Below are 109,814 nucleotides of genomic sequence, written 5' to 3'. Positions count from 1 at the left end.
CTGGTATAACAGAAAGAGAAGGCATTCAGCATTGGACTATAACACTCCCGAACAAGCCGGGCAGACCATCGCTGGGGAAAAAACAGAAGCTGCATAAAAAGGTCTCTACTTTTCTATTGCAATTCCATGTAAAGGATGATCCTTAAATTCTCTCCTTTTTTGATCAGTATTTTATCTGATTCTGAAACGGTTTTGTTATCTAGTGTCCATACATAACGGTTCATATTTCCGGTCAGGTCGAATTTCAGTTCGCGTACAGGTCCCTTTGGCAAAACCGTTTTATTTGGATCGCGGAGCATATTGTAATTCAGGGTAACAATCTTTGGTTTAGCTGCTGCCATATTTATCGCGGAATCAGAAGACGTTTTATTGCTTTCCTTTTCAGGATTTGCTGAACCAGTGATTTCCGGATACATAACCATGTTCATATCCATTATCTGATTCTGCATTTTCATGCCCTTCATTTCTGTGATGTTCCCGCTCATATCCATCATTCCATTCATCATTTTCATTCCCTCAAAGTACTTTAGCTTTGGCATTTTTCTGGCGGTTACCTTTTCTCCGCTGCCCAGCCATAATGAAGCTGACTTCGTGCGGTCTTCCGGGGTAATCAGAAACTCGTAATGCTTATTTTCCGGAATAGTAACCACCACATCGTAGGTTTCTGAAACAGCAATGATCAACCTGTCTACCTCAACAGGTTCCACATCATTTCCATCGGTAGCTACCACGGTAATCTTCCCACCTGCATATTGGAGCCAGAAATAGGAAGATGCACCTGCATTGGCTATCCGTAATCTTACTTTGTCGCCAGCTTTGAACTGAGGTTGGATATGCTGGTTTTCGCCATTGATTAAAAACTGATCATAGTAAACATCGCTGACATCCATTGCATTCATCCTCTTCCATTCATTGGCAACTTTAGTTTTGAAGTGACCGCTTTTAATCGCCTCTGCATAGCTTTGGGTAGTGCCTTTCTGAATCGAAAACCAGTCGGTAGCAGCATGCAGGCTTCTGTTCACTTCATTGGGATTCATATTGCTCCATTCACTCAATATCAGAGGAATCGAAGGAATATCCCACTCATTCCTTTTCTTAATAATAAAGGCACCATACATACCGATTTGTTCCTGAAGTCCGGTGTGGCTGTGGTACCAGTGGGTACCATGCTGCACAATTGGGAACCTGTACAAATGGGTTGCTCCGGGCTTTATAGGCATTTGGGTCAGATTGGGCACACCATCATATCTGTTGGGTAGAAAAAGCCCATGCCAATGCAATGAAGTTTCTTCTTTTAATCTGTTGTGTACATAAATCTCTGCGGTATCTCCCTGGTTAAAAGTTAGTGTAGGCATAGGAATACTGCCGTTTACTGCAATCGCCCTTTTTGCCCTGCCCCCATAATTTACAATGGTATCTGCAATATAGAGGTCGTATCTTCTTGTTTTTGGCTCGGTTGCAGAAAGCGTATGAATAGGGCCAAGGTTTGCCTTTGCTTTTTTGATGTTATTCGAGATTGCAGAATGATTTTCCATATCCATTTCTTCCGGTTTATCGGCATCAGTTTTTTCTCTTATGGATGGCATATCTGGTTTTTGATTTTTGCCTTTGGGTGCATTTGTCGTTTTGGTAATGAGTTTCATTCCACATTTCGGGCAGTTACCTTCTTTATCCGACTGAACATCAGGATGCATTGGACAAGTATAAACAGGGGTTTCTTTTCTTTCTTTCGTTGTGCCAATAATCTTTTTGTCAATTTGTGCAAAAACAGATTGGGTCAGGATAATCAAAAGTACTGTTATGGTATTTTTCATTTTAATCTTGTTAGCCTTTTGAATATGCATTCTTTTTATACTGAATGTTAAAGTGACAGTCCGTTTTCATTACAAACTTAGCCCAGACTGATGGAAGAACTTTATATAATTTTAATTAAAGATTACATGATTTGAGCAGACAATCAACTGCGGTGTTCAATATTGCATTGTTTTTCTGACTGGATTGACCATTATCATTAAAAAGATTGTTTTTATTTTAGCTGCAGATGCTACATTTGATGCTATAATATCTTCAAGAAATTTTTAATGCCTGAAAACTACCTGCTAAATCATTCTGAGTTACCGTTCCTTCAGGGCGGTGGAGAAATGGGAGAACTGATTCGTGCTAAGGATTGGTCTGGAAATCCATTGGGTGATCCGGCAAATTGGCCTTTGGCACTCAAACAAACCGTGTCCATGATGCTGAGTACGGTTTTTCCAGTGCTAATTTGTTGGGGCAAAGATTATATCCAATTGTACAATGATGCTTTTCGGCCGATAAATGGGCTCGACAAACATCCTGCTGCTATGGGCGGTAGTGCAAGGGACACTTATGCGGAGATCTGGGAAAAAATCGGTCCGATGTTCGTTGAGGTAATGAATGGGAAAACGGTTGGTTTTCCTGATTTTATGGTGGTTCTTGAACGGAATGGCTATGCAGAAGAATGTTATTTTGACTTTTCCTACAGTCCTGTTAAAGATGAGCATGGCAATATAAGCGGTGTGCTGGTAATTTGTGTGGAAACGACTGAAAAGATCATGGCAATAAGGTCCCGTGAACTTCAGCAACAAAATCTGAGAAATGTGGTTCGACAGGCACCGGTGGGCATGTGCATTGTTAAAGGAACTCCGCTTATGGTAGAGGAGGTAAACGATCTTTTTTTGGAAATCATCGGGAAAAAATGTGATGATTTTAAGGTAACGCCCTATTGGGATGTTAATGTTGAAGCAAAGGCTTTTTACGAACCAATTACTGACCGCGTACTTGCCACAGGAGAAGCTTACCATGCCAATGAGCATGAAATAGTTATGATTCGACATGGGATTGAGGAAACTGTATATGTAGACTTTGTATATGAGCCTATACTCAATACACAAGGAACGCCAGAGGCCATTATAATTGTGGCGATAGATGTTTCTGAAAAAGTAACAGCACGAATGAAAATTGAGGAGGCTGCGGAGGAAATGCAGGCGATAAATGAAGAGATGACTGCATCGAATGAGGAACTCGCAGCTGCCAACGAAAAACTTGCGGTAACAAATGAAGAACTGGAATCTGCAAATAATGAGCTTTTGGTTAGTGAGGCGCGTTTCCGAAATCTGATTCACCAATCCCCGTTTGCGATATGTGTGATCAGGGCAACAGATTTAGTGGTAAATGAGGTCAATGATGGTTATTTGCAGTTGGTGGGCAAGTCCCGTCATCAGGTTGAAAACCGAAAAATTTGGGAGGCTGTATCTGAAGCAGCTGAAGGTTATGCTGCGGTATTTCAACAGGTTATTGATACAGGGGTACCCTTCATTGCAAAGGAGCATGAAGTGGTATTGATTAAGAACGGAGTGCCTGAAAATGTTTTTTTGGATTTTGTTTATGAACCAGTTATTGAAACCAATGGGCAGGTAACATCTGTAATGGTAGTGGGAATTGATGTTACCGAGAAGGTAATGGCAAGGCGAAACATAGAAGATGTGGAGGAGCGGATACGTTTGGCGATCGACGCCGCTGAAATTGGCACTTTTGATTTTGACTATCAAAACGGGCGGTTGGTATACTCTGAGCGGTTTGCCAGAATTTTTGATATTCGTTTAAATGCCTCCCGGGAAGAAGTGATCTCCAGATATCATCCTGAAGATTCACATTTGAGTGATGAGGCGCATGAACAGGCAAAAGCTACCGGAAAGATATTTTTTGAAGCCAGATTGATCCACACAGACAAGTCGATCAGGTGGGTAAGAATACAGGGGAATGTTTACTTTGACCAGGCTGGCAAACGCCGGCGCACGGTCGGTACTATACTGGATATTACCGAATATAAACGGCTGCAGCAACAAAAGGATGATTTTATTTCCATCGCCAGCCACGAGCTTAAAACGCCGATTACAAGCCTAAAGGCTTCGCTTCAATTGCTGGAGCGTATCAAATCCAATCCGCAAGACAGAATGTCGAGGCTTATTGAACAGTGCATAAGGAGCATGACCAAAATTTCCGGATTGGTTGACGATTTGCTGAACGTAAGCAAAATGAACCAGGGGCATATGGCACTAAATAAAAAATGGTTTAATGTGTCAAAAATGTTTGATGATTATTGCGGTTATATTAAACAGGATGATTCGCATGAACTTATTTTTCTGGGTAACCGGGAACTGGAGATTTTCGCCGATGAGCACAGGATAGGGCAGGTAATCATTAATTTTGTGAATAACGCGGTTAAATATGCCCCTTATTCCAGAAAAATATACCTGAGTGCTGAACATTCCGAAAACATTGTCAGGATATCGGTGGCCGATAATGGGCCTGGCATTCCTCCGGATAAACTTCCTCATCTCTTCGATCGTTACTTTCGGGTAGATGATAGTGGTGGACAAATATCAGGTTTGGGATTAGGCCTTTACATTTGTGCCGAGATTGTGGAAAAACATGGTGGTAAGATCGGTGTCGAGAGTGTGCAGGGAAAGGGAAGTACTTTTTGGTTCGAACTGCCTGTTGTTTTATGATTTTGTTGAACACTTAAAATTTTTATATAATATCCTAAGGAATGTCAATCGGATAATAATTTTTATTCCATTGCTCATTATTAAACCTGATACCTGGCCATTTTGCAAATTTTATTATTACATAAATTTTCATCATATTGTAGGTCCGAATCAGAATTCTGAAAAGCAAAACGCGATTAATATTAACAACCGACCGGCTGACTGTGGAAAACACCAAATATTTGAAATTTCTTCCTTTCATTTTTCTTTTTATACTTGTTTCAATTTCTGCTTTTGCGGATGTAGACAGCTTACAAAAAGTTTTAAATGGTAAACTTTCCAATAGAGGCATTTATGATCAGAAAAAGGTTCAGTATATCGAAAAAATAAGAGGCGATCTTTATCAAAGCTATTCATCTTTGCAAAAACGTTATGAGAATTATGACAGGCTCTTTAATGCCTATAAATCATATATTCATGATTCAGCATATGTTTATTGCAAAAAACTGAATGAATCTGCCAGATTACTTAATGATCAAAAAAAGATACATATCTCAAAGATCAAAATGGGATTTGTACTTATTTCTGCAGGAATGTTCAAAGAGGGGCTCGATACATTAAAACTTGTGGATGTATCTAAACTTGAAGATAGAAGCAAATATGAATATTTGTTTTTGCAGGCACGAAGTCATTTTGATCTTGCGGATTATGATAAAATCAGTGATTATTATGGCAAATACAACCTCATTGGATTGAACTATTGCGATTCAATAATCAAATGGGCCAAGCCTCATTCTTATGAATACCTTTCTGCTTTAGGTTTAAAGTCAATACGTCAACAGGAATATCTTAAAGCCTCAAATGTTTATGAGCAGATTCTTCATTTAAAACAATCTTATCAGGATAGTGCTGTTAACCTGAGTTGTCTTAGTTTTACTTATTTTGAATTGAAGAAAACCCAACTTGGCCTGGAGAATTTAATTAAAGCGGCCATCATTGATAATACTCATTCCACAAAAGAGGGGGTGGCATTAACCAATTTGGCTAATTACCTTTATCAGCAAGGTGATATCAAAACCGCATTCAATTATATCAACTATGCTATTGATGATGCCAATTTTTATGGCGCCAGGCACAGAGAAGCGCAGATCAGTAATATCATGCCTATTATTCAAAGTGAAAAAGTAAATGGCATTGAGAAGCAAAAAAATCTTTTAACAATATATGCCTCAACGATTACACTTCTTGTTGTTATTGTTTTTGTTTTTGCTTTTATCACTTTAAAACAATTGAAAAAGCTGAGAATTGCAGATCGATTGATTATCGAAAAAAATGCTGATCTTAATTTTGCAAATGACTCATTAAAGATAGTTAATTCTGAACTTGATAAATCCAATAAATCGTTATCGCGGATTAATACAAAACTTGATGAAGCAAATCTGATCAAAGATGAATATATAGGTTATTTTTTCAATATACACTCGAGCTACATTGAAAAAATTGATAAACTAAAAAGATCGATAGAGAAAAATATTAAATCAGGAGATTACAATGAGATCAGTTTGATTTTGAAAAAATTAAATACCGACTTAGAAAGAGAAAATCTTTCACACAGTTTTGATAAAGTATTTTTAAATCTGTTTCCAAATTTTGTTAGTGACTTTAATGCCTTGTTTATTGAAGATTATCAGATAGAGCTCCCGGCTGAGCATTTGCTTAATACGGAGTTGCGGATATTTGCCCTGATTCGTTTGGGGATTGATGAAAATGAGACTATCGCTAAAATCCTGAATTATTCTGTAAACACCATTTACACTTATAAAACGAAGGTCAAAAACCGCTCATTTGTACCCAATGATGAATTTGAGGATAAAATTATGCAGATCAGGGCAGTTAAGGAATTATTGGAATGATTATTTCTTAAGGACTAGATAAGTATAAGGATTAAGAATAATGAAGTCTCTAACCAGGTATTCTGCTCCTGTCATTGCATTTATCCATTTCGAATTGATTAATTTTTGTGGTGTTGGGAACGAAATCTGTTGGTTCCTTAAATTAGATAATACGAAAAACTTTTCTGATCCTTTTGTTTTTGTAAATGCACATATATCTGCTGAACTGTAAGATTTTACCTGATCACTTTTCAATGCTTTGCTGTTGTTACGCAGTGCGATAATTTTTTTATATTCAGCAGTCAGCCCTGGGTTTAAGCTCCAGTCTATTTTCTTGTTTACAAAAGGAAAAACCAATTGATATGGTGTTCCAACTTCCTGTCCGTTATAAATCATTGGAATGCTGTTCATGTAGGCAGCCACTATAAAAGCCGCCATCGATCCTTTTTCTCCTCCAAAAAGATCCTGAGGAACACCGTCCGAACTGTTTACATCGTGATTAGTCGTGTATCTTACAATCTGCTGCCCGTTTGATGCTCCTTTGTGATCAACAATATTAAGGCTGTCAATCACTTTTACTGATTTCCCTTTACTATAAACTTCTTTTAGGTTTTCGAAAAACGCAAAGCCAAAATTATAATCAAAGCCAGCTTTAAAATGGTCACTTCTTTTACCTTCAGCCAGAAACATAAGTTTGTGATTGGGAATGGCTTTTAGAGAATCGATGGCTTGTTTCCAAAAATCAAATGGCGGGCCATCAGCATAATCACATCTAAAGCCATCAATATTGGCAGTAAGTACCCAGTATTTCATTGATCGGATCATCTCCGCTCTCATCTCCATATTTTTGAAATTTAATTGAGCTACATCTAACCATCCTGTATTTGGCGGACTCAATATTTTTCCCGTATCATCTTGTAAATACCATGATTTGTTTTTTATCCAGTTATGATCGAAAGCGGTATGATTTGGAACCCAATCCAGAATTACAGCCATCTTTTTGCTGTGAATGCTATCCACAAGCGTTTTCAGATCTTCCAGCTTTCCGAATTCAGGGTTTATCGATGTATAATCTCTCACACAATAGGGCGAATTAACCGAATTTAGCTTACCAATGGGGTAAACAGGCATCAGATAAATCACGTTTATACCAAGATGTTTAATGGAATCCAGTCTGGATAAAATCCCTTTAAAGTTACCCTCTTTGCTGAAAGCCCTGATATTGATCTGATATAATATGACATCACTACGCTTTGGCAAATTTGAAATGCTTTGTGCTATGACGCTCGTTATTGCTAAAAAATGGAATAAAATAATGATGATCAGGAATTTTCTCATATAGAGGTATTATGATTGATTGGCCAAAATACGATTGATAGCGGTTATATGGATATGAGGCCTGGCCAGATATAGAAAATAGTTTTCAATATAAGAGTTAAGTTTTTATAAATAAGTGGTTTACGTTTATTTTTTATATAGATGAATATGAATGAGAAAAGAAGTATCATTTTGGTTTTTAACTACTTCTCTATGATTTTTATGCTAAAAACTATCTATATTATCTAGCTTGCTTTTTTAGATTAAATAGCTGATAGTCAATCATTTGATTTGATATTGTTCTTTATATTTTTAATATTCAAATTTCAGGATATTGATTTTTCCTCAAAACCTCTCTTACTTTGATCAACGAAGCCATTAACGATCGGCTAACCATTTTCAACCAAATATAATCTATATGAAACAAGTTTACTTGTACAAGTATGGTCTTTCCATACTGCTCTTAATTTTTTCTATTAATGTATTTGCTCAAAGCAACGTCTTTAAAGGCAAAATTGTCGACGAGCGAAATTTACCGCTTCCTGGCGTAAGTATTAAAGTGAAAGAGACGGCTCAGGGTCTTACTACAGACAATGATGGAAACTTTCAATTCAGTTCGGCCAATAAAGGTCCGCTAACTTTATCCATCAGTTATGTAGGCTACGATCTTATAGAAAAAATTATTAATTCCGGACAGTCGATTACTGTGGCATTGATTCCCAATGCACAATCCCTTTCTGAAGTTGTGGTTGTTGGATACGGCACGGTAAAGAAATCTGATTTGACTGGCGCAGTATCTACAATTGGCAGTAAAGATCTTAATCCGGGTGCAATTACCAATCCCTTACAACAATTAACCGGCAAGGCGGCTGGTGTAAACATTACACAAACCGGGAGCGAACCAGGAACTTCTCCAAGTGTAAGAATCAGGGGAATCACATCCTTAATTGGAGGGAATGATCCTTTAGTGGTTATTGATGGAGTTCAGGGAAATATGGATCTTTTAACACAGGTTCCACCCAGTGAGATTGAATCTGTTGATGTATTGAAAGATGCATCTGCAACGGCTATATATGGCTCACGAGGTGCTCCAGGCGTTATTATCATCACAACCAAAAAGAATAAAGCAGGCAAATCAAGTGTAGATTATACCGCTAATGCGTCTGTTGATGTACTTCCAAAAGGCCTGAAGATGTTAAATGCTGACCAGTGGTGGGAACAGGCACAGCTTTACAATGTACCTGCCTCTGCTAACCATGGTTCAAGTACAGATTGGTACAATCTGCTTACTCAAACAGGCGTTACCCAAAATCATACCATTGCCTTTGGTGGTGGAGCCAACAGTTTTAATTACAGGGCATCAGTTTCGGCTATTTTACAAACAGGGTCGGTAATCAAATCTGATTATAAAAATTATATCGCCAGGTTACAGGCCACTCAAAAAGCTTTTGATGATAAGCTGACCTTAACAATGAATCTGAACAACGGTATCAATAACACCAATTACAGTCCTACTGGAGTTGGAAGAGAAAGTTTCCGTTCAAATTTAATTACCAATACTTATGTAACCCGGCCTACAGATCCTGTTTACAATACTGACGGAACTTATTATTCAGATCCAAACGTATTTCAATATATCAATCCTTATGCTGTGGCCAATACTGTGGTAAATGAAAACCATATTAACAGTTTGTTTGGCAGTCTGCGTGCAGATCTTCAATTATACAAAGGACTAAGTTTAGGCTGGTTTGGAAGCTGGAGAAAGGTTGATGGAAATTCAGGATATTATTTGCCTGCCTCTTCTACCGTTGCTGCTGCAATTGATAATCAAGGCATCGCGAACATCAATAATTTTCACAACGATGAGAAGTTAATGGATATCAGCTTAAATTATAAAGTGAATTTTAACGATCATAGTTTTGACGCTGTTGCTGTTTATGAAACACAAGGACAAACCTATAACGGAAATTTTGCGCAGGCAAAGGGTTTTATCAATGATATTGCTACCTATAATGCACTCCAGTTGGGCGATCTTTCTAAAGTTACCCCTGGCGATATTTCTTCTTACAAAAATGATAGAAATCTGGTTTCTTTTTTAGGCAGGGTAAATTATTCTTATAAAAACCGTTACCTGTTAACAGCCAGCTTCAGGAGAGATGGATCATCGGTATTTGGTGTTAATCACAAATGGGGCAATTTTCCTTCAGGATCCGTTGCCTGGAAAATTGACGAGGAACCTTTCATGAAAAATCAGAAGATTTTCAGTTCGCTTAAATTGCGTGGAGGATTTGGTGTTACCGGTAATCAACAAGGGCTTTCGCCACAAGGTTCATTACAATTAGTAGGTTATTCTGGTGTAACTTATTTTGGCGGTGCACCCATAACAAACTTTGTGGTAAGCCAGAATGCTAATCCCGATCTGCGTTGGGAAACACGTAAACAAACCAATGTTGGTTTAGATTTTGCCATACTTAACGGGCGTTTATTTGGTACTTTTGATGCTTTTACCGCAACAACTGATAACCTGTTATTTGGATATACCGTACCTCAACCGCCATTCCCATACCCTAATATTACTGCAAATGTGGGCAGTATATTAAATAAGGGCCTTGAACTTTCCCTGAGTTATGATTTAATTAAAACTGAAAATACTGTTTTAACGATTGCAGGAAACGGCTCATTGCTAAGGAACAAAGTCATTAGTTTGAGTGGAAATATTGCAGGTGTTCCCTTAAACACGAATTATGTTTCATGGGGCATAAATTCTTATCTGATTGAAGGGATGCCAATCGGAACTTACAATATTTTACAGCATGCGGGGAAAAATGCCTCGAACGCAGAAATAGTAGCCGATTTAAATGGCGATGGAATTATAGATCAGGGAAATCAAAGTCCTGACAGGGTTATTCAAGGCTCTGCGATTCCGAAATATACTTATGCCTTCACACCAGGTTTCAGGTATAAAAACTTTGATGCTTCAATGGTTTGGAGAGGATCAGGCGGAAACAAGATATACAATACCATCCGTCCGAGCCTTAGTTATTTTGAGAATTTAGGTAAGTCAAATGTATTGGAAAGTGCTGTTCCGCTGGGATTATACACTTCACAATACAGTTCAAATTTATGGCTTGAAAACGGTGCCTTTTTAAGATGGGAGAACCTTTCATTCGGTTATACGGTAAAAACTGAGAAAATCAAATATTTGAGTTCTCTTAGGTTTTCACTTACCGGAGCAAACCTATTATTGATCACAAAATATACCGGGATAGATCCCGAATTGAATGTGAGTGGTGGTAGTGGCTCAGGCGCTGACGGTGGAATTTATCCAAGAACAAGGACATTCTCATTGGGTTTAAATGTGGTTTTTAAATAATAATGAACATGAAAAAATTTTTAACAGTCATTATCATTATCGCAGTGGCAACACAGAGTTGCAAAAAGATAAATGAGAATGTTTACGATAAATATTCAGCTACAGAATTTTATGGTTCAGCTAAAGGGGCTGATGTAGCACTTGCAAATGTATATTCACAAGTATCGGGAAACTGGGGTACCGGATATGCCGGTGCTGATAACTGTTGGTATGACCTCAATACCATGTCATCAGATGAGCAGGTAATTCCACATCGAAACACAGGAGATTGGCAGCTCGATTTTGCTCAGCTTTATCAGCGTCAATGGTTGCCTACTTCAGGCATCATTAACAATACCTGGAACTGGCTTTATAAATCAATTTATACTGCCAACCTTGCAATAGATCAACTACAGCAATCAAATGCAGAGGCCTCAAAAATTGCAGAAGCGAAAGTTTTGCGTGCTTTCTTCTATTACCTTTTGATAGATGATTTTGGATCAGTTCCATTTTATACTGATAATAACATCACAGTAGATAAAATACCACAGGCCAGCAGAACAACAGTTTATAACTTCGTTGTTAAGGAACTTACCGAGAACGTTGACCAACTGATGGAAACCAAGGGTGGGGTATACTATGGCAGGTTTAATAAATGGGCAGGATATGCTTTGTTAGCAAAGGTTTATCTTAATGCAGAGGTATATACCGGAACTGCAAAATGGGCAGAATGCCTTGCTTCCTGCAATAAAGTTGCTCAGGGTGGTTTTACGCTTCATCCGGGCGGAGCAAATGCTGCAAGCCCGCTTGGTTATCAATACTACGAATTGTTTGGCGATAAATTACCTGATGATGAAACCATTCTTGCAATTTATGCCACGGCAGACATTGTTTCAAGAAATATTTATGCACTGCGTAGCGTAAACGGACCTAACGGCGTGGCTTTATTTGGTTTCAGCGGATGGAATGGAACAATAGTTCCGCGTACATACTATGAAAGATATGACAATAATGATATTAGAAAAAAGCAATTTCTTGTGGGGCCACAACCAGGTGGAGTAACTTATACATTGGATGTGACATCACTTGATAATCCAGGAGCCGGCCCTACCGAAGGAATAAGGAATGTGAAATTTTTCCCTGTTCCGCCACAAAATGGAAGTGGGGAATCGAATGATTTTCCTATCTATCGCTATGCTGATATTTTATTAATGCAAGCAGAATGCAATGTGCGTTTAGGTAATGCAGCCGCGGCCAAACCATTTATCGATCAGATCAGACAAAGAGCAGGCTTAGGTGCGTTATCGGCCAATCCAACTTTGGAAGATGTGTATAACGAACGTGGTTTTGAACTGAACTGGGAAGGACACCGCAGGCAAGACATGATCAGGTTTAATAAATTCCTGCTCGCACGAGACTTTGCTCCGGCAGTTCAACCCTTTAGGTTATTGTTCCCAATTCCAACAAGTGCACTTAATGCTAACTCAGGTTTAAAACAAAATCCAGGCTATTAATTATCCCAACGATGAAAAAAATTATATATCTTTTTATAATTCTTTGTGCAGGGCTTTTTCAGTCGTGTAGAAAAGATAAAGAACTGACTGTGCTAAAATCTGTTGCTTTTAGTTCTTCATTAACCGTTAACAAGTCTGCAGTAATCTTATCAGTCGCTAATGATACTTCATCAGTAGTCACTTTTTCATGGCCATCAGTAACTTTCCCTATAAAAGCTTCAGTAACCTATACTTTGGAAGTTGATGTTCCTTCAGATACGGTTGGCAGTGCTGCATGGGGAAATGCCACAAGTGTTCCGATAGGTGACGATGTATTAAGTAAAACTTATAAAGGAAAAGACCTGAATACTTTAGCCTTGTCGATGGGTATTGCAAGTGGAACAACGGGCAGTTTGGTATTCCGTGTGAAAGCCTATCAGGATCGTGCAATTTATAGTAAGGCGGTTTCTCTTAATGTAACAACCTATTTAGCTCAGCCTGTATACCCGTTATTGTATATTCCCGGCGATTATCAAGGATGGTCTCCTGCAACAGCACCAACGGCAGCGGCACTCCAACCGAAAATTTATGAGGGTTACATTTATATCCCGGCAGGAGTAACCAATTATTTTAAAATGACTTCGGCAATGGATTGGAATCATATTAACTATGGTGACGCCGGAGGTGGAAAAATTTCCGTTGATGGAAATGCTCCCGGACTTATTGCACCTGATGCCGGTTATATCCAGGTTTCTGTTAACCTGAACAATAATACCTGGTCGGCCACTAAAACCACCTGGTCTATCTTAGGTGATGCATCTCCCGGGGGATGGAGTACAGATACGCAGCTAACTTATAATCCAACTACAGAAGTTTGGACCGTTACGGCAGACATGCTTTCAACCGGTTCATTCAAATTTAGGGCAAATAATGCCTGGATCATAGATTTTGGAGTGGATGCGAATGGTAAACTGGCTTATGCAGATAATCCGGTATATGGATATGATCCTACGGTAAATAACATTACGGTGCCATCAAGTGGTAATTATACCATTACGCTTGATCTGCATGATCCATCAAATTACAACTTTAAGCTAAAGAAAAATTAATTACCTGTAAATGGGAATACCATTGCCAGATCGACTAAACCAATATGAAATACCATTATAAACACACCATGCTCAGGGCGCTTTTGTTCTTCAGTATATCGCTTTTTGCCTTTTGCAAAAAGGATGGGAATAAGATTGTTCCAGATACTTCATATCCTCAGTATGGCACACCATTCGCAGGTGTGCCCAATACTACAGATGCCATTATTTACCAGGTAAATTTAAGGGCCTTTAGTCAGGAAGCTAATTTTAAAGGTGTAACAGCTAAAATGGATTCCATCAAATCATTGGGCGTAAATGTGGTTTACCTCATGCCAATTTATCCAGTTGGTGTTTTAAAATCTGCTGGAGGATTAGGTTCTCCGTATGCGGTAAAAGATTACAAATCGGTAAACACGGAATTTGGCAGTCTTGAAGATCTAAGAAGTCTTGTTAACGCAGCACATGATAGAAATATGGCTGTAATGTTAGATTGGGTTGCCAGTCATACCGCCTGGGATAATGCATGGATCAGTAATAAAAACTGGTACAAGCAAGATGTGAATGGAAATATTATTTCTCCAGCCGGAACAAATTGGACAGATGTTGCTGCTCTGGATTATTCCAAGCAGGATATGAGATTAGCGATGATAGATGCCATGAAGTATTGGGTTTTTAATGCCAATATTGATGGTTTCCGTTGTGATGCTGCCGATTTTGTTCCCTTCGATTTTTGGAAACAAGCCAATGATGCATTAAAAGGCATTACCACACATAAATTATTAATGCTGGCCGAAGGTACACGAAATGATCATTTTAAAGCTGGTTTTCAAATGGTTTACGGCTTTAATTATTATTCTACTTTGGAGAACAAAATTTTTGGAAATTCAAACTCCGTTACACTTCTGCAAGATTTGAATACCAGTGAATACGCCACCGCATTACCAGGATCTCAGGTAGTGAGATATATTACCAATCACGATGTTTACCTCACAGATGGAAGCCCGGTAGATATATATGGCGGAAAAACAGGATCAATGTCTGCATTTCTGGTAACTGCTTTTATGAAGGGTGTTCCGATGATTTATAACGGCCAGGAAATAGGATGCGCCAGATCAATGGATTTCTTTTACCGTACTCCAATTGATTGGACCACCAATCCAGAGATGAAAGCGGAATATAAAAAGATCATTAATTTCAGAAAAGGTAGTGATGCGGTAAAGAATGGCGATTTGGCCTTATATAGCAGTGATGACGTTGCTGCATTCACGAAATCCAATGCCAATCAAAAAGTGTTTGTTGTGGCCAGCTTCCGTGGAAATCCCACCACTTATACCGTTCCAACAGCGCTTAAAGGTAGCTGGAAAAATGCTTTTACTGGCGCATCGGTTACTTTAAATGATCAATTGTTCCTTCAGCCTTTTCAGCACATGGTTCTAGTTAAATAGAGAGATTCAAAATAATTTGCACTTACCCTGATATTTTTAACCAAGCTTACCTTATGTCTTTAAAAAGAAATCTTTTTTACAGTTTAATTTTTTCAATGCTCGTTCTGAAATGTTTTTCACAATCTTCAACGCCAGTTTCAGTAAGAATGAAAAATGTGGGCTTTACTTTTACGCTTAATGCAAAAGGTGTACCGCAATATGCCGTCTCTTATTCCAAAAATAATGCAATTCTTCCTTCGTCCTTAGGTTTTAAATTGGATCAGAATGTTTCGCTTACCGAAAATTTCAGATTGATCAAAGTAGATTCAGTATCTGTTGATGAAACCTGGAAACCGGTTTGGGGTGAAGTATCACAAATCAGAAATCATTACAAGCAGTTAACCGTACATTTGGCACAGCAGGGAGAAAAACCAATTTTACTGGATATTGTATTTCGAATATTTGAAGATGGAGTAGGGTTTCGCTATGAGTTTCCAGCTCAACAAAATCTGAAATCATTCATTGTTAAAGATGAAGTGACGGAATTTAATATGACCGGAGACCACAAGACTTTCTGGATTCCGGCAGATTTCGATTCCAATGAATATAAATATACTTCCTCACCTTTAAGTCAGATTAATGCCCATAAATGGGATTTGATTTCGAGTGGAAAAATTGAAGTGAATATTCCGGATCAATATGCTGTGCAAACACCATTAATGATGAAATCTGCAAACGGTTTGTATATCAATATACATGAAGCGGCTTTAATTGATTATTCGTCAATGCAATTACATGTTGACCGTAGAAATTTTAAGCTTACCTCCAGTCTTGTACCTGATGCAAGAGGAAATAAGGCCTATATGCGTTCGCCTTTCAAAACACCTTGGCGAACAATTATCGTGAGTGATCGGGCAACTGATATTTTATCTTCAAAAATGATATTGAATTTGAACGAGCCATCTAAAATCGAAAATACTTCATGGATTAAACCAATGAAATTTATGGGTGTTTGGTGGGAAATGCAGGTAGGCAGAACCAGTTGGAATTACACCGATCAGATGGATAGCTTATATTTAAAGGGAAAATATATTCCAAATGGCCGCCATGCAGCCAATACCGAAAATGTTAAACACTACATCGATTTTGCCGCTAAAAACGGCATTGAAGGTTTATTGGTTGAAGGTTGGAATAAGGGCTGGGAAGAGTGGACAGATGATAAGGAAGAGAAGTTTGATTTCGTAACACCTTATCCTGATTTTGATGTACAGGAAATTTCTGCTTATGCCAAACAGAATGGTGTTAAAATGATTATGCACAATGAAACAGGGGGTGGGGCCACCAGTTATGAGAGACAAATGGATACTGCTTTTCGTTTTATGAATAAGTATGGTTATGGTTCGCTTAAAACAGGTTATGTTTCAGGAATTATCCCCAGGGGAGAGCACCATGATGGACAGTGGATGGTAAACCATTATATCCGTTCCATAGAAAAAGCAGCTCAGCATCACGTTACTATCGATATTCATGAACCAACGAGGCCAACAGGTTTACACCGTACCTATCCAAATTTTCTGGCTTCTGAAGCAGGCAGAGGGAATGAATGGAATTTCTTTATCGATGGAAATCCACCGGAACATGAAACTATCCTTCCTTTTACACGCCTGATTGGTGGCCCGATGGACTATACGCCGGGTGTTTTTAAGCTTAGAAATTATGCTCCGGGGGCGCCCGACCGACAAATGCATTCAACCCTGGCGAAGCAATTGGCACTTTATGTAACCATGTATAGCCCGTTGCAAATGGCTGCAGATATTCCGGAGAATTATGAACCGCACATGGATGCGTTTAAGTTTATACAAGATGTTGCAGTAGATTGGGACGATACGAAAGTTATTGCCGCAGAACCTGGAGCATATATCACAATAGCTAGAAAAGCCAAAGGCAAAGATGATTGGTTTATTGGAGCCATTACTGGCGAGGATAAAAGAAAATCAACATTGAGCCTGGATTTTCTTGATAAAAACAAAAAATATATCGCAACGATTTATGGCGATGGTAAAGATGCAGACTGGAAAACCAATCCAGAATCATATGAGATTAAAAGTGTCTCCGTAAATAGAAACAGCAAATTGAAACTTTTACTGGCTTCTGGTGGAGGAACAGCAATACACATAAAGCCGATTAATTAAATTTTTAAGAAAAAACAACATAAAAGCATTTAAACGGGATGGCACCTAATCCGGTTTTTCAACATATTCACTGGGTGTCATTCCAAACTGCTTTTTAAACTCCCGGCTAAAATACTTACGGTCTGTAAATCCAACCATATATCCAATTTCATATACTTTGAACTGTTTCTCCTGAAGTAATTGTGCAGCTCTTTTTAAGCGAATCGATTTAGAAAAATCATTTACAGACATATCTGTGAGTGCTTTGATCTTTTTATACAATACAGATTGGCTCATGCCTATTTTTTCAGAAAGAATTTCTACCCCGAAATGTTCATTTTCCATATTCTCTTCTATAATCTGAATAAGTTTGGAAAGAAATCTTTCATCCATAGAATCAACAATCATCCGGGTTGGTTCGAGCACAAAAGATTGACTGAACTTTTTACGCATGGTTTCGCGCCCATTTAATAGATTGCGTACGTTCAGTTGAAGGATTTTACTACTAAATGGTTTGGTAAGATAAAGGTCTGCTCCACCTGATAATCCATGGATCTGATCGTTTTCTGAGGTTTTGGCAGTTAAAAGTATAACTGGAATGTGGCTTGTTCTTTGATCTGTTTTTAGTTTGTCACAAAGTGTAAAACCATCCATTTCCGGCATCATGACGTCACTGATGATCAGGTCTGGAATTTCTGTTATGGCTTTTTCCCAACCTTCTGATCCATTTTCTGCAATGTTGATGTGGTAATTATTTTCAAGAGCTTCTTTAATCAATAACCTGAGTTCCGAATGATCTTCTATAATTAATATGCTTTGTTTTTGATCCGTACGCTGGAGTAGAAGATTTTGAGTTATTAGCTCTTTTTCCTTAACGTTCACATCTGGCGCAAAATTAAAATCATGTAACACCTTGGGTGGTTGCAGGTATGATGAGTTTCTAAAGTGTTCATTACCGGATAACAAAGTTACGGTAAAGTTTGTATATCCTGAGGAATTTTGAGTTGAAGGAATGCTGGTGACATTAATTTCTCCATTATGAAGTGTTACAACGTTTTTGGAAAGTGCCAGTCCGATTCCATACCCTGTGTTTTGTATGTTGTGGTCGTTGACCTGGAAGAAGTTAGTGAATAACTGGTCCAGATATTCAGTAGCGATACCACGTCCTGTATCAGCCACGCTAATAATAATCTTATTCTTCTTTTTTTGTATATTAATAGTAATGCTTCCTCCTGAAGGTGTGAATTTGAAGGCATTTGAAATCAGGTTAAAAAAAACTTTTTCAAGTTGTTCTTTATCAAAATATAGCAGGATTGGATTTTCTTCGTATACGAGCGAAAATTTAATATTCTTTTTTCTGGATAATTCCGTGAAAGAATTATAGATATCCTGGATAAATAAAACCAGATTATACTCTGCTATGTGAAGTTTCAGATTGTTTGTTTCCGCTTTTCTAAAGTCCATAAGTTCACTTACAAGTTTCAGTAAACGATCTGCATTGAGTTTTACACTAGTTAAGTGCTTGCTTATTGTTGCATTGTTCTGATTGCTGTCCATCATTTTTTCAATCGGGGCCATAATGAGAGTTAAATGCGTCCTGATCTCATGAGATACATTAGTAAAGAAATTCAACTTAACCTGATGGAGTTCTTCATCTTTGGTAATCAGCTGTCTTAAATAAAAAAACCTCGTAATAAAAAAGAGTATTACCGCCAGTAAAATAACATAAATGCAAAATGCCCACCATGTTTTGTAAAATGGAGGAAGTATTTCTATCTGTAAGCTTGCAGGAATACTCCATACACCATCATTATTTGCTCCTTTTACCAATAAATTATAGGTTCCGGAAGGAAGATTTGTGTAAGCGGCAACTGGAATATTGGTTTCTACCCACTGATCATTGATGCCTTTCAGCTTATATGCATATTTGTTTTTGTCAGATTTTATATAATTAAGCAAGGCGAATTCAATTGTAAAAATATTCTGGTCATGCCTGAATTGTAGTTTTTTAGTAAAGCCAAGATCCTGCTGTAATAATCCATCAGGTGCATTTATTTTAACAGGGGTATTAAATAATTTAAGGCCCGTAAATTCAATAGGCGCTCTATAGTTGTTTTTTTGAATCTGGCTCGGAAAGAAATGCGTAAGACCATTATATCCTCCAAAAAACAGTTCGCCATTTTTGTTTGCAAAAAACGAATTGTAATTAAATTCATCTCCCGCAATTCCATCACTTGTGGTATAGGTTTGGAAAGTTTTATAAACCGGATCAAACTTATTTAGGCCATTTGATGTACTGATCCAAAGCTGTTGTTTATTATCTTCAATTATTCCTAATACATTGTTGTTTGATAATCCATCTTTTGTAGTATAGATATGAGCAAATTTCTGAATTTTAGGATCATGGCATGTTAATCCACCATAATAAAGCCCTATCCAAACATTGCCTTTAGTATCTTCTGTTATACAGTTTATATAGTTGGAATTATTGCTTACGCTATTGCTGCCCTTCGGCAGTTTATAGGAACGTATAGTGCCCAGGGTTTTGGAGTATACATATAAGCCAGTTGTGGCTGCAATCCAGATGTTTTTCCGGGAATCTTCAAAAAGAACTTTAATGTTTTTATCCTCCAGTATTTTTATTGCTGAAGGAGCAATCAAGGGAATCAGGTTAGTGTTTGTTTTGTTAAAAATTCTTAATCCACTCTGGCTACCAACCCAAAATGTTCCATAACTATCTTCGAGAATAGCGACAATTTCAGAACGGGTGGTGTTTAAATCCGATTTACGGCTTAAAAAATGCCTGAACTTCTTTGTTGATGGCACAAACAGGTTTAATCCGCCGCCATGCGTACCAATCCACAAATTGCCAGAACGATCCTTGTAAGTGATTTTTATTAGGTCTGATCCAAGACTTTGACTATCAGTAGGTTTGTGCTTATATGCCGTAAATGTACCTTTAGTCCAATCATAATAATTTATTCCACCTCCTTCGGTGCCTATCCAAAGATCATTGTCATCTGCCTCAGAAATGGAGCTCACCACGTTATGGCTAATTCCCGGAAGTTTATCATTGTATTGCCAGCTTGTAAAGTTGGTTGGGTTGGCATAAACTACGTTTACGCCGCCATAATAGGTTCCAATCCAAACTGATCCATTCAAATCCTCAAATATGCTGTAAATTGAATTTTGATTTAAACTTTGAAGATTGGCTTTACGATGCTGGAAAGTTCGAAAGGTTTTCGTTAATGGATTTAATATACTCAATCCTTCCTGTGTGCCTATCCAAAGTTCTCCCGAAGAATTTTTAACAATTCTGCGGATGGCATTGTGTACAATGCTATTTCCATTACCTTCCTGATGCAAATACGACGTAAATTTCTGTGTTGTTTTATTGAACATGTTTAAGCCACCATTTTCGGTTGCTATCCATAAGTTTCCCTGGTTATCTTCTACAATACCAGTTATGGCATTATCGCTGATACTGCCTGCCGTTTTAGAACTTATAAAAGTTTTAATAACATAAAGCCGTTTATTAAATAGCACTTGTGTAAGGCCATTGTTAGTGCCAATCCATAAAAACCCGTCGTTATCTTCGTAAATGGTTAATACCTCATCTATTGCAATAGAAGAAGGTAATCCAATATTTCCTGCAGAGATGAAGTGATTTGTGTGGCGGTTTATGAGTAAATAAAGTCCGTGATTTGTAGCAACCCACAAATGGCCTTTCCCGTCTTCATAAATGTTTTTGATTCCGTTATAATGATATTTTGGATTTGCCTGCGTTAAATAAATTCTTTCAAATGTATTTTTTTGAGGATTGAATCTGTTCAAGCCGTTTGCAGTTCCAACCCACAATACGCCTTTGGTATCACTATATAAGGCAGTAATGTAATCATCTGTTAAAGTGCTGGAATCGGTGGCATTGCTTTTATATAAACGAAATTGATTACCATCATACCTGTTGAGTCCAAATCTGGAACCATACCACATAAATCCATGGTTATCCTGAGCAATTGAAAATATTGAGTTCTGTGATAAGCCATTTTCTGTGATCAAATGGTTAAAGATGAGATCCTGTGCTTTACAATATAAATTCAGAATGATAATAGTAGATATGAAAAGGAGTTTTTTTTTCATTTCAGGGATGTGATTTATAAAATAATAAGGATTTCATATTTGGGCATGACGTATAAAAATACAATTTCAGGAAGAATTAAACCCCTTTAAAACACGCGAATTTTATGTTTTAACACGAAAACAAGATTTTCTACCCAGATAAACAGATTCTTCGCCCCTTCAATTTTTTTTATCGTAACAACTTTACCCAAGCCAAATATTTTTTTGCTGCCAAGCAATAAACAAACCTAAAACAAACAAATATGATGAAACATTACTTAAAAAAAGTGATGGACGTTAAGGCAAAGCGTAAGTTGCTTTTTGTGCAATTTATTTGCCTGAGCTTGATTTCCATTACGGGATTAGCCCAAAACAATCCAATAAAGAAGGCGCAAAAGGAGACTTCAGTTTCCGGCACCTTAAAAGGAAAAATTTCCGATATCTACGGAGAACCTTTATTTGGAGTAACGGTACTTAATAAGTCTAAAGGGGAACATACCATAACTGATAGAGCGGGAAAGTATACCATAGCCGGAGAGCCGGGTGAAACATTGGTGTTTACACTTAGTGGATATCTAACAAAGGAAGTTGAAGTTGCCGATCAGCAATTAAACTTTTCTTTAACAGAGAGCACACAAACTGAAAAAACATATAATAGCTTGTATGGACCAAGAAAAAAGTCCACCAGCATTCAATCTTATGCAGATATCTACTCTAAAGAATTGGCTCAATCTCCAACGGTATCTTATTTGAATGCGCTTACAGGAAGGCTTCCTGGTTTAACAACGCTTCAGGCAAACGGAGAACCAGGCAATGATTTTGTCGGAGCTTCTATTAGAGGAGTTGCACCGCAAATTTTAATTAATGGAATTCCAAGAGATATTACCTCGATAGATCCGGAGCAAATCGAATCTATCACTATTTTAAAAGATGCACTAAGCACTGTAATGTTAGGGCAAAGATCATCAGGTGGAGTGATATTAATCAAAACCAAGCAAGGTGAAATCGGTAAGCAAAAAGTTTCATTTACTGCTCAGAGAGGGATTCAATCATCAACCCGTATTCCCAATACCCTGGATGCCTACAATTATGCTACATTATTTAATGAAGCATTAAGAAATGATGGTAAGGCAGAAATTTATACTGCAGCAGATTTACAGGCTTATAAAGATGGGTCAGATCCTATCGGACATCCCAATGTAGATTGGTATAAAGAAATACTCAAACCATCATCAATATTTTCACGATACAATCTCAATACATCGGGCGGAGGAAATAATGCAAGGTATTTTGTATCAGTTGATTATTTGGATCAGGACGGTTTGTATAGAACTTCGGATCATAATTCATACAATACCAATGTTAATTATAAGCGCTATTTATTACGCTCAAATATAGATGTTGATATTACCAAAAACTTATCTGTAAATCTCAATCTGTTTGGTGCCATTGAAAACGGGAATTACCCTGGCGGTGGTGGTATATACGGTGCTTTGGCAACTACACCAAATAATGCCTATCCTATCTTCAACAGAAATGGATCGCTGGGTGGAAATAACGATTTTCAAAACAATATATGGGGTTTAAGTACAAGATCGGGCTATACACTTAGCTACAATAGAACAATTTCTGCCGATCTTTCTCTTAAAAGGACACTTGACGACGTAGTAAAAGGATTATTTGTAAAAGCAACACTATCATTTAATACTGGTCTTGGCGATGCGACAAACAGAACCAAAACATTTGCAGTGTATAAAGAAACGCCAAATCTCAATGGTGGGTATGATTATCAGAAATTTAAAGTAGATGGTGTTCAAAATGCAGGATCGAGCACCAATACTGCGCAGAATAAAAATCTGTACAGCGAATTTCAGATGGGTTTCGACAGGAGTTTTGGAAAACATCATATAGGTGCACTGGTTAACGGAAATATTCAGAACGTTTATGTAAATGGCCCTAGTTTGCCGCTTGATTATAAAACACTGGCCAGTTCATTCTCTTATAATTATGAGGAGAAATACATGTTTGAAGCAGCCATGAGTTATAGCGGGTTAAACAGGTATATAGATAACAACAGGTATGGTTATTTCCCGGCAGTAGGCGTTGCATGGAATATTTCAAAAGAAAATTTTTTAAAGGAAAATGTAAACTGGATAAATAACCTGAAACTTCGCGCATCTTATGGAAAAACCGGAAATGCGAATATCGGTTATTTTGTTTACGATCAGTATTATACCGATGGTGTAGGATACTACTTTGGCACAAGTGCCACGTTCGCCTATACGAAAACAGAAAGCACATTGGCCAATCCAAACGCCACATGGGAAAAGGCAAAAAAATTGAATATAGGATTAGATGCTGATTTTTTCCATAACACCTTTAATATAACTGTTGATTATTATAAAAACAGGTTTTATGATTTGATGCAGCAAAGGGGTAAAAGTTCAGCAATTATTGGCAATACTTATCCTCTGGAGAATATCGGAATCACAGATTACAAGGGATTAGACCTTCAGGCCACTTATAGAAATCATGTAAACAACTTCAACTATTTTGTTTCTGCCATAATTTCTGCCGGGAGTAACAAAATTATTGACCAGGATGAAGTGTACCGGGAATATGATTGGATGCGAAGAACAGGACAAAGCAGTAGCCAGACATTCGGATATATTGCAGACGGTTTTTTTCAAAATACAGCGGAAATTAATGCCAGCCCAAAAATTGCAGGTTATAATCCCGTACCTGGAGATATCAAATATAAAGATCTAAACGGAGATCATGTAATTAATGAATTTGATGTTACGTCTCTCAGGTCAAACAAGTCTATGGTTTATTATGGCTTAAACTTCGGAGTCAATTATAAAGGATTTGATTTTTCAGCACTATTGCAAGGTGCCAGAAATCGAACCATTTATGTGTCTGGCATAACAGAATGGGAGTTTCAAAATAATGGATTAGGGCAGGCATTTGAACATCATTTAGATCGATGGACACCTGCAACCGCAGGTACTGCAACATATCCAAGATTAACAGTTGGAAGCAATGTCAACAATCAGGCGAGTTCCTCATTCTGGCTTCAGAATGGTAATTATTTAAGGCTTAAAAATGTTGAACTTGGTTATACTTTACCCGGCACTTTAAGTAACAAAATTGGCCTTTCTTCTATTCGGGTGTTTGCAAACGGGCTAAACCTGCTTACCCAGTCTGAATTTGACAGGGTAGACCCAGAAACCATCGGAAGTATTTACCCCGCCCAACGCGTAATCAACATGGGTATCAACATCAAATTTTAATCTATGAAAAGATATATATATGTTATTGTACTTGCGGCAGGATGTTTGGCTGCATGTCAGAAAAATGATATTGAAAAAACGCCTTTAAATCAATGGACAGAAGAATATATTTTTGATGTAAAGGATTCTGTTGGAGATTTTGCAAAAGGATTTTTAATTGAAACCTACAGCAACTTACCAACCGGTTTTAACCGAATTGGAGGAAATGTACTCGAATCTGCATCAGATGATGCCATTGCTTCCCAAACATCCAGCACCATTGAGCGTTTTACCAATGGGCAGATTAGTTCATTCAACAATCCTGATGACCAATGGGCTAAAAATTATACTGGTATTCGCCGGGCTAATATCTTTTTGACCAATGTTGGCAAGGTTCCGTTTAAACAATCAATGATTACGGAAAAAAATTACTGGATTGCAGAAGCACGTTTCCTTAGGGCATATTTTTATTTTGAACTGGTAAAACGCTATGGCGGAGTTCCTTTATTGGGCGATAAAGTTCTTACTTTGAATGATGATCTCTCTATCCCCAAAAACACCTTATCTGAATGCGTACAATATATACTAAATGAATGTGATGCCATTAAAGGCGCTTTAAGGAAAGACCCGGTAAGTGATGCAGAGTTGGGAAGAGCTACGCAGGCAGCGGTATTGGCCTTAAAGTCACGCTTACTTTTGTATATGGCAAGTCCGTTATACAATACAAACATAACGGCCAATGATCCTAAATGGAAAGAGGCAGCAGACGCGGCCAGGGAGGTAATGAAGCTAAATGTTTTTTCTCTTCACTCCAGTTTTAGTACACTTTTTACTACCCGCAAAAACGCCGAGGTTATTCTTGCTTTTCAAAGAGCAAATGGTAATGATGTGGAAAATAATAATACTCCCGTAGGATATGCAGGTCCGGTAACGGCAAATGGCTACACCAGCCCTACACAAGAATTGGTCAATGCTTTCGAAATGAGAGATGGTAAACCCTACACTCAATCAGCACTTTATGATGCTGCGGATCCTTATTTAAACCGCGACCCGCGTTTTTACTTAACCATATTTCACAATGGCTTTAAATGGCTTAACAGAAATGTCGAAACATTTGAAGGCGGGAAAGACAAACCAGGGGGAATTGTAACTCAAACCCGTACTGGTTATTATATGCGAAAGTTTATGGGTGATTTTACCTCAAGCACAGTGTTCAGTAGTCAGACACACAACTTTATGCTATTTAGATACGCCGAGATTCTTTTAAATTTTGCAGAAGCACAAAATGAGTTTTCAGGACCCGATGCCGACGTTTATAAGGCCATTGAAGATATACGCAGGCGTGCAGGATTAGTGCCTTTCGCTTTACCGCTTAATCTGAATAAAGATCAGATGAGAGCGGTAATCAGGCATGAAAGAAGGGTTGAAATGGCTTTTGAAGAACAAAGATTCTGGGACATCAGGAGATGGAAGATTGCTGAGAATGTATTAAATGGTTCACTACATGGGATGCGAATAACTAAAAATGGAAATACACTTGTATATGAACCATATGAAGTGGCTAAAGTTAGTTTTTCAGCACCGAAAATGTATACCTATCCAATACCTTATACTGAGATTACGAAGAACCGTAATCTGGTTCAAAATACAGGTTGGTAAGAGGTAAATAAACAAATTAAACAGACATACATATACATGTTTTATGAGAAAAATTTTAATAGTAATATATATACTAACCTGTGTTTCTTGCGGATTGGTAATGGCTCAAACCAAAACTATAACAGGAATAGTAAGAGATAATGGAGGACCGCTTCCGGGAACTGGAATAGTAGAAAAAGGTTTGCCAAATAATGGTACGGTAGTCGATGGAGAGGGCAAGTTTAAGCTCACGCTTAAAGGCACCACCCAAACAATTATCGTGAAAAGCATAGGTTATCTTACTCAGGAAGTAAACGTTTCAGGTAAAAACACAGTAGAAATAACACTAGCCGCAGATACAAAAGGATTGGAAGAGGTAGTGGTAGTAGGATATGGTGTACAAAAGAAAATAACCAATACCGGCGCTGTGAGTTCCATTAGTGCGGCAGAGGTAAGACAAAACCCAACTGCAAGCGTTCAGAATACACTTGCAGGACGCTTGCCTGGATTTACTTCTCAGCAAAGAAGCGGACAGCCGGGTAAAGATGGTGCCGATTTTTTTATTCGTGGGGTAAGCAGTTATGTAAGTGGACAACGCCCTCTAATAATTGTTGATGATATTGAATATAATTATGCTGATGTAGCACAGCTCGATCCAAATGAAATTGAAACCATCTCCATATTAAAAGATGCATCTACAACAGCCATTTACGGTATAAAAGGAGCCAATGGCGTACTGGTTATTACTACAAAAAGAGGAAGAGCCGGAAAGCCTGGTATAAACTTTAAATCTGAACTTGGAATATCGGAAATGACTTTTAAACCCAATTTTCTGGATTCATATCAAGCCGCATTGCTAACAAATCAAGGCTATGTAAATTCAGGACAAGCACCTTTTTATACGGAACAGGATATTGAACTGTTTAAAAACGGAACTGATCCCTATGGACACCCAAATGTGAACTGGTTTGATGAGATTTTTAATCCAACCTCTCAGCAATCGAGAACAAACCTTGATATATCAGGAGGAACAGAAAGTGTTAAGTATTTTGTTTCCTTAGGCTATTTATGGCAAAATGGATTAATGAAAGACTTTAGTTCAGCAAGTGATGTAAACAATAATTATTATTATAAACGCTATAACTTCAGGTCGAACTTAGATATCCAGGCTACCAAAACTTTGAGTTTTCGTTTGGATATGACAGGTCGCTTTGGAGAAACCAATGATCCGATTACCTACAGTCCTGAAGGAGAAGGATTGATTCGTGAAGTTTACAGTTATAATTTTCTACCTCCATTCGCTTATGCCATTTACAATCCGGATGGCAGTTACGGGTATAATCCAAAACTGAATACAACCAACGTGATCGGAAGACTGGCTACCCAGGGATACAACCGTTCTTTTGATAATGATTTAAATATCACTTTTGGTGGTACACAATTGTTGGATTTCATAACCAAGGGGCTTAGTGCAAAAGCTTTAATTGCCTATTCCAGCGCACAAACCAACAGTCGTGGCTTAGTAAGATCAGGAACTGTGAACAGTTTCCCTCAGTATAGTTATAATATTACAACTGGTGCATATATCCCAAAAGATCCAAACCTTTACAGGATACCTCCATTTAATTTAACAAGTTCATCTGGCAATGCACAAAGAACAACCAATGTACAGGCCTCTTTAAATTACAGGCGTTCATTTGCAAACCATAATACTTATGGTTTGGTTCTGTTAAATCAAAACAGCTATGTTGATGGACCCGTAGTTCCGGTAAATTACAGGGGTTTAACTTTTAGAGCAGGATACGATTATAAACAGAAATACCTGATAGAATTTAATGCCGGTTATAATGGGACAGATAAGTTTGCCAAGCAAAACCGTTATGGATGGTTTCCTGCTGTTTCAATAGGTTGGAATCTGGCAGAAGAAAAAATCTTTAAGAAAGCACTTCCATTTATTGATTTATTCAAACTAAGAGGTTCTTATGGGCTTGTAGGATCAGATTTTACAGGAAGCAGCTTTGCCTATGCTTATGATCAAATCTATTCAAGTTCAGCAACCAGTTATAATTTTGGTCCGGTACCTACCAATGCGCTTGGTATTACTGAAGGAACATTGGGAAATAATTCCATTACCTGGGAGAAAGAAAAGAAACTTGATGTAGGTGTAGATGTTAATGTTTTTAAGGGTAAGATAGCCCTTACAGTAGATTATTTTAATAATGATCGTTATGATATTTTAACAAGAAGAGAAAGTGTGCCTGCCTTCATTGGTGTGGGTTTACCACCGGTAAATCTTGGTAAAGTAAATAATAAAGGATGGGATGGTGAGATAACATTTAAAGACAGGATTAATGATTTTGACTATTTTATAAGAGGAACCTTTTCATTTGCTGAAAACAAAGTGGTATTCAGAGACGAGGCACAACAGCGATACCCCTGGCTGCAGGCTACAGGAAATCCGGTTGGACAAAACTTTGGATATATTTTTGATGGGTTTTACAGCGAAGCAGATTTAACAAATCCAGAAGTGGCGAAACCTACAACCGCATTCAGATCTGGCGATTTAAAGTATAAAGATTTAAATGGCGATAAAATCATTGATGCATTTGATAAAGCCGCTATTGGTAAACCAAATTTACCAAGCACGACACTTGGCGTTACCCTCGGCTTTAATTATAAAGGATTTAACTTCAGTGCATTATTCACAAGTTCATCGGGTTATAGTTTGGCATTGGCATCTGAAGCGATTTCAGCTTTTAGCTCTAATTTTCAGCCCATTCATTTACAAGCATGGACTCCTGAGTTAGGTAATGATGCCAAATTTCCCATTATTTCGAGAACAGTTAGTGCCATTAGTGCAGCAAATGTATCCCAATCAGATTTTTGGCAGGTAAATGCAAAATACCTGAGGCTTAAAACAATGGAGATTGGCTATCAATTGCCGGCCAGATGGGTAAAGCCAATCGGGATGAATGCGATAAGGATATATGCAAACGGATATAATTTGTTAACCTGGACAAACATCGATAAATTTTATCAGGCTGATCCGGAAGCTAATACCGGCGGAAAGATTTCAGCATATCCAAATCAAAGAATTTACAATTTTGGTCTTTCATTTTCTTTATAAATCAGTTATGAAAATTAAATATATATTTTTCTGCGTATTCATTATTGCAATAGCAGGAAATGCCTGTAAAAAAGGCGATAGCTTTCTCGACGCTAAGTTGAATGATGTTTTAAATGAGGAAACCACATTTAAGGATAGTACCAACACCATTGCTTTTTTAACCAGGATATATGCTGATGTAGGCTATAGTTTCAATCCGGGTAGATGGGAAGCCGGCGGTCACCCTGTTGTTAGTGATGAAGCGGTGCCGGTGCAATACACAGGCCCTCAAAATGATGCAGTGATCATGGCTTCAGGCGCATTATCGGCAGCTACAACAAATACTGCCAAAAATGTACAAATATTAAATAACTGGAGTACAGCCTGGGCAAATATCAGAAGGGTAAATAAATTCTTATCCAAAGTTGATGAATCACCATTAAGTGTAGGATTGAGAACACGCTTAAAAGCAGAAGCTCGTTTTTTAAGAGCTTGGTATTATTCCATTTTATTAAAACATTATGCAGGTGTTCCAATAATCGGAGATAAGGTTTTTGAACCTGCAGACGATTTTAATTTGGAAAGGAATACCTATGAAGAGTGCGTAAGTTATGTTGTAGCTGAATTGGATGCCGCCATTAAAGATCTCCCGACTAACCAAACTCAAGTAATTACTGATTATGGTCGTGTAACCAAAGGTGCCTGTATGGGATTGAAATCAAGAGTTTTATTGTATGCAGCAAGCCCGTTATTTAATGGAGGCAACGCAGGTTCAGGAGTACTGAAAAGCATTACAGGATATGCTACTGGCGATCAGCAAAGGTGGAAAAGAGCTGCCGATGCTGCTAATGATATCATTACTTCTGGCGCTTACAGTCTTTATGAAGATAATACCACCCGAATGGGATATGGATTTTATAAAGTGTTTACCATGAGGGTAAATAACGAATACCTTTTTCAGGCTAACAGAGCTTTAAACCGTGATTTTGAAAGTTTGTTTCTTCCTTCTTCCAGAAGTGGAAGCTATGCCAGTAATGTTACCCAGAACATGGTAGATGCTTATGGCACCGCAGATGGTTTGGCGATTACAGATCCGGCTTCAAATTATAATTTACAAGATCCATATGTAAACAGAGACCCACGTTTTTATAATAGTGTTATCCATAACGGATCATTGTGGTTTCTTTCGTCAACAAATCAAGTGGTCAATACTTTCTTTGGATCAAGCCCTGACGGAGTTGGCGTAAAAGCTCAGACAACAGGCTACTATAACCGAAAAATGCTTCAGGAAAGTTCATCAGGAAATACGGAACGGGCATGGCCGCTAATCAGATATGCTGAAATTCTGTTAAACTATGCAGAAGCACTTAATGAATATGAAGGCCCGGTTACCGGCGTGTACGATGTATTGAAACAAATCAGAAAAAGAGCTGGAATTAATCCCGGGTCAGCTAATAATTACGGCCTCAAACAAAATATGTCAAAAGAGGAAATGAGATTGATCATTCAGAATGAAAGAAGGGTAGAGTTATCATTTGAAGAACATCGGATTTGGGATGCGCGCAGGTGGAAAATTGCTGAAGATTATTTTAACAGACCATCTCGGGGCATGAAGATTACTAAAACAGGTACATCATTCACCTATGAAATTTTCGATGTGATTCCTCATAAGTTTTCTAATAATTTTTATTTATTCCCAATTCCAGAAGGTGAAATATCCAAAGATCCAAAATTGTTGCAAAATCCTGGATGGTAGAATTTATGGTTGTGATTTTAGGTCTCAATTATTGTCTATCTTAAACAATGATTGAACCTAATTTTAATATATTAAAAGAAAGAGAAATGATAAAAGCACCACTGCTGCTCTGCTTTCTGCTGATCAGTTTAATGACCTCTGCAGAATGGAAAATGAAGAATCCAATGGTCATCCATAAGTTTTATATAGATAGCCATAATGGAAATGATAGTCAATCAGGAACAACGATAAAGGAAGCGTGGAAAACGCTCGATAAAGTAAATGCACAGGTATTCAAACCTGGTGATCGGATTCTCTTCAAACGTGGAAGTAAATGGCAGGGACAGCTTATGCCAAAAGGCTCTGGCACGAAGGAAAATCCAATTGTTTTTAGTACTTATGGTAAAGGTGCTTTACCCGTAATTGCTGCTAACGGGATGGTTACAGATGCCGTGCTTCTTAAAAACATCAGCAATGTAGCCGTTGAGTTCCTGGATATTTCTAATCATAATCCAGCCGTTAAGGAACAAAAAACCGGACCTACAGGTTTGCGCATACTTGCAGAAGATACAGGAACCATTTCAAATATCCGCATCTCAAATTTATATATCCATGATATAAATGGTGATAATAAAAAGGGCAGTAAAGAAGGAAATGGGATTTTTTGGGATTGCCAGGGCCCTAAACTCAGTAATATTGAAAATCTTTTAATAGAAAACTGCAAGCTTGAGCGTGTAGATAGAAATGGAATCAGGGGAAATGGAACATTTAGCTTTAGAGATAACTGGTTTCCCAATAAAAATCTGATCATCCGTGGCTGTACCCTTGAAGATATAGGTGGAGATGGGATTGTAATAAAGGCATTTGACGGTTCTTTGGTAGAATACAATAAATTATTTCACATCCGCACACGAGCCAGAGATAATGCTGTTGGGATATGGCCGCATAGCAGCGATAAGACCATTATTCAGTTTAATGAAGTTGCTTATACACAAAACCGAGACCGGTCGAATGACGGACAATCATTTGATATAGATGGAAACTGTAACAACACCATTATTCAAAACAATTACAGTCATGATAATGAAGGAGGATTTATGCTGATTATTTCAGATGCCATTAATTCAAAGAGTATGATGACCAAAAATAACATCGTCAGGAATAACCTGAGTATTAATGATGGCAATAACCGCAAACGCATTTTTAATTTCGCCCTGGCCACAGACAGCACACTGATCTCAGATAATGTATTTTACAATAATACCATGGATTCTGTAAAAATTGAGTTTGTGGATATTGAATATGGTGGCCCAAAAAACGTAGTGTTTGCTCATAATGTTATTCGCTTCATAAACACTTCAACTGCGGTTTTTAGCAAAAACCAGAAACAATATGCTCAGTTATTTTGGAAAGAAAATGCATTTGAAGGGAATATTACCGGGAAGGAAAAACTATCGAATGTTACTGAAGGTCATGTATCCATCAAAGATAAAGATTTTAAAAAGTACCCGTGGTCATTATTAAAGAAATTAAAGCTAATAGATAATAAGAAATCATAACCATAAGGCAATATTATCATTTGATCAGTTACAAATTGAAAAACTAAATTAAACAGCATTCAAACGCTGTCGTATAAAAATCTTGGTTAGCAATAACTAGGTTAGTTAGCAGAAAGTATGCCTCTCAATTTGAGAGGCTACTTTTAAAATTTTTAAGCTCCCAATAAATTACTATACTAAAAAATCAAGAATCAATTACCACTCAATTCCTATGAAAATCAGAACGTTAATATTATGCCTGTTTATGTTATGGGCATTCTCATCCTGTAAGAAATCAGACTTGGTTGCCAATGCAAATCAAAGTACTGAAGATATCATAATTACACCGCACGATACCGCTTATGTAAGCAATCAATCCAGAAACCTGAATTTGATTTATTTTGTGCCTAACGACCTGGATACCCTTCCAGCTTATGAAAAACGATTGAGTGAATTAATGTTGTGGACTCAAACCTTTTTCAGTAATGAAATGCACAGAAATGGTTATGGCTACAAAACTTTTGGGCTTTTTAAAGATTCTGTGATCAACCGTGTGAAAATAATTACCATTAGAGGAACATTACCGAAAACAAGTTACCCTTACACCAATGGTGCTTCAGCTGTACAGTCAGAAATTAATGCTTATTTCAGTGCACATCCAACTGAGAAAACCAGTGATCATACTTTGGTTATTATTCCACGGTATAGTTTCAAAACAGATGGCACGCCTAGTGGCGGTCCGTTTTATGGATTGGGTAAGTGGTGTTTTGCCCTGGATTATGAAGGATTGGATATAGAAAATATTGGCAAAAGCGATGCAGATGGAAATAGATTCAGCGTTTGGTTCGGTGGTTTGGTACACGAACTTGGGCATGGTTTAAACCTGCCACACAACTGCCAGAAGGTTTCAGAAAACGCAACATTAGGAATGGCACTCATGTGGGCTGGTAATGGTACATTGGGTAAGTCTCCAACTTTTCTTACTGCTGCAGATTGCGCCATCCTAAACGTAAACCAAATCTTTAATAATGATAATAAGACTTATTACGGAGCGGTCACTTCGAGTATTACCAGAATTTATGCAGACTACTCACCTGCAAAAAGTGCCATTGTGGTTTCTGGTAAGTTTAGCAGCAATATACCAATCAATAGTGTGGCATATTATAATGATCCCAATGTGAATAATGAAGGTACTGGTACAAATAAAGATTATAATGCCACCACCTGGGAGTCGAAAGTAATCGGCACTGATAGTTTTTATGTTGAAATGCCAATTGCCGAATTTAAATATAAAGATTCCAGTCCGTATGAAATGAAAGTTAAACTGGTAGCTGAAAACGGAACCGTTAAAGAAACCCTATATAATTATAAATGGGTGGATGCACTTCCGGTACTTGAATTTGGAACAAAGAATGAAATCAGTAAGGTGGGATGGAGCATAGCAGCCTATAGTTCACAACAAACTACTGCACCAGCAACCAGTATTATAGATAACAATACCGGAAGCGGTTGGCATAGCCAATATTCCGTAACACCAGCTGCAACTTATCCTCATTATATTACGATTGACATGGGAACTGTGCATACTGTTAAAGGTTTTACCATTCAGAATGGCGCTTCAAGACCCATAAAAAATGCAGATATTTTATACAGTAACGATGGAATTACCTTCATACCACAAGCCAGCTACGTCATTGCAAAATCAAACACCCGGCAAAACTTTACTTTTCCCACATCGCTTACTTTCAGATACTTCAAAATTGTGCCGCAATCCAGCTGGGATGGGCAGGTTTTTGCACAAATAGCGGAAATAGGTTTTTTCAATGATTAAACTTTAACGAAGAACAGAAGAACAATTATATGCAAAGTAAAAATACCATTATCATATCCCTTCTTATTTTTAGCATGGCTTTAAGTTTAAAAGCTGTGGCAACATCCATTAATCCTGGCCGACAATTTTTTCCTTTAAACAGCAAATGGCAATTTTATTTTGCATATAACTTTGAGCAAAATGTTCAGAAACAAAATGTAAATCTACCGCATACCTGGAATGCCATGGAAACATTAAAAGGAATAGCCAATTATAACCGAACAGCGGCCATTTACGAAAATACAATTGATGTCAATCCAGAATGGAAGAACAAAAAAAGGCTTTTTCTTTATTTTGAAGGTGTAAACAGTGTTGCTACCGTGCTGGTAAACAACAAGTTTGTGGGAGAGCACCATGGTGGATATACCGGTTTCTGCCTGGAGGTTACTGATCATGTTAAGCAAGGCAAAAATTCAATAACAGTGCAGGCTAGCAATGCCTATCGATTGGATGTTATTCCATTACACGGCGATTTTAATGTGTATGGTGGCATTCATCGGCCGGTTTCGCTCATTGTTACCAGTGAAGATTGTATTTCACCATTGGATTATGGATCTCCGGGTGTATACATTAGGCAGAAACAGGTTTCCGAACAATCCGCTCAGATAGAAATTTCAAGCAAGTTATCCATTAAAAATGCTGTTGGGTTATCATTAAAAACCACTATTTATAATCAAGATAATAAGATGATATCTTCAGTGATAAGTGGCATTGATAATTCCGGAATAAATGAAATTAAACAATCCCTTAAGGTTGATAAACCACACTTATGGCAAGCTAAATCAGATCCCTACCTGTATGCTGTAGAAATTACCTTACTTAAAGATAAAAAAGTAATTGATCAGATTATCCAACCTTTAGGACTCCGATATTTCCGTGTTGATCCGGCTAAAGGCTTTTTTTTAAATGGCAAATACCTTGACCTTTATGGTGTTGGCCGGCACGAAGATGTTTCGGGAAAAGGATCTGCGCTGGTAAACTCAGATCATAATCATGATATGGAACTTATTAAGGAATTAGGCGCTACGGCGGTACGCTTAACTCACTACCCTCAAAACAGGCACTTTTATGACTTGTGCGATCAGAATGGTATTATATTATGGTCAGAAATCCCATTTGTGGGGCCTGGAGGCTATACCGGCACTGGCTATATGAATAACGCCAACTTAGAAAATAATATTAAGACAATGCTGACTGAGCTCATCCGGCAGAATTATAACCATCCGTCTATTTGTTTTTGGGGAATATTTAATGAGTTGAAATTGGATTATGATGATCCTCAGATATTTATCAAAGAACTGAATACACTTGCGAAAAAAGAAGATCCCGATCGTTTAACCACATTGGCCTCTAATTTAGGTGCTCATGAGTTCTCTGATTTGACAGATTTGATGGGATGGAACCAATATTTTGGATGGTACGAAGGTAATTTCGATGATGTAGGTGCCTGGGCAGACAAAGTGCACCATGAACTACCTGAAAAGCCGATAGCAGTAAGTGAATACGGAGCAGGCGCAAGCCCCTTTAAACATATAGATGAATTGGTAAAACCTTCACCAAAAGGCAGATTTCATCCGGAAGAATGGCAAACTGCATTTCATGAAAAACATTGGGCAGAATTTAAAAAGAGACCATTCATTTGGGGTAAGTTTATTTGGGTGCTTGCAGATTTCGGTTCATCTATCAGAACAGAAGGTGACAAGAATGCAATTAATGATAAAGGTTTGGTTACTTATGACAGAATCATTAAAAAAGATGCATTTTACTTTTATAAAGCCAACTGGAATGCTGAACCAATGCTTTATATTGCTGAAAAAAGGAATACCGAACGTAAGCAATCCACTACCAGTGTTAAGGTATTCAGTACTGCAAAAAACGCAAAACTTTGGGTAAATGGTAAATTTATCAGCGAAGAGAAAGCTAATGATATCCATGTAATTCAATGGGACAATTTAAAGTTAAATACAGGGATTAATCATATTGAAGTTTCGAGTGGTAACGGTAAGTCTAAACTGATTGATCAATGTGACTGGAATGTAAAGTTGGATGACAAGCCAAAATCCATTCGGTAAATTTGGTTGCCCTCTCAAAAATTGAAAATCATGCAATCCCTCTGCACTTCACAATCTAAATAACTAAAATATAGAATGAATATAAAATCTCAACTACAAGGATTTATAGCAACTGCTTTTACGCCTTTGAATGAGGACCGTACATTAAACTTGAGTAAAGTACCAGAATATTACCGTTTTCTGAAACAAAGCGGGGTAAGTGGAATTCTGATATTAGCAAATTCTGAAGATGAATTTCTTACCATTGAAGAAAAATTAAGTTTAGCAACGGCCTGGAGGCAGATAGCCATTAACGATCAGGATTTTGTTACTCTACTTTTTATTTGTGAAAATTCTGTAGAATATGCCGCTAAGCTTGTTCGCCACGCGTATGAGTTAAAAATGTCGGGTATTGTAATAGGATTTCCTGAAAACCGGAAATTTGGGAAAGTGGAACATATTGTAAAAGTATGCCAGGAAATTCTCAGCAAAGATGTGGACATGCCGGTTTATTTCAATTATGTAGAAACAGGAGAAAAAAGTTTGGATTTAGATGTAATTGATCTGATTGGTGCAATGGAAAAAAATATACCGTTTTTTACCGGAATCAGATTTAAAAGTCGTAATCTACAAGATTTTTTTGCCTGTAAAAACTATAAAAATGGCGAATATGATTTAATATGGGATGCGGAAGAGATATTCCTTCCAGCACTTTCTCTGGGCATAAAAACATCTACAGGAACTCAATTTAATTACCTTGCTCCTGTTTACGAGAGGCTTATTAAAGCTTTTAAAGATGGGGATCATTTTGAGGCCATACGTTTGGAGGGAGAGGGTATTGAATTTGCAAGGATTTGCAAAAAATACGGACCTGGAGCGGGAAAAGCATATTTAAAATTAAGAGGGATAGATTGTGGACCGTTAAAATTGCCATTTGAAGATATAAAAACTGATCAGTTTATGAATTTCTTTTGGGATTTAGACCGGCTTAATTTCTTTTCCAATATGGTTAGATAAATAAGAGGACGGCTCTTAAAAGAGATGGAAATAGAATGGAATTCAAAACAAACATAATACAGGATTTTTTGCTTTAATGAAGTATCGCTTATCATGAATTTATTCTTAGCTTATATCAATATGTTTTTAAGAAAAAACGTTACATTAACCACATAACCATTCTCCTGATCAACCGTTTGCGCAGTGTTTGATTTATCTTTTTAAGTTACTAGCCTTACTTTTATTAATCTGATCATCCATTCAAAAACAATTGCAATGAACAAACCGATTTTGCTGTTCCTGTTTTGGGAAAAGAAAAGTCTAAATAATCTTATTCTGCTAAACAAAAGAAGAATAACCTCAAATTTTTAAACTACGTTGAAATATTAAACCTTAAATGAACCATTTACCTTTCAAAAAAAGCAGCAGAACTGCCATTCCATTTGCCATTATAATCTTATTCTTTGTTTTCCATATTCAGCTTGTTTTTGCAGGCAAACCAATAAAAACATATTGGTATGGCATTCGGGATAATGGGGTATTAAGCGTAAAACAAATCAATCAAACCACTGTAGAGCTTTTGTTATTGAATAAACAGCGATTAACTCTTGATTTTTATGGTGAAAATATAATCAGAGTATTTCAGGATTACGATGGAGGATTTGTTAGAGAACCTGAGGCTAAACCTGTTGCTAAAATATTAGTTGAAAATCCAAGGAAACTCGTTGGGAGGTTATTAATAAAGGATGAAAATGATTTAATCAACGTTTCTACTTCAAAAATTTCAGTTCAAATTGACAGAAAAACTGGTTTGATGAAAGTCATCAATCTGGAAAATAACCGTGTTGCATTTGAACAAACAACATCAGTTATACTCGATAAAAATCTCGTAAGCATTGGATTGAAAGCGCATGTAGATGAATATTTTTATGGTGGTGGTGTGCAAAACGGGCGTTTCTCTCATAAAGGGAAAACCATTGCCATTGAAAATCAAAATAGCTGGACCGATGGCGGGGTAGCTTCTCCAACACCTTTCTTTTGGTCAACAAAAGGCTATGGTATAATGTGGCATACCTTTGCAAAAGGCAAATATGATTTCGGCAGCAAAGAAAAAGGAAAGGTTGCTTTATCTCACGAAACAAATTATCTCGATCTGTTTATTATGATAGATTCTGGAGCAAAACAAGTGCTTAATGACTTTTACCAACTTACCGGAAACCCCATTTTATTACCAAAATTTGGATTTTATGAAGGACATCTCAACGCATACAACCGGGATTTTTGGAAAGAAGGTGAGAAAGGAATTGTTTTTGAAGATGGCAGAAAATATAAAGAGAGTCAAAAAAACGATGGTGGAGTTCAGGAATCTTTAAATGGGGAGAAGAATAATTATCAGTTTTCAGCCCGTGCGGTAATTGATCGTTACGAAGCAAATGACATGCCTTTTGGGTGGATTCTGCCTAACGATGGCTACGGTGCCGGTTACGGACAAACTCAAAGCCTGGAAGGAAATATTCAAAATCTTAAAAGCCTGGGAGATTATGCCCGAGAAAAAGGGGTGGAAATTGGACTTTGGACACAATCTGATCTTCATCCAAAAGAAGGAATCAGCCCCTTGTTACAAAGAGATATTATTCGGGAAGTGAGAGATGCTGGTGTGCGGGTACTAAAAACAGATGTTGCGTGGGTAGGAGCAGGTTATTCCTTTGGCCTTAATGGTGTTGCCGATGTGGCTAAAACCATGCCTTATTATGGAAATAATGATAGGCCATTTATCATTTCTCTTGATGGTTGGGCCGGTACTCAACGCTATGCCGCGATTTGGTCTGGAGATCAAACCGGCGGGCTTTGGGAATATATACGTTTTCATATACCAACCTATATTGGCTCTGGCTTATCCGGACAACCCAATATCACTTCAGATATGGATGGAATTTTTGGTGGCAAAAACAGTTTTGTGAATACCAGAGATTTTCAATGGAAAACGTTTACACCTATGCAACTTAATATGGATGGTTGGGGGTCAAATGAAAAATATCCATTTGCATTGGGAGAACCCGTAGCCTCCATCAATCGCAATTATTTAAAGCTTAAATCAGAATTAATGCCTTATAGCTACAGCATCGCAAAAGAAGCTGTAAATGGGTTTCCAATGATCAGGGCCATGTTCCTTGAATATCCAAATGATTTCACGAAGGGCATCACCACGCAATATCAGTTTATGTATGGATCAAACTTCCTGGTGGCACCTATTTATCAGGAAACCAAAGCAGATAAAAACGGAAATGATGTTAGAAATGGCATTTACCTGCCAAAAGGAATTTGGATCGATTATTTTACAGGCGATAGGTACACCGGCGATAGAATTCTGAATCATTTTGATGCGCCATTATGGAAACTTCCTGTATTTGTAAAAGCAGGTGCTATTATACCGATGACTGCTCCGAATAATCATGTAAAACAAATCATAAATGCGGTGCGCATTTATGACATCTATCCTTACGAAAAAAGTTCATTTACAGAATATGATGATGATGGCTCTACCGAAGCTTATAAATTGGAACAAGGCATAACCACACTGATTGAATCTGATGTGGTAAAAGACAGGGCCACCATTACCATTCAGTCTGCAAAAGGTGGTTTTAGCGGGTTTTTAAAGGAGAAAATGACTGAACTTCGGATCAATGTAACCACAAAACCAAAACGTTTATCAGCAAAGGTAGGTAAAGACAAAATAAAACTGAACGAGGTTAATTCCATAGCAGATTTCCAAGGCAAAGAGAATGTTTTCTTTTATGATGAAAAACCAGATTTAAATAAATTCAGTACTAAAGGAAGTGAATTTGAGAAAGTACAAATAATTAAAAATCCACAAATTTTGGTAAAACTGGCGGCTACAGATATTACCAAAAATGATATTATTGTCGTTATAGATGGGTTTAAAGCCGAATTAATTGATAAACAACTTGTTTCGAGAGGAACTTTGATTGCTCCGCAAAATTTTAGAGTCAATGATGTCGATAATGGCGCTTTTAACTTTAAACCGAGCTGGGAAGAGGTAAGAAATGCTGATTATTATGAAATCCTTTTCAAGGATATGCTTTATTCTACCATTACAGATACCACGCTTTTGTTTGATGGTTTAGAACCAGAAACAGCATACTCGTTAAAACTGAGGGCTGTAAATAAAGATGGTGCTTCTAACTGGACTGAACTTAAAATCACCACTAAAGCCAATCCGCTGCAGTTTGCAATTAAAGGAATTGCAGCTAAAACAACAGCAGAAAATCAAGGTGGTTCAGGCGTTTCAAAATTATTTGATTTTGATGAAGCAAGTATGTGGCATACCAAATGGGGTGTTAAATCCGATCCATTTGAAATGGTTATTGATTTGAAAGGCGTAAATAAATTAGACCGTTTAAATTATTTGCCTCGCCAGGGAGGAGGTAACGGAACATTGCTGAAAGGGAAGATTTATTATAGTGAGAATAAAGAAAACTGGGCCCTGGCAGAGGCTTTTGACTGGAAAAATAATAGCGAGATAAAAAATATTGAATTTAAAGGAAATCCCGAAGTTAGGTACCTCAAAATTGTGGTAGAACAAGGTTCTGGAGGATTTGGATCTGGACGTGAGTTGTATGTTTTTAGGGTGGCAGGTAGCGAAACCTTTTTAACAGGCGACATTAACAATGATAAAATCATCGATCGGAATGATTTTACCTCTTACATCAATTATACTGGTTTAAGAAAAGGAGATGCAGATTTTGAAGGGTATATTAGTAAAGGTGATATTAACAAGAACGGATTGATTGATGCTTATGATATTTCAGTTGTGGCTTCTGAACTTGAGGGCGGAGTAAAAGAGCCTGCAAAATCCGAATTATCAGGCAATATTACTTTGGTTACCTCAAAAACGAATTATGATAAAGATCAAATTATAGAAATCCGTGTTAAAGGAACAGGAATGAAGGATATCAATGCCATGAGTTTTGCTTTGCCTTACGATTCAAAGGATTACGAATTTATTGAAGTTTCTGCAATTGGAATGAAAATGATGGAAAACTTAACCAATGATCGTTTACATTCTGATGGAAGCAAAGTGCTTTATCCAACATTTGTGAACTTAGGAAATAAAGAAACCCTATCCGGAACTGAAGATTTGTTTACCATAAAACTTAAGGCAAAACGGAAAGTTGTTTTTAATCTGAAAATGAATAACGGGGTGTTGGTGGATAAATCACTTCATTCAAAAAAACTATAAACCTGAGATCGATTAATAAGCTATATTTATTGTGCATGAAGGCATTGTTAAGACACCCCGCTTATAGGCAACAGTAGAAATTTTTCTAAGTTTTATCTGACTTCAATCCAATTTCAAATATTTTGTTTTAAATTATTCCTAATCACAATTTAAACTCATGCAGTGCCCTGCTAATTTTTCTTATCAAACGTTTGTGCAGATATATAATTTTTAAATCTGTTGTTGATCGTTAATTTAGTTGTATGAAACATTTCTTAATTGCTTTATTTTTACTGCCTTTAGCACTCCACAGCCAAAATAAACAATCTTCAGATATTGATGGGGTTACTGATCTAAGCCGTTATAATTTAAGCTTCGATAAGCTTGCTACAAGGTGGGATGAAGCAATGCCGCTCGGAAATGGAATGTTAGGCGTTTTGATTTGGGAAAAAAATGCAAAACTGAGATTATCTTTAGATCGGGCTGATTTATGGGATGAGCGCAAAGCTCTTGATATGTCAAAATTAACCTTTAAATGGGTTAAACAGAAGGTGCTAAATGGAAATTATCATGAAGTGCAAAAAGTTGGAGATTATCCTTATGATAATTTTCCCTATCCAACTAAGCTTCCGGCTGCAGCAATAGAATTCAATATATCAACACTCGGTAAGGTCACCTCAAATATTCTGGATATTAAAACTGCGCTTAATACAGTTAAATTTGAAAACGGGGCCGTGTTCAACTGCTACATTCATGCTACAGATCCGCAAGGCTTTTTTAGTTTTGATAATGTAAACAGTGAAATCATTCCTGAGCTAATTGCTCATAATTACGATGGGAAAGGAGTTTCAAATAATGATAACAGTCATGCAGGCGAGGGTTTGCAAAAATTAGGTTATGAGAAAAATACCATTTCAAAAACCACAAGCAGTATAACTTATCATCAGCCAACTGCTGAAGGGAATTATTATGAAGTAAAGATTATCTGGCAGAAAATTGGAGTTAGAAAAATAATTGGTTCCTGGACGGTAAGTAAAAATCAGGCTGCCCATCTTCCAAATATTTCATCCGTAGCAAAAGAACCAACAAAATGGCCATCTCACGTTAAATGGTGGAATAATTTTTGGGCAAAGTCTTCTATTTTCATCCCTGACACGCTATTGCAAAAACAATATTATTTGGAAAAATACAAATTAGGTTGTGTAGCAAGAAAAGGTGCTCCAGCCATTACGCTGCAAGCCATTTGGACAGCCGATAACGGAAGTTTACCACCCTGGAAAGGCGATTTTCATAATGATTTAAATACGCAATTGAGTTATTGGCCAACCTATACCGGAAACCATTTAGACGAAGGGGCCACTTTTACCGATTGGCTATGGAAAATTAAAGACAAAAATTTAGAATATACTAAACAATATTTCGAGGTTAACGGGCTGAACGTACCTGGCGTTATTACTTTGAACGGAGATCCGATGGGCGGATGGATTCAATATTCAATGTCGCCGACAGTAAGTGCCTGGACTGCACAACATTTTTATTGGCAATGGAGATATGGCATGGATCGTGATTTTTTGCGTAAACGGGCCTATCCATATATTACTCAGGCGGCTACTTATCTGGAGAATATTACCCAACTGGAAAATGGAGTAAGGAAATTGCCACTGAGCTCTAGTCCGGAATATAATGATAACAGTATCGATGCCTGGTTTTTAAATTGGAGTAATTTTGATTTGAGCCTGGCAAAATTTCTGTTCAAAGCTGCGGCAGAAACCAGCTTCGCAAATGGTAAATCGTCAGAAAGTGGGCATTGGAAAAAAATTTTAAGCGAATTGCCGGATTTTGAAACAAATGAGCTGGGTTTCACGATAGCGCCTGGCGTAAATTTAAATAGTTCGCATAGGCACATGTCACAGTATATGGCCATTTATCCATTGGCTTTGTTGGATGTGAATCTGGAAGCTGACCAAAAAATTATAGAAAACTCACTGAACAGGATTGAAGAAATGGGAACTATGGAATGGTGTGGTTATTCATTTAGCTGGATGGCTTCTTTGTATGCAAGAGCTTACCAGGCAGATAAAGCTGTTAAACAACTTCAGATTTTTGCCGACAACTTCTGCTCGCCAAATAGCTTCCATTTAAATGGCGATCAAAAAGGAGGAAAGTATTCCAGGTTTACTTACAGGCCTTTTACTTTAGAAGGAAATTTTGCATTTGCACAGGGTGTTCAGGAACTGCTGTTACAGAGTAGGGATGGTTATATTCAGGTTTTTCCGGCAGTTCCCCGTAGTTGGGATGAAGTATCTTTCTCTGATTTGAGAGCTGAAGGTGCTTTTCTGGTTAGTGCAAAAATAGTTAATCACGTTCCAGAACAAATTATAGTTAAAGCAGAAAAAGGTGGTATACTGAACATTAAATTGCCTTTCAAAACCTTTCTTGCAAAAGGAGCAGAAACTAGCCTGAAAAAAGTTAATGGAGTTGAAGTTGTTACCATAAACTTGAAAAAAGGACAAAAAATTCAGTTTGATAATGGATATGAATAAGCTAATGTAAGCTTGTCTTTTTGACTTGTGAGCCTCAAACTTACGAAGTTTAGTTGACACGGTAAAGGAATATCATCAGTTTGATCAATCAATAATAACCATGTTTGCGTAGAAAAACAACGAAGCAATATATAATTGCTAAACATATTGAAAAATATTAAAAGGTTGCTTTATCCTTTAAATCAAACGTTTGCGCATAAATTTTTATGTTTTTAATTACTTTATGAAGTTTTAAACAAAAAGACTCAAAAATTCTATGCCTAAATATTTCCAGTATGTTTAGGAATAGCTGTATTTAACCTTAAGTTATCTCTCGTGAGCTTATCCGTTTGTAGTACTAATTAGTACTAAAGTTTAATTGAAGCTTAACATTACCCAAGTTCCTTTTATAATAAGCGTTTCCTCTATCTGACCGGTTCATTTGTTGTCAAGGCTCCTTTTTTTTAAAAAACAAATAAAGAAAACGGTCTGTTATGTAACATAATTAAAACTCAAACGTTTGCGCTGGAATATTTTTATAGGTATCAATTAAATCATCATTAATTTAGCGATACTAACCAAGAATAACCTAAATAATTTCCCTGTCTGAATACCTTACTTTCTACCAGTTAATTAATCAATATATTTTACGAACGCTTCACAACATTATCATGGCAACAAATGCAAAAGAAATAAAAACTAATAATATTTTAAATCCCCTTAATATTCATGAGCTTAAACCTATGATTTTTTATTCAGGAAAAGATGATGAGTTAAGTATTGTTTTGCAGGAATTTAATCATGGTGATTTGATTATTAAATCTTTATCAACGGATGTTTTACAGGTCAAAGAACTTATTCTGGAAGATGAAGATGTTGAGGTTAGCTGGAAGCAGAGCCGAAAAGGATTGCGGGTAACTTTACCTGATGGATTTGTAAATAGCGACGAAAGAAAAAAATGTACATTAAAAATTAAATTTTAATTAATCTATCCCTTACTTCCATAATTAGGCTGAATATTTGTAATATTAATTATACTATTTAATATTACAATATAGTCGTTTGATTGAAGCTGAGAAATATTAATAAATAATTTTGTCTGATCATAACAGACATTATAATTCTAAATGAGGATATATAAAAGTCGACTCATTCCTTGAAAACGGGATCTTTCGCTTCTCTTTATGACCAGCAAGGCAATGTGCTTAAGTTTTATATTTTTTAAACGGTTTGCTTCAGATGTTGTGCACTGTTGCTTTTTTGGAAGTTTTGTAACAGATCACGACTTTTCTAACTCATCCTTTTAACATTTTATGAAAACGTTGTAGCGTTTCTCCTTTCTTATTCGTTTAGGTTTAAAAAATCAGCTACACATCAGCTTATGAACAGAAAACTTTATATCATCTTTTCTTTAATCATGTGTATTATCATCAATTTTGGATGCAAAGATGACGGTCAGTCAGTACCAGAGAAGAACATCAAAATAAGCTTAATGCAGAATATGAGGTTATCCAAAAACTATCGGTTCAATTTAGTTGTGAAAATGCTTCAGAATGGAAATTCACAGCCATAGGTACCAAGGCCTGTGGTGGTCCAACCGGTTATATTGCTTATTCATCGAAAATTGATGAGCATGATTTTCTAGAGAGAGTGGAAACATTTACCAATCATCAAAAGGAATTCAATGTAAAATGGAATGTAGCTTCTGATTGTATGTACAATACTCCTCCAAAATCGGTCGTCTGTGAAAATGGCAAACCTAAATTCGTTTACAATAATCCCTGAGATAATTTAGACAAGGATTAAAGCCTTTCCGTAAAGGTTTTGACATGTTCTGTATTTTAATCTTGAAAGAAATAAATCCTTTAATAATCTTTGAACAATTAAATGCCCTCAAACCAAACAATGAAAAAAAAACTAGCCGTTCCCTTTCTTTTTATAGTGATTCTTTTATCTGTTTCTTGCGAAAAAGAAGGCCAGGTAAACAAGTGCTATCAGGTAAAATACATTTCCGATTACTGCCCCAAACCAGGTGCAGCTTTAGTAAGTTTTACAAGTCCTAATAAAGATGCCACCGCAATAGCAGATAGCAAAGGCGGTATCATAGATTACAGAGCCGCACTTTTGAATGTTCCCGATAAATTTAAGGAAGAAAATAAAATCTTCTATGTGAAGTACAATAATAACCATAAGGATATGGAATTTAAAGATTGTGCAGGTGTTGATCAGGTAGCTATTTTAACTGCTGATGGAACTTCGGATGTAGATTGTAACCACAATTAATTTTCTGATTTAAAAATAGGTTGTGATAACTATTATCAGATAACTGTGCCCAGTTGAGGCAAGCTATGAATTTTCACTTGGAAGAAAGATTGTTGGATTTTGGTTTAGTTTTAATCCCATGTAAATCTTTTCTTATGGTCAAGTAACGATTAATTTCCTTTTGGATTATTTCACTCATTTCCAATAGAGCAGTGTGAAGTTCATTTTACTCTTAATTTTTTATAAAATATCTAATTGTACATCAGTTAGTTAAATGTTATTCTTCTAAAAGTTTATCAATAGTTATTTCCAAGGCTTTTGAAATAGCAAACGCTGTACTTATTGTACAATTAACAACCCCTCTTTCCACTGTGCTTATTGTACCCAATTCTACATCACAAAGGCCAGCAAGTTCATTCATAGTCAAACCTTTTACATTACGGTACTTTCGCACGTTTGCACCAAATGTAATAATCAGTTTTTCATTCCTTGGGTTTTTTGTTGCCATCAAAACAAAACTAATTCACTGGGATTTGATCTTGAGTACGACATGTCGTATATTTAGGTTTTAAATCATTCAAACACTTATTAAAACTTAAATTATGCTAGAAGACGATTTAAAATTCGCAAAAATTGAACTGACAGTTCTGAAGATTACCTCACCTATTATTTTGATTTTAGGTTCGGTTTATTTTTGGAAAGGCAATACCGATAAAGACCCTGCGGTTGATTTTGTCATCTTGATTGCAATAGGAATTGCACTTAGTTTATTTGTTATTGCCAGATCTCATGCTAAAAAACTATATTTAGAGAGATATTTATTTGCTTTAAAAAACAAAAACTTTGACGAAGCATTAAATTATGGCAAAATATACTATGGGCTTAAAAGAAATGGGATGATCGGTTTATTTGGCCGAGGATTGAAAATAGGTGATGAACAGGCCATTAGCAATGACATTTCAGCCTATTCCAAAATATAACGATCTGATATTGTTTATGACAGGGCAGGGTATTCATAAGAAATAGCCTTGATTATTTAGATTTTAATCTACGTTTGAGTGAAAAGGAATTCGACTTACTACTTTGTTCTGAGTGAATATAGTTGCCATTATTTAATATTTTCTTTCAAAAAGAATTGAGGGTTATAAAATCTTTTGTTCAGTTGGTTGTTATTAAAAGTTAACCAACTGGCGCAACCATAATCATCAAATTTTTTTCTTATCTCCAGGTGAAGGTGGTGGTAATCGCCGCCATATTTTTTGCTTTCTTCTTTTGTAAATAAACGTGCCAATTTGGTGTTTTGATCTACCTGCTGGCCATTGCTTACATACACTTCCTTTAAATGCTTGTAACTTGTAAACATGTCTTTACCATCTTTCAGGGTATGTTTAACCACTACGGTTTTTTGATTTTCGCCCAAATGTACGGAACAAACCACACCGTGGGCCATGGCATACACATTAATTAATTTGGCTTTCGGTTGTGAAGGGTTAATATCAATAGCAGTATGGATGTGGCCTTTATAGTAACTATCACGATGATCGCCAAAGATGCTGATGATTTTAATATTGCTTACTTTCTTTCTATCAGCAACATCAAATGGAAGAAACCATTTATCGGCAACTTTTTGCGGAGTTACCTCTGTATAATATGGTTTCCAGCGTTCCCTGTCTTTTTCAATAGTAGGTGCCTCGAACAATAAGATGCTTAAAAACAGAAATAAGATTGCTTTCATCTTGTTTGGAATTTTAAAACAAGATAATATTAATCTGAAAAATAACCTGCTATTTTCTTAGTTGCTTATGGAATTTTGAGTGATGTTAAACTTTTCGTTTCAATTCAATCACTGTTATTTCCGGCCAAATACCAATGCGTCCGGAGAAGCCAATAAATCCGAAACCCCTGTTTACATTTAAATACCGGCCATTTTCAAATTTAATGCCGGCCCAATGCTTATAACGATATTTTACAGGACTCCATTTGAAACCAAAAGCCTCAATGCCAAATTGCATACCGTGAGTATGACCGGCAAGCGCCAACTGAATTTTTGAAGGATGATTTTTCACTTGAGCGTCCCAATGAGAAGGATCATGTGAAAGCAAGATTTTAAAATCATTTGGAGCAGTACCCTGTAAAGCTTTATTTAAATTTCCGCGTTCACCAAAACCAATGCCCCAGTTCTCAATTCCTGCTAAAATAATCTTTTCGCCATTTTTATTTAATTCAACGTGCTCATCCAATAAGAGCCTGAAGCCAAGTTCTTGATGGTAGGTTTTTAATTGCTGCAAATTCTGGATTTTATCATTTTCACTTGGCCATTTCATATAATCGCCATAGTCATGATTCCCGAGAATAGCATATTGTCCAAATGGGGCCTTTATTTGAGAGAAATGTCCAAGATATGGAACAATTTCAGACGCAGCATTATTAACCAGATCACCGGTAAACACAAATAAATCGCTTTTTTGTGCCTTAATTAAATCAATTCCCTTTTGTACTTGCTTGGGTTTAGTGAAACTTCCGGCATGTACATCAGAAATTTGCGTTATCGTAAAACCATCAAAATTTTCAGGCAAATCATTAAAGTATAAAGTATGTTTGATAACCCTGTAAGCATATTTTCCTCTCGTAATGCCAAAAATAAAAAGCACTACGGTTAAGCAAAACATGATAAAGGCAAAATCAACCCAATAAGTGCTGCGGCTTAAAATCTGGAAGCCTTCTGGTTGAAAATTAGATGATATTGCAATAAGCAACCTGTAAGCATCGCCCAAAAGCAAAAATAATGCAAAAACAACCTCTGCTGCAAAAACAATCAGAAAAGCATGACTTATAATCTGAAAGAATCTGCTCATTCCGTGTACACTCATTTGGGAGATTGCAAAAAATAATGCCAATGTTAAACCTATAACTATTACCCAAAAAAAGGGCATTAATAAAGCAGAATGATTGATTGTTCCGAAGCCGGAAAGTACGTAAGCATTTAACGCAAAAAATATTAAGGCAATAATTAATATTGGTAACAGATTTACTTTTCTCTTCATTGTTAAATTGATACAGAATGGGGTAAAATAGATTTAAACGCAAATAAATTGATTTGTGTTTGGAATCGGATTTATTTTTACGATTGCCTGATTAATAAATCGAATCATTTTTGGTCCATTTGATCATCACTGTTCGAAGATCATCTAATGTGAAGGGCTTTGCTAAAAAATCTTTCATGCCCGCATTCAAACACTTATCTTTATCTATCTGCATGGCATTTGCACTACAACCAATAATTACTGGTGGATGAATGTTTCTGGAGTTGTAAAGTTTTAGTATTTCCAATGTTGTTGTAACGCCATCCATTAATGGCATTTGTATATCCATTAGAATAATATTGAAATGTTCGGCAGCAGCTTTATTTAATGCTTCCAAACCATCGTTTGCAATAGCATACTTATAGCCAGACTTCTCTAACATTTTTGAAGTAATGATTTGATTGAATACATTATCTTCAGCAACAAGAATATGCATTCCAGCAACAGGCAGGGTAGTTTTATTGGTTGTAAGGTTTTTGCTTTTTGATGATAGATTGGAATAATATGGAGCTACTGGCACCGTGAATGTAAATTCAGAGCCAATATCCTGTTCACTGGTTACTGAAATTTTCCCGTCCATCATCTCCGCTAATTTCCTGCAAATTGCCAAACCAAGTCCGGCACCTCCAAATTTACGTGTGGTAGAGGGGTTAATTTGAGAAAATGGCAGAAAAAGCTTTTCTATATCTAAATCATCAATACCTATTCCAGTATCTTTAAGTATGGATATTAATGTGTTATTTCCGTTGGCATTTGAATATTTCAAACTCAACTTCACATATCCAAATTCGGTAAATTTTACAGCATTGCTTAATAAGTTGATAATAATTTGTTTATATCTGATTTCATCAGCGACAATTAAATCAGGTACATTATTTCCAATTTCTATAATAAGTTGCAGGTTTTTATTGTTGAATAATGGCCTTACAATGTTTTCGGCATCTTTAATGCATGCTCTGATTTCGAAAGGGTAATTATGGATTTCCATTTTATTCGCCTCAATCCTGGAAATATCAAGCAAATCATTCACTATATCTATCATAATGCTATTGCTTGCCTGTAGCGTATTTAGAAGTTTTGTTTGCTCTTTATCAAGGTTAGTGAGCTTTAAAAGTTCAGATGCGCCAGTAATTCCATTCAGGGGCGTTCTGATTTCATGGCTCATATTGGCCAGAAAATCAGATTTGGCTTTGGTTGCGGCCTCAGCAGTATCTTTTGCGATCAATAATTCCTGTTGAGAGGTTTCTAATCTTTTTTTGCTTTTGATTAAAATGAAATGATCATAATCATTAACCTTTTTATACATTGCAAGCATAATCATCATGATTAAAGCAACATTTATGAAAGCGAAAAGTATATCAAATTCTCTGGCAGTATCATCTGGATAAGGGAGTACCAGATTAGGATTGATCCCTTCCATGAATATGCAAATGAGTACCGTTCCGAAAAAGAAGGAGATATAGATATATCTGAGTTTCTTTGAAAGAGAAAGCATGGCAATGCTTAAATAAAATATCAGAAAAATGGGCGTAGAGCCTAACACACCGCCATTTAGAAACCATGATGGTACCATCATGGCACCGTTATAAATAAAATACCAGAACCTTCCTTGTTCGCTTACACTGTCCTTTAAAGCATAATAGTAGAAAGTTCCGTGAACAATGGTTGCAAATATGATATATAAATTAATTGCCCATGTTAACTGGAGTATAAGGTTAACAATTATACTTAATAATGAAATTATGATTAAACACAAGCATAAAACAGCAAATAATTTTGATTCAATGCTAATTTTACGGTTTTGAATATTTAAAAATGGAATGTTCCTGAGCACTAAACTAAATTTAATGCTTAAAGATATAATATTTTCAGGTATATTTTAAATCAGGATGGTAAGTTAGAATCTCATTACCTTTAATGCATGTTTTATAATTTACTTTCTTTTATTAGCTTTGTGCAAATATGCTATCAAAAAAGACCAAATACGCCATTAAAGCACTTGTTGCTCTTGGTAAAAATGTAGAAAAACCACCGATGCAAATCTCTAAGATTGCAGAGGAGGAGCATATCCCTAAAAAATTCCTTGAGCAAATCCTTTTAGATTTACGTAACGCTGGTTTTTTATATAGTAAAAAAGGAGCCGGTGGTGGTTATAGCCTGAATAAAAAGCCTGAAGAAATTTTGTTGGTTCAGGTTATGCGTGTTACAGATGGTCCGATTGCAATGGTTCCTTGTGCTAGTTTAAACTTTTATCACAAATGTGATGAATGTGTTGATGAAAAAACATGTGGCATTAGAAGCGCATTTATTGATGTTAGAGATGCAACACTAAAAGTACTGAGTGAAACCAGTATTGCTGATGTGATCGGTCGTGAGGATACCTTGAAATTGGGAATCAATAATCTTTAGAAGTTTACCTTCAAAATAAATCAAATGGCTTTTATGAGCCACAAATCATGGATTAGATTAAGTCTTGCTTAATTTCTTAATGTTCCGGAGAAAATATTAACCAATGTTAAAGGTTATTTGTTTAAATCGATTCGTTGTTGCACATAATGATCACGAAATGGTTTGTGAGCCACAACCATTGAGCATGTAAATTAATTCTGCCAACGGGTTAATTAAAAGTTTTTTAAGAAAAATTACGACTATTCCTATATACTTTATATATTTGACAGATGAATCTTAATTTTATACACAGCCAAGTTTGTACCCGAATGATGCACTATTGTTGTGAAACAAGGTAAAAGAGGGTATTTGAATAATTTATAGGTATAAAATATTGGATGCTTCTCAGTAAAAGAGAGGCATTTTTTGAATAAGCTAACAACACATATGCAAAGTTTCAGAACAGAACTCGAAAATCCAATTGTCGAGCAGGACATTATAGATTTAGAGAATAAGATTAAAGCTTTTCGCGACGGAACCATTCACGATGAGAAATTTAGAAGTTTACGTTTAGCCCGCGGTGTTTACGGACAAAGACAGCCTGGCGTACAAATGATTCGTATTAAGCTGCCATTTGGAAAAGTAACCTTTAAGCAATTATTGCGTATTGCCGATATCGCTGATGAATACGGAAGTGGAAATTTACACTTGACCACCCGTCAGGATATTCAATTGCATTATGTAAGTTTAGACAGGACTCCTGAGCTTTGGGCAAAATTAGAACAAGATGATATCACACTTCGTGAGGCTTGTGGAAATACCGTTCGTAACGTAACCGCATCGCCAAATTCAGGTATTGATAAGGATGAGCCTTTTGATGTTTCGCCTTATGCACATGCGGTTTTTAAATACTTTTTGCGTAACCCGATTTGCCAGGAAATGGGCCGAAAGATTAAAATTTCTTTCTCCTCAAGCGATAAAGATACCGCTTTTAGTTATATCCACGATTTAGGATTTATTCCAAAAATCAATGAAAATGGAGAACGTGGTTTTAAAGTTTTATTTGCCGGCGGCTTAGGTGCGCAACCTTTTTTGGCGAGTGCCGTTCATGATTTTCTGCCTGAAGATCAATTGATCCCTTTCACAGAATCAGTTCTTCGGGTCTTCGATCGTTATGGTGAACGTACAAACCGTAACAAAGCCCGTTTAAAATATTTAGTTCAGAAATTAGGATTAGAAGAAGTTTTACGTTTGGTCGCTGAAGAACGTATTGCGAATAAAGTAAAAACCTTCAAAATAGATAGAAATACAGTTCCTCAACCGATTTTACCATTATCGCAAGAATATCCTGAGGTTGAAATATTGAATGAAACGCACTACAAACACTGGTTTGCAACTAACGTTGTAGAACAAAAACAAGAGGGTTTTTACTCGGTTTATGTTAAAGTTCAGGTGGGTGATATTAAAACTGACAAAGCTCGTGCTTTTGTAGATGCCATCAGACTTTATGTTGCTGATGAAATCAGAATTACACAAAATCAAGGCTTGTTATTAAAATTTGTTCGCAAAGAGGCACTGCCATCATTATATGCTGCCTTAAATAGAATAGGTTTTACAACGGCCGGCTTCGATAGTTTGGCAGATATTACCACTTGTCCTGGAACGGATACTTGTAATTTGGGAATTGCCAATTCAATGACTTTAGCTGAGGTTTTGGAGGATGTGATTTATACCGATTTTCCGGAGTTTATTTACGAGAAAAACATTAAAATCAAAATCAGTGGTTGCATGAATTCTTGCGGGCAGCATGGTTTGGCAGAAATCGGTTTTCATGGGAGCTCCGTAAAGGCAGAAGGAAAAGTTGTTCCGGCAGTTCAGGTCATGCTAGGTGGAGGAACAGTTGGAAATGGGGTTGGCCGTGTTGCAGAACGTGTGATTAAAGTCCCATCAAAAAGAGCCACAAGCGTTTTGCATTTTATCTTAAATGATTTCAAAGCAAATAATGAGGAGAACGAAAATTTCCATCAATATTATGACCGAAAAGGGAAAGATCATTTTTATCAGCTTTTAAAACCATTGGCAGATTTAACCAATCTTCAACAAGAAGAATTTGTTGATTGGGGCCATGTAGAACAATTTACTACTGCAATTGGGGTTGGAGAATGTGCTGGGGTAGTGATCGATTTAGTGGCCACTTTACTATTAGAAGCCGATGAAAAATTCGGTTGGGCCAAACAAAATTTAGATAAAGGTGCTTACGCTGATGCAATTTATCATACTTACAGCACTTTCGTTAGCGCCGCAAAATCATTGCTTTTAGATAAAGGCGTAAACAGTAGCACCCAGGTTGGTGTAATCAGAGAGTTTGATAATCATTACGTGGAAACTGGCGAATTTAACTTATCCACCAATTTTTCAGATTTGGTTTTACAAATCAATAAAAATGAGCCATCGGCAGAATTTGCTCAGAAATATTTTAACGAAGCAAATGAGTTTTTAAGTCAAATCAAAGAAAAGAGGACAGTAGCAGTAAAATGAGATTTTAGACAATAAACATGAGATTGAGAACTTGCAAATGCTAAACGCCTTGCACCAAACACGTTTCATTCTCTCATTCAAAAATCACTCATTCAAAATTTAAAATTATGGTTAATCAAAATAAAGAATCAAAAATAACCCTTTTAGGCGCTGGTCCTGGTGACCCTGATTTATTAACTTTAAAAGGCGTTAAAGCATTACAAACTGCTGATGTGGTTTTATACGATGCTTTAACAAATGAGGCATTATTGGAACATGCACCAACGGATGCTATTAAGGTTTACGTTGGAAAACGTTCTGGGGAACACTCTTATCCGCAGGAAACCATTAATAAATTAATGATTGATTATGCTTTGAATTATGGACATGTTGTGCGCCTAAAAGGTGGCGATCCATTTGTTTTTGGCAGAGGATATGAAGAGCTGGATTATGCAGCATCTTACAGCATCCCGGTTGATGTAATCCCGGGGATTTCAAGCTCAATTGGTGTTCCGGGTTTACAGCAAATTCCTGTAACGCACCGCGGAATGAGCGAAAGCTTTTGGGTAATCACAGGTACAACAACTGCTGGCGGAGTTTCTCAGGATATTTATCAGGCAGCAGAATCAAATGCTACAGTTTTAGTGTTAATGGGCCTGAAAAAATTATCTAAAATAGTTGAAATATTCAAAGCAGCAGGCCGGCACAATCTGCCGGCAGCAGTAGTTCAGAATGGTTCATCAGAAGATGAAAAATTAGTTGTTGGCATTGTAGAAACCATCGAAAGCTTGGTTCAGCAAGAAAATATTAAAGCACCTGCCTTGCTCATTTTTGGAGAAGTAGTTTCATTACACCCATCGTTTAAAACCTTAGTAAAACAATATGCAAGTATTGCCTAGCCAGTCCAATCATGCAGAATCCTTTTCTGAAGAGGAAAAAGGCAACCAGCTTTTCCCGGTTTTTATAAAGCTGAACAAGCTGCATACATTGTTAATCGGGGCAGGGAATATTGGTTTGGAAAAGCTAACAACGATTGTAAATAACAGTCATCATGCTAAAATTACAATTGTTGCAGAAATGATTTCTCAAGAAGTTTATTCGTTAATTGAAAATTACCCTCAAATAAAGATTAAGCAAAAAAGCTTTGATATTAATGATTTAAACGATATCGACATTGTTTTTGCTGCAACCAATAATAACATTTTAAACGAGGAAATCAGGGCGGTTGCCCATGAAAAAGGTTTGCTTATTAATGTAGCCGATAAACCTGAACTTTGCGATTTTTATCTGGGCTCTATCGTTAAAAAAGGCAATTTGAAAATCGGGATTTCTACCAATGGCAAGTCTCCAACAATCGCAAAGCGCTTAAAAGAAATTTTGGATGAAACTATTCCTCCTGAGATTGAGCAATCTATCGAAAATTTAAATATTATCCGTAATAAGTTACTCCCGAACTTTAAGCATAGAGTGAAGATACTTAACCATTTGACGGAATCTTTTGCAAAGAATGATACCAATAAATTAAAGCCAAAAAAAATCCTGATCTGGACATTTTCAGTTCTGGCTTTAATGGTTTTCGGTCATATATTCTTCTCTTTTATCCCCTTTGAGAAATTGGGTAATTGGGGAAATACTATTTTAAATCAAGTTGACAGTACCATAATTTACTTTATAATAGGAGGTTTTTTAGCACAGCTTGTTGATGGAGCCTTAGGAATGGCATATGGTGTTAGTGCAACAACATTCCTGCTTTCATTTGGGGTAACACCGGCAGCTGCAAGTGCCAGTGTTCATGCTTCAGAGATATTTACAAGTGGGGTATCTGGTTTAATGCACCTAAAATTTGGAAATGTTAGAGCCAAACTTTTTAAAAAACTATTATTACCAGGTATTTTAGGTGCAATTGCAGGTGCATATATTTTGTCATCCCTTGAAAACTATGGTCATATTATTAAACCAATTGTATCTGCCTATACCCTGTTTTTAGGGGTTAAGATTTTATTAAAGGCCGTTGCTAAAACCAAAGAGAGCAAGCCTTTAAAAGTGGTTGGGCCACTTGCATTTATTGGAGCATTTTTAGATTCAATTGGCGGTGGCGGATGGGGGCCAATAGTAACTTCAACACTGATTTCAAGAGGTGGAAACCCACGTTATACTATTGGTTCGGTTAATCTTACCGAATTTTTTGTAACGTTGGCCAGCTCGATAACATTTATCATGATGATTGGTTTAACACATTGGCAAATTATTGCAGGCTTGGTTTTAGGCGGTTGCATTGCAGCTCCATTTGGGGCATTTTTAACCAAAAAACTAAATGTTAAAACCATTATGATTATGGTTGGGATAATCGTAATTATTACAAGCTTAAGAACAATTTATGTGCTTTTAATGAAATTGTAAAATGGATTGTGAAAAATTAAAATTGAAACTGGAGACCCTGAATACAATTGATAAATTGAAATATCTGGCAGCAGAATACGCCGGTAAAATCATTTTTTCAACCAGTTTTGGTTGGGAAGATCAGGCCATTACACATTTAATTTTTGCTAATGATATTCCAATTAAAGTATTCACTTTAGAAACAGGACGACTTTTTCCAGAGACTTATTATGTTTGGAATCGTACGCTTGAGGTATATAATAAGCCGATTCATGCATATTATCCTCAAACTGAATTGTTACAGGATATGGTAAATACCAAAGGCCCTAACAGTTTTTACGAGTCGGTAGCAAATAGAAAAGAATGCTGTTATATCCGTAAAATCGAACCTTTGAAAAGAGCATTAAAAGGAAATGAAATTTGGGTAACAGGAATTAGGGCAGAGCAGAGTCCTAATCGTGAGGATATGCAAGATTTAGAGTGGGATGAAGGTAATCAACTCATTAAGTTTCATCCTATTTTCGATTGGACATTGGATGATGTAAAAAGTTATATCAAACAGAACAACATCGTGTATAATACCTTACATGATAAAGGATTCCCGAGCATAGGTTGTGCTCCTTGTACTAGAGCCATACAGCCAGGAGAAGATTTTAGAGCAGGCAGATGGTGGTGGGAAGATCAAAGTAAAAAGGAGTGTGGGTTGCACGCTACGGAGACGAGTGGAGTTGATGGTAAAGGTTGAGGGATTAAGGTTTAGGGTTTAGGGGGTAAGGTTTAGGGTTTAGGGCAAAGGAATAAAACGAACAGCCACCACCTCGTTATTGCGAGGTACGAAGCAATCTTAATGCGGTTGAAAACAGTTCCTTCGAAAAGAATAAAGTCAAAAATGGTTGGTGAGGACACTAACCATGGAGAAAGAGACGAGTGGAGTTGAGGGATTAAGGTTGAGGGGTTAAGGTTTAGGGTTTAGGGCAAATGCCTAAAGTGAATGGACTAACCACCTCGTCATTGCGAGGTACGAAGCAATCTTAATGCGGTTGAAAACAGTTCCTTTGAAAAGAATAAAGTCAAAAATGGTTGGTAAGAACACGAACCATGGAGAAAGAGACGAGCGGAGTTGAGGGATTAAGGTTAAGGGGGGAAGGTTTAGGGTTTAGGGCAAATGCCTAAAGTGAATGGCCTAACCACCTCGTCATTGCGAGGTACGAAGCAATCTTAATGCGGTTGAAAACAGTTCCTTTGAAAAGAATAAAGTCAAAAATGGTTGGTAAGAACACGAACCATGGAGAAAGAGACGAGTGGGGTTGAGGGATTAAGGTTGAGGGGTAAGGTTTAGGGCAAAGGAATAAAACGAACAGCCACCACCTCGTCATTGCGAGGCAGGATGAGAGCGAGCCGCGGCAATCTTTTAAGAAGTAGTGGTAAAAACAAAAAGATTGCCACGTCAGCAGAAAAAGCCTCCTCTCAATGACGAAAAAAACAAGAAACAACAAGTGAATATACAAGTTGGATAAAAGAGTGGTTTTGCTTTTAGAACAAAACATTCAAACATTCAACATTTAAACATTCCAACATTTATAATGAGCACATATAATTTTGATTATTTAGATGAATTAGAGGCTGAGGCCATTCACATCTTACGTGAGGTGGCGGGGCAATTTGAAAAACCTGCATTATTGTTTTCTGGCGGGAAGGATTCAATTACTTTGGTTCGTTTAGCGGAAAAAGCTTTTCGTCCGGGAAAATTCCCTTTCCCTTTGGTTCACATTGATACAGGGCATAATTTTCAGGAAACGATAGATTATCGTGATAAAATGATTGAAAGAATCGGTGAAAAGTTAATTGTTGGATCTGTTCAGGAATCAATAGATCAAGGTAAAGTAGTAGAGCAAAAAGGCAAAAATGCCAGTAGAAACGCCTTACAGACCGTTACCTTGTTAGATACCATTGCCAAATACGAATTTGACGCTTGCATTGGAGGCGCCCGCAGAGATGAGGAAAAAGCCAGGGCAAAAGAACGTATATTCTCTGTTCGGGATGAATTTGGCCAGTGGGACCCAAAACGTCAACGCCCTGAACTTTGGAATATTTATAACGGTAAAATTCATAAAGGCGAAAACGTACGTGTGTTCCCAATCAGCAACTGGACAGAACTTGATGTTTGGAATTATATCCGCAGAGAAAACATTGAGCTGCCCAGTATTTATTTTTCACACCAACGTGATTGTATTACCAGAAATGGCCAGTTAATGGCAGCATCCCCATTTTTAAATATGGATGATGAAGATATTATCATCAGCAAACAAGTCCGTTTCCGTACCGTTGGCGATATGTCTTGTACTGCAGCGGTTGAATCTGAAGCCGTTTTAATTGATGATATTATTTCAGAAATCAGTTCCTCAAAAATTTCGGAACGCGGTGCACGTATGGACGATAAAGTTTCTGAAGCCGCAATGGAAGACAGGAAAAAAGGAGGTTATTTTTAGTCTGGAGTCTTTAGTCCGGGGTCATTCAAAATTCAATCCCACATTAATTCAATCACTATTAAACATGAACATATTAAAATTTTTCACAGCAGGCAGTGTAGATGATGGTAAAAGTACTTTAATCGGCCGTTTGTTATATGATACTGATTCTATTTTAGCTGACCAGTTAGAGGCATTGCAAAGCTCTAACCGAAAAAACGATGATGGAACAATAGATTTAGCCATTTTAACCGATGGTTTAAGGGCCGAGCGGGAGCAAGGCATTACCATTGATGTGGCTTACAAGTATTTCCAAACCGATAAACGTAAATTTATTATTGCTGATACTCCCGGACACATTCAATATACGAGGAATATGGTTACTGGTGCATCTACAGCAAATCTGGCCATCATTTTAATTGATGCCAGAAATGGGGTTGTGGAACAAACCATTCGTCATTCTTATCTGGTTTCTCTGCTGGGTATTAAACATGTTGTAGTTTGCATCAACAAAATGGATATGGTGGGTTATAGCGAAAACATTTATAATTCCATCATTGATAAATACAAGGTTCTGGCGCAACAACTAAAACTTGCTGATGTCAATTACATACCAGTTAGTGCACTGAGAGGAGATAATATCGTTCAAAATTCTGACCGTATGGAGTGGTATGAAGGCGAAAGTTTATTACACTTTTTAGAGCAGGTAGATACTGATAATTTAGATAAATCGCAGTTTGCCCGTATGCCCGTGCAATGGGTCATTCGCCCCCAAACAGATGAACTGCACGATTACCGGGGCTATGCGGGTCGGGTTTTAAGCGGAACTTTTAATCTGAACGACAGGGTAACAATTTTGCCATCAGGCGCAAGTTCTGCTATTGAGAAAATCGAATTTTTCGACCAGGCTCCAGATGCTGCTCATGCAGGTCAGTCTGTTACCATTCACTTAAAAGATGATGTCGATATCAGCCGTGGTGATACCATTGTAAATGCTGCGGCATTGCCACAAGATTCAAAATTAATTGAGGCAGATTTGTGTTGGATGGATACCCGTGCTTTGGACATTTCTATCATGTACCTGATTCAGCATAACAGCAAAACCACAAAATGTAAAATCAGCGAAATTTTGCATAAAGTGGATATTAATACTTTAGAAAAGCATCCCGCTGATGAATTCAAATTAAATGATATTGGTCGTGTGATTGTTAAAACTGCTGATGCTTTAGCTTTTGATTTATACGATGATAACCGTGCAAATGGTTCAGCAATTTTAGTGGATAGCCGTACCAATTTAACAGTAGGTGCTTTAATGTTCAGAGCAGCGGTAGAATAATTCATCCGTTATGGCAGAGAAGGACAATGTCAGCTGAATTAATGAAGGAAACTGCAATGAAATATCAGTTCGGTTAGCTCCGCTTTTTGTTTCGGTTTTTTATAAACTCTTCCTGTTGATGAACGAAGCATCTGCTGCATTGCGCTTGCAGATGCTTTGTTCTTTAGTATTAATCACGTTCCAGTTTGCAATTTTTCAGGTGCAATTAGCGGTTTCAGTTTCCTGCGGTGGGCAATTAACAATTCAACAATGTAATTCTCCTCCTTAAACAAACGTTTGTGCACTAATAATTTACTTTTTTTAGTAAAGCATAGCTATTATTGAAAATATTTCTATAAATCAGCTATTTAAAATGAAAAAAGCACAGCTTATAAAAATTATATTAAGCACCTGTATTTTTAGTTTAGCCACGCTCACTTTATTATTTGGGCAGCAAACAAATCCTATTGTGCTTGGCAAGGCCCGGTTTACCATTATTACACCAGAATTGGTAAGAATGGAATACGCTACAGATGCAAAATTTGTTGATGAACCTACTTTATTCGCCAACAACCGCAAAACCTTTTTTAACAATTTTGAAATTGATAAAAAAGAGAATAGATATACAATATCCACCAGTAGAATGAAGATTTACTTTACTGATGATGGATATCCTTTTAGCCAGAAAAACATTTCCATTACTGTATTAAACAAGCCTAAAAACATAGATTGGCTAATATACATGAAAGATGATGCTAATTTAGGTGGTGCTTTATCAACGTTAGACGAAGTTGAGGGCGAAGTCCCTTTAGAACAAGGTTTATTATCAAAAAATGGATGGCATGTAATTGATGATGGGCAAAAAGAAATTTTAGTAAATGGCTGGTTAAGCCCAAGACCGGTAAACCACATCAGGGATTTATATTTTTTTGGTTACGGACAAAACTATAAAGCTGCTTTAAAATCGTTAACAGCCATTAGCGGCGAAGTACCAATGAACAGAAAATATGTACATGGTAGTTGGTATTGCCGCTGGTGGAATTATACCGATAACGATTACCGGGAAATTGTAAACGGATATAAAGCACATGGTTTCCCATTGGATGTTCTGGTTATGGACATGGGGTGGCATACACAAAAGGAAGCACTAAAAGGCATGGCTCATGCGGGCAGCTATGGTTGGACCGGTTATACCTGGAATAAGAAACTGATCCCAAACCCATCAATTTTGTTAAAAGAATTTAAAGATGATGGTTTGCACATTACCTTAAACGATCATCCTCATGATGGAATTCGACCGCATGAGGAACAATATGCTCCTTTTATGAAAGCAATGGGCGCCGATACCACAAATCAAAACACGTTGCTTTTTAATGCAGGAGACAAAAAGTACATGGATAATTTTTTTAAATACGCTTTACAGCCAAGTGAAAAAATAGGAGTAGATTTCTGGTGGTTAGATTGGCAGCAGGATTATGTTATGCCATTTGTATTGGGATACCCAAATGTTAAACATTTGCCATGGTTAAATTATCTTTATTTTAAGCACTCGCAAGCTGATGATAAAAGAGGGTTGTTGTTTAGCAGGTGGGCAGGATGGGGCAGCCAACGTACACCTATACAATTTAGTGGCGATGCAGTTGCAAGCTGGGATATGTTAAAGTTCGAAATCCCTTTTACCTCCAAAAGCAGCAATTCGGGTTGTTTTTTTTGGGCGCATGATATTGGTGGTTTTTACGGAGGCCGGGATGCTGAGCTATACGTTCGTTGGAGCCAATTTGGATTAACAAACTCCTCATTAAGAATCCATTCGGTAAGTGATGAAAATTTAGACAGGCGACCGTGGTTATGGGGCAAACAAGCCGAAGATGCTTTGCGGATTGTTTATCGTTTACGATCGCAATTGATGCCATACATTTATACCAGCGTTTGGCAAAGCCATAAAGAAAGCGTGCCACTCATCAGGGGAATGTATATTGATTATCCTGAAAATAAAGAAGCTTATATAAATGATCAACAATATCTTTTCGGCGATTTACTACTAGCCGCACCCATTGTTTCGCCAGGAAAAGGAGAAAAGCTTGTAGGTATTCAAAAAGTTTGGTTTCCTGACGGAGATGTATGGTTTAATATTTTTAATAACGAAAAATTTGAAGGTGGACAAACGAAAGAAGTTTCTTCTGATATCTATCAAACGCCTCTATTCGTAAAAGGAGGATATCCTTTGCTCATGCAGCCATATAAAGAACGTATGGCATCTGCAACTTTAGATACTCTGGTAATCAAATGTTATCCCGGTATTATAAATAAGCAACAAACTTATACCTTATACGAAGATGATGGGATAAGTAATGAATACAAAAACGATATGCAGTCTTTTACAAAACTTGGCTATACTCAAAAAAGTAATGCGGCTTTAGTTAATATTAGTGCTGTTGAAGGCAAAGGCTACACTGGTCAACCTAAAAGCAGAGTGTACGTGCTGCAGTTGCCATTACAAAAAGCTAAAAACGTGTTGGTAAATAATAAAAAGGCTCAATTTAAATATGACGACAAAACCAATAGCACAATAATTATCACTAATGCTGTATCAATAGGTAAAGCTGTTACGATAGAAACAGAATGGTAAATCTGAGCAAAAGTTTGTTATAATTACACAGCTGAAACCAATTAATAACCTGCTCTAAAAGTATAGATTTCTTATTTTAAATAAGATTGATTGGTTTACTATGGAAATATTTGAAAAGCAGCATCATATTCTTATATTTAAATAAGAAAAACCAAGTCTCAAAAACCTTATCATGAAAAAAAACATTCTTTATTTCGTTTTAATTGCTTTCCCGTTTGTATATGCCTGCAATTCTTCTGATAAAAAATCAGATGGTGCATCAGGTAAAAAGGATTCTTTATTGAGTGAAAACTGTTATGCGGCTGTATTTGAAAAGGATAGTGCTGCTATGATTGTTAAAACGCTGGCTTCAGGAGAAGTTACTGGTTCATTGCTGGTTAAGTATGAAGAAAAACCACAAAATAATGGAACCATTGAAGGGAAATTCAGCGGTGATACCTTGCTGGTAGATTATCGTTTTAAAACCGGTAACGATTCAAGCAGGGTTTATACCAATCCCTTAGCCTTTTTAAAGAAAGATGGTAAATTGATTATGGGAGTGGGCCAAATTGAAACGACACTTGGAAGATCTTATTTTGTTAAAGGCAAGCCCATTAATTACGAAGCTGGAAAATTTACATTTGGAGAGGTTCCTTGTAAATAGATTTATAATATTTAGAGATACTTTAAGTATCTCTAATGTGTCTGTCATTGCTAAGGCATGAAGCGATCTTATCAATTTGGGGCGAGCATATTAAAATGCTTCATGTCATAATGACGTGCAGTTGTTCCAATAACGATTATAAGGATATGCTGCCAGTTTAGCTTTACAGATTTTAGCTTCCCCGCTAAGGCTTTTTGGTTTATAAAACTCCTGCTCAAAAGCAAAATTAAATTATTTTAAAATAAATTACTACAATTTCTATAGACTTTATATATTTGTATAATTAATAAAAATTTGAACGAGCCAATTTTCTGTCATGATTTTGAATAAAGTAGAGAAAGCGAACATTGAACCAAAGATTACACTAATAGGAGCAGGTCCTGGCGATCCTGATTTATTTAGTTTAAAAGGTGTTAAAGCATTAAAAACAGCCGATGTTGTTTTGTATGATGCAAATGTGAACGAAGCTTTATTGTGTTATGCGCCAAATGACATTCCGAAAGTTTATGTGGGTAAACGCACTGATGATGAAGATTTTTCGCAAGATGCAGTAAATAAGTTGATTATTGATTATGCTTTAAACTATGGACATGTGGTTCGTTTAAAAAGTGGCGATCCGTTTTTCTTTGCTAAAGGTTATGAAGAAATTGATGCGGCAGAATCTTACAGTATTCCAACTGAAATTATTCCCGGTATTTCAAGCGCAACCGGAGCCCCGAGTTTGCAAAAAATCCCAATGATTTATAAAGACTTGAGCGAAAGTTTCTGGGCAGTAACAGGTACTAACGTTAAAGGAGAAATTTCTGAAGACTTATATATTGCTGCTAAAACTAAAGCCACTATTGTGGTTTTAAATGGGATTGAGAAAGTAAATGAAATTGCAGCGATTTTTCAGGCTGAAAACAAAGGTTTGTTACCGGTTGCAGTGATCCAGAATGGTTCTACTCCTGATGAGAAAATAGCAGTGGGAATTGTAGATACGATTGCTGAAGTTGTTGAAGATAAAAAAATCATTGCACCTGCGCTTTTGGTTTTCGGAGATGTGGTTTCATTGCATCCACAATTTCAACCCATTCGTGATTTTTACGAAATTATTGCCGAAGAATATTAAGGGTAATCAATTATATATTTGTTTTGTTGTTAAAAACCGCTAAAGAAAGTTTGGCGGTTTTTTTTGCATTTGGCTAAGAGCAAACTTTGTTTCTAAGCCTGATTGCAATGGAAATCTTTTTTGTTCGGTGTTTCAACCAGCCCGCAACAACGTTCACAAAAAAATTGAAATGGAAAGCAGGGCTGCTATCGGCAACGAAGTGATGAACGTTCACTTTCAAAAAAAAATTCTTGTAAAGACAAAAATAACGCTTAAGGTATAAAATTATAGTTTAGCGCTCATCATGCCGAATTCATTTCAAAGATTAAGTCTCGATTATCTGTATATTATACAATAAAACCCATCTTAAAAATAAATTTCCGAATATTTCCAAATCAAAAAACAATTACTAACTTAACGAAGTTATCTACACCAAATATTTGATGGAAATTATTCATATAAGCGCCGAGTGTTACCCTGTTGCTAAAGTTGGAGGTTTAGCAGACGTTGTTGGGGCCTTACCAAAATATCAAAATAAAATCGGCCACATTGCCAAAGTGGTTGTGCCTGCCTATGAAACAAAGTTTGTTAGGGAAAATGAATTTGAGGTAGCTTACGATGCCTGGGCAAATTATGGCAATCATCATTTTTCTTACCGCATTTTAAAAGAGAAAACCAATAAGCTTGGTTTTGATTTGTACATTGTTCATATACAGGGTTTAACAGATAGACCAAATGTATATGGATATGACGATGATACAGAAAGATTTATTGCCTTTCAAATCGCAGTTTTGGATTGGATTGTACAGTGGGAACATCGCCCTGATGTGATTCATTGCCACGATCACCATACCGGGTTAATTCCTTTTATGGTTTCAAATTGCATTAAATATTTGCCAATTAGCAAAGTGCCAACTGTTTTAACCATTCATAACGCACAATATCAAGGGCAGTTCGGCTGGGATAAATTGTATTATTTACCAGCATTTGATTTATGGAAGGGTGGGTTATTGGGTTGGGAGGACGCGATTAATCCTTTGGCATCTGCCATTAAATGTGCCTGGAAGGTTACTACTGTTTCACCAAGTTATTTGGAAGAAATGATGAACAATGCCCGTGGATTGGAAAGTTTGTTGAGGCAGGAACGTTGGAAGTCTGTTGGTATTTTAAATGGTATTGATACTGAGGTATGGAGTCCGGAAACAGATCCCATGCTAGTAAAAAGTTACAATTTAAAAGCAGTTGAGGCAGGGAAATTAGCAAACAAAAAAGCGCTTTGCGATGTTTTTCAATTAGATTCGTCAAAACCATTATTTACTTTCATAGGTAGATTGGTTGATGAAAAGGGAGCCGATTTATTACCTGATATATTTTATACCGCACTACAGCAACACGGCGACAATATCAATGTTTTAGTTTTGGGATCGGGCGATAACTGGGTTGAAGGACGATTAAATCAATTAAAAGATATTTTTAAAGGAAAGTATAATGCATACATAGGTTATAACGAACAAGTTTCGCACGAAATGTATGCAGGAGCAGATTTCCTTTTAATGCCTTCGAGGGTTGAACCTTGCGGCTTAAATCAGCTCTACGCTTTAAGATATGGCACTGTTCCTATAGTAAGAAGAATAGGCGGATTAAAAGATACTGTAGTTGATATTGGCGACGGTGGATTTGGGCTTTGCCACGATCAAACCAGCATTTGGGATGTTACCCATGCTATAAACCGGGCTGTAGATTTATATAACGATAAAAAAACATTTAAGGCTGTACGCAAAACCATGATGAAGATTGATCATTCGTGGGATCAGGCAGCGCTGAATTACATAGAATTATACCAAATATTAAAATAAGCTTAAACATGACTGACAAAGTTTTAGGCGTTATCCTTGGCGGTGGCCAGGGCTCTAGATTATCGCCACTAACACAAACACGTTCGAAACCTGCAGTTCCAATTGCAGGGAAGTATCGGTTGGTAGACATCCCAATTTCTAATTGCCTGAATTCAGGCATCCACCGTATGTTTGTGTTAACACAGTTTAATTCAGCATCCCTAAATAAACACATTAAAAACACCTATCACTTTAGCCATTTCAGTACGGCTTTTGTTGATATTCTGGCAGCAGAGCAGACCGTACAAAATGCCGGCTGGTTCCAGGGAACTGCAGATGCGGTACGCCAATGTATGCATCACATTGTTTCACATGAGTTTGATTACATCTTAATTCTATCTGGTGACCAGTTGTATCAGATGGATTTTAAAGATATGATTGAAAGACATATCGAAGCAAATGCAGAAATTACGATTGCAACCATTCCGGTTAATGCAAAAGATGCAACAGATTTTGGCATTTTAAAAGCCGATGAGGAGAATATGATTACCTCTTTCATTGAAAAGCCCAAAACTGGTCTGGAAAATTGGATTTCTGATACGGGTGCTGAGATGCAAAGCGAAGGCCGTAATTATCTGGCATCAATGGGTATTTATGTTTTCAGTCGTGAATATTTAATTAATATTTTGAATGAAAACGAAGATGAAAAAGATTTTGGTAAAGAAATTTTGCCAAGGGCGATCACTCAAAGTCGTGTACTAAGCTATCAATATGAAGGGTACTGGACTGATATCGGTAACATTTCATCTTTCTTTGAGGCTAACCTGGGCCTTACGGATGAGATTCCTAAATTTAACATGTTTGATAGCTCACACGCTATTTTTACAAGAGCCAGAATGCTGCCACCCTCTAAAATATCGGGCACAACTTTAGAGAAGGCAATTATTGCAGAGGGTTGTATTGTGCAGGCAAGCAGGGTGGAGCATGCGGTTTTAGGAATTCGTTCGAGAATAGGAAGGCATACTGTTATTACAAATGCGTATATTATGGGTAGTGATCGTTACCAAACGTTGGAAGAAATAGAATCTGAAAATGAAAAGGGTAATTCTTTAATCGGCATTGGCGATAGATGCTACATTAATAATGCGATCATTGATAAGAATTGCCGTATTGGCAATGACGTTAAAATTAATGGCGGTGTACATCTGGAAGATGGCGATTTTGAATTGTATGCAGTTAAAGATGGAATTGTTGTCATTAAAAAAGGTGCTGTTTTGCCGAGCGGAACAGTGATTTAAAATAATTATTTACCGTTTTAAGCCAGTTTAGATTTTTTTCTAAGCTGGTTTTTTTATGCGGTAATTCAATACAATTATATGAATATCAGTATATTATATTGCCATATTCATCGAATGATTATTGAAACGCAAAAAAAAATATTTTTGTAGCAATCAGATTTATTAATAAAGTTATCTTTCGGGATAATGCCTTTCAGAAAGCATTTATTAATCATTATTCCTAAAACCTATTTCCTGCCAACATTTTCGACTTAAACTTGTTAGTTAATAAACAAAAATAGCTTATGGCCGAACAACACCTTTATCAAACAGGAATAGTAGGAAATTGTGCTTTTCTGGCACATGTAAATAAAAACACAGATATATCATGGCTTTGCTGGCCACGATTTGATAGCCCTTTCGTTTTTGGGAGTTTGCTGGATAAGAAAAAAGGAGGAGAATTTTCCATTTTGCCCCAGCAAAAATTTTCTTCCCATCAATACTATATAGAAAACACGAATATCTTAAGAACAGAAATCACTACTGAAGGTGGGAAATACCGGATAACTGATTTTGCTCCACGTTTTCATCTTTATGAACGTTATTTCAAACCGCTGATGTTAATCAGGAAGATTGAGCCGTTGGAAGGTAATCCGCGGATAATCATTAAATGCAATCCCGTTTGCGATTATGGAAAAGGTAAAATGCGATCAAGCAGGGGGAGTAATCACATTGATTATATCGGTTGTGATGAAAATATTCAATTGAGCACCAATGTGTCGTTAAGTTATATTTTAGATGAAAAAGCTTTCGTGCTTAATGAAACAAAGTATTTGATTTTAACTTATGGATATAATCTGGAAGCACCTATTGTGAGTACTGCTGAGAATTTTCTTCGTGAAACCATTGCTTACTGGCGCTTATGGATTAAACATTCTTCAATAGCTGGCTTTTACCAGCCATTTGTAATTCGTTCGGCCCTGGTTTTAAAAATTCACCAATACGAAGATACCGGAGCAATTATAGCCGCCAGTACAACAAGCTTACCCGAATCTCCTGGAAGTACCCGAAATTGGGATTATCGCTATTGCTGGTTGCGAGATTCTTTTTATGTGTTAACATCATTAAATCACATCGGCCATTTTGAGGAAATGGAGAAGTATTTTAATTACTTATCTGATATATCTTTTGCAGAAGATGAACGTTACCAGCCTTTGTATGGGATTACGGGAGAACGAAAAATTACAGAACATATATTGGATCATTTGGATGGTTACGCGGGAGAGCAACCCATCAGGATTGGAAATCAGGCCTATGAACATATTCAGAATGATATTTATGGTCAGGTTTTAATTTCGATGTTGCCTCTTTATACTGATCATCGTTTTGTGTTCTCAGAACGCAGCGATTCAATAAAATGGATTGAGGGAGTGCTTTCTAAAATTGAAAGAACCATTGATGAGAAGGATGCAGGAATCTGGGAGTTTAGAAATATAGCCAATGTACATTGCTATAGCAATTTATTTCAGTGGGCGGGAGCAAATGCCGCTTTAAAAATGGCAAAAACCATTGGCAATAAAGATTTCGAAGATAGAGCGCAGATTTTAATCGACAAAGCGGCCGCTCACATTGAAGCTTGCTATGATCCTGAAAGACAGGTTTACACCAACGCAGTGGGTAGTTCGCATTTAGATGCCAGTACGCTGCAGCTGATTATGATGAATTATTTAGATCCCGCATCAGATAGGGCAAAGAATCATTTAAAAGCTTTGGAATCCGAACTTAAAACCGAAGATGGTTTGTTTTATCGTTACTTACATGCTGATGATTTTGGTAAACCAAAAACCACATTTTTAATTTGTGCTTTTTGGTATGTTGAGGCTTTAGCTTGTGTAGGCCGGATTGATGAAGCCATTAAAGAATTCGAGAATATCATTAAATATTGTAACCATTTACTGCTATTTAGTGAAGATGTGGATGCGAAAACCGGAAGCCAGTGGGGGAATTTTCCTCAGGCGTATAGCCATGTTGGTTTAATGAATGCGGCGTATCGCATTGCGATAAAATTAGATAGACCAATTTTTTTGTAAAAACTCCCGCAGATTAAGATTTCGCTGATTTTCTTTGACCATGGTTCGTGTCCTAACGAACTATTTATTTCGTGAGGACACAAACCGTGGCACTGGAATTACCTTCAGGTTGCTAATCACTATCGGATTTTTCACTGCGTTCAGGACAACAAGCAACGTTAATCCCTTTCCACGAACTCTTCCTTAACTAAACTCCAAAGTAATTTTCTAACTTCTTTAAAATCATTTAAGTAGTATTTGGCTTCTGAAATATTGTTTCCAACTTTAATGGTAAATGCATCATCGGGAAGGGCTCTGAAAATATCTTCATCAGTATGATCATCACCCAGTGCTAAAATGAAGTCAGGGGTTTTATCGTATAGCCAATTCAGCGCTGCTTTACCTTTATTCACTTCTATGTTTTTGAATTCAATTACTTTGTTACCAGGCATCAATTGCAAACCTTTGTCGGCCGCAAGTATTTTCATATGGCTTACAATCTCATTTGCCCTCAGTTCTCCCAATCCTTCTTCAGCCTTGCGGTAGTGCCAAACCAGCGAGTAACTTTTTTCTTCGATAAAAGATCCAGGAGTTCTGTCAGTATAAGTTTCCAACTGTGATTTAATTTCTTGCTTCCATTGATCGGTAAGCAACGGTAAACAGTTCCACTTATCTTCATAAGATTTTTGCCATGCACCATGTTCAGCAATCATATCAACTTTTAAATGACCAAACCAGTTTTCCAGGGTTTCATGCCTTCTTCCACTGATAATTACAACTTTATTTGCCTTATCAAGTGTTAGGTTTTCAATTACATCGTATAGCTCTTTATCTGGTGAGGCATCATCTATATTTCCTGTAAAATCCACGAGCGTTCCATCATAATCCAGAAATAAAACCCTGTTTGTGCTTTGTGCATATTTTGAAGCGATCACTTCATTTATCGAATTTACCGCATGTTTTGTTTGTAATGATTTTTGAGAATCTTTCACTTCGTTTAATCTTAAAATAAAATTGTTAACCCAATGTTTTACATTGAATTTTTCTACAATTGCCCGCATGGCTTTCATGCGGTGTTGTTGTTCTGCCAATGGCATTTTTAAGGCCAAAACTATGGCCTCCATAATATCGCCAAGGTTATTAGGATTTACAATCAGTGCATCGGTTAATTCTTTTGAAGCACCGGCCATTTCACTCAAAATAAGCACCCCATCATTATTGTTTCTGCTTGCCACATATTCTTTGCTCACGAGGTTCATGCCATCACGCATAGGCGTAACCAGGCAAATATCAGCAGAGGAATAAAGTGCCGATAACACCTCAATGGGAAAAGATCTATAAAAATAATTTACGGGAATCCAATCCATGGACCGGTAACGGGCATTAAGATTACCTACAAACTGATCAATCTGATCCCGCAAATCGCTATATTGTTGTACAGTATCCCGAGATGGAACAACGATCATGAATAATTCGATTTTACCAATATATTCAGGATGGAGTTGCAAAAGTAATTCAAGTGCTTTCAAACGTTCTAAAATCCCTTTGCTGTAATCCAATCTATCGATGGAAATAATGATTTTTATATCCTCTTTGCCACTTTTAAAATAGCTGATTTCTTTTTTTACCTCATCTGTCGAAGTTAAACCAGAAAATTTTTTAAAATCAATCCCCATTGGGAAAGCTTCAACAACAATTTGCCGTTCATTGCTGTTTAAAATATTGGAAGATGAGTTTACGGGTAATAAACGCGTAACGGTGCTAATGAAATGCCGAACATCATCGTAAGTATGAAAACCAACTAAATCAGCGCCCATTATCCCATTCAGCAATTCTTCCCGCCAGGGAATTAGCCTGAAAATTTCATAAGATGGAAAGGGGATATGCTGAAAAAAACCAATAGTTGAAGCAGGAAGTTTTTCTCTTAAAATTCCAGGTAATAATAATAATTGGTAATCCTGAATCCAGATTTTGTCTCTTTTATTTAATATCTCTATAGCACTTTTAGCGAACTTTTCATTAACAGATTTATAGCAATCCCAATAATTTTGTTCGTAATGGGCATAGGTTACCACGTAATGAAATACAGGCCATAATACTTCGTTTGAAAAACCTTCGTAATATAAATTGATTTCGTTTTGAGTAAGAAAAACCGGGTAAAGATTGAGTTCGGCTAGTTTTTGTTTTACTTCTTCCTGGCGTTCTTCGGGGACCTCTATTCCCGGCCAGCCAATCCAAACGGAATTACCGCTTTTATAAACATCTCCAAGTCCGGTTGCCAATCCTCCTTCACTTGGAATAAAAGTGTATTCATCGTTTTCTTCAATGATTTTAACGGGTAGTCTGTTCGATATTATAACTGTTTTCATGCTTGTATTTGATGTATCCACAACAATAAAAGCATCTTAAACAATTTTTGTTTGAATTTTTAGCCTAAAAAAACATTCAAATTACTAAACATAATTGAACAATAGCGAGAATGTGGTTTGCTCATTTGGAATAGATACCACTTCAATACTGCCACGGTGCATTTTCATAATATTTCGGCTAATGGTTAATCCAATGCCCGAACCATTCTTACGAGTGGTATAAAACGGAACGAAAATTTTCTCTACATCTGAAGATTCAATTCCCTTTCCGTTATCGGTGACATCAATATATAATTTGGTGTTCTCCAATCGGTAGCTTACAGAAATATGAGGATTTTCTCTTTCTTCCACAGCATAAATGCTGTTCGTAACGAGGTTGATAAGCACCTGCTCAATCAGTTTTAAATCTAATTTAACAGTAATTTTTGATGAAGTTTGTTCAACATCTAATACCACATTTTTAACCTTTGCAAAAGGCTGCATTAATACTTTGATGTGCTTTAGAATCTCGCCAATGGTATGCGATTGCAAATCGGGAGTTGGCAATTCTGCAATTAAACGATAATCTTTCACAAAATCCAAAAGCCCGGTAGAACGGCGTTTGATGGTTTGCAAGGCCGTTTTCAAATCTTCCATTTCATCAAGATCAAGATTTTCTTTATTGCTTACCATACTGTTGATCGTATCAGACAATGAACTGATCGGAGTAATGGAATTCAATATTTCATGCGATATCACACCAATTAATCTGTTCCATGCCTCGGTTTCTTTTTGTTCAATTTCATCTTTGATGTTTTGAAAGCTAATGATGGTGTAGTTGTTTCCATAGAGATTTAAGGGAATAACTTCAGTTGATAATTGAATGAGTTTATCCTGAATTTTAAGTTCTAAAAAACGCTTTCCACCTGAGGCAATCTGTTCAATTTCATTAGCGAAATTTGGTAAATGTTGTTTTAACCGATGCCAGTATTTATAAGCCGGAACACCTAATAAATTTGATGCAGCCTGATTGAAAAAGGCAATTTCTTCATTTTCCTGATTGGTTTTTGTGTTGTTTACAACAATTACACCAACAGGAACCTGCTCCAGAATGGTTTTTATCAGCTGGAACATAGCCTCTTGCTCCATTCTGATTTGCTTATGCACTTGAAGGATATCTCCAAAGGATTCATATAATTCCGGAAAACTCCCCTTGGTAACTTTGTTTTTAAAATTCAAGGTATGATCTCTGGTTTTAACCGCTAGGATGAAACGATTGATATCTGACCGAATTTCGTTGATATAATAATAAAGGGAGATAACTGAGCCTAATAAAATTAAGCTTACACCGATAATGGTAAACCAAAGCTGGGTATTTTTAATAAGATAAAACAGGAGATACCCCAGTAAGTTGATGATGACCAACCGAAAGATTAAACGAAAAGTAAAACGTTTGTAAAACATGTTTTTAAGGTTGAAGGTGAAGGGCTTAGAGGTGGAGGGCTGTTAGCGCAATAAGAGCCTTTCGCCTTCTAGCTTTCTACCCTCTACCTTAATTATATTCCGAATTTCTCAATTCTCCTGTATAAAGCTGCACGGGTTAAGCCCAGTTCTGCTGCAGCTTTTGATATATTTCCTTTATGCTTATCGATGGCTTTTTGTACCATCATTTTCTCCATATCGCCAAGTGCCATTTCATCGGGAATGGTGTTGTTTTGTGCAAACCGCTGCGGACTTAATTGTAAATCTTCTTCAGTGATTTCGTACCCATCACTCATAATTACTGCCCGTTCTAAAACGTGCTGCAATTCCCGAACATTTCCCGGCCATTTATAATTTAAAAGAACATCTTCAGCTTTATGGTTTAAACTTCGGCTTTCTTTATGATATTTTGAACTAAAAACCTGCATAAAATGATTGGCCAAAAGTAAAATGTCTGTTCCTCGTTTTCTTAAAGGAGGGAGCAAAAGCTCTACAGTGTTAATGCGAAACAGCAAATCTTGTCTGAATGTATTTTTGGCAACCATTTCGTTCAAAGGCATATTGGTTGCAGTAATCAACCGAACATTTACCTTTCGCTCTTTACTTTCGCCTAAACGCGTTACAGTTCTGTTTTGCAAAACACTTAATAGTTTAGCCTGTAGTGGAAGCGTTAAATTTCCTATTTCATCTAAGAATATGGTTCCGCCGTCTGCCAGTTCAAAACGACCGGGCTTGTCTTCCTTCGCATCTGTAAAAGCACCTTTTGCATACCCAAATAACTCACTTTCGAAAAGGTTTTCGTTTAAAGAACCCAAATCAACGTGCATGAAAACCTGGTTTTTGCGATGGGAATTTCCATGGATTTCATAAGCAAAAACCTGCTTCCCTGTTCCGTTTTCACCAAGAATTAATACGTTAGCATCTGTTGGTGCAACTTTTAATAATGTGGTTTGAAGTTGTTTAATCCCATCAGCCTGACCAACAATATGCTCAAAGCCTCGTGTCATGTCCTTTTGAAGGGAAGAATGAATTTTCTCCAGCTTCTTAACTTTTCTGGTTGATTGACGAAGTTTTGAAGCAGCCGAAATGGTAGCGAAAAGCTTTTCATTTTCCCAGGGTTTTAGAATAAAATCAGTAGCTCCTTTTTTTATGGCTTTAACAGCAAGCTCAACATTTCCAAAAGCAGTCATCAAAATAACGACATAGTCTTTGTCAATTGATAAAATATGTTCCAGCCAGTATAAACCCTCACGACCGTCGCTTGCACCTTTTTGATAATTCATATCCAATAAAATGATATCAACGTCATTTTTACTGAGCAATACATTGATTTCTTTTGGCGATTTACAGGTAATGACTTGTTTTACCTGTTGTTTTAAAAACAGGCGGGCACTCAAAAGAATGTCGTCGTCGTCATCAATAATTAAAACTGTGGCATCTAACATAACTTATATTTTAAGCCTCTCCCTATTAATGGAAGTGGTGTTTGTTCTTTTTTGCTGTCCCTCTCCTTGAAGAGAGGGAAATTAGCGGTAAAGTGGTTTGAACCATTTTTTAAAAACTTTGCATTTTCTGCTCCTTGCGCCCTCTTTTAAGGAGAGGGGATGAAGGGGAGAGGTTTTTTCCCACCGCTACAATAATTAAACAATCGCTCACTACACCTCTCCCTATTAATGGAAGTGGTGGTTTATTCTTTTTTGCTGTCCCTCTCCTTCAAGAGAGGGAAATTGGCGGTAATTGGTTTGAACCATTTTTAAAAATTTTGCTTTCTGCTCCTTACCCCCTCTCTTCAAGGAGAGGGGATAAAGGGGAGATTTTTTTTTACACTAAAATAATTAAACAATCGCTCAATACACCTCTCCCTATTAAAGGAAGTGGTGTTTGTTCTTTTTGCTGTCCCTCTCCTTGAAGAGAGGGAATTGGCGGTAATTGGTTTGAACCATTTTTTAAAAACTTTGCATTTTCTGCTCTTCGCCCCTCTCTTCAAGGAGAGGGGATGAAGGGGAGAGGTTACTTGCTTCTGCAATACCCCTTGATCACATTCAAAACCATCTCCAAATTATTATTTACCTCATCATTTGTAAATCTAACTACCGTTATTCCAAATTCCTCAAGTTCATAACTTCGATTTTTGTCATATTCTTGGATTTCAACTTGATTGTGAATTTCTCCATCAATTTCAATCACTAACTTAGCCTCATGACAATAGAAATCTGCAATATATTTATCTAATGGGTGTTGTCGTCGAAATTTGAAGCCATTGATATTTCTCCTTCTTAACGATTGCCATAAGATATCTTCTGAATCTGTGCCAGCTTTTCTTAATACTTTGGAGAATTCGAAAAGTTTATGGTTTGCACCTTTAAAAAGCTTGTCTTTGTAATCTTCCATTTTTTGTTCTAAAAAACCTCTCCCTATTAAAGCGAGTGGTGGTTTGTTCTTTTTTGCTGTCCCTCTCCTTGAAGAGAGGGAATTGGCGGTAATTGGTTTGAACCATTTTTTAAAAACTTTGCATTTTCTGCTCCTTGCCCCCTCTCTTCAAGGAGAGGGGATGAAGGGGAGAGGCTTTTTTTAACACCACAATAATTAAACAATCGCTCAATACACCTCTCCCTATTAATGGAAGTGGTGGTTTATTCTTTTTTGCTGTCCCTCTCCTTGAAGAGAGGGAATTGGCGGTAATTGGTTTGAACCATTTTTAAAAACTTTGCATTTTCTGCCCTTCGCCCCTTCTCTTCAAGGAGAGGGCATGAAGGGGAGAGGTTTTTTCCATCGCTACAATAATTAAGCAATCGCTCACTACACCTCTCCCTATTAATGGAAGTGGTGTTTGTTCTTTTTTGCTGTCCCTCTCCTTGAAGAGAGGGAAATTGGCGGTAATTGGTTTGAACCATATTTTAAAAACTTTGCTTTCTGCTCCTCGCCCCCTCTCTTCAAGGAGAGGGGATGAAGGGGAGAGGTTTTTTCCATCGCTACAATAATTAAACAATCGCTCACTACACCTCTCCCTATTAATGGAAGTGGTGTTTGTTCTTTTTTGCTGTCCCTCTCCTTGAAGAGAGGGAAATTGGCGGTAATTGGTTTGAACCATTTTTTAAAAACTTTGCATTTTCTGCTCCTCGCCCCCTCTCTTCAAGGAGAGGGGATGAAGGGGAGAGGTTTTTTTTCAACACTAAAATAGTTAAACAATCGCTCACTAACTCTTTTTAAAACTTTGCATTTTCTGCTCCTCGCCCCCTCTCTTCAAGGAGAGGGGATGAAGGGGAGAGGTTTTTTTCCACCACTAAAATAATTAAACTGTCCGCTCCCGCACATAAACTGTTCGATAATGAACATGTTAAAATTATAAAATTTTTTAAATACTTGATTATTAGTGTTTTAAGTGTCTTTTTGGCTTTTGGCATAAGCTTGGTTATTAAGCAATCAAATAGTATAACCGAACAATGGACAAAAAAATAGAGAAGAAAAGATTTAGCACTAAAACCTTAATTATGATAGGAGGAATAATTGCTTTCGTGGCAGTTGTGGTTTATGGCTATACCTTATCACTAAAAAAAGTTTATAAAGCTGATGCAGATAAATTAACAATTAGCAAAGTGGAATATGGCGATTTCGAAGATGTAGTTTTACTGAATGCCAGTGTTGTGCCGTTAACCTCAGTAATTGTAAGTTCATCAGAAGGTGGAACTGTTGCGGAGATTTTTACAGAAAATGGGGCATCAGTAGTTAAAGGAACTCCATTATTAAGAATTTCAAACTCAAATGCCATGTTGAGTTATACTTCAAGTCAAACCGCGGCAACTGAACAGATTAATCAATTACGTAAATCACGATTGGATTTGGAGCAAAACCAACGGGTTTTAAATCAGGATGTTTTAGACGTGGAAAATAATTTGAGAACAGCGGCTCGTCAATACCGGTTGGATAGTGCACTTTTTGCTAAAAAGGTTATCACACTTCAGGAATTTAACAAATCAAGTCAGGATTACGAATATTACCAGGGTAAACTTAACATTGTACGACAAGCGGTAAAACAGGAAAATCAAAGTAGAAGAATGCAATTGTCGCAAATCGATCAATCTATGGGACAGATGAACGAGAGTTTGGAAATGATCCGTAAAAACATTGAAAACATGACGATTAAAGCACCAGTTTCGGGCAAGCTTTCTTCATACGATCCGGTTATTGGTAAATCTTACAATTCAAATGAAATGATTGGTAAAATCGATGTTCTGCAAGGTTATAAATTGCAAGCGGGTGTTGATGAATATTATATCAATCGGGTTAAAGAGGGGCAAACTTCAACTTGCGAGTTCAATGGTAAAACTTACAATTTAACAGTAAGTAAAGTGATTCCTGAAGTTACTGCAGGTCAGTTTCAGGTGGAGATGGTTTTTAAAGGCCCAGCCCCCGAAGGTTTACGCCGAGGTTTATCACTACAAACCAAACTAACTTTATCTGATAATAGCAAATCATTGCTTCTGGCTCAGGGTCAGTTTTTTCAAAGTACGGGTGGTTCATGGGTGTTCGTATTGAACAACGGGAAAGCAACAAAGAAAAACGTTAAAATCGGAAGGAAAAATTACTTGTATTACGAAATATTGGATGGTTTGCAAAAAGGCGATGAAGTGATCACGTCTTCTTACGACCAATTTAACCAGTATGATCAGGTGGAGATAAGTAAATAAGTAGTCAGAAGTCGGAGGACCGATGTCCGAAGATGTTAGATGACAATAAAGCAATTAAAAAATACATTCAGGTCTTGATACCTGATACTAAATACTTGATACTAAAAAGCTATGATTAAAATAGAAAATCTGGAAAAAGTTTACAAAACTGAAGAAGTGGAAACCACAGCATTGAATGGAATTAACCTCCATGTAAAAGAAGGAGAGTTTGTTTCGATTATGGGGCCTTCCGGTTGCGGAAAATCTACCTTATTAAATGTAATGGGTTTGTTGGATAAACCCGAACGCGGAAGTTACAAGTTCATTGATACTGAACTCTTAACCTTAAATGACAGAGAACGCTCTAATTTTCGGAAGCGGAATATGGGTTTCGTTTTCCAGAATTTCAATCTGATTGATGAATTAACGGTTTTTGAAAACATTGAATTGCCATTGATCTATAATAAAATTCCGGCAGGTGAACGCAAAAAATTGGTTAACGAAATTATCGAAAGAATGAATATTGTAAACCGTAGCGGTCACTTCCCACAGCAACTTTCGGGTGGACAACAACAGCGTGTTGCCGTAGCCAGAGCTTTAGTAACTAAGCCAAAACTGGTTTTAGCCGATGAACCTACGGGAAATCTGGATAGTTCTCACGGTAATGAAGTAATGGAATTACTTTGTGAACTAAATGAAACGGGAACAACCATCGTAATGGTTACCCACTCCAGTCACGATGCCAGTTTTTCAAATAGAATCATCAACCTGAAAGATGGTCACGTAATTTCTGAAAAGATAAATAAAAGCAGAAGCGAAGAGCTGATATAGGCTGGAAGAATGAAGGTTTTAAGGCAGAAGGTTAAAATGACCAAACCTTTAAGCTTTCCAACCTCAATCTTAAAAAATAGTTTTAGTTAATGATAGCCGAGCGATATTTTCCTGGATGGGAAGATTCGGTTAGGCCGGAAGGGTGAAGGTTTTAAGGTTGAGGGTTTTATTCGCCCAAGCCTTCCACCTTCTACCTTTTACCTTCAACCTTAAAAAGATGTTCAAATTAAACTTAAAAATCGCATTGCGAAATCTGTGGAAAAATAAGGGCTATACTTTATTGAATATTTTCGGTCTTTCGGTAGGATTGGCAGGATTTATCATGATTTTAATGTTTGCCAATCATGAGAAAAGTTATGATAGCTGGAATCCTGATGCTGAAAATATTTATCGGATTTCTATCCGGTGGGCACCAGGAGAAGAAGAATATTCGTCAAGTCCTGCCGAATTGGCCCCTGCCTTAAAAGAGATGTTACCTGAAATTGAAGGTTACGGACGGTTTTATGCTTGGGATATGCAACAAAGGCTATTAAACAATGGCAGGAACGAGATTTATTTTGATCACATTATGGGGGTGGATAGTACCTGGTTTAATTTGTTCCCGTACCAATTTATTTATGGAGATGCAGGCAAATCGTTATTATCAAAGGATCAGATTGTTTTAAGTAATACTACAAGCGAAAAACTTTTTGGTAAGGTAAATCCTGTAGGAAAAAGCTTACTGGTTAATACAAGTAAAACCTATACAATAAGCGGAGTTTACAAGGAGCCCAATACGCCAGAACATATGGATGCAGAAGGTTTTATAAAGAAATCATCTTCAGGAGATGGATGGGGAAATGGTAATTTTTACACTTACTTAAAACTAAAAAAGGGTATCGATAAAATCTCTTTCGAAGAAAAATTAAATCAGGCGTTCCTTCGCTTACCAATACTTAAAGAGCAGGGTTGGCTAAAAAGTGCAAAAATATATTTAACTAAGGTAAAAGAAATTTATTTACATGCCACTTCAGCACAAGACCCCGCTAAAAGGGGAAATGCTAAAATGGTTACTATTTTGGTGCTGTTTTCTGCGTTGCTATTAATTATTGCCTGTATCAACTTTACCAATCTATCTATAGCACAATCTGTTAAAAGAGCAAAAGAAACCGGTATACGAAAGGTTTTAGGTGCAAGAAAGGGAAGTTTAATTGCCTATTTTCTAACCGAAACCACCATTCAATGTATTTTTGCTTTGTTAATTTCATTTGTACTTGCCGAGGCATTTATGCCGGTTTTAAATAATCTTATGGAAATTAAACTGTCTCTGTTTGATTATTCCAGACCAGTGCAGCTTATTCTCCAGATTTCTTTAGTTATGCTGTTGGTTATTTTACTGGCCGGAGGATATGCAGCTTTCTTTTTGTCCAGCTATGAACCGGTAAAAGTATTAAAAGGAAATTTTTCCAGGAGTACAGGGAGCCTGTGGATGCGCAAAACATTAATTTCTATCCAGTTTGTAGTGGCAACCATATTTATGGTGGCATTAATTATCATCAGACAACAGGTTACCTATATTAAAAATCAGGATGTTGGTTTTAAAAAGGATCATGTATTGATTTTTAAAATCAGAAAAAATGATAGCAGAAAGAACTTTTCACAATTAAAGCAACGCTTATTAAAAATAGAAGATGTAAAGGCCGTTAGTCGCGTTAATTATTATCCGGGTGTTAAGGCTATGCAGGTTGTCGGAAGGGAATTTGAAGGGAAAAGTGTTCAGAATTTAAGTATGATAACGGTAGATTTTGATTATTTTCAAGTAATGGGTATGCCGGCTCAAACGGGCAGGGTTTTTTCAAGTCGATTCGCTACGGATAGCATAGCAATAGTTGTTAATGAATCTGCGGTTAAAAAATATGGGCTTCAAAATCAAATTAATCGTACATGGATTGATAACCGTACTTTGATAGGGGTTGTTAAAGATCACATTCAAAAAGGTATGGAAACTGCCACCGAACCTACAGCCTTTGTTATTGAAGGAAGAAATACTAACGGAGCCGATAATGTCATTCTAAAAATAAATGGTAAAAATGCTGCACAAACAATACAGAGCATCAAAAAGGTGTGGGAATCAGCAGAACCCTTTCCATTTGAATATACGTGGCTGGATGAAAGCTTCGCTAATGTATATGCACAGTATGTACGTCTGGATAAACTTATTAATGCATTTACTTACGTCACTTTGTGCATTGCTGTATTAGGTTTATTTGCATTAGCCTCATTTACCGTACAGGAACGGAGCAAAGAAATTGGCGTTAGAAAGGTTTTAGGTGCAGAAACTAAAGATATTTTACAGCTAATCAACAAAAATTTTCTGATTCTGGTAATTGTAGCTAATATAATCGCAATTCCGATAGCGTATATTATATCAAGTAGCTGGCTATCAGGATTTGTTTACCGGATCAACATCAGTGTTTGGCCATTTTTGGTTGCATCACTAACTTCTATATTAATTACGATAATAACAGTGAGTTTGCAAGCCTATAAAACGGCAAAAGCCAACCCTGTTAATGCTTTGAAATACGAATAAATAAAGGCTTAAGGAAAAGGCGTAAGGTTCATACGCCTAACCCCTAAACCTTATACCCTAAACCTTACACCTTATGTATAAATTAAACTTAAAAATAGCCTTACGTAATCTTTGGAAGAACAAAGGCTTCTCCTTAATCAATATTGGCGGACTAGCCATTGGTTTAGCCAGTTGTATGGTGCTTTTAATTTATGTGGGTTATGAGTGGAGCTATGACAAGCAATTTACCAATCATGATAAAACCTATGTGGTTTATCAAAATGTAGCCGCAAATGGTAAAACTTTCAGCTGGGCTTGGACCCCTAATGTAATGGCCAGTGAGGTACAAGAGAAAATTCCCGGAGTTAAATACGCCTCGCATTCCACTTATCCAAGGCCAAATTTAATTACTGTTGGTGATAAAAAACTAAGCAGTAAAGTGGTTTTTACAGATCCAAATTTCCTTAAAATATTGGATTATAAATTTATAAAAGGCAACCCGGCTAAAGTTTTAGAAGATATAAACACAATTGTTCTGACCAAATCTTTTGCTGAAAAGCTTTTTGGTAAAGAAGATCCCATTAATAAAACAGTAAAGTTTGAAAATCAGGATCTTCTAAAAGTTACGGCAGTAATTGAAGATGTACCAGCAAATAGTAGTATCATTTTCGAAAGTATAATGCCATGGCCTCTGCTTGAGAAACGAGAACCTTGGGTAAAAGAGAGTAATTGGGGCAATAATATGTGTTTAACTTTGGTTCAATTGCAGGATAATAAATTCTTTACAGAATCAAATGCCGCCATAGAAGGGATTTACAAACGCCATCAAAAAGATAATCCGACCGTGGCTTTATTACACCCCTTAGCTAAATGGCATTTATATGGTGATTTTGTTAATGGTAAATCCGTAGGTGGTAAAATAGATCAACTCAAAATATTTCTGCTGCTTGCTTTTTGTATTTTATTAATTGCTTGTGTAAACTTTATGAATTTATCAACTGCCCGTTCTGAGGGTAGGGCAAAAGAAGTGGGCGTTCGCAAGGCAATAGGTTCAACACGTAAATCATTAATCAGCCAGTTTTTTCTTGAATCTCTGCTCATCACATTTATCTCTACTGTTTTCGCTTTTATTCTGGTTGAAACTAGTTTGCCGTATTTCAATAATATATTAAACATCAAATTAACAATTGATTATAATGATGTTAAATTTTGGATGGTTTTATCAACTTTAATGATTTTTACCGGGCTCGTTGCAGGCAGTTATCCTGCACTTTATCTGTCATCTTTTGAGCCGGTTAAAGTTTTGAAAGGTTTCAAAATTAAAACAGATTCATCGGTTTCTGTAAGAAAGGTATTAGTTGTAGGTCAATTTGTTTTTGCAGCCTGTTTAATCGTTTGTACTGCGGTAATTTATCAGCAACTGAATTATGTTAAAAATAAGCCAATAGGATACGATCAATCAAATTTGATTCAAATCGCGATAGAAGGTAAAATGCATGAGCCGGGCAAACTCGAATTGCTTAAAAATCAATTATTAAATTCTGGTGCGGCAACTGATGTAACTTTTTTTAGTTCAGATGTTACAGAAGGGGGAAATAATACAACCAATATACAATGGGAGGGAAAAAATCCTAATGAACTTATCTCATTTAACCATAGGGCAATAGGTTATAACTTTATAGAAACCATTGGTACGGAGTTAATTAGTGGCAGAACGCTTTCGCCGAAATTCAAAAATGATACCAATAGCGTAATGCTTAATGAGGCGGCAGTAAAAATGATGGGTTTGAAGAACCCAATTGGTGCGGTAATTACCTTTTGGGGTAACAAACTAACTAATGTAGGCGTGGTTAAAGATTTTGTGGTAGAAAGCGCCTATCAAAAAGTGGCGCCAATGATTTTTTACCTGGATACCCATGATGATGCTACAGTTATACTGGCACGTTTAAATCCAAATCAAAACATCAGCTCTTCTCTGGCAAAAATAGATGAGTTAGTTAAAGAAATAGAACCAAATTATCCTGTTAATCGCAAATTTGTAAATGAATCTTTTGAAGTGAAATTTCAAGATGAAAAACTTTTGGGTACACTTTCAAATTGGTTTGGCGGCTTTGCCATCTTTATTTCTTGCTTAGGATTACTTGGCCTGGCACTTTTCATGGCAGAACAACGTAAAAAGGAAATCAGTATCCGTAAGGTTTTAGGTGCCAGTACAACCAATATCCTTACACTGTTAAATAAAGACTTTATAAAATTAGTGGCTATTGCCAACGTAATTGCCTTTCCTTTGGCTTATATCATTATTACAAAATGGCTTTCTGCTTTTGAGTATCGGGTTGCCATATCGTTTTTGCCGTTTGCATTGGCCATCGTGATCTCTATTTTAATTGCAGTTTTAACCGTAAGCATACAATCGATAAAAGTGGCAAAAGCCAACCCTGTTGATGCTTTGAAATATGAATAAAGGTTTAAGGCTTAAGGTAAAAGGCGTAAGGTTAAAGCGCCCAAACCCAAACCCTAAACCCTAAACTTTACACCTTATGTTTAGATTAAATTTAAAAATCGCTTTGCGAAACCTTTGGAAGAATAAAACTTCTTCTTTCATTAATGTGATCGGTTTGGCTATCGGTCTTGCTGCTTGCTTAATGTTATTGCTGTATGTTACTTACGAGTGGAATTTTGATAAACAGGATAAAAATTCTGAGCATTTGTACACGGTAATGACCAACATACCTGGCGATGATGGCAAGGTTGCTAAAACTTTTGAGGGGTCTACCACTGCGCTGGGTCCTTTGTTGAAAGCAGAAATACCGGAAATTAAACATTTAGCAAGAATGAATTATCTCAAACAAGCTTTAATTGCAGTTGGGGATAATGGATTTAAGAAACTTGGAAAATTTGCAGAGCCAGAAATCCTGAAGTTGTTTAATTACCAATATATTAATGGTAATGCAAGTACCGCGATGCAGAATCCTAAATCGGTTATTCTTACGGAAAGCACAGCGAAAGTGTTATTCGGATCTACTCAGGTTTTAAACAGGACCGTTCGGTATCAGGACAAAGAAGACTTAACGGTTTCTGCAGTAATCAAAGATTTACCAGACAATACTTCTGCAACCTTGAAATTTGATTTCCTCATGCCCTGGGCTTTCTATGAAATGGTTGATAATAGTGCAAAAGACCTTAACTGGGGGAATTTCAGTTTTGTTACCATGGTTTCTTTAGATCCAAAAGCTGATCTGACGAAAGTTAACGAAAAAATAGAAAAAGTGGTTAAGGCACATTTGGAACAGGCGAATCAACCTTATTTTCTTTATCCATTTAGTAAACTCCATCTCTATGGCAAATTTGAAAATGGTGTTAGTGTTGGTGGCGATATTGAGCAAATTTATCTGTTTGTAGGATTGGCTTTTGGCATTTTGATGATTGCCTGCATCAATTTTATGAATATGGCTACTGCAAAATCAGAAAAACGCGCCAAAGAAGTAGGCATTAAAAAAACAATTGGTGCCAATAGGGTTTCATTGATCATGCAGTTCTTAACTGAATCAATGGTATTAACTTTTATTTCAGTCATTGTTGCAATTGCCTTGTTAGAAATTTTCCTGCCCACCTTTAATAATCTACTGAACATCAGATTAAGTATCCGATATTTCAGTGCATCAGGCTGGATGTGGATTTTAGGCATAGTTTGCTTAACCGGCTTAATTGCCGGAAGTTATCCGGCTTTTTACCTGTCGGCATTTAACCCTATTCAAACTTTAAAAAGGCGAATAAAATCGGGTGGAATTTTCGCCATTAACTTAAGGCAGGTACTTGTTGTTGGCCAGTTTTGTTTTGCCATCGTATTGATCATTTCAACAATGGTTATTTATCGTCAAATACAGTTTATAAAAAATAAACCAGTAGGATTTGATGTTAATGCCCTGATAGAGATTCCGCAGGAGGGAGAATTAAAAACAAAGTTCGAGGTAATCAAATCTCAACTGTTAAAATCTGGTGCCGTAACTTCAATGTTCCAGTCATCTGTAGGTTTATCACACCGTGGACAAAATTTTATGGATATAAGATGGGATGGAATGGTTAAACCACAGAATACCCAATTATTTAATCAGCTTAGTACAACTTATGATTTTATCAAAACCAATGGAATTAAATTAATAGAAGGAAGGGATTTTTCAGAAAAATTTGCTTCAGATACCGCGGCCGTAATGGTAAGTGCATCTGCAATTAAAGCCTTCGGATATGAAAATCCAATAGGAAAATCTGTTACTGTATTTGGTGATAAATTTAACATCATTGGCGTTTTTGATGATTATGTTTGGGATTCTCCTTATAAATCAAATAATCCGATGGTTGTATTCTTTGATGAAAACCGGACTGGAACAGTTACCATGCGATTGAATGAGGCAAATCCAATCGCACAAAACATAGCTACAATTACTCAAATCACAAAACAATTAAATCCTGCCTATCCAACAGAAATCAGTTTCTTAAATTCAATTTATCTGGAGAAATATAATTCAGAAAAAACACTGGGTCTTTTATCAAACATATTTGGTGGTTTGGCAATTTTTGTTTCTTGCCTTGGCTTGTATGGCTTGGTGGCTTATAGTGCCGAACAAAGAACAAAAGAGTTTGGCGTAAGAAAAGTACTGGGTGCATCACTGTTTAACCTGATGCAATTGTTATCACTTTCTTTTGTGAAAATGATTATAGTTTCTATTGTTATAGCTGCGCCTTTAAGTTATTATTTGATGGATGAATGGCTAACCAAATTTGAATACCATACTGAAATAACATGGTGGATTATACCGGTAGCTGGGTTCGGAACTTTATTAATGGCTTTAGTTACAGTAAGTTTTCAGGCTTATAAATCGGCTAATGCAAATCCTGTTGATGCATTGAAATACGAATAAAGGTTGAAGGTAGAGGGTAAAAAGGCGTAAGGTTAAAGCGCCCAAACCCTAAACCTCAAACCCTAAACCCTACACCTTATGTTTAGATTAAATTTAAAAATCGCCTTAAGAAACCTCTGGAAGAACAAGGGTTTCACACTGATTAATATTGGTGGCCTGGCCATTGGCTTGGCTTGTTGCTTAATGTTAATGCTTTATGTAAACTACGAGTGGAGTTACGATAAACAGTATAAAAATTTAGATCATATCTATTTCGCTAAATTAAATATAAAATTTAATGGGAATATCGCGAGTACTGGTGCGTTGCCTAATAAACTGGCAGCTGCGGCATTAGAAGAAATACCAGGCATTAAAAATGCTGCAAGGATTGCACACGGAAATGGCAACCGTTTATTTAGTCGCGATCAAAATAAATTCAAACTGAAGGCGGAGTATGTAGATCCATCGTTTATTAAAATATTGAGTTATAATTTTTTAATGGGTAATGCAAATACTGCCTTAAATGATCCAAATTCAATTATTATTACCTCATCAACAGCTAAGAAATTGTTTGGAGATGCAGATCCCATCGGGCAAAGTGTAAAGTGGGATAATCTAAAGGATCTAAAAGTAAGTGCTGTAATTGAAGATATGCCCAAAAACCAAAGCATGCAATTCGAGGTTCTGCATCCCTGGGCATTTTTTGATCAGATAAATCCAAATGATAAAAATAATGGGTGGGGAGGTATAACTTGTTCAACACTATTTGAATTAAGAGATAATGCTTCACTAGAATCCATTAATGGTTTATTGAAGAACTTTATTGTAAATAAAGAACCAGAACTTAAATCTTATCTATATGAACCCTTTTTGTTTCCATTGAAGAAAATTCATCTTTATAATCAATTTGAAAATGGGAAAGTAGTTGGTGGTAAAATAGATGAAGTAAAGTTATTTGCTTTTCTGGCAATCTGTGTTTTGTTTATTGCCTGCATCAATTACATGAATTTATCTACTGCCCGTTCAGAAAAAAGAGCAAGGGAAGTTGGCGTTAGAAAAGCATTAGGTTCTGCAAGAAGTTCATTAATGGGGCAGTTTATGTTAGAGTCTGTATTGCTTTCATTTCTGGCCATGATGATTGCTTTTGCCTTGCTAGAGCTTTCTTTACCTTATTTTAACAATCTATTGGCTATCAATATCCAAATTAATTATGCTTCTGTTTCATTTTGGAGTGTATTAATTGGTGTAGCACTAATAACTGGATTGTTAGCAGGTAGCTATCCGGCTTTCTATTTATCATCATTTATTCCGGTTAAGGTTTTAAAAGGATTTAAGGGAAATACCAGAACCTTATCATTTAGAAGAGTACTGGTGGTTTTGCAGTTCACTTTATCTATTTGTATGATTATTTCGGCAATTGTTATTTATAATCAAATTCAGTTCCTGAAAAATAAACCGCTTGGTTTTGAGCAGAATAATATGGCGCAACTGGATTTAGAAGGAGAATTGAGAAATCCGTCTAAACTAGAATTATTTAAAACCCAACTTAAAAATAGTGGTGCAATTACTTCCGCAACAGAGTTTGCACAACAATTTACAAATGGAGGTTCAATTACTGGTGATATCAGTTGGCCTGGCAAAGCGGCTGATGATAATTCGATAATCAGCTATAGAAGCACAGGATTTGATTTTGCCAATACAATAGGCGCTAAAATTGTTGCTGGCAGAGACTTTTCCCCAAAGTTTACAGCTGATACAAGTACTTCCGTTATGTTAAATGAAACGGCTGTAAAACACATGAATTTAAAAAATCCTGTTGGTACCATTATAACCTGGGGAGATAATTTGCCGTTAAAAGTGGTTGGGGTAATTAAAGATTATTTTAATGAGGATATCGGGAAAAAAGTTGAACCAACCATTTACTATTACAATGTTAAGAAGAGCAATGTTTTATTAATGAGATTAAATGCCAATCAATCTTTAAGCACAAGTGTTGAAAATATCAAAAACATCAGCCAGCAGTTAAATCCTGCTTATCCGGCACAAATTACTTTTGTGAATGATGGTATGGAAGAAAAGTTACAAAGCGAAAGATTGTTAAGCGTACTGTCTAATCTTTTTGGTGGCTTTGCCATTTTTATTTCCTGTTTAGGTTTGTTAGGCCTGGCTTTATATATGGCAGAACAGCGGAGCAAAGAAATCAGTATCAGAAAAGTATTGGGTGCAAACTTAAGAGATATTTTGGTGCTGCTAAACAAAGATTTTATAAGACTGGTTATCATTTCCAATATTATTGCAATTCCGGTGGCCTATATTCTGGTAACCAAATGGCTGGAAAAATATGATTACAAAATCACAATAAGCCCCTGGCCATTTTTACTGGCGCTTTTAGCATCGATAATCATAGCCATTCTAACAGTGAGTTTACAAACCTTTAAAGTGGCAAAAGCAAATGCAATTGATGCGCTTAAATACGAATAAAGGTTGAAGGTTGAGGGTAAAAAGGCGTAAGGTTATTACGCCTAAAAAACCTTCCAACCTTTAACCTTTCAACCTTCAATCTCTAGAATATGTTCAAATTAAACTTAAAAATCGCCTGGCGAAACCTTTGGAAAAACAAAGGTTATACGTTCATCAATATTCTCGGCCTCTCTATCGGGATGGCGAGTTGTATTCTGATTTTCATTTTTATCCGATATCAGATGAGTTTTGATGAGGGTTTTAAAAATGAAGATAGGATTTACCGCGTGGTTTCCAGTTGGGACTATAATGATGGAAATCAATTCTTTTCTCAGGGCGTTCCATTGCCGCTTACACCTGCAATGCGAAATGATTTCTCGCCTTATATTGAGAAAATAGCCGCAATCCAAAACGATGCCGGCTTAATAAAAATTAATGATGCGGCTGGTAAGGAAAAGATAAAAACAATTGAGAATGTTTTTTATGTGGAGCCTGATTTCTTTGAGATTTTTGATTACAACTGGCTATCCGGAAACTATAGTTCATTGGCAAATCCAAGTCATGTGGTGCTTTCTAAAGAGATGGCAACCAGGTTTTTTGGAGATTGGAAAAATGCTTTAGGCAAAAGTTTAAATTTTGATGGTAAAATGAATTATACAGTGAGTGGTGTAATCGATGATATTGCCGAAAACAATTCCGTGCAATTAAAAATTATGCTTCCCTATAAGGCTTTTAAGGATAGAAATATGGCGAATTGGGGTTCTGTTGGTTCAAATTCAGAAAGTTATTTTAAGCTAAAACCAAATGTTAATATCGAAACGCTTAACGGTCCGTTAAAAGCATTTATTAAAAAATATTATGTAGAAGATGCGCCAGGTAAGGAGGGACATCTGTTTCAACCCTTAAGTGATATTCACTATAATGGCAAATTTGGCAATTTCTCTGGCCGGATTATGCCCAAAAAACAACTTTATGGATTGGCTGTGATCGGTTTTTTCCTGATGATTACCGCATCAATAAATTTTATCAATCTTGCTACTGCGCAAGCAGTAAGTCGGTCGAAAGAAGTTGGGGTTCGTAAGGTTATGGGAGGTCTAAGAAGTCAGTTACTTGTACAGTTTTTAACTGAAACGTTAACTATTGTATTTATTTCCCTTTTAATAGGAAGTATTTTAACTGAAATAGCATTGCCTGGCATGCAGAATCTTTTCAATTCCAAAATTTCGTTCAGCATTTTCCAGCACCCGATTATTCTGGTGTTCATGTTATTGCTGGTTGTTTTTGTAAGCTTATTGGCAGGTTTTTATCCCGCTATTATTATGTCGGGTTTTAATCCTGCCTTGGCCATCAAAAACAAAATCTCAGCAAATACCGGAGGATTAGGCTTAAGAAAGATCTTAGTTGTGGTTCAGTTTGCCATTACGGTAACTTTAATTATCGGGACGCTCGTCATTCTTCAGCAGATGAAATACGTCAGAGAGCAACCTTTAGGTTTTAACCCCTCGGCAATTGCAATGGTAGATTTACCAAATGATAGTCTTACCACACAACGTTTTGCCACTTTTAAAACGCAATTAAAGCAAATTCCTGGGGTTGAAGGAGTGAGTTTTTGTAGAACTGCCCCATCTTCACAAAATAATAATGGAAACAGTTTTTCATACAACGGAGGAAAAGATGTCGATTTTCAGGTAAACACCAAAAATGCTGATGAAGATTATCTTAAAACTTTTGATTTAAAACTCGTAGCGGGCAGAAATTTAGTTAAATCAGATACCACAAACGAATATATGGTCAACGAAACCCTATTGCGAAAACTCAACATTAGAAATCCAAACGAAGCAATAGGAAAAATGATTTCTATGGGCGGAATGAAAGCACCAATTGTTGGGGTAATTCAGGATTTTAAGAATAAAAGCCTCCATGAAGCAATCGATCCGATTTTAATAGGCTCACTTAAACCTAGATTTTTTTATGCAGCTATAAAATTAAATTCAAAACAGCTATTGGGAACAATGAAAACAGTAAAGAAAATCTGGGAAGTAACTTTTCCTGAATCTGTTTACAATGAATCATTTTTAGATGATGAAATCAATAACTATTATCAAGGCGAGAAAATTATGGGAACACTTTTCAAAGTCTTCGCCATTGTAATTATTTTCATTTCTTTCATTGGTTTATTCGGATTGATCTCTTTTGTTGCCACACAAAGAACCAAAGAAGTTGCCATTAGAAAAGTTTTAGGTGCATCAACAATTGAACTGGTAAAAATGCTCAACGGCTCTTTTTTGCTGATGGTGTTTATTGCCAATTTAGTCGCCTGGCCTTTAGCTTATCTGTTCGTTTCGAAATGGCTTGAGGGTTTTGCCTATCGGATAAACATCAGTATTTGGCCCTTCATATTAGCTATGGCCATTTCAATGATAATTACTTTAGTTACAGTGAGTATTCGTTCTTACAAAGCTGCGAAAGCTAACACTGTTGATGCACTTAAATACGAATAAAATGGTTCAAGGTTTAAGGTAAAGGGCGTAAGGTTAATACGCCTAAACCTTTAACCTTATACCCTAAACCTTACACCTTATATGTTTAGATTAAACTTAAAAATCGCCTTGCGAAACCTTTGGAAAAATAAAGGTTATACGCTTATTAATATTCTTGGCCTGTCGATAGGAATGGCCAGTTGTATCCTCATTTTTATTTTTGTCCGCTACCAGATGAGTTACGATACGGGTTATAAAAACGGAGACAGGATTTACCGTATTGTTTCCAATTGGAAAGCCACCACCGGTGATGATTTTTCACAGGGTGTACCCATTCCATTGGCGGGGGCAGCACGGAATGATTTTGCCGGATTGGAAAAAGTGGCAGCCATACAACGGAGCGTAGGGATTATCAGGGTCAAAGACAATGCCGGTAACGATGTAATAAAAACAGATGAAAGGGTGTATTATACGCAGCCCGATTTTTTTGAAATATTCGATATTCCTTGGTTATATGGCAAACCTGCACAGGCGCTTGCCGAACCCAATACCGTTGCTTTAAATGAAAGTACGGCGAAAAAGTATTTCGGTTCAACCGAAAAGGCCATCGGTAAAAGCATTCTTTTTTCTAACAATATCCATTTAAAGGTTACAGGCGTATTTAAAGATATGCCCGAAAATAGCAGTCTGCCTCTAAAAATAGTAGTTAGTTATACAACCTATTACAGAAAAGACAGTAAAAGCTGGGGTTCGGTAGGCTCAAGCTCCGAATGTTATGTACTGCTTAAAAAGGGTATGCAAATCAGCGATCTTGCTGGGCCGATGCAACAGTTTAATAAAAAATATTATAAGGAAGAAAGTGGCGGAGAGGGGCAACAATACCATTCTTTTCAGGCCTTAAAAGAGGTGCATTTCGATGAGCGTTATGGCAATTATGCCAATACCACCATAGCCAAAAAAGAAATTTACGGCCTGGCCGTTATCGGTTTGTTCCTGATCATAACTGCCTGCATAAATTTTATTAATCTGGCTACGGCACAGGCGGTAAACCGCTCTAAAGAAGTTGGCGTACGTAAGGTAATGGGTGGTTTGCGCAAACAACTGGTGGTACAGTTTTTAACCGAAACATTTACTATTACATTTATAGCATTGCTTATAGCCTGTGTGCTAACAGAAATTGCGCTACCACAAGTGCAGAACCTGTTTAAGGCCAATATCTCGTTTAGTTTGTTCCAGTACCCGATAATTTTTGTGTTTTTGGTGGTATTGGTGTTGGCGGTAAGTTTATTGGCAGGCTTTTATCCGGCCATGATTATGTCGGGGTTTAGTCCGGCTTTGGCTATAAAAAATAAGGTTTCGGTAAATTCGGGCAGTTTAAGCCTGCGTAAAATTTTGGTGGTGGTCCAATTTGCCATAACCATAGTACTCATTATTGGCACGTTGGTTATTATAAAACAAATGAACTATGTGCGGGAGAAACCTTTAGGCTTTAATACCAATGCCATTGCCATGGTTTATATTCCCAACGATAGTTTGAGTCTCATTAAACTCAACACGTTCAGAGAAAGAATTTTACGGGTATCCGGCGTACAAAATATGAGCTATTGCCAAATTGCACCGCTATCGGGCGATGTAAGTGAAAATTCTTTTGAATATAATGGTAAGCTAAACAAGGATTTCCAGGTTCGTACTTCTGCGGCCGACGAAAACTATTTTAAACTTTTCGACCTGCAATTAATAACCGGAAAAATATACTTGAAAAGCGATACCGCAAATGGATATGTGGTAAATGAAACCTTTTTAAAGAAAATGAATATTTCCAATCCGCAGGAAGTGATAGGAAAAACATTGGAGCACAGTGGCCGAAAAGCCCTTATTATGGGCGTGGTTAAAGATTTTAACGATAAATCGCTAAAAGAAAGTATATCGCCATTGGTCATTTATCCGAAAAAGGACGACTATTATAATGCCGCCATTAAGATGGATAGTAAACAAATGATGCCCGCAATGAAAAAGATAGAAGCATTATGGAACAGCACCTTTCCCGATTACGTGTACAGTGCTTCTTTAGTAAACGATGATATTAATAGCTATTATGAGGCCGAACAAATAACTGGCGTGTTATTTCGTGTTTTTGCCGGGGTTATCATGTTTATTTCCTTTATCGGTTTGTTTGGTTTAATTTCTTTTGTTACAACGCAACGTACCAAAGAAGTGGCCATCAGGAAAGTGTTGGGCGCATCAACAGTTGAATTGGTAAAAATGCTCAACGGTTCGTTTTTGCTGATGGTTTTTATCGCAAATTTAGTGGCTTGGCCATTAGCCTATCTTTTTGTATCGAAATGGCTGGAGGGGTTTACCTACCGGATAAATTTAAGCATTTGGCCGTTCGCTTTAGCCATGCTTATTTCCATGCTGATTACTTTGGTTACGGTAAGTATTCGTTCTTATAAAGCCGCAGTTGCCAACACCATTGATGCACTTAAATATGAATAAAAGACCCACCCAACCTCCCCCGGAGGGGAGGAGTAGCAAGGCGCAAAAATATAGATGACAATGACATCAGAAGAAATTAAATTTTTAATCACTAACAAAAAGTCCTCCCCTTTGGGGAGGATTTAGGAGGGGCCAATGTTTAAATTAAACTTAAAAATCGCTTTACGAAACCTGTTTAAAAACAAGGTTTATGCAGCCATTAATATTGGTGGTTTAGCATTGGGCTTAACTGCCTTTGTATTGATGCTCTTATACATCAATCATGAAGAAAGTTATGATACCTGGTCACCGGATTTAAAAAATGTTTATCAAATCAGAGAGAAGCATGCTTTCTTTACACCTGATAATAAGGAACATTGGAATGAAATATCCAATAGTAGAATTGCCAATTTAATCAGAACTAAGTTGCCTCAGGCAATTGCGGTAACCAAAGTAGATAATGATTGGGATTTTATTAAGGGCTATTCATTAAAAATTGATGATGCCAACCCCGTTATGATGCCTAAAATTAAAGATTCGGATAGTAGTTTCTTTAAAGTATTTCCTTACCGGTTTTTGCAGGGAAGTGAAGATAAAGCATTAGAAAATCCCAAATCTATCGTATTAAAAGAAAGTCTGGCCATTCAACTTTTCGGAACAACGAAAGTACTTGGTAAAACCATAAAAGTTATCCGTTGGAGAAGTGATGAAGGTACCTCATTAACGGTAACGGGTGTTGTAGCTGAACCAAAATATCCTCAGAGTGTAAGTTTTAATGCTATAACAAGAACAGGAGATAGAGATAAAGATCCGGAAAATCCAACAAACAACAATTATTGTTTGGTTTATACAAAACTTAATAAATCGAGCGATACGCTTGTGTTAAATCAAACCTTGCAAAAAATGTACGTAGACTTTAAAAAAAATCTACTTAGCAGCCAAAAAAAGAGTTACAATGATATTTATAAAGATGGCAGGTTGCCTGGTTTAAAGGTTATTCCTGTTAAAGAGGTACATGCAAACCCACCTTACGCAATGAGCTGGTTTGAAAAATTGAAACCGGTTATTGCAATTTCTGCATTTTTATTATTGGTGTCGGTTATAAACTTCATCAATCTGGCAACAGCCCAATCTGTTCAAAGAGCAAAAGAAGTTGGCGTTAAAAAGGTACTTGGTTCGCATAAAACGCAACTAACCTGGCAGTTTTTAATCGAATCTGCGCTTCAAAGTGTTATTTCACTTTTTCTTTGCATTATCTTAATTGAAGTTGTATTGCCTGCCTTTAATAATCAGTTCAAAGTAGATTTAAGTTTCTGGCACAATGCGCAACTATTTGCCATGGTTGTACAGTTGTTTGGATTATTTGTTTTCGTAACATTACTTGCTGGTTTCTATCCGGCCTGGATTTTATCAAATTATAACCCGGTTTCTGTACTTAAAGGCAATTATGAAAATGGTTTGCGGGGCATCGCTTTGCGCAATGTTTTAGTGGTTTTTCAGTTCGTAATTTCCGTTACGTTTATTATTTCAATTGGCGTTATGCAAATGCAGTCCCAATATATGAGTAATAAAGATTTAGGATTTGAAAGAGGAAATTTAATAAACATAAAATCGAATTACGAAGATAACTTTGCCGAGCGTTTAAAGAAAATTCCGGGTGTAGAGTATGTTGCCACAACCACTCAGGTAATGGGTAATACATTTAATGTACCTGAAGAAGTGAAATACAAAGGTAACGCAATAAATTTAAATACTGTTACTGTTACTATGGATGCCTTGCCGGCATTAGGAGTTAAGGTATTACAGGGCAGAATTTTCAGTAAAGAATATAAGCAGGATACCATTAATACGGTTGTTTTAAATGAAGCAGCGGCAAATCTATTTGGTAAAAATATCATCGGCCAAACCTATGGAAAAGTAGATTGGGAAGGGAAAACTAATATTTTCCAAATCGTTGGCATTATCAAAAACTATCATAATGAAGGTTTTGATAAATCGGTTTTGCCAACAGTTTATAAAGTAACTGGCCTAGGTGGAACTTCAAATACAAACAATTTATTGGTTCGGTTTAACACCTCAAAATACAACGATGTAATTGGGAAAATTGAAAAGGAATGGAAAGCATTGTACCCTAATTATCCAATGGAATATACATCATTAGATGATGCATTCTCGAAAAGTTTAGAAGATAATAACCGGTTTGTAAATATGATCATTCTATTTAGTGTAGTCTCTGTTTCCTTATCATTACTCGGTTTATTTGCCTTATCAACTTTTGTGGCAAAGCGTAGAACAAAGGAAATAGCAGTTAGAAAAGTGCTTGGCGCATCTAATCTGCAAATTGTAAACCTGCTTAATAAATCTTTTCTGATTCTGGTCATTGTGGCCAATCTGATCAGTTGGCCAATCGCTTACATTCTCATAAAGAAATGGCTTGAGGGCTTTGCTTACCGAATTGATATGCCTGTTCTTCCATTTATTGCGGCAACCATTATTTCTATAATTATTGCTGTTTTAACAGTAAGCATTCAAGCCCGAAAAGCTGCTGTAAGCGATCCAGTAAATGCACTTAAATATGAATAAATAATGGTGGGAAGGCAGATCGTATTAAGGTTTAAGCGCCCGAACCTTCAACCTTCTGCCTTTTTACCCTCAACCTTAAAAAAAATGATAGAATTAAAAAACATCGAAAAATACTATGCCAACAAAGGCATTAAACATTATGTTTTACGCCATGTAACCACAACAATTAAACAAGGGGAATTTGTTTCCATAATGGGGCCATCGGGCGCTGGGAAATCTACCTTGCTTAATATTTTGGGGATGTTGGAAGAACCAACCTATGGCACCTACGAATTTTTCGGGGAAGATGTAACCACGTTAAATGAACGTAAGCGCATTGAGCTTTATCGCAATCATATCGGCTTTGTGTTTCAGGCTTACCATTTAATTGATGAGATGACTGTTTACGAAAATATTGAAGCGCCATTGCTTTACAAAAAAGTAGGAAGTTCCGAGCGTGCAAGTAGAATCGCTAATTTGTTGGATCGTTTTAATATTGTCGCTAAAAAAGACCTGTTCCCCAATCAGCTTTCGGGTGGACAACAGCAATTGGTAGGCATAGCAAGAGCATTGGCAGCACAACCAAGCGTCATTTTAGCTGATGAACCTACGGGTAATCTGCAATCAACCCAGGCTGAAGAGATTATGCAGCTCTTTAAAAAGCTAAACCAGGAAGATGGAATTACCATCATTCAGGTAACACACTCCGAAAAAAATGCAGAATACGGAAACAGGATTTTGCACATTGCTGATGGCGTGGTGAAGGAAGATGTACTGGTAAGATAGAAGGTTTTAAGGAAGAAAGCTTAGGTGGTCAAGTCATCATCCTTCCATCCCTCAACCTTAAACCTTACCTTTGCCTGATGCAAAAATCTTTTACCGATCAAATGGGAAGGGAGTTAACCATTAATTTCCCACCGAAAAGAATAATTTCTGTTGTACCCTCGCAAACAGAATTGCTTTTCGATTTGGGCTTAGATCAAGAAATTATCGGTTTAACTAAGTTTTGTATCCATCCGATAGAAAAATTTGCGGAGCGAACCAAAGTTGGCGGTACTAAAAAATTGAACATCGATTTAATTAAGGATTTGAAGTCCGATTTAATCATTGGTAACAAAGAAGAAAATACACAGCGAGATATTGAAGAATTAGCAGCATATTTCCCGGTTTGGATGAGTGATATTTATACCCTGAACGATGCCATGAAAACGATCAGTCAAATAGGGGGGCTGGTAGATCGGGAACCGGAAGCCAGCTATTTAAATCATTTAATTTCAGCCGGATTTAATGATTTGAAAACATTGGCACTTCAGCATCACATCGATAAAAAAGTAGCTTACCTCATTTGGCGCAAACCTTATATGGCGGCAGGGAAAAATACTTTTATTGATGATGTTTTGCTCATGAACGGAATGACCAACGTGATCAAACAAGATCGTTATCCAGAAATTACGCTTGATAAACTGAAAACTTTAAACTGCGATTTGATTCTGCTCTCTTCCGAGCCTTATCCTTTTAATGAAAAACACATCGAAGAAATAAAAGCAGTTATACCCAATGCAAAAATAATGTTGGTTGATGGCGAAATGTTCAGTTGGTATGGCAGCAGACTGGTTAAAGCGGTCCAATATTTTTTTGAGTTTCAAAAAGAACTTTATTGAGTATTTGGTGTTGACTCTTTGTAGATTATTTACAAAACCATCTTATTTAAATTTATGAAAAGAATATTGATATTATCGTTGTTTATAGCTGTAATTTCCAGTTGTAGCTCAATGAGAAATACCGCCGAAGGCGAAGCTATTTCTCTTACCGGAAGGATTGAAAAGTTAGGTGTAACCACTTATCAATACGGAACGCACGTTATAAATGCTAATGGTAAACCTTACGTTTTAAAAAGTTCGGCGGTTATTTTAGATACTTACGTAGATAAACAGGTAACCTTACGTGGTGTAAAAGTAGCTGGCTATCCAATTGAAGGCGGACCAGAGCTGATAGAAGTTTCTGAAGTGATCATGAAATAACTGCAATTGCGATTGGTTTGAATTTTTGGGAATAACCCCAGAGATGAAACAGATTATTTTCAAATAATTTTCTGTGTATTCCGTGTTTCCGTGGCAAAAATCTTCCTTTAAATATTTAATTGATCTCATCCCATCAGGAACACTGATCTAAAAATGAAATAACTGCAATTACGATCGGTTTGAATTTTTGGAAATAACCTCAGAAATGAGACAGATTATTTTCAAATAATTTTCTGTGTATTCCGTGTTTCCGTGGCAAAAATCTTCCTTTAAATTGATTTCATCCCATCAGCAACACTGATCTAAAAATGAAATGACTGTAAAGTACGATTGGTTTGAATTTTTGGAAATAACGCCAGAAATGAGATGTGTTATTTTCAAATAATTTTTCCGTGTATTCCGTGTTTCCGTGGCAAAAATCTTCCTTTAAATATTAATTGATCTCATCCCATCAGGAACACTGATCTAAAAATGAAATGACTGCAATTAGGATTGGTTTTGAATTTTGGGAATAACGCCAGAAATGAAACAGATTATTTTCAAATAATTTTCTGTGTATTCCGTGTTTCCGTGGCAAAAACCTTCATGTACATATCTAATTGATTTCATCCCATCGGGAACACCGATCGCAATCCTTAAACCGGTAAACAAGACAAAATCCATAGAAAAGAAGAGAGGAAAAACTTTATGGCAATTGTTTTTTGAAAATTTTATAAATTTTTTCTCGTTTAAAATTAGCTACTTAGCTTTTTTGATAAAAAATATTTAATAATTTACGGCATATATCTTTTGAATATTCAATCTAGTTTCTATCTTTGCAGTCCTTAATAAATCCTAACTGCGGAAGTGGCGTAATTGGTAGCCGCACCAGACTTAGGATCTGGCGCTTCACGGCGTGGGGGTTCGAGTCCCTTCTTCCGCACAACAAGATAAAGGCCGTTTCGATTTAAAAATCGGAACGGTTTTGTTTTTAAAAACATTGATTAAATAAAATAGGTGTGTTATTTGAAGCTTAACATTAGTCTCATATCTCACATCTCAATACTCAAATCTAAAAGATGAATATTACACAGGAAAAAACCGGCAACTTAAATGCTGTTGTAAAAATCAAAATCGCACCTGCTGATTATAGTGGAAAAGTAGAAAAAGCCATTAAAGACCAGGCTAAAAAAGCTCAACTACCTGGTTTCCGTAAAGGAATGGTTCCTCCAGCTCATATCAAAAAAATGTATGGTAAAAGTATTTTGGTAGAAGAGGTTAACAACTTGTTGAACGATACTTTATCTAATTACATCGCAGAACAAAAATTAGAAATTTTAGGTCAGCCACTTCCACAAATGGATGATGCCCGTGAATTTAAATGGGATAACACAGATGAATTTGAGTTTGATTATGAATTGGGTTTAGCGCCTGCTTTTGAAGTGAACATTTCATCTAAAGATAAATTTACACAGTACGTTGTTAAGGCCGATCAGGAAACTTTAGAAAGCCGTATCAAAAACATCCGTCGTAGCTATGGTAAAATGACTAATCCGGAGGTTTCTGCTGCTGATGATGTTTTATATGTAGAGCTTACGCAATTATCTCCTGATGGTTCTGTTTTTGAAGGTGGAATTACCAGCACTGCAACTGTTCGTTTAGATCAGATTAAAGATAAAAAAATCCTTAAATCACTGATCGGTTTAAAGAAAGATGATGAAGTAACCATCGATATTCAAAAAGCGTTAGAAGATGCTGCTGTAATTGCAAAAGCTTTAAACATTTCAGAAGAGGATGCTGCTGAATTGAAATCAAACTTCAAACTAGTGGTTAAAAATGTAAACCGTTTGGAAGAAGCAGATTTAAATCAGGAGTTTTTTGATAAATTATTTGGCGAAGGTACTGTAACTGATGAAGCCGGTTTTAGAGCCAAAATTCAGGAAGAAGTAGAAAGCATGTTTACTCAGGATGCTGAACGTAAATTATCAAATGATATTTATGAACAACTTTTGGCTAAACATAACTTCGAATTGCCAGATGAATTTTTACGCCGTTGGTTAAAAGCAACAAACGAAAAATTAACTGATGAAGAATTGGTTGAAGGTTATGACGATTTTGCTAAAAACCTTAAATGGACTTTAATTGAAAACAAAATCATTAAAGATAACAGCATCGAGATCAAATACGAGGATGTAGTTCAAGCTGCAAAAGCTAAGTTGGATGCACAATTCAGAATGTACAGCCCAAGCCCGCTTCCTGAAGATCAACTGGCACAATATGCAGTTCAATTCTTACAAGAGAAAGAAAATGCTAATCGTACTTTTGAAGAGGTAAAAGCTTTAAAAACTTTCGAACAAATCAAATCTATTGTTACTTTAGAACAAAAAGATATTGATTACGATAAGTTTGTGGCGTTAGAGAAGTAAGCGTTTGGCGTAAGGTGTTAAAATGATTGTCCGATTGCATATTTAGCAATGGCTTAATTTAATTTCAATCACTCGAGTTTTGGCAGTTATGAATTGAATTAACTGATAAATTACTGGATATAGCTGACCGATTGTCAGTTGATAAAAAATATAGATTTGCAGAGCAGCTCAATGGGGCTGCTCTTAGCATATCTAATAACCTTGCAGCAGGTTCAGGTTCTGTTTCTAATAAGGAATTTGCTCATTATCTGAATATTGCACATCGTTCTGCATTTGAGAATGCAAATATTTTAGTAGTTTTAGAACGAATAAAATATATTCTGACATAGAATTGAATGATTATCTGGAAGAATTAGATAAATTGGCACGGAAATTAACCAACTTCAGAAAATATTTATTAAAATAACTCGCGTATTTGGTTTAAGCTGTTAACGCTTATCGCAAAGCGCCAAACTCATAACTATGAACATAGATTCACAAGAATTCAGAAAATTTGCCGTTAAACATCAGGGGATTGGCGGTTTACATGTAGATAAATTTATTGCTCAGGCTAATTTGAGCCCTCAAAGCATGACGCCATATATTATTGAAGAACGCCAGTTGAACGTGGCTCAAATGGATGTTTTTTCGAGATTAATGATGGACCGTATTATCTTTTTGGGTGATGCGATTTACGATCAGAATGCAAACATCATTCAAGCACAATTGTTGTTTTTACAATCAACAGATGCTGATAGAGACATTCAGATTTATATCAACTCTCCAGGTGGTTCAGTATATGCTGGTTTAGGTATTTATGATACCATGCAATATATTCAGCCGGATGTGGCTACAATTTGTACGGGTATGGCAGCATCAATGGGAGCAGTTTTACTGGTTGCCGGTGCCAAAGGAAAACGTGCAGCATTACCTCACTCAAGAGTAATGATTCACCAACCATCAGGGGGCGCACAAGGTGTTGCATCTGATATGGAGATCAACTTGAGAGAAATGTTGAAATTGAAAAAAGAACTATACGATATTATTTCAGAGCACTCTGGTCAAACTTTTGATTGGGTAGAGAAAGCTTCAGATCGCGATTACTGGATGACTGCCGATGAGGCAAAAGGATTTGGTATGGTTGATGAAGTTTTATCGAGAAATGTAAAGAAAGATGGCGAAACAAAATAAAGAATCCCGTTGCTCATTCTGCCATTCTGGCAAGCATGAAACTTTAATGTTAATTGAAGGCATGGATGCATTTATCTGCGATAAATGTGTAACCCAGGCCAATCAGTTGCTTGCACAAGAATTAGGTACGAAAAATACCAAAAATATCCAGGCCGCAATATCATTGCTTAAGCCGCTGGAAATTAAGCAGCATTTAGATCAATATGTAATTGGTCAGGATGATGCAAAAAAGGTATTGTCAGTTGCAGTATACAACCACTACAAACGTTTAAATCAAAAAGTTGATAAGGACGAGATTGAGATTGAAAAATCAAACATTATGTTGGTTGGTGAAACCGGAACAGGAAAAACACTTTTAGCTAAAACAATTGCAAAAATATTGCATGTGCCATTTTGTATTTGTGATGCAACAGTTTTAACGGAAGCAGGTTATGTAGGAGAGGATGTTGAAAGTATTTTAACACGTTTGCTTCAGGCCGCTGATTATGATGTTGCTGCTGCGGAAAGAGGTATTGTATATATTGATGAGGTAGATAAAGTTGCACGTAAAAGCGACAACCCATCAATTACCCGTGATGTATCTGGCGAAGGTGTTCAGCAAGCTTTATTGAAAATTTTAGAAGGTACAGTTGTGAATGTTCCACCTCAGGGAGGACGTAAGCATCCGGATCAAAAAATGATTCCGGTAAACACCAATAATATTTTGTTTATCTGTGGTGGTGCCTTTGATGGTATAGAGCGTAAAATCGCGAATCGTCTGCGTACGCAAGCTGTTGGTTACAAAGTAAAGAAAGATGAGACCGTTTTGGATCTTAAAAATCTTTATAAGTATATCACTCCTCAGGATTTAAAATCTTTCGGTTTAATTCCCGAACTAATTGGTCGTATTCCGGTTCTTTCGCATTTAAACCCATTAGATAAAGAATCGTTAAGAAACATTTTAACAGCACCTAAAAATTCATTGATTAAACAATACGTTAAGCTTTTTGCTTACGAGGATGTGAACCTGATTTTTGAAGATGATGTTTTGAATTTCATTGTAGATAAGGCAATGGAGTATAAATTAGGCGCTCGTGGTTTAAGATCAATTTGTGAAGCAATTATGCTTGATGCAATGTTCGATACACCAACCCAGACGGATGTCAAGGAATTGCACATCACGCTCGATTATGCGATAGAAAAATTTGAAAAGGCTGACTTTAAGAAATTACAAGCCGCTTAAAAAAATCAAATCCTCTCGCGAAAGCGGGGGGATTTTTTGTAAATACGCTTAGCGCTTGGCGCTCGGCGCTAAACTTATTATTATGAACGAAGAAAAAGACGTAAAAAAGGATGACGCTATTGTTGAGAAAGCAAAAAAAGTAAAAGAAGTGGAAAGTCCGGTTAAATCCGGATTAAAGTCTAAAGATGAAATTGTTAAAAATTGGTTGCCACGATATACCGGAAGGCCATTGGATCAGTTCGGCGATTATATTCTCCTTACCAATTTCAGTAAGTATCTCGCCATGTTTTCTGAATGGAATGAGAATGCACCAATTATGGGTTTGGACAAACCCATGCAAAGTGTTACTGCAAATGGAATAACCATAATCAATTTTGGGATGGGAAGTCCGCTCGCTGCTACCATGATGGATTTATTAACAGCCATTAAACCAAAAGCAGTTTTATTTTTGGGAAAATGCGGTGGTTTAAAAAAGAAAAACCAACTGGGCGACCTCATTTTGCCAATCGCGGCCATCAGGGGTGAAGGAACATCAAATGATTATTTACCTGCTGAGGTACCTGCGTTACCGGCATTTGCTTTACAAAAAGCAATTTCGACCACTATTCGTGATCATGGCAGAGATTATTGGACCGGAACCTGTTATACTACAAACAGAAGAGTTTGGGAGCACGATAAAGAGTTTAAAAAATACCTTAAAACTTTAAGGGCAATGGCTGTGGATATGGAAACAGCTACCATTTTTACTACTGCCTTTGCCAATAAAATTCCTACTGGCGCATTGCTTTTAGTGTCCGATCAACCAATGATTCCGGAAGGCGTAAAAACTGCAGAAAGCGATAGCAGTGTAACTGAAAAATATGTAGAAACACATTTAAGAATAGGTATAGATTCATTGAAGCAATTAATCAACAATGGATTGACTGTTAAACACCTATTGTTTTAAGGTGGAATAAAGTTCTTTTCCTGATGGTCGTTACTCTGAATTCATTTCAGGGTCTTATGCTAAAATGCATGTGAAAGTGTAATATTCGATGAAAATTCAGCGTAACGACCACCAGGAAAACTATGCAGTAAAGCCAGGTAAATATCCATGTAATACCAGCTCACCTTCATTTTTTATAGCATAGTTACATCGATTATGTAACAAAACTATTCTATCAGAAATACCTAAGATTGACTTATAATAATGATCGGTAATAATAAAGCCTTTGGAAATTTTTACCTGATTAATATGGCTTTTCAATTCTTCAACAAACAAAGGAGATAATTGTGAAAAAGGCTCATCCAAAAGTACATACTGGTTGTCGCTATAAATCATTAACAAGCATTCTATAAATCTACGCTCTCCTCCAGATAATTCATGAAATTTGGTGTTTAAATATTTGGAAATGAGATCTATTTTAAGAAGCGCCGCCCGATTTTTTGGGCAGAGTAAATCAATGGCAATAGAAACCTTAATTTGATCTGGCACTAAATCTTCTTGTGGTAAATAAGATAGATTTTTAGATTGGTAACCCTTCTTGTATACCTTGTCATTGATGTTTAAATATTTGAAATTCGGTTTAATACTCCCGAAGATAATTTTTAATAAAGTAGATTTTCCACAGCCATTTCTACCTAATAGTCCAGTAACTTCTCCGATTTTGCAATTAATGTAAACGCTGCTGAGAATCTCTCTTTCGCCAAACCAATGGTTTACGCTATCTATAAAAAGTTCTGGCATAGAAATATGAAGAATAAGATCATGCTGAAAATAATCCAGTCATATAAAATGATATTTCGAAGTATTGATCTAAAACCCATTCCTTGATTTTTAAAGAAATAAGCTGTTGAGCGATAAAACATGAAATAAATACCGATAGAAGATACCCAACCGGTAAATTTGATAAATAACGATAAGGAATAAAGATCTGTCATTGCAAATCCTTTCAAAACAAAAAGATAAGACGTTAGAATGCTAACCAATATATTCCAGAAAAATATAGGCTTATAGATAAGAAAAGACTTCTTTAAAAGACCAATTGACATTAGTTAAATATAGAAAATCAAAACTTAAAAAATCTTTATTAACGAAAAAAGGATCGACATTGGTCAATCCTTTTTCTATACTGGTAAATTTTAATTATCCTAAATAAGATTTTAAAATTTTACTTCTTGAAGTATGACGTAAACGCTGAAGCGCTTTATCTTTAATTTGCCTTACACGTTCACGAGTCAGGTTGAATTTCTCACCAATTTCTTCCAATGATAATGGGTGGTTTGATCCTAAACCGAAGAATAAAACGATGATTTCTCTTTCTCTTTCTGTTAATGTAGATAAAGAACGTTTAATCTCTTCAGATAATGATTCGTTGATCAGTGAACTGTCTGTGTTAGGTTCATGGTTTTCCAATACATCCAACAATGTATTTTCTTCCCCTTGAACAAAAGGTGCATCCATTGATACGTGACGGCCAGAGTTACTTAGAGTGTCAGAAATCTTATCAACAGTGGTTTCTAAAATATCTGCCAATTCTTCTGGTGAAGGTTCACGTTCATACTCTTGCTCTAATTTAGAGAAAGCCTTACTGATTTTACTTAATGAACCTACCTGGTTTAACGGTAAACGTACAATACGGCTTTGCTCAGCAATAGCTTGCAAAATAGATTGACGAATCCACCAAACGGCATAAGAAATGAATTTAAAACCTTTTGTTTCATCAAAACGTTTTGCAGCTTTGATCAAACCTAAGTTACCTTCATTAATTAAATCACCTAAAGTTAAACCCTGATTTTGATATTGTTTTGCAACAGATACTACGAAACGTAAGTTGGTTTTTGTAAGTCGCTCTAATGCAGCCTGATCACCTTCACGAATCTTTCTTGCTAAAATTACTTCTTCCTCTGCTGTTATTAAATCTACTTTACCAATTTCGTGTAAGTACTTATCTAATGATTGGCTTTCGCGGTTGGTAATGGATTGCGTTATCTTGAGTTGTCTCATTTATACGTTTTGTGTGCTCTTTAATTATTGAGTGTGCAAAGTTACGAAATTGTATAGCAATCCGAAAGGATAAAATACTGAAAATGTTGCTGTTTGCACAAGTTTTTTACAGTTTTACTTACAACAAAAATCATTCCAATAAAGTTTTTGTCATTATTTTTTAGTTGTTGACCATTACTGCTGATTTCCGTATTTTTTTATTGTAAATCAGTAAATATATTGTGTTTTACAATAATTAATTTTCTATGTTGTTCAGTAAATTATTGAAAAATTATGACGTTTCTTAAATTTTCATTATTCAAGCAGAGAAACAAAAGTTTAAATTATTCCACGATCTGAACCTGCGAATTTTTGTCAGGTCTAACATATTTGTGCTAAATAGGTGTTTTGCTAACTGACTTACGAAGTTTTAAAGGGTAAGTAAGGGATAACTTCGTCAGTTTGGCAAGACCGATAAATGCTTTGCATGAGTGATCTAAACCTGAATAAAAAAATACCTTTATGTTGCAGCAACCCTGAATAATCTGTCATGCTAAGGCACGAAGTATTCAGTACCTATGAAACAGATGCTTCGTACCTCAGCATGACAGCAAGTTTCAAAACCTCCCGCATTTTACCCTAAGGTTAAAACCACAACCGAATAACTCCCTCTCTTCAAGGAGAGGGACAGTACTAAAACGAGTTTCACTACTGCCATTGATAGGGAGAGGCTAAAACAAAAAAACTTCAGCTTGCACCGAAAGGTTTAATACTGTATTTTAACCCTAAGTCGCTTTTCAAATTAAAGATTTACCACCTAAGACATCTGAAAAGCACCTAAGTCTTGCCATATTTGGCTGAAGTTTTCTAAGATGTCTTAGGTGGTAAAAAACAAAAAAAGATTTATTACTAAATAAAGTTTTTAACCAATAAACATTTTACCCTGGTAATCTAAACCTGATATAAATTTAAATATTTACCACCTAAGACACCTGAGAACACCTAAGTTTTTTACAACATTATCTCGGGTATCTTAGGTGGTAAAAAATAAAAAAAAACGATTTATGCTAAATAAAGTTTTTAACCAATAAACGTTTTATCCTGGTGGTTTAACAGTATGACAGCAGGTTTCAAAACCTCCTGCATTTTCCCCTAAGGTTAAAACCACAACCGGATAATTCCCTCTCTTCAAGGAGAGGGACAGTACTACAACGAGTTTCACTACTGCCATTGATAGGGAGAGGCTAAAAGAAAAAAACCTTTCAGCTTGCACCGAAAGGTTTTATATATTGTATAATACGTTGGGTTTTTAACCTTAAACCTTCCGCCTTCTACCTTTTTTTAGTTAGCCAAAACCTTAGTCACTAAATCAGCAGCTTCTTTTAAGGCAATCGCAGAGTAAACTTTAAGTCCCGATTCATCAATTAATTTCTTAGCTTCTTCAGCGTTTGTACCTTGTAAGCGGCAGATAATTGGTACAGGGATGTTTCCAATTTCTTTGTAAGCATCGATAACTCCTTGAGCCACACGATCACAACGAACAATCCCACCGAAAATATTGATTAAGATCGCTTTAACATTAGGGTCTTTCAAAATGATGTTGAAAGCAGCCTTAACCGTTTGAGCATTTGCAGTTCCACCAACATCTAAGAAGTTAGCAGGCTCACCACCAGCTAATTTAATGATATCCATGGTAGCCATCGCTAAACCAGCACCGTTAACCATACAACCTACATTACCATCAAGGTTAACGAAGTTTAAGTTACTCGCACTTGCCTCAACTTCCATTGGATCTTCCTCCGTAACATCACGCATTGCTGCATAATCCGGGTGGCGGAATAAGCCATTTTCATCTAAATTAACTTTAGCATCAACAGCGATCACTTTATCGTCAGATGTTTTTAACACCGGATTGATTTCGAACATAGAAGAGTCGGTAGCTTCATAAGCTTTGTATAAAGCCGTTACAAATTTAACCATCTCTTTAAAAGCATTGCCGCTAACACCTAAGTTAAAAGCAATTTTACGAGCCTGGAAACCTTGCAAACCAACTTTAGGATCGATTTCTTCTTTAAAAATTAAGTGTGGAGTATGTTCAGCAACTTCTTCAATGTCCATACCGCCTTCAGTACTGTACATAATAATGTTGCGACCTTTTGCACGATCTAACAATACAGAAATGTAGAATTCTTTAGTTTCAGAGGCACCCGGATAGTAAACATCCTGCGCAACTAAAACCTTGTTCACCAATTTACCTTCTGGTCCGGTTTGAGGAGTAACCAATTGCATTCCAATAATATCGGTTGCACGTTGTTTAACTTCATCAAGGTTTTTGGCTAATTTAACGCCACCGCCTTTACCGCGACCACCAGCGTGGATTTGCGCTTTAATTACAACCCAATCAGAATTATAATCAGTTTTCAATTGCTTTGCAGCCTCAACAGCTTGCTCTGGCGTATCGGCAACAATTCCTTCTTGAACGTTAACACCGAAACTTTTTAATATTTGTTTACCCTGGTATTCGTGAATATTCATTTGCTACAAAATTTGCCCAAAGCTACAATTCTAAAGCCTTTAAACAAATAGTAATTGCCGATTTTTTCAGAAAATGAACGTTTTATGTTAATCGGGAAAAGCAGCCCCGCTTTCACTGCAATCTTTTTTAAACAGGCTCTGTAATGCTGAGGTACGAAGCTTCTGTTTCATCGGTTTCAGATCCTTCGTGCCTCAGGATTGCAGAAAATTAGCGGTAGTAATTTAAAAAAGTATTTCCGTTCAATCGGGTTTAATTAACAAAGCCTATTGTTCTTGGCAAATTGGTCCCCGGCAAATTTTAACCTTAAATAATAACTAGCTTCCAGCAAACGGGGTTCCAAAAATACCTACAGCCAATTCTGCCCAGACCAGAAAAGTTACAATTAAGATGATCACAAGTAAAACAGTTCTTGAAATGTTCGTTTTTACATTTCTAATTACAAGTTCTATTGCTA

The 109,814-nt window shown here is 36.6% G+C and carries 67 protein-coding genes and 1 tRNA gene (1 of these 68 running past the window's edge); 51 read left to right on the top strand and 17 right to left on the bottom strand.

The window, feature by feature from the left end; all coding sequences use genetic code 11:
* Positions 1-113: 113 nt before the first annotated feature.
* Positions 114-1,814 (bottom strand): multicopper oxidase domain-containing protein, encoded by a 1,701-nt coding sequence (locus DU508_RS05380; protein ID WP_115401832.1) that lies wholly within the window; start codon positions 1,812-1,814, stop codon positions 114-116.
* 267 nt (positions 1,815-2,081) lie between these two features.
* Here DU508_RS05380 and DU508_RS05375 point away from each other — a divergent pair, with 267 nt between their 5' ends.
* Positions 2,082-4,529: an ATP-binding protein gene (locus DU508_RS05375; RefSeq protein WP_115401773.1), complete on the top strand. Its 2,448-nt coding sequence runs from the start codon at positions 2,082-2,084 to the stop codon at positions 4,527-4,529.
* Between the two features lie 203 nt (positions 4,530-4,732).
* Positions 4,733-6,421 (top strand): DUF6377 domain-containing protein, encoded by a 1,689-nt coding sequence (locus tag DU508_RS05365; protein WP_147273590.1) that lies wholly within the window; start codon positions 4,733-4,735, stop codon positions 6,419-6,421.
* Here the strand turns inward: DU508_RS05365 and DU508_RS05360 are convergent, their stop codons facing one another.
* A complete protein-coding gene (locus DU508_RS05360; RefSeq protein WP_115401770.1) occupies positions 6,422-7,738 on the bottom strand; it encodes an alpha-amylase family glycosyl hydrolase in 1,317 nt (438 codons plus the stop codon). It lies immediately after the preceding gene.
* A 397-nt stretch (positions 7,739-8,135) separates the two neighbouring features.
* Between DU508_RS05360 and DU508_RS05355 the strand changes: the two genes are divergently transcribed.
* Genes DU508_RS05355 through DU508_RS05335 form a run of 5 tightly spaced genes read left to right on the top strand, consistent with a single transcriptional unit; the run spans position 8,136 to position 17,269 of the window.
* Entirely contained in the window at positions 8,136-11,090 is a 2,955-nt protein-coding gene (locus DU508_RS05355) for a SusC/RagA family TonB-linked outer membrane protein (protein WP_115401769.1), read from the top strand.
* Positions 11,091-11,098: 8 nt separating this feature from the next.
* A complete protein-coding gene (locus tag DU508_RS05350; RefSeq protein ID WP_199562646.1) occupies positions 11,099-12,583 on the top strand; it encodes a RagB/SusD family nutrient uptake outer membrane protein in 1,485 nt (494 codons plus the stop codon).
* An 11-nt stretch (positions 12,584-12,594) separates the two neighbouring features.
* Positions 12,595-13,671, top strand: a complete 1,077-nt coding sequence (locus DU508_RS05345) for a SusE domain-containing protein (RefSeq protein WP_115401767.1) — start codon at positions 12,595-12,597, stop codon at positions 13,669-13,671.
* Positions 13,672-13,715: 44 nt separating this feature from the next.
* Entirely contained in the window at positions 13,716-15,098 is a 1,383-nt protein-coding gene (locus tag DU508_RS05340; protein ID WP_115401766.1) for an alpha-amylase family glycosyl hydrolase, read from the top strand.
* Positions 15,099-15,151: 53 nt separating this feature from the next.
* The gene (locus DU508_RS05335) at positions 15,152-17,269 is read left to right on the top strand and encodes a glycoside hydrolase family 97 protein (RefSeq protein ID WP_115401765.1); all 2,118 of its coding nucleotides are present in this window, start codon (positions 15,152-15,154) and stop codon (positions 17,267-17,269) included.
* A gap of 45 nt (positions 17,270-17,314) precedes the next feature.
* On the opposite strand, the gene DU508_RS05330 is transcribed toward DU508_RS05335, so the two are convergent.
* Entirely contained in the window at positions 17,315-21,388 is a 4,074-nt protein-coding gene (locus tag DU508_RS05330; RefSeq protein WP_115401764.1) for a hybrid sensor histidine kinase/response regulator transcription factor, read from the bottom strand.
* A gap of 242 nt (positions 21,389-21,630) precedes the next feature.
* Between DU508_RS05330 and DU508_RS05325 the strand changes: the two genes are divergently transcribed.
* The 12 genes from DU508_RS05325 to DU508_RS05265 all read left to right on the top strand — a co-directional run bounded on the left by DU508_RS05325 (position 21,631) and on the right by DU508_RS05265 (position 46,618).
* Positions 21,631-24,660 (top strand): SusC/RagA family TonB-linked outer membrane protein, encoded by a 3,030-nt coding sequence (locus DU508_RS05325; protein ID WP_115401763.1) that lies wholly within the window; start codon positions 21,631-21,633, stop codon positions 24,658-24,660.
* A gap of 3 nt (positions 24,661-24,663) precedes the next feature.
* Positions 24,664-26,298, top strand: a complete 1,635-nt coding sequence (locus DU508_RS05320) for a RagB/SusD family nutrient uptake outer membrane protein (RefSeq protein WP_115401762.1) — start codon at positions 24,664-24,666, stop codon at positions 26,296-26,298.
* A 43-nt stretch (positions 26,299-26,341) separates the two neighbouring features.
* Positions 26,342-29,404, top strand: coding sequence for a SusC/RagA family TonB-linked outer membrane protein (locus DU508_RS05315; protein ID WP_115401761.1), 3,063 nt, complete (start codon positions 26,342-26,344; stop codon positions 29,402-29,404).
* A 7-nt stretch (positions 29,405-29,411) separates the two neighbouring features.
* Entirely contained in the window at positions 29,412-31,139 is a 1,728-nt protein-coding gene (locus DU508_RS05310) for a RagB/SusD family nutrient uptake outer membrane protein (RefSeq protein ID WP_115401760.1), read from the top strand.
* A 47-nt stretch (positions 31,140-31,186) separates the two neighbouring features.
* The gene (locus tag DU508_RS05305) at positions 31,187-32,677 is read left to right on the top strand and encodes a right-handed parallel beta-helix repeat-containing protein (RefSeq protein WP_115401759.1); all 1,491 of its coding nucleotides are present in this window, start codon (positions 31,187-31,189) and stop codon (positions 32,675-32,677) included.
* Between the two features lie 211 nt (positions 32,678-32,888).
* Positions 32,889-34,487 (top strand): discoidin domain-containing protein, encoded by a 1,599-nt coding sequence (locus DU508_RS05300; RefSeq protein ID WP_115401758.1) that lies wholly within the window; start codon positions 32,889-32,891, stop codon positions 34,485-34,487.
* A 29-nt stretch (positions 34,488-34,516) separates the two neighbouring features.
* Positions 34,517-36,598: a glycoside hydrolase family 2 protein gene (locus DU508_RS05295; RefSeq protein WP_115401757.1), complete on the top strand. Its 2,082-nt coding sequence runs from the start codon at positions 34,517-34,519 to the stop codon at positions 36,596-36,598.
* A gap of 75 nt (positions 36,599-36,673) precedes the next feature.
* Positions 36,674-37,594, top strand: a complete 921-nt coding sequence (locus tag DU508_RS05290) for a dihydrodipicolinate synthase family protein (RefSeq protein ID WP_115401756.1) — start codon at positions 36,674-36,676, stop codon at positions 37,592-37,594.
* A 376-nt stretch (positions 37,595-37,970) separates the two neighbouring features.
* Positions 37,971-41,834 (top strand): TIM-barrel domain-containing protein, encoded by a 3,864-nt coding sequence (locus tag DU508_RS05285; RefSeq protein WP_115401755.1) that lies wholly within the window; start codon positions 37,971-37,973, stop codon positions 41,832-41,834.
* Between the two features lie 242 nt (positions 41,835-42,076).
* Positions 42,077-44,356 (top strand): glycosyl hydrolase family 95 catalytic domain-containing protein, encoded by a 2,280-nt coding sequence (locus tag DU508_RS05280; protein ID WP_115401754.1) that lies wholly within the window; start codon positions 42,077-42,079, stop codon positions 44,354-44,356.
* 650 nt (positions 44,357-45,006) lie between these two features.
* Positions 45,007-45,318: a hypothetical protein gene (locus DU508_RS05275; protein ID WP_115401753.1), complete on the top strand. Its 312-nt coding sequence runs from the start codon at positions 45,007-45,009 to the stop codon at positions 45,316-45,318.
* 922 nt (positions 45,319-46,240) lie between these two features.
* Positions 46,241-46,618: a hypothetical protein gene (locus DU508_RS05265; protein ID WP_115401751.1), complete on the top strand. Its 378-nt coding sequence runs from the start codon at positions 46,241-46,243 to the stop codon at positions 46,616-46,618.
* 256 nt (positions 46,619-46,874) lie between these two features.
* Here the strand turns inward: DU508_RS05265 and DU508_RS05260 are convergent, their stop codons facing one another.
* Positions 46,875-47,105, bottom strand: coding sequence for a helix-turn-helix domain-containing protein (locus DU508_RS05260; protein ID WP_115401750.1), 231 nt, complete (start codon positions 47,103-47,105; stop codon positions 46,875-46,877).
* A 94-nt stretch (positions 47,106-47,199) separates the two neighbouring features.
* Between DU508_RS05260 and DU508_RS05255 the strand changes: the two genes are divergently transcribed.
* A complete protein-coding gene (locus DU508_RS05255; protein WP_115401749.1) occupies positions 47,200-47,577 on the top strand; it encodes a hypothetical protein in 378 nt (125 codons plus the stop codon).
* A gap of 128 nt (positions 47,578-47,705) precedes the next feature.
* Here DU508_RS05255 and DU508_RS05250 read toward each other — a convergent pair whose 3' ends face one another.
* The 3 genes from DU508_RS05250 to DU508_RS05240 all read right to left on the bottom strand — a co-directional run bounded on the left by DU508_RS05250 (position 47,706) and on the right by DU508_RS05240 (position 51,514).
* On the bottom strand, positions 47,706-48,332 hold the full coding sequence (locus DU508_RS05250; protein ID WP_115401748.1) for a M23 family metallopeptidase: 627 nt from the start codon (positions 48,330-48,332) through the stop codon (positions 47,706-47,708).
* A gap of 85 nt (positions 48,333-48,417) precedes the next feature.
* Positions 48,418-49,641: a metallophosphoesterase gene (locus tag DU508_RS05245; RefSeq protein WP_199562645.1), complete on the bottom strand. Its 1,224-nt coding sequence runs from the start codon at positions 49,639-49,641 to the stop codon at positions 48,418-48,420.
* A 91-nt stretch (positions 49,642-49,732) separates the two neighbouring features.
* On the bottom strand, positions 49,733-51,514 hold the full coding sequence (locus DU508_RS05240) for an ATP-binding protein (RefSeq protein WP_115401747.1): 1,782 nt from the start codon (positions 51,512-51,514) through the stop codon (positions 49,733-49,735).
* 128 nt (positions 51,515-51,642) lie between these two features.
* Between DU508_RS05240 and DU508_RS05235 the strand changes: the two genes are divergently transcribed.
* The 13 genes from DU508_RS05235 (at position 51,643) to DU508_RS05175 (ending at position 70,311) form a co-directional block, all read left to right on the top strand.
* Positions 51,643-52,089: an RrF2 family transcriptional regulator gene (locus DU508_RS05235; RefSeq protein WP_115401746.1), complete on the top strand. Its 447-nt coding sequence runs from the start codon at positions 51,643-51,645 to the stop codon at positions 52,087-52,089.
* Positions 52,090-52,515: 426 nt separating this feature from the next.
* On the top strand, positions 52,516-54,606 hold the full coding sequence (locus DU508_RS05230) for a HEPN domain-containing protein (RefSeq protein ID WP_115401745.1): 2,091 nt from the start codon (positions 52,516-52,518) through the stop codon (positions 54,604-54,606).
* 107 nt (positions 54,607-54,713) lie between these two features.
* Complete coding sequence (gene cobA, locus DU508_RS05225) at positions 54,714-55,484, top strand: uroporphyrinogen-III C-methyltransferase (protein ID WP_115401744.1); 771 nt, start codon at positions 54,714-54,716, stop codon at positions 55,482-55,484.
* A complete protein-coding gene (locus tag DU508_RS05220; RefSeq protein ID WP_115401743.1) occupies positions 55,468-56,985 on the top strand; it encodes a TSUP family transporter in 1,518 nt (505 codons plus the stop codon). Before cobA (DU508_RS05225) ends, DU508_RS05220 begins: the two co-directional genes overlap by 17 nt.
* A 1-nt stretch (position 56,986) precedes the next feature.
* Positions 56,987-57,709 (top strand): phosphoadenylyl-sulfate reductase, encoded by a 723-nt coding sequence (locus tag DU508_RS05215; RefSeq protein ID WP_115401742.1) that lies wholly within the window; start codon positions 56,987-56,989, stop codon positions 57,707-57,709.
* Positions 57,710-58,547: 838 nt separating this feature from the next.
* The gene (cysD, locus tag DU508_RS05210) at positions 58,548-59,453 is read left to right on the top strand and encodes a sulfate adenylyltransferase subunit CysD (protein WP_115401741.1); all 906 of its coding nucleotides are present in this window, start codon (positions 58,548-58,550) and stop codon (positions 59,451-59,453) included.
* Positions 59,454-59,517: 64 nt separating this feature from the next.
* Complete coding sequence (locus DU508_RS05205; RefSeq protein ID WP_115401740.1) at positions 59,518-60,768, top strand: sulfate adenylyltransferase subunit 1; 1,251 nt, start codon at positions 59,518-59,520, stop codon at positions 60,766-60,768.
* Positions 60,769-61,120: 352 nt separating this feature from the next.
* On the top strand, positions 61,121-63,376 hold the full coding sequence (locus DU508_RS05200; protein ID WP_115401739.1) for a glycoside hydrolase family 31 protein: 2,256 nt from the start codon (positions 61,121-61,123) through the stop codon (positions 63,374-63,376).
* 172 nt (positions 63,377-63,548) lie between these two features.
* A complete protein-coding gene (locus DU508_RS05195) occupies positions 63,549-64,019 on the top strand; it encodes a hypothetical protein (RefSeq protein ID WP_115401738.1) in 471 nt (156 codons plus the stop codon).
* Between the two features lie 316 nt (positions 64,020-64,335).
* Positions 64,336-65,130 carry a uroporphyrinogen-III C-methyltransferase gene (gene cobA / locus DU508_RS05190; protein ID WP_115401737.1) on the top strand — a complete coding sequence of 265 codons (795 nt, stop codon included), beginning with the start codon at positions 64,336-64,338 and terminating at the stop codon, positions 65,128-65,130.
* A 422-nt stretch (positions 65,131-65,552) separates the two neighbouring features.
* A complete protein-coding gene (locus tag DU508_RS05185; RefSeq protein ID WP_115401736.1) occupies positions 65,553-66,965 on the top strand; it encodes a glycogen synthase in 1,413 nt (470 codons plus the stop codon).
* An 8-nt stretch (positions 66,966-66,973) separates the two neighbouring features.
* Positions 66,974-68,242: a glucose-1-phosphate adenylyltransferase gene (locus DU508_RS05180; RefSeq protein ID WP_115401735.1), complete on the top strand. Its 1,269-nt coding sequence runs from the start codon at positions 66,974-66,976 to the stop codon at positions 68,240-68,242.
* A gap of 284 nt (positions 68,243-68,526) precedes the next feature.
* The gene (locus DU508_RS05175) at positions 68,527-70,311 is read left to right on the top strand and encodes a glycoside hydrolase family 15 protein (protein WP_115401734.1); all 1,785 of its coding nucleotides are present in this window, start codon (positions 68,527-68,529) and stop codon (positions 70,309-70,311) included.
* 158 nt (positions 70,312-70,469) lie between these two features.
* Here the strand turns inward: DU508_RS05175 and DU508_RS05170 are convergent, their stop codons facing one another.
* The 6 genes from DU508_RS05170 to DU508_RS05140 all read right to left on the bottom strand — a co-directional run bounded on the left by DU508_RS05170 (position 70,470) and on the right by DU508_RS05140 (position 77,524).
* On the bottom strand, positions 70,470-72,659 hold the full coding sequence (locus DU508_RS05170) for a bifunctional alpha,alpha-trehalose-phosphate synthase (UDP-forming)/trehalose-phosphatase (RefSeq protein WP_115401733.1): 2,190 nt from the start codon (positions 72,657-72,659) through the stop codon (positions 70,470-70,472).
* 84 nt (positions 72,660-72,743) lie between these two features.
* Positions 72,744-74,102 carry a sensor histidine kinase gene (locus DU508_RS05165; RefSeq protein WP_115401732.1) on the bottom strand — a complete coding sequence of 453 codons (1,359 nt, stop codon included), beginning with the start codon at positions 74,100-74,102 and terminating at the stop codon, positions 72,744-72,746.
* A gap of 92 nt (positions 74,103-74,194) precedes the next feature.
* A complete protein-coding gene (locus DU508_RS05160; RefSeq protein ID WP_115401731.1) occupies positions 74,195-75,565 on the bottom strand; it encodes a sigma-54-dependent transcriptional regulator in 1,371 nt (456 codons plus the stop codon).
* A 565-nt stretch (positions 75,566-76,130) separates the two neighbouring features.
* Positions 76,131-76,511 carry an endonuclease domain-containing protein gene (locus tag DU508_RS05150; protein WP_115401729.1) on the bottom strand — a complete coding sequence of 127 codons (381 nt, stop codon included), beginning with the start codon at positions 76,509-76,511 and terminating at the stop codon, positions 76,131-76,133.
* Positions 76,512-76,818: 307 nt separating this feature from the next.
* Complete coding sequence (locus DU508_RS05145) at positions 76,819-77,211, bottom strand: hypothetical protein (RefSeq protein WP_115401728.1); 393 nt, start codon at positions 77,209-77,211, stop codon at positions 76,819-76,821.
* Positions 77,212-77,326: 115 nt separating this feature from the next.
* Entirely contained in the window at positions 77,327-77,524 is a 198-nt protein-coding gene (locus DU508_RS05140; RefSeq protein WP_115401727.1) for a hypothetical protein, read from the bottom strand.
* A gap of 39 nt (positions 77,525-77,563) precedes the next feature.
* On the opposite strand from DU508_RS05140, the gene DU508_RS05135 reads away from it, so the two are divergent.
* From DU508_RS05135 to DU508_RS05050, 18 genes are all read left to right on the top strand, one after another.
* Positions 77,564-78,808: an efflux RND transporter periplasmic adaptor subunit gene (locus DU508_RS05135; RefSeq protein ID WP_115401726.1), complete on the top strand. Its 1,245-nt coding sequence runs from the start codon at positions 77,564-77,566 to the stop codon at positions 78,806-78,808.
* Between the two features lie 111 nt (positions 78,809-78,919).
* Complete coding sequence (locus DU508_RS05130) at positions 78,920-79,618, top strand: ABC transporter ATP-binding protein (RefSeq protein ID WP_115401725.1); 699 nt, start codon at positions 78,920-78,922, stop codon at positions 79,616-79,618.
* A gap of 217 nt (positions 79,619-79,835) precedes the next feature.
* Entirely contained in the window at positions 79,836-82,187 is a 2,352-nt protein-coding gene (locus DU508_RS05125) for an ABC transporter permease (RefSeq protein ID WP_115401724.1), read from the top strand.
* 73 nt (positions 82,188-82,260) lie between these two features.
* A complete protein-coding gene (locus DU508_RS05120; RefSeq protein ID WP_115401723.1) occupies positions 82,261-84,630 on the top strand; it encodes an ABC transporter permease in 2,370 nt (789 codons plus the stop codon).
* 76 nt (positions 84,631-84,706) lie between these two features.
* Positions 84,707-87,085: an ABC transporter permease gene (locus DU508_RS05115; RefSeq protein WP_115401722.1), complete on the top strand. Its 2,379-nt coding sequence runs from the start codon at positions 84,707-84,709 to the stop codon at positions 87,083-87,085.
* 78 nt (positions 87,086-87,163) lie between these two features.
* Entirely contained in the window at positions 87,164-89,545 is a 2,382-nt protein-coding gene (locus DU508_RS05110) for an ABC transporter permease (protein ID WP_115401721.1), read from the top strand.
* 89 nt (positions 89,546-89,634) lie between these two features.
* Complete coding sequence (locus tag DU508_RS05105; RefSeq protein ID WP_115401720.1) at positions 89,635-92,025, top strand: ABC transporter permease; 2,391 nt, start codon at positions 89,635-89,637, stop codon at positions 92,023-92,025.
* Between the two features lie 81 nt (positions 92,026-92,106).
* Positions 92,107-94,500 (top strand): ABC transporter permease, encoded by a 2,394-nt coding sequence (locus tag DU508_RS05100; protein ID WP_115401719.1) that lies wholly within the window; start codon positions 92,107-92,109, stop codon positions 94,498-94,500.
* A gap of 135 nt (positions 94,501-94,635) precedes the next feature.
* Complete coding sequence (locus tag DU508_RS05095) at positions 94,636-97,062, top strand: ABC transporter permease (protein ID WP_115401718.1); 2,427 nt, start codon at positions 94,636-94,638, stop codon at positions 97,060-97,062.
* A gap of 84 nt (positions 97,063-97,146) precedes the next feature.
* A complete protein-coding gene (locus DU508_RS05090) occupies positions 97,147-97,827 on the top strand; it encodes an ABC transporter ATP-binding protein (RefSeq protein ID WP_115401830.1) in 681 nt (226 codons plus the stop codon).
* A gap of 77 nt (positions 97,828-97,904) precedes the next feature.
* The gene (locus DU508_RS05085) at positions 97,905-98,702 is read left to right on the top strand and encodes a helical backbone metal receptor (protein WP_115401717.1); all 798 of its coding nucleotides are present in this window, start codon (positions 97,905-97,907) and stop codon (positions 98,700-98,702) included.
* Positions 98,703-98,756: 54 nt separating this feature from the next.
* Positions 98,757-99,062: a hypothetical protein gene (locus DU508_RS05080; RefSeq protein WP_147273589.1), complete on the top strand. Its 306-nt coding sequence runs from the start codon at positions 98,757-98,759 to the stop codon at positions 99,060-99,062.
* A gap of 840 nt (positions 99,063-99,902) precedes the next feature.
* Positions 99,903-99,984 (top strand) — tRNA-Leu (locus DU508_RS05075).
* A 136-nt stretch (positions 99,985-100,120) separates the two neighbouring features.
* The gene (gene tig, locus DU508_RS05070) at positions 100,121-101,467 is read left to right on the top strand and encodes a trigger factor (RefSeq protein WP_115401715.1); all 1,347 of its coding nucleotides are present in this window, start codon (positions 100,121-100,123) and stop codon (positions 101,465-101,467) included.
* Between the two features lie 92 nt (positions 101,468-101,559).
* Positions 101,560-101,796 (top strand): four helix bundle protein, encoded by a 237-nt coding sequence (locus DU508_RS05065; RefSeq protein ID WP_115401714.1) that lies wholly within the window; start codon positions 101,560-101,562, stop codon positions 101,794-101,796.
* A gap of 133 nt (positions 101,797-101,929) precedes the next feature.
* Entirely contained in the window at positions 101,930-102,637 is a 708-nt protein-coding gene (gene clpP, locus DU508_RS05060; protein WP_115401713.1) for an ATP-dependent Clp endopeptidase proteolytic subunit ClpP, read from the top strand.
* Complete coding sequence (gene clpX, locus DU508_RS05055) at positions 102,621-103,859, top strand: ATP-dependent Clp protease ATP-binding subunit ClpX (protein WP_115401712.1); 1,239 nt, start codon at positions 102,621-102,623, stop codon at positions 103,857-103,859. Before clpP ends, clpX begins: the two co-directional genes overlap by 17 nt.
* Before the next feature lie 82 nt (positions 103,860-103,941).
* A complete protein-coding gene (locus DU508_RS05050; protein ID WP_199562643.1) occupies positions 103,942-104,805 on the top strand; it encodes an AMP nucleosidase in 864 nt (287 codons plus the stop codon).
* Between the two features lie 120 nt (positions 104,806-104,925).
* Here DU508_RS05050 and DU508_RS05045 read toward each other — a convergent pair whose 3' ends face one another.
* The 4 genes from DU508_RS05045 to DU508_RS05025 all read right to left on the bottom strand — a co-directional run.
* Positions 104,926-105,585 (bottom strand): ATP-binding cassette domain-containing protein, encoded by a 660-nt coding sequence (locus tag DU508_RS05045; RefSeq protein WP_115401711.1) that lies wholly within the window; start codon positions 105,583-105,585, stop codon positions 104,926-104,928.
* Positions 105,586-105,984: 399 nt separating this feature from the next.
* Positions 105,985-106,845: a sigma-70 family RNA polymerase sigma factor gene (locus tag DU508_RS05035; RefSeq protein WP_010601359.1), complete on the bottom strand. Its 861-nt coding sequence runs from the start codon at positions 106,843-106,845 to the stop codon at positions 105,985-105,987.
* Between the two features lie 1,320 nt (positions 106,846-108,165).
* Positions 108,166-109,359, bottom strand: a complete 1,194-nt coding sequence (gene sucC / locus DU508_RS05030; RefSeq protein ID WP_115401709.1) for an ADP-forming succinate--CoA ligase subunit beta — start codon at positions 109,357-109,359, stop codon at positions 108,166-108,168.
* Between the two features lie 315 nt (positions 109,360-109,674).
* Positions 109,675-109,814: the end of a hypothetical protein gene (locus DU508_RS05025; RefSeq protein WP_233509395.1), read on the bottom strand. 172 nt of this gene lie beyond the right edge of the window; only the last 140 of its 312 coding nucleotides appear in the window; its start codon lies off the right edge, out of view; it ends in the stop codon at positions 109,675-109,677.

It is taken from the genome of Pedobacter chinensis (genome assembly GCF_003339865.1).
Lineage (GTDB): Bacteria > Bacteroidota > Bacteroidia > Sphingobacteriales > Sphingobacteriaceae > Pedobacter > Pedobacter chinensis.
Note: the sequence above shows the minus strand (reverse complement) of the source record. Positions and strands in the feature narration are given on the sequence as shown.

Coding starts and splice junctions, on each gene's coding strand:
- DU508_RS05380 (WP_115401832.1), bottom strand. CDS start 1,814: ATGAAAAATACCATAACAGTACTTTTGATTATCCTGACCCAATCTGTT.
- DU508_RS05375 (WP_115401773.1), top strand. CDS start 2,082: ATGCCTGAAAACTACCTGCTAAATCATTCTGAGTTACCGTTCCTTCAG.
- DU508_RS05360 (WP_115401770.1), bottom strand. CDS start 7,738: ATGAGAAAATTCCTGATCATCATTATTTTATTCCATTTTTTAGCAATA.
- DU508_RS05355 (WP_115401769.1), top strand. CDS start 8,136: ATGAAACAAGTTTACTTGTACAAGTATGGTCTTTCCATACTGCTCTTA.
- DU508_RS05350 (WP_199562646.1), top strand. CDS start 11,099: ATGAAAAAATTTTTAACAGTCATTATCATTATCGCAGTGGCAACACAG.
- DU508_RS05345 (WP_115401767.1), top strand. CDS start 12,595: ATGAAAAAAATTATATATCTTTTTATAATTCTTTGTGCAGGGCTTTTT.
- DU508_RS05340 (WP_115401766.1), top strand. CDS start 13,716: ATGAAATACCATTATAAACACACCATGCTCAGGGCGCTTTTGTTCTTC.
- DU508_RS05335 (WP_115401765.1), top strand. CDS start 15,152: ATGTCTTTAAAAAGAAATCTTTTTTACAGTTTAATTTTTTCAATGCTC.
- DU508_RS05330 (WP_115401764.1), bottom strand. CDS start 21,388: ATGAAAAAAAAACTCCTTTTCATATCTACTATTATCATTCTGAATTTA.
- DU508_RS05325 (WP_115401763.1), top strand. CDS start 21,631: ATGATGAAACATTACTTAAAAAAAGTGATGGACGTTAAGGCAAAGCGT.
- DU508_RS05320 (WP_115401762.1), top strand. CDS start 24,664: ATGAAAAGATATATATATGTTATTGTACTTGCGGCAGGATGTTTGGCT.
- DU508_RS05315 (WP_115401761.1), top strand. CDS start 26,342: ATGAGAAAAATTTTAATAGTAATATATATACTAACCTGTGTTTCTTGC.
- DU508_RS05310 (WP_115401760.1), top strand. CDS start 29,412: ATGAAAATTAAATATATATTTTTCTGCGTATTCATTATTGCAATAGCA.
- DU508_RS05305 (WP_115401759.1), top strand. CDS start 31,187: ATGATTGAACCTAATTTTAATATATTAAAAGAAAGAGAAATGATAAAA.
- DU508_RS05300 (WP_115401758.1), top strand. CDS start 32,889: ATGAAAATCAGAACGTTAATATTATGCCTGTTTATGTTATGGGCATTC.
- DU508_RS05295 (WP_115401757.1), top strand. CDS start 34,517: ATGCAAAGTAAAAATACCATTATCATATCCCTTCTTATTTTTAGCATG.
- DU508_RS05290 (WP_115401756.1), top strand. CDS start 36,674: ATGAATATAAAATCTCAACTACAAGGATTTATAGCAACTGCTTTTACG.
- DU508_RS05285 (WP_115401755.1), top strand. CDS start 37,971: ATGAACCATTTACCTTTCAAAAAAAGCAGCAGAACTGCCATTCCATTT.
- DU508_RS05280 (WP_115401754.1), top strand. CDS start 42,077: ATGAAACATTTCTTAATTGCTTTATTTTTACTGCCTTTAGCACTCCAC.
- DU508_RS05275 (WP_115401753.1), top strand. CDS start 45,007: ATGGCAACAAATGCAAAAGAAATAAAAACTAATAATATTTTAAATCCC.
- DU508_RS05265 (WP_115401751.1), top strand. CDS start 46,241: ATGAAAAAAAAACTAGCCGTTCCCTTTCTTTTTATAGTGATTCTTTTA.
- DU508_RS05260 (WP_115401750.1), bottom strand. CDS start 47,105: ATGGCAACAAAAAACCCAAGGAATGAAAAACTGATTATTACATTTGGT.
- DU508_RS05255 (WP_115401749.1), top strand. CDS start 47,200: ATGCTAGAAGACGATTTAAAATTCGCAAAAATTGAACTGACAGTTCTG.
- DU508_RS05250 (WP_115401748.1), bottom strand. CDS start 48,332: ATGAAAGCAATCTTATTTCTGTTTTTAAGCATCTTATTGTTCGAGGCA.
- DU508_RS05245 (WP_199562645.1), bottom strand. CDS start 49,641: ATGAAGAGAAAAGTAAATCTGTTACCAATATTAATTATTGCCTTAATA.
- DU508_RS05235 (WP_115401746.1), top strand. CDS start 51,643: ATGCTATCAAAAAAGACCAAATACGCCATTAAAGCACTTGTTGCTCTT.
- DU508_RS05230 (WP_115401745.1), top strand. CDS start 52,516: ATGCAAAGTTTCAGAACAGAACTCGAAAATCCAATTGTCGAGCAGGAC.
- cobA (WP_115401744.1), top strand. CDS start 54,714: ATGGTTAATCAAAATAAAGAATCAAAAATAACCCTTTTAGGCGCTGGT.
- DU508_RS05220 (WP_115401743.1), top strand. CDS start 55,468: ATGCAAGTATTGCCTAGCCAGTCCAATCATGCAGAATCCTTTTCTGAA.
- DU508_RS05215 (WP_115401742.1), top strand. CDS start 56,987: ATGGATTGTGAAAAATTAAAATTGAAACTGGAGACCCTGAATACAATT.
- cysD (WP_115401741.1), top strand. CDS start 58,548: ATGAGCACATATAATTTTGATTATTTAGATGAATTAGAGGCTGAGGCC.
- DU508_RS05205 (WP_115401740.1), top strand. CDS start 59,518: ATGAACATATTAAAATTTTTCACAGCAGGCAGTGTAGATGATGGTAAA.
- DU508_RS05200 (WP_115401739.1), top strand. CDS start 61,121: ATGAAAAAAGCACAGCTTATAAAAATTATATTAAGCACCTGTATTTTT.
- DU508_RS05195 (WP_115401738.1), top strand. CDS start 63,549: ATGAAAAAAAACATTCTTTATTTCGTTTTAATTGCTTTCCCGTTTGTA.
- cobA (WP_115401737.1), top strand. CDS start 64,336: ATGATTTTGAATAAAGTAGAGAAAGCGAACATTGAACCAAAGATTACA.
- DU508_RS05185 (WP_115401736.1), top strand. CDS start 65,553: ATGGAAATTATTCATATAAGCGCCGAGTGTTACCCTGTTGCTAAAGTT.
- DU508_RS05180 (WP_115401735.1), top strand. CDS start 66,974: ATGACTGACAAAGTTTTAGGCGTTATCCTTGGCGGTGGCCAGGGCTCT.
- DU508_RS05175 (WP_115401734.1), top strand. CDS start 68,527: ATGGCCGAACAACACCTTTATCAAACAGGAATAGTAGGAAATTGTGCT.
- DU508_RS05170 (WP_115401733.1), bottom strand. CDS start 72,659: ATGAAAACAGTTATAATATCGAACAGACTACCCGTTAAAATCATTGAA.
- DU508_RS05165 (WP_115401732.1), bottom strand. CDS start 74,102: ATGTTTTACAAACGTTTTACTTTTCGTTTAATCTTTCGGTTGGTCATC.
- DU508_RS05160 (WP_115401731.1), bottom strand. CDS start 75,565: ATGTTAGATGCCACAGTTTTAATTATTGATGACGACGACGACATTCTT.
- DU508_RS05150 (WP_115401729.1), bottom strand. CDS start 76,511: ATGGAAGATTACAAAGACAAGCTTTTTAAAGGTGCAAACCATAAACTT.
- DU508_RS05145 (WP_115401728.1), bottom strand. CDS start 77,211: ATGGTTCAAACCAATTACCGCCAATTTCCCTCTCTTCAAGGAGAGGGA.
- DU508_RS05140 (WP_115401727.1), bottom strand. CDS start 77,524: ATGCCAAAAGCCAAAAAGACACTTAAAACACTAATAATCAAGTATTTA.
- DU508_RS05135 (WP_115401726.1), top strand. CDS start 77,564: ATGGACAAAAAAATAGAGAAGAAAAGATTTAGCACTAAAACCTTAATT.
- DU508_RS05130 (WP_115401725.1), top strand. CDS start 78,920: ATGATTAAAATAGAAAATCTGGAAAAAGTTTACAAAACTGAAGAAGTG.
- DU508_RS05125 (WP_115401724.1), top strand. CDS start 79,836: ATGTTCAAATTAAACTTAAAAATCGCATTGCGAAATCTGTGGAAAAAT.
- DU508_RS05120 (WP_115401723.1), top strand. CDS start 82,261: ATGTATAAATTAAACTTAAAAATAGCCTTACGTAATCTTTGGAAGAAC.
- DU508_RS05115 (WP_115401722.1), top strand. CDS start 84,707: ATGTTTAGATTAAATTTAAAAATCGCTTTGCGAAACCTTTGGAAGAAT.
- DU508_RS05110 (WP_115401721.1), top strand. CDS start 87,164: ATGTTTAGATTAAATTTAAAAATCGCCTTAAGAAACCTCTGGAAGAAC.
- DU508_RS05105 (WP_115401720.1), top strand. CDS start 89,635: ATGTTCAAATTAAACTTAAAAATCGCCTGGCGAAACCTTTGGAAAAAC.
- DU508_RS05100 (WP_115401719.1), top strand. CDS start 92,107: ATGTTTAGATTAAACTTAAAAATCGCCTTGCGAAACCTTTGGAAAAAT.
- DU508_RS05095 (WP_115401718.1), top strand. CDS start 94,636: ATGTTTAAATTAAACTTAAAAATCGCTTTACGAAACCTGTTTAAAAAC.
- DU508_RS05090 (WP_115401830.1), top strand. CDS start 97,147: ATGATAGAATTAAAAAACATCGAAAAATACTATGCCAACAAAGGCATT.
- DU508_RS05085 (WP_115401717.1), top strand. CDS start 97,905: ATGCAAAAATCTTTTACCGATCAAATGGGAAGGGAGTTAACCATTAAT.
- DU508_RS05080 (WP_147273589.1), top strand. CDS start 98,757: ATGAAAAGAATATTGATATTATCGTTGTTTATAGCTGTAATTTCCAGT.
- tig (WP_115401715.1), top strand. CDS start 100,121: ATGAATATTACACAGGAAAAAACCGGCAACTTAAATGCTGTTGTAAAA.
- clpP (WP_115401713.1), top strand. CDS start 101,930: ATGAACATAGATTCACAAGAATTCAGAAAATTTGCCGTTAAACATCAG.
- clpX (WP_115401712.1), top strand. CDS start 102,621: ATGGCGAAACAAAATAAAGAATCCCGTTGCTCATTCTGCCATTCTGGC.
- DU508_RS05050 (WP_199562643.1), top strand. CDS start 103,942: ATGAACGAAGAAAAAGACGTAAAAAAGGATGACGCTATTGTTGAGAAA.
- DU508_RS05045 (WP_115401711.1), bottom strand. CDS start 105,585: ATGCCAGAACTTTTTATAGATAGCGTAAACCATTGGTTTGGCGAAAGA.
- DU508_RS05035 (WP_010601359.1), bottom strand. CDS start 106,845: ATGAGACAACTCAAGATAACGCAATCCATTACCAACCGCGAAAGCCAA.
- sucC (WP_115401709.1), bottom strand. CDS start 109,359: ATGAATATTCACGAATACCAGGGTAAACAAATATTAAAAAGTTTCGGT.